The organism is Pseudomonas sp. B22(2017) (genome assembly GCF_002113105.1).
GTDB classification, from domain to species: Bacteria; Pseudomonadota; Gammaproteobacteria; order Pseudomonadales; family Pseudomonadaceae; genus Aquipseudomonas; species Aquipseudomonas asiatica.
Map to the genome: position 1 here is coordinate 1 of NZ_NEJN01000005.1, position 112,007 is coordinate 112,007.

General features: G+C 63.5%; 106 protein-coding genes (1 of these 106 running past the window's edge). 58 read left to right on the forward strand and 48 right to left on the reverse strand.

All coding sequences use genetic code 11. The features are described 5' to 3' along the window. The first annotated feature begins 252 nt into the window (after window positions 1-252). The 7 genes from recC (at window position 253) to CAG18_RS12520 (ending at window position 13,062) form a co-directional block, all read left to right on the forward strand. Window positions 253-3,735, forward strand: coding sequence for an exodeoxyribonuclease V subunit gamma (gene recC / locus CAG18_RS12480; protein WP_085720966.1), 3,483 nt, complete (start codon window positions 253-255; stop codon window positions 3,733-3,735). After that, on the forward strand, window positions 3,732-7,409 hold the full coding sequence (recB, locus tag CAG18_RS12485) for an exodeoxyribonuclease V subunit beta (RefSeq protein ID WP_085720967.1): 3,678 nt from the start codon (window positions 3,732-3,734) through the stop codon (window positions 7,407-7,409). The genes recC and recB overlap by 4 nt, the downstream gene beginning before the upstream one ends. Next, the gene (gene recD / locus CAG18_RS12490) at window positions 7,406-9,481 is read left to right on the forward strand and encodes an exodeoxyribonuclease V subunit alpha (RefSeq protein ID WP_085720968.1); all 2,076 of its coding nucleotides are present in this window, start codon (window positions 7,406-7,408) and stop codon (window positions 9,479-9,481) included. The genes recB and recD overlap by 4 nt, the downstream gene beginning before the upstream one ends. Before the next feature lie 197 nt (window positions 9,482-9,678). Continuing rightward, on the forward strand, window positions 9,679-10,245 hold the full coding sequence (locus CAG18_RS12495; protein WP_085720969.1) for a YfiR family protein: 567 nt from the start codon (window positions 9,679-9,681) through the stop codon (window positions 10,243-10,245). Next, complete coding sequence (locus tag CAG18_RS12500; protein ID WP_085720970.1) at window positions 10,242-11,513, forward strand: diguanylate cyclase domain-containing protein; 1,272 nt, start codon at window positions 10,242-10,244, stop codon at window positions 11,511-11,513. The genes CAG18_RS12495 and CAG18_RS12500 overlap by 4 nt, the downstream gene beginning before the upstream one ends. Window positions 11,514-11,517: 4 nt before the next feature. Continuing rightward, a complete protein-coding gene (locus tag CAG18_RS12505; RefSeq protein WP_085720971.1) occupies window positions 11,518-12,009 on the forward strand; it encodes an OmpA family protein in 492 nt (163 codons plus the stop codon). Window positions 12,010-12,810: 801 nt separating this feature from the next. Further along, the gene (locus CAG18_RS12520; protein WP_063913432.1) at window positions 12,811-13,062 is read left to right on the forward strand and encodes a DUF3077 domain-containing protein; all 252 of its coding nucleotides are present in this window, start codon (window positions 12,811-12,813) and stop codon (window positions 13,060-13,062) included. A 157-nt stretch (window positions 13,063-13,219) separates the two neighbouring features. Here the strand turns inward: CAG18_RS12520 and CAG18_RS12525 are convergent, their stop codons facing one another. Next, on the reverse strand, window positions 13,220-14,170 hold the full coding sequence (locus CAG18_RS12525) for a LysR family transcriptional regulator (protein WP_085720973.1): 951 nt from the start codon (window positions 14,168-14,170) through the stop codon (window positions 13,220-13,222). A gap of 132 nt (window positions 14,171-14,302) precedes the next feature. Here CAG18_RS12525 and CAG18_RS12530 point away from each other — a divergent pair, with 132 nt between their 5' ends. Both CAG18_RS12530 and mmsB read left to right on the forward strand, forming a co-directional pair. Further along, complete coding sequence (locus CAG18_RS12530) at window positions 14,303-15,829, forward strand: CoA-acylating methylmalonate-semialdehyde dehydrogenase (RefSeq protein ID WP_015271824.1); 1,527 nt, start codon at window positions 14,303-14,305, stop codon at window positions 15,827-15,829. Between the two features lie 10 nt (window positions 15,830-15,839). Further along, entirely contained in the window at window positions 15,840-16,727 is an 888-nt protein-coding gene (gene mmsB, locus CAG18_RS12535; RefSeq protein WP_015271823.1) for a 3-hydroxyisobutyrate dehydrogenase, read from the forward strand. A 566-nt stretch (window positions 16,728-17,293) separates the two neighbouring features. Here the strand turns inward: mmsB and CAG18_RS12540 are convergent. The 4 genes from CAG18_RS12540 to dmeF all read right to left on the reverse strand — a co-directional run bounded on the left by CAG18_RS12540 (window position 17,294) and on the right by dmeF (window position 20,472). Continuing rightward, window positions 17,294-18,271, reverse strand: a complete 978-nt coding sequence (locus CAG18_RS12540) for a hypothetical protein (protein ID WP_041505614.1) — start codon at window positions 18,269-18,271, stop codon at window positions 17,294-17,296. 10 nt (window positions 18,272-18,281) lie between these two features. After that, window positions 18,282-18,770, reverse strand: a complete 489-nt coding sequence (locus CAG18_RS12545; protein ID WP_023663075.1) for a type VI secretion system tube protein Hcp — start codon at window positions 18,768-18,770, stop codon at window positions 18,282-18,284. A gap of 307 nt (window positions 18,771-19,077) precedes the next feature. Then, entirely contained in the window at window positions 19,078-19,422 is a 345-nt protein-coding gene (locus tag CAG18_RS12550) for a cupin domain-containing protein (RefSeq protein ID WP_003258412.1), read from the reverse strand. A 96-nt stretch (window positions 19,423-19,518) separates the two neighbouring features. Then, window positions 19,519-20,472, reverse strand: coding sequence for a CDF family Co(II)/Ni(II) efflux transporter DmeF (gene dmeF, locus CAG18_RS12555; protein ID WP_085720974.1), 954 nt, complete (start codon window positions 20,470-20,472; stop codon window positions 19,519-19,521). Window positions 20,473-20,542: 70 nt separating this feature from the next. Here dmeF and CAG18_RS12560 point away from each other — a divergent pair, with 70 nt between their 5' ends. The 3 genes from CAG18_RS12560 (at window position 20,543) to CAG18_RS12570 (ending at window position 21,646) form a co-directional block, all read left to right on the forward strand. After that, window positions 20,543-20,818, forward strand: a complete 276-nt coding sequence (locus tag CAG18_RS12560; protein WP_085720975.1) for a metal/formaldehyde-sensitive transcriptional repressor — start codon at window positions 20,543-20,545, stop codon at window positions 20,816-20,818. Between the two features lie 196 nt (window positions 20,819-21,014). Further along, window positions 21,015-21,242 (forward strand): type II toxin-antitoxin system HicA family toxin, encoded by a 228-nt coding sequence (locus CAG18_RS12565; RefSeq protein ID WP_003258415.1) that lies wholly within the window; start codon window positions 21,015-21,017, stop codon window positions 21,240-21,242. Beyond that, entirely contained in the window at window positions 21,239-21,646 is a 408-nt protein-coding gene (locus CAG18_RS12570) for a type II toxin-antitoxin system HicB family antitoxin (RefSeq protein ID WP_003258416.1), read from the forward strand. Before CAG18_RS12565 ends, CAG18_RS12570 begins: the two co-directional genes overlap by 4 nt. Before the next feature lie 18 nt (window positions 21,647-21,664). Here CAG18_RS12570 and CAG18_RS12575 read toward each other — a convergent pair whose 3' ends face one another. From CAG18_RS12575 to CAG18_RS12605, 7 genes are all read right to left on the reverse strand, one after another. Continuing rightward, on the reverse strand, window positions 21,665-22,597 hold the full coding sequence (locus CAG18_RS12575) for a phosphatidate cytidylyltransferase (protein WP_085720976.1): 933 nt from the start codon (window positions 22,595-22,597) through the stop codon (window positions 21,665-21,667). A gap of 1 nt (window position 22,598) precedes the next feature. After that, window positions 22,599-23,222, reverse strand: a complete 624-nt coding sequence (locus CAG18_RS12580) for a lysophospholipid acyltransferase family protein (protein ID WP_015271817.1) — start codon at window positions 23,220-23,222, stop codon at window positions 22,599-22,601. 10 nt (window positions 23,223-23,232) lie between these two features. After that, entirely contained in the window at window positions 23,233-23,664 is a 432-nt protein-coding gene (locus CAG18_RS12585; RefSeq protein ID WP_015271816.1) for a hypothetical protein, read from the reverse strand. After that, a complete protein-coding gene (locus tag CAG18_RS12590) occupies window positions 23,661-24,989 on the reverse strand; it encodes a phosphatase PAP2/dual specificity phosphatase family protein (RefSeq protein WP_085720977.1) in 1,329 nt (442 codons plus the stop codon). The genes CAG18_RS12585 and CAG18_RS12590 overlap by 4 nt, the downstream gene beginning before the upstream one ends. Then, on the reverse strand, window positions 24,990-26,744 hold the full coding sequence (locus tag CAG18_RS12595) for a bifunctional alpha/beta hydrolase/class I SAM-dependent methyltransferase (protein WP_085720978.1): 1,755 nt from the start codon (window positions 26,742-26,744) through the stop codon (window positions 24,990-24,992). Window positions 26,745-26,774: 30 nt separating this feature from the next. Further along, window positions 26,775-27,380, reverse strand: a complete 606-nt coding sequence (locus CAG18_RS12600; RefSeq protein ID WP_085720979.1) for a CDP-alcohol phosphatidyltransferase family protein — start codon at window positions 27,378-27,380, stop codon at window positions 26,775-26,777. 132 nt (window positions 27,381-27,512) lie between these two features. Further along, entirely contained in the window at window positions 27,513-28,394 is an 882-nt protein-coding gene (locus CAG18_RS12605) for a LysR substrate-binding domain-containing protein (RefSeq protein WP_054572785.1), read from the reverse strand. Window positions 28,395-28,471: 77 nt separating this feature from the next. Between CAG18_RS12605 and CAG18_RS12610 the strand changes: the two genes are divergently transcribed. After that, window positions 28,472-29,236, forward strand: coding sequence for a sulfite exporter TauE/SafE family protein (locus CAG18_RS12610; protein ID WP_085720980.1), 765 nt, complete (start codon window positions 28,472-28,474; stop codon window positions 29,234-29,236). Here CAG18_RS12610 and CAG18_RS12615 read toward each other — a convergent pair. Beyond that, on the reverse strand, window positions 29,226-29,540 hold the full coding sequence (locus CAG18_RS12615) for a putative quinol monooxygenase (protein ID WP_003258316.1): 315 nt from the start codon (window positions 29,538-29,540) through the stop codon (window positions 29,226-29,228). The two genes, CAG18_RS12610 and CAG18_RS12615, sit on opposite strands and share 11 nt — an antisense overlap. Before the next feature lie 156 nt (window positions 29,541-29,696). On the opposite strand from CAG18_RS12615, the gene CAG18_RS12620 reads away from it, so the two are divergent. The 3 genes from CAG18_RS12620 (at window position 29,697) to ggt (ending at window position 33,041) form a co-directional block, all read left to right on the forward strand. Next, window positions 29,697-30,287 carry an NAD(P)H-dependent oxidoreductase gene (locus CAG18_RS12620; RefSeq protein ID WP_015271810.1) on the forward strand — a complete coding sequence of 197 codons (591 nt, stop codon included), beginning with the start codon at window positions 29,697-29,699 and terminating at the stop codon, window positions 30,285-30,287. Between the two features lie 72 nt (window positions 30,288-30,359). After that, on the forward strand, window positions 30,360-31,256 hold the full coding sequence (locus CAG18_RS12625) for a LysR family transcriptional regulator (protein ID WP_085720981.1): 897 nt from the start codon (window positions 30,360-30,362) through the stop codon (window positions 31,254-31,256). A gap of 117 nt (window positions 31,257-31,373) precedes the next feature. Next, window positions 31,374-33,041, forward strand: coding sequence for a gamma-glutamyltransferase (ggt, locus tag CAG18_RS12630; RefSeq protein WP_085720982.1), 1,668 nt, complete (start codon window positions 31,374-31,376; stop codon window positions 33,039-33,041). A gap of 134 nt (window positions 33,042-33,175) precedes the next feature. Here the strand turns inward: ggt and CAG18_RS12635 are convergent, their stop codons facing one another. Continuing rightward, entirely contained in the window at window positions 33,176-35,095 is a 1,920-nt protein-coding gene (locus tag CAG18_RS12635) for a methyl-accepting chemotaxis protein (protein WP_013974227.1), read from the reverse strand. Window positions 35,096-35,341: 246 nt separating this feature from the next. Continuing rightward, window positions 35,342-36,229: a neutral zinc metallopeptidase gene (locus CAG18_RS12640; RefSeq protein WP_015271806.1), complete on the reverse strand. Its 888-nt coding sequence runs from the start codon at window positions 36,227-36,229 to the stop codon at window positions 35,342-35,344. Between the two features lie 227 nt (window positions 36,230-36,456). On the opposite strand from CAG18_RS12640, the gene pcaH reads away from it, so the two are divergent. Both pcaH and pcaG read left to right on the forward strand, forming a co-directional pair. Continuing rightward, complete coding sequence (gene pcaH / locus CAG18_RS12645; protein ID WP_003251597.1) at window positions 36,457-37,176, forward strand: protocatechuate 3,4-dioxygenase subunit beta; 720 nt, start codon at window positions 36,457-36,459, stop codon at window positions 37,174-37,176. Window positions 37,177-37,186: 10 nt separating this feature from the next. Then, window positions 37,187-37,792 carry a protocatechuate 3,4-dioxygenase subunit alpha gene (gene pcaG / locus CAG18_RS12650; RefSeq protein WP_015271805.1) on the forward strand — a complete coding sequence of 202 codons (606 nt, stop codon included), beginning with the start codon at window positions 37,187-37,189 and terminating at the stop codon, window positions 37,790-37,792. A gap of 127 nt (window positions 37,793-37,919) precedes the next feature. On the opposite strand, the gene trmA is transcribed toward pcaG, so the two are convergent. From trmA to CAG18_RS12665, 3 genes are all read right to left on the reverse strand, one after another. Next, the gene (trmA, locus tag CAG18_RS12655) at window positions 37,920-39,005 is read right to left on the reverse strand and encodes a tRNA (uridine(54)-C5)-methyltransferase TrmA (RefSeq protein WP_085720983.1); all 1,086 of its coding nucleotides are present in this window, start codon (window positions 39,003-39,005) and stop codon (window positions 37,920-37,922) included. Further along, entirely contained in the window at window positions 39,002-40,297 is a 1,296-nt protein-coding gene (locus CAG18_RS12660; RefSeq protein ID WP_015271803.1) for an NCS2 family permease, read from the reverse strand. The genes trmA and CAG18_RS12660 overlap by 4 nt, the downstream gene beginning before the upstream one ends. A 281-nt stretch (window positions 40,298-40,578) precedes the next feature. After that, window positions 40,579-41,799 carry an MFS transporter gene (locus tag CAG18_RS12665; protein WP_013974221.1) on the reverse strand — a complete coding sequence of 407 codons (1,221 nt, stop codon included), beginning with the start codon at window positions 41,797-41,799 and terminating at the stop codon, window positions 40,579-40,581. Between the two features lie 344 nt (window positions 41,800-42,143). On the opposite strand from CAG18_RS12665, the gene CAG18_RS12670 reads away from it, so the two are divergent. The 3 genes from CAG18_RS12670 to CAG18_RS12680 are packed head-to-tail and all read left to right on the forward strand — an operon-like array spanning window position 42,144 to window position 44,756. Continuing rightward, window positions 42,144-43,580 carry a cytochrome ubiquinol oxidase subunit I gene (locus CAG18_RS12670; RefSeq protein ID WP_015271801.1) on the forward strand — a complete coding sequence of 479 codons (1,437 nt, stop codon included), beginning with the start codon at window positions 42,144-42,146 and terminating at the stop codon, window positions 43,578-43,580. Window positions 43,581-43,583: 3 nt separating this feature from the next. Next, complete coding sequence (gene cydB, locus CAG18_RS12675; protein ID WP_015271800.1) at window positions 43,584-44,591, forward strand: cytochrome d ubiquinol oxidase subunit II; 1,008 nt, start codon at window positions 43,584-43,586, stop codon at window positions 44,589-44,591. 9 nt (window positions 44,592-44,600) lie between these two features. Next, window positions 44,601-44,756 (forward strand): DUF2474 domain-containing protein, encoded by a 156-nt coding sequence (locus CAG18_RS12680; RefSeq protein WP_013974218.1) that lies wholly within the window; start codon window positions 44,601-44,603, stop codon window positions 44,754-44,756. A gap of 319 nt (window positions 44,757-45,075) precedes the next feature. Here the strand turns inward: CAG18_RS12680 and CAG18_RS12685 are convergent, their stop codons facing one another. Continuing rightward, window positions 45,076-46,200, reverse strand: a complete 1,125-nt coding sequence (locus CAG18_RS12685) for a methyltransferase (RefSeq protein WP_015271799.1) — start codon at window positions 46,198-46,200, stop codon at window positions 45,076-45,078. Between the two features lie 96 nt (window positions 46,201-46,296). Further along, a complete protein-coding gene (locus tag CAG18_RS12690; RefSeq protein ID WP_085720984.1) occupies window positions 46,297-47,004 on the reverse strand; it encodes an autoinducer binding domain-containing protein in 708 nt (235 codons plus the stop codon). A 212-nt stretch (window positions 47,005-47,216) separates the two neighbouring features. On the opposite strand from CAG18_RS12690, the gene CAG18_RS12695 reads away from it, so the two are divergent. Next, complete coding sequence (locus CAG18_RS12695; protein WP_085720985.1) at window positions 47,217-47,993, forward strand: ferredoxin--NADP reductase; 777 nt, start codon at window positions 47,217-47,219, stop codon at window positions 47,991-47,993. Window positions 47,994-48,127: 134 nt separating this feature from the next. Here CAG18_RS12695 and mscL read toward each other — a convergent pair whose 3' ends face one another. Continuing rightward, window positions 48,128-48,547, reverse strand: a complete 420-nt coding sequence (gene mscL / locus CAG18_RS12700) for a large-conductance mechanosensitive channel protein MscL (protein ID WP_015271796.1) — start codon at window positions 48,545-48,547, stop codon at window positions 48,128-48,130. Between the two features lie 177 nt (window positions 48,548-48,724). On the opposite strand from mscL, the gene radA reads away from it, so the two are divergent. Then, window positions 48,725-50,095 carry a DNA repair protein RadA gene (radA, locus tag CAG18_RS12705; protein WP_015271795.1) on the forward strand — a complete coding sequence of 457 codons (1,371 nt, stop codon included), beginning with the start codon at window positions 48,725-48,727 and terminating at the stop codon, window positions 50,093-50,095. A 176-nt stretch (window positions 50,096-50,271) separates the two neighbouring features. Here the strand turns inward: radA and CAG18_RS12710 are convergent, their stop codons facing one another. Further along, on the reverse strand, window positions 50,272-51,789 hold the full coding sequence (locus tag CAG18_RS12710) for a nucleobase:cation symporter-2 family protein (RefSeq protein WP_013974213.1): 1,518 nt from the start codon (window positions 51,787-51,789) through the stop codon (window positions 50,272-50,274). 263 nt (window positions 51,790-52,052) lie between these two features. Next, entirely contained in the window at window positions 52,053-52,415 is a 363-nt protein-coding gene (locus CAG18_RS12715; protein ID WP_013974212.1) for a PilZ domain-containing protein, read from the reverse strand. A gap of 178 nt (window positions 52,416-52,593) precedes the next feature. Here CAG18_RS12715 and CAG18_RS12720 point away from each other — a divergent pair, with 178 nt between their 5' ends. From CAG18_RS12720 to yjiA, 3 genes are all read left to right on the forward strand, one after another. After that, the gene (locus tag CAG18_RS12720; protein WP_085720986.1) at window positions 52,594-54,660 is read left to right on the forward strand and encodes a carbon starvation CstA family protein; all 2,067 of its coding nucleotides are present in this window, start codon (window positions 52,594-52,596) and stop codon (window positions 54,658-54,660) included. 13 nt (window positions 54,661-54,673) lie between these two features. Continuing rightward, window positions 54,674-54,871, forward strand: coding sequence for a YbdD/YjiX family protein (locus CAG18_RS12725; RefSeq protein ID WP_013974210.1), 198 nt, complete (start codon window positions 54,674-54,676; stop codon window positions 54,869-54,871). A 146-nt stretch (window positions 54,872-55,017) separates the two neighbouring features. Next, a complete protein-coding gene (gene yjiA / locus CAG18_RS12730; RefSeq protein WP_015271793.1) occupies window positions 55,018-55,995 on the forward strand; it encodes a GTPase in 978 nt (325 codons plus the stop codon). Here the strand turns inward: yjiA and CAG18_RS12735 are convergent. Continuing rightward, window positions 55,955-57,442, reverse strand: coding sequence for a methylenetetrahydrofolate reductase C-terminal domain-containing protein (locus tag CAG18_RS12735; protein ID WP_085720987.1), 1,488 nt, complete (start codon window positions 57,440-57,442; stop codon window positions 55,955-55,957). The two genes, yjiA and CAG18_RS12735, sit on opposite strands and share 41 nt — an antisense overlap. Before the next feature lie 315 nt (window positions 57,443-57,757). Here CAG18_RS12735 and metE point away from each other — a divergent pair, with 315 nt between their 5' ends. Continuing rightward, window positions 57,758-60,049 carry a 5-methyltetrahydropteroyltriglutamate--homocysteine S-methyltransferase gene (gene metE / locus CAG18_RS12740; protein WP_061303642.1) on the forward strand — a complete coding sequence of 764 codons (2,292 nt, stop codon included), beginning with the start codon at window positions 57,758-57,760 and terminating at the stop codon, window positions 60,047-60,049. A 76-nt stretch (window positions 60,050-60,125) separates the two neighbouring features. Here metE and CAG18_RS12745 read toward each other — a convergent pair whose 3' ends face one another. After that, window positions 60,126-61,304 carry an acetyl-CoA C-acetyltransferase gene (locus CAG18_RS12745; RefSeq protein WP_054572760.1) on the reverse strand — a complete coding sequence of 393 codons (1,179 nt, stop codon included), beginning with the start codon at window positions 61,302-61,304 and terminating at the stop codon, window positions 60,126-60,128. Between the two features lie 176 nt (window positions 61,305-61,480). Between CAG18_RS12745 and CAG18_RS12750 the strand changes: the two genes are divergently transcribed. The 4 genes from CAG18_RS12750 (at window position 61,481) to CAG18_RS12765 (ending at window position 64,808) form a co-directional block, all read left to right on the forward strand. Then, complete coding sequence (locus CAG18_RS12750) at window positions 61,481-61,747, forward strand: PepSY domain-containing protein (RefSeq protein WP_003260712.1); 267 nt, start codon at window positions 61,481-61,483, stop codon at window positions 61,745-61,747. Further along, window positions 61,744-62,277, forward strand: a complete 534-nt coding sequence (locus CAG18_RS12755; protein ID WP_015271788.1) for a cytochrome b/b6 domain-containing protein — start codon at window positions 61,744-61,746, stop codon at window positions 62,275-62,277. Before CAG18_RS12750 ends, CAG18_RS12755 begins: the two co-directional genes overlap by 4 nt. Before the next feature lie 243 nt (window positions 62,278-62,520). Next, window positions 62,521-63,732: an enoyl-ACP reductase FabV gene (gene fabV, locus CAG18_RS12760; protein ID WP_015271787.1), complete on the forward strand. Its 1,212-nt coding sequence runs from the start codon at window positions 62,521-62,523 to the stop codon at window positions 63,730-63,732. Between the two features lie 167 nt (window positions 63,733-63,899). Further along, window positions 63,900-64,808, forward strand: a complete 909-nt coding sequence (locus tag CAG18_RS12765) for an alpha/beta fold hydrolase (protein ID WP_015271786.1) — start codon at window positions 63,900-63,902, stop codon at window positions 64,806-64,808. A gap of 128 nt (window positions 64,809-64,936) precedes the next feature. On the opposite strand, the gene CAG18_RS12770 is transcribed toward CAG18_RS12765, so the two are convergent. From CAG18_RS12770 to CAG18_RS12785, 4 genes are read right to left on the reverse strand one after another with little or no spacing between them, the layout of a single operon-like run. Further along, the gene (locus tag CAG18_RS12770) at window positions 64,937-65,278 is read right to left on the reverse strand and encodes a HopJ type III effector protein (protein ID WP_003260709.1); all 342 of its coding nucleotides are present in this window, start codon (window positions 65,276-65,278) and stop codon (window positions 64,937-64,939) included. Then, on the reverse strand, window positions 65,271-65,567 hold the full coding sequence (locus CAG18_RS12775; protein WP_003260708.1) for a DUF1244 domain-containing protein: 297 nt from the start codon (window positions 65,565-65,567) through the stop codon (window positions 65,271-65,273). Before CAG18_RS12775 ends, CAG18_RS12770 begins: the two co-directional genes overlap by 8 nt. Before the next feature lie 9 nt (window positions 65,568-65,576). After that, the gene (gene folM / locus CAG18_RS12780) at window positions 65,577-66,314 is read right to left on the reverse strand and encodes a dihydromonapterin reductase (protein WP_085720988.1); all 738 of its coding nucleotides are present in this window, start codon (window positions 66,312-66,314) and stop codon (window positions 65,577-65,579) included. A 33-nt stretch (window positions 66,315-66,347) separates the two neighbouring features. Then, on the reverse strand, window positions 66,348-66,908 hold the full coding sequence (locus tag CAG18_RS12785) for a hypothetical protein (RefSeq protein ID WP_015271784.1): 561 nt from the start codon (window positions 66,906-66,908) through the stop codon (window positions 66,348-66,350). 219 nt (window positions 66,909-67,127) lie between these two features. Between CAG18_RS12785 and CAG18_RS12790 the strand changes: the two genes are divergently transcribed. Beyond that, entirely contained in the window at window positions 67,128-68,060 is a 933-nt protein-coding gene (locus CAG18_RS12790; protein WP_085720989.1) for a MerR family transcriptional regulator, read from the forward strand. Here the strand turns inward: CAG18_RS12790 and CAG18_RS12795 are convergent. Continuing rightward, window positions 68,045-68,662, reverse strand: a complete 618-nt coding sequence (locus tag CAG18_RS12795; RefSeq protein ID WP_015271782.1) for a hypothetical protein — start codon at window positions 68,660-68,662, stop codon at window positions 68,045-68,047. The genes CAG18_RS12790 and CAG18_RS12795 overlap by 16 nt on opposite strands. 56 nt (window positions 68,663-68,718) lie before the next feature. Next, the gene (locus tag CAG18_RS12800) at window positions 68,719-69,147 is read right to left on the reverse strand and encodes a PAS domain S-box protein (protein WP_054572763.1); all 429 of its coding nucleotides are present in this window, start codon (window positions 69,145-69,147) and stop codon (window positions 68,719-68,721) included. A 128-nt stretch (window positions 69,148-69,275) separates the two neighbouring features. Here CAG18_RS12800 and CAG18_RS12805 point away from each other — a divergent pair, with 128 nt between their 5' ends. Continuing rightward, window positions 69,276-69,731 carry a flavodoxin gene (locus tag CAG18_RS12805; protein ID WP_015271780.1) on the forward strand — a complete coding sequence of 152 codons (456 nt, stop codon included), beginning with the start codon at window positions 69,276-69,278 and terminating at the stop codon, window positions 69,729-69,731. Window positions 69,732-69,878: 147 nt separating this feature from the next. On the opposite strand, the gene CAG18_RS12810 is transcribed toward CAG18_RS12805, so the two are convergent. Then, window positions 69,879-70,760: a LysR family transcriptional regulator gene (locus CAG18_RS12810; protein ID WP_085720990.1), complete on the reverse strand. Its 882-nt coding sequence runs from the start codon at window positions 70,758-70,760 to the stop codon at window positions 69,879-69,881. Window positions 70,761-70,857: 97 nt separating this feature from the next. Here CAG18_RS12810 and CAG18_RS12815 point away from each other — a divergent pair, with 97 nt between their 5' ends. From CAG18_RS12815 to CAG18_RS12830, 4 genes are all read left to right on the forward strand, one after another. Next, entirely contained in the window at window positions 70,858-71,244 is a 387-nt protein-coding gene (locus CAG18_RS12815; RefSeq protein WP_015271778.1) for a CidA/LrgA family protein, read from the forward strand. Continuing rightward, window positions 71,234-71,920 carry an LrgB family protein gene (locus tag CAG18_RS12820; protein ID WP_015271777.1) on the forward strand — a complete coding sequence of 229 codons (687 nt, stop codon included), beginning with the start codon at window positions 71,234-71,236 and terminating at the stop codon, window positions 71,918-71,920. The genes CAG18_RS12815 and CAG18_RS12820 overlap by 11 nt, the downstream gene beginning before the upstream one ends. 176 nt (window positions 71,921-72,096) lie before the next feature. Further along, the gene (locus CAG18_RS12825) at window positions 72,097-73,002 is read left to right on the forward strand and encodes an alpha/beta fold hydrolase (RefSeq protein ID WP_039613040.1); all 906 of its coding nucleotides are present in this window, start codon (window positions 72,097-72,099) and stop codon (window positions 73,000-73,002) included. A 220-nt stretch (window positions 73,003-73,222) separates the two neighbouring features. Then, window positions 73,223-74,137 carry an SDR family oxidoreductase gene (locus CAG18_RS12830; protein ID WP_085720991.1) on the forward strand — a complete coding sequence of 305 codons (915 nt, stop codon included), beginning with the start codon at window positions 73,223-73,225 and terminating at the stop codon, window positions 74,135-74,137. Window positions 74,138-74,399: 262 nt separating this feature from the next. On the opposite strand, the gene CAG18_RS12835 is transcribed toward CAG18_RS12830, so the two are convergent. Continuing rightward, complete coding sequence (locus CAG18_RS12835) at window positions 74,400-75,182, reverse strand: IclR family transcriptional regulator (RefSeq protein WP_054572766.1); 783 nt, start codon at window positions 75,180-75,182, stop codon at window positions 74,400-74,402. A gap of 174 nt (window positions 75,183-75,356) precedes the next feature. Between CAG18_RS12835 and hmgA the strand changes: the two genes are divergently transcribed. The 3 genes from hmgA to maiA are packed head-to-tail and all read left to right on the forward strand — an operon-like array spanning window position 75,357 to window position 78,599. Beyond that, window positions 75,357-76,658, forward strand: coding sequence for a homogentisate 1,2-dioxygenase (gene hmgA / locus CAG18_RS12840; protein WP_015271773.1), 1,302 nt, complete (start codon window positions 75,357-75,359; stop codon window positions 76,656-76,658). A gap of 3 nt (window positions 76,659-76,661) precedes the next feature. Continuing rightward, a complete protein-coding gene (gene fahA / locus CAG18_RS12845; RefSeq protein ID WP_015271772.1) occupies window positions 76,662-77,954 on the forward strand; it encodes a fumarylacetoacetase in 1,293 nt (430 codons plus the stop codon). Window positions 77,955-77,966: 12 nt separating this feature from the next. Then, window positions 77,967-78,599, forward strand: a complete 633-nt coding sequence (maiA, locus tag CAG18_RS12850) for a maleylacetoacetate isomerase (protein ID WP_054572768.1) — start codon at window positions 77,967-77,969, stop codon at window positions 78,597-78,599. On the opposite strand, the gene CAG18_RS12855 is transcribed toward maiA, so the two are convergent. Next, window positions 78,593-79,399, reverse strand: coding sequence for a SirB1 family protein (locus CAG18_RS12855; protein WP_013974185.1), 807 nt, complete (start codon window positions 79,397-79,399; stop codon window positions 78,593-78,595). The two genes, maiA and CAG18_RS12855, sit on opposite strands and share 7 nt — an antisense overlap. A gap of 124 nt (window positions 79,400-79,523) precedes the next feature. On the opposite strand from CAG18_RS12855, the gene CAG18_RS12860 reads away from it, so the two are divergent. Beyond that, window positions 79,524-80,543, forward strand: a complete 1,020-nt coding sequence (locus tag CAG18_RS12860; RefSeq protein WP_015271770.1) for a Glu/Leu/Phe/Val dehydrogenase dimerization domain-containing protein — start codon at window positions 79,524-79,526, stop codon at window positions 80,541-80,543. 238 nt (window positions 80,544-80,781) lie between these two features. On the opposite strand, the gene CAG18_RS12865 is transcribed toward CAG18_RS12860, so the two are convergent. After that, on the reverse strand, window positions 80,782-81,045 hold the full coding sequence (locus CAG18_RS12865; RefSeq protein ID WP_003260692.1) for a YebG family protein: 264 nt from the start codon (window positions 81,043-81,045) through the stop codon (window positions 80,782-80,784). A 600-nt stretch (window positions 81,046-81,645) separates the two neighbouring features. Here CAG18_RS12865 and CAG18_RS12870 point away from each other — a divergent pair. Further along, a complete protein-coding gene (locus tag CAG18_RS12870) occupies window positions 81,646-82,116 on the forward strand; it encodes a phosphate-starvation-inducible protein PsiE (protein WP_013974183.1) in 471 nt (156 codons plus the stop codon). Window positions 82,117-82,119: 3 nt separating this feature from the next. Here CAG18_RS12870 and CAG18_RS12875 read toward each other — a convergent pair whose 3' ends face one another. Continuing rightward, complete coding sequence (locus CAG18_RS12875) at window positions 82,120-82,410, reverse strand: DUF3509 domain-containing protein (protein ID WP_024087728.1); 291 nt, start codon at window positions 82,408-82,410, stop codon at window positions 82,120-82,122. Between the two features lie 121 nt (window positions 82,411-82,531). Beyond that, window positions 82,532-82,879, reverse strand: coding sequence for an HPF/RaiA family ribosome-associated protein (locus tag CAG18_RS12880; RefSeq protein WP_003260689.1), 348 nt, complete (start codon window positions 82,877-82,879; stop codon window positions 82,532-82,534). Window positions 82,880-83,111: 232 nt separating this feature from the next. Here CAG18_RS12880 and CAG18_RS12885 point away from each other — a divergent pair, with 232 nt between their 5' ends. From CAG18_RS12885 to CAG18_RS12910, 6 genes are all read left to right on the forward strand, one after another. Further along, window positions 83,112-83,417: a DUF3649 domain-containing protein gene (locus tag CAG18_RS12885; RefSeq protein ID WP_013974181.1), complete on the forward strand. Its 306-nt coding sequence runs from the start codon at window positions 83,112-83,114 to the stop codon at window positions 83,415-83,417. Further along, window positions 83,414-84,991 carry a PepSY domain-containing protein gene (locus CAG18_RS12890; protein WP_085720992.1) on the forward strand — a complete coding sequence of 526 codons (1,578 nt, stop codon included), beginning with the start codon at window positions 83,414-83,416 and terminating at the stop codon, window positions 84,989-84,991. Before CAG18_RS12885 ends, CAG18_RS12890 begins: the two co-directional genes overlap by 4 nt. Then, a complete protein-coding gene (locus CAG18_RS12895; RefSeq protein WP_015271767.1) occupies window positions 84,991-85,317 on the forward strand; it encodes a DUF3325 domain-containing protein in 327 nt (108 codons plus the stop codon). The genes CAG18_RS12890 and CAG18_RS12895 overlap by 1 nt, the downstream gene beginning before the upstream one ends. Before the next feature lie 22 nt (window positions 85,318-85,339). Next, window positions 85,340-85,897, forward strand: a complete 558-nt coding sequence (locus tag CAG18_RS12900) for an RNA polymerase sigma factor (RefSeq protein ID WP_015271766.1) — start codon at window positions 85,340-85,342, stop codon at window positions 85,895-85,897. Beyond that, window positions 85,894-86,877 (forward strand): FecR domain-containing protein, encoded by a 984-nt coding sequence (locus CAG18_RS12905; protein ID WP_085720993.1) that lies wholly within the window; start codon window positions 85,894-85,896, stop codon window positions 86,875-86,877. Before CAG18_RS12900 ends, CAG18_RS12905 begins: the two co-directional genes overlap by 4 nt. A 218-nt stretch (window positions 86,878-87,095) precedes the next feature. Next, entirely contained in the window at window positions 87,096-89,486 is a 2,391-nt protein-coding gene (locus tag CAG18_RS12910) for a TonB-dependent receptor (RefSeq protein ID WP_085720994.1), read from the forward strand. A 90-nt stretch (window positions 89,487-89,576) separates the two neighbouring features. Here the strand turns inward: CAG18_RS12910 and CAG18_RS12915 are convergent, their stop codons facing one another. Then, entirely contained in the window at window positions 89,577-90,452 is an 876-nt protein-coding gene (locus CAG18_RS12915) for an AraC family transcriptional regulator (protein ID WP_054572771.1), read from the reverse strand. Window positions 90,453-90,725: 273 nt separating this feature from the next. Between CAG18_RS12915 and CAG18_RS12920 the strand changes: the two genes are divergently transcribed. Beyond that, window positions 90,726-91,628 (forward strand): DMT family transporter, encoded by a 903-nt coding sequence (locus CAG18_RS12920; protein ID WP_054572772.1) that lies wholly within the window; start codon window positions 90,726-90,728, stop codon window positions 91,626-91,628. Between the two features lie 126 nt (window positions 91,629-91,754). On the opposite strand, the gene CAG18_RS12925 is transcribed toward CAG18_RS12920, so the two are convergent. The 3 genes from CAG18_RS12925 to CAG18_RS12935 all read right to left on the reverse strand — a co-directional run bounded on the left by CAG18_RS12925 (window position 91,755) and on the right by CAG18_RS12935 (window position 94,641). Then, window positions 91,755-92,300 carry a hypothetical protein gene (locus CAG18_RS12925; protein ID WP_054572773.1) on the reverse strand — a complete coding sequence of 182 codons (546 nt, stop codon included), beginning with the start codon at window positions 92,298-92,300 and terminating at the stop codon, window positions 91,755-91,757. A 202-nt stretch (window positions 92,301-92,502) separates the two neighbouring features. Beyond that, window positions 92,503-93,477, reverse strand: coding sequence for a D-glycerate dehydrogenase (locus tag CAG18_RS12930; protein WP_015271760.1), 975 nt, complete (start codon window positions 93,475-93,477; stop codon window positions 92,503-92,505). A gap of 216 nt (window positions 93,478-93,693) precedes the next feature. Beyond that, the gene (locus tag CAG18_RS12935; RefSeq protein ID WP_015271759.1) at window positions 93,694-94,641 is read right to left on the reverse strand and encodes a LysR family transcriptional regulator; all 948 of its coding nucleotides are present in this window, start codon (window positions 94,639-94,641) and stop codon (window positions 93,694-93,696) included. A gap of 191 nt (window positions 94,642-94,832) precedes the next feature. On the opposite strand from CAG18_RS12935, the gene CAG18_RS12940 reads away from it, so the two are divergent. The 4 genes from CAG18_RS12940 to CAG18_RS12955 are packed head-to-tail and all read left to right on the forward strand — an operon-like array spanning window position 94,833 to window position 99,612. After that, window positions 94,833-96,362, forward strand: a complete 1,530-nt coding sequence (locus tag CAG18_RS12940; protein ID WP_085720995.1) for an efflux transporter outer membrane subunit — start codon at window positions 94,833-94,835, stop codon at window positions 96,360-96,362. After that, on the forward strand, window positions 96,359-98,536 hold the full coding sequence (locus CAG18_RS12945) for an FUSC family protein (protein WP_085720996.1): 2,178 nt from the start codon (window positions 96,359-96,361) through the stop codon (window positions 98,534-98,536). Before CAG18_RS12940 ends, CAG18_RS12945 begins: the two co-directional genes overlap by 4 nt. Window positions 98,537-98,540: 4 nt before the next feature. Beyond that, window positions 98,541-98,741 (forward strand): DUF1656 domain-containing protein, encoded by a 201-nt coding sequence (locus tag CAG18_RS12950; protein ID WP_003257154.1) that lies wholly within the window; start codon window positions 98,541-98,543, stop codon window positions 98,739-98,741. 10 nt (window positions 98,742-98,751) lie between these two features. Beyond that, entirely contained in the window at window positions 98,752-99,612 is an 861-nt protein-coding gene (locus CAG18_RS12955) for an HlyD family secretion protein (protein ID WP_013974168.1), read from the forward strand. A gap of 105 nt (window positions 99,613-99,717) precedes the next feature. On the opposite strand, the gene CAG18_RS12960 is transcribed toward CAG18_RS12955, so the two are convergent. Then, the gene (locus CAG18_RS12960) at window positions 99,718-100,167 is read right to left on the reverse strand and encodes a universal stress protein (protein WP_054572776.1); all 450 of its coding nucleotides are present in this window, start codon (window positions 100,165-100,167) and stop codon (window positions 99,718-99,720) included. 272 nt (window positions 100,168-100,439) lie between these two features. Here CAG18_RS12960 and CAG18_RS12965 point away from each other — a divergent pair, with 272 nt between their 5' ends. From CAG18_RS12965 to CAG18_RS12985, 5 genes are all read left to right on the forward strand, one after another. After that, window positions 100,440-101,348, forward strand: a complete 909-nt coding sequence (locus CAG18_RS12965) for a LysR family transcriptional regulator (RefSeq protein WP_015271755.1) — start codon at window positions 100,440-100,442, stop codon at window positions 101,346-101,348. A 227-nt stretch (window positions 101,349-101,575) separates the two neighbouring features. After that, the gene (locus CAG18_RS12970) at window positions 101,576-103,117 is read left to right on the forward strand and encodes an MFS transporter (protein ID WP_015271754.1); all 1,542 of its coding nucleotides are present in this window, start codon (window positions 101,576-101,578) and stop codon (window positions 103,115-103,117) included. A gap of 28 nt (window positions 103,118-103,145) precedes the next feature. Next, on the forward strand, window positions 103,146-104,207 hold the full coding sequence (locus CAG18_RS12975; RefSeq protein ID WP_015271753.1) for an HlyD family secretion protein: 1,062 nt from the start codon (window positions 103,146-103,148) through the stop codon (window positions 104,205-104,207). Then, window positions 104,204-105,655 carry an efflux transporter outer membrane subunit gene (locus CAG18_RS12980; RefSeq protein ID WP_085720997.1) on the forward strand — a complete coding sequence of 484 codons (1,452 nt, stop codon included), beginning with the start codon at window positions 104,204-104,206 and terminating at the stop codon, window positions 105,653-105,655. The genes CAG18_RS12975 and CAG18_RS12980 overlap by 4 nt, the downstream gene beginning before the upstream one ends. 139 nt (window positions 105,656-105,794) lie before the next feature. Then, window positions 105,795-106,589, forward strand: coding sequence for an SDR family NAD(P)-dependent oxidoreductase (locus tag CAG18_RS12985; RefSeq protein ID WP_085721086.1), 795 nt, complete (start codon window positions 105,795-105,797; stop codon window positions 106,587-106,589). Window positions 106,590-106,657: 68 nt separating this feature from the next. On the opposite strand, the gene CAG18_RS12990 is transcribed toward CAG18_RS12985, so the two are convergent. From CAG18_RS12990 to CAG18_RS13015, 6 genes are all read right to left on the reverse strand, one after another. Beyond that, window positions 106,658-107,470, reverse strand: coding sequence for an SDR family oxidoreductase (locus tag CAG18_RS12990; RefSeq protein WP_061303674.1), 813 nt, complete (start codon window positions 107,468-107,470; stop codon window positions 106,658-106,660). Between the two features lie 150 nt (window positions 107,471-107,620). Further along, the gene (locus tag CAG18_RS12995; RefSeq protein ID WP_015271749.1) at window positions 107,621-108,085 is read right to left on the reverse strand and encodes a hypothetical protein; all 465 of its coding nucleotides are present in this window, start codon (window positions 108,083-108,085) and stop codon (window positions 107,621-107,623) included. A 97-nt stretch (window positions 108,086-108,182) separates the two neighbouring features. Beyond that, window positions 108,183-109,637, reverse strand: coding sequence for a mannose-1-phosphate guanylyltransferase/mannose-6-phosphate isomerase (locus CAG18_RS13000; RefSeq protein ID WP_015271748.1), 1,455 nt, complete (start codon window positions 109,635-109,637; stop codon window positions 108,183-108,185). Between the two features lie 35 nt (window positions 109,638-109,672). Beyond that, window positions 109,673-110,320 carry an alginate O-acetyltransferase AlgF gene (locus CAG18_RS13005; protein WP_013974158.1) on the reverse strand — a complete coding sequence of 216 codons (648 nt, stop codon included), beginning with the start codon at window positions 110,318-110,320 and terminating at the stop codon, window positions 109,673-109,675. A 16-nt stretch (window positions 110,321-110,336) separates the two neighbouring features. Then, entirely contained in the window at window positions 110,337-111,494 is a 1,158-nt protein-coding gene (locus CAG18_RS13010) for an alginate O-acetyltransferase (protein ID WP_015271747.1), read from the reverse strand. Between the two features lie 10 nt (window positions 111,495-111,504). After that, window positions 111,505-112,007, reverse strand: partial view of an MBOAT family protein gene (locus CAG18_RS13015; protein WP_015271746.1) — the end only. 955 nt of this gene lie beyond the right edge of the window; only the last 503 of its 1,458 coding nucleotides appear in the window; its start codon lies beyond the right edge, outside the window — the gene reads right to left on this strand; it ends in the stop codon at window positions 111,505-111,507.

Here is a 112,007-nt window from a genome sequence, read left to right on the forward strand (position 1 = left end):
AACTCAGCAGTGAAACGATGCATCGCCGATGGTAGTGTGGGGTTTCCCCATGTGAGAGTAGGTCATCGTCAAGATTCATTTCGCAAAACCCCTATCTGCACATGCAGGTAGGGGTTTTGTCTTTCTGGCCAATAAGCCCAGACCTGTACAACTCTCCTCTGTGGGAGCGTCAGCCTGATGGCACTCGGCCCTTTCGGGCATCCACGTGATATCGTGCCCTCTCAGCCCCCAGCGCCAGCCAGAGACCTCCCGATGCCCAACAGCACTCACCTCCACCCCGGCTTCATGATCGTCCACGGCAACCGCCTCGACGACCTGCGCAGCCTGGTGGTGAGCTGGATGCGTCGCTATCCCTTGGCACCTCTGGAAAACGAAATCGCCTTGGTGCAAAGCAATGGCATCGCCCAATGGCTCAAGCTGGCTCTTGCCGAAGACCCTCAGGACGATGACCAGGGCGGCTGTGGCATCGCCGCCGCCATCGATGTGCAATTGCCAGGCAGCTTCATGTGGCAGCTTTACCGCAGCGTGCTGGGCCGTGACGAAATTCCCGAAGTCTCCCTGCTCGACAAGGCACCGCTGACCTGGCGTCTGATGCGTCTGCTCCCGGCCTTGATCGAACGCCCGCATTTCGAGCCGTTGCGACGCTTTCTCACCGACGACAGCGACCTGCGCAAGCGCTATCAGCTCGCCGAGCGCCTGGCCGACCTGTTCGACCAGTATCAGGTCTACCGCGCCGACTGGCTCAAGGACTGGGCCGCTGGCGAGCACATCCTCAACACCGCCCGCGGTGAACGCAAGGCGCTGCCCCCGGGCAACCGCTGGCAGGCCGAGTTGTGGCGTGCATTGCTGGAGGATGTTGGTGAGCAGGGCATGGCGCAGAGCCGTGCCGGCGTACATCAACGCTTCATCGAACGGATCAACAGCCTGGAGCAGGCACCTGCCGGTCTGCCGGCCCGGGTGATCGTATTCGGTATCTCCTCGCTGCCAGCCCAGGCCCTCGAGGCACTGGCCGGCCTGGCACGCTTCAGCCAGGTGCTACTGTGCGTGCACAACCCCTGCCGCCACCACTGGGCCGATATCGTTGCCGACAAGGACCTGCTGCGCCACCAGTACAAGCGCCAGCAACGCAAGCAGGGCATGCCCTTGCAACTGGACGACCAGTCGCTACACCAACATGCCCACCCTTTGCTGGCCGCCTGGGGCAAACAAGGCCGCGATTACATCAACCTGCTCGACAGCTACGATGACCCCGGCAGTTACCAGGGCGTGTTCAGCGACGGTCGCATCGACCTATTCAGTGAGGGCTCGCCCACCACGCTGCTCAACCAGTTGCAGGACGACATCCTTGAACTGCGTCCGCTCGCCGAAACTCGTGAGCAGTGGCATCCAGTCGACCCAGCGAAGGACCGCTCGATCCGCTTCCACATCGCCCATAGCCCGCAACGCGAAGTGGAGATCCTTCACGATCAGCTACTGGCCCGGTTCAGCGCCGACCCAACCCTGCGCCCACGTGACGTGATCGTCATGCTGCCGGCCATCGATACCTACGCGCCGCATATTCGCGCCGTATTCGGCCAGTTGCAGCGCAACGATCCGCGCTACATCCCGTTCACCCTGACCGACCAGGGCCAGCGTGGCCGCGAACCCTTGCTGATTGCCCTCGAACACCTGCTCAAGCTGCCGGACAGCCGCTTCGCGGTCAGCGAAGTACTCGACCTGCTGGATGTGCCGGCAGTCCGCGCCCGTTTCGGCATACGCGAAAACGACCTGCCCACGCTGCACCGCTGGATCGAGGGGGCGGGCATCCGCTGGGGCCTCAATGCCGAGCAGCGGGCCAGCCTGGGCTTGCCCGCTGGGCTGGAACAGAACAGCTGGCGGTTCGGCCTGCGCCGCATGCTTCTGGGTTATGCCGTAGGCGTGGGTGAGGCCTGTGACGGCATCGAACCCTACGATGAAATCGGTGGCCTGGATGCCGCGCTGATCGGCCCGCTGGTCGCCTTGCTCGACGCCCTCGAAGTGGCCAGCCAGGCCTTGTCCGAGCCTGCCACTGTCAGCCAGTGGGGGGAACGCCTGCATGCCTTGCTGCAAGTGTTTTTCCTGGCCGAGGGCGAGCGCGACGAGTTCCTGCTGGTGCAGTTGCAGGATCTGCGTGATAGCTGGCTTGAGGTGTGCGAGGCCGTCGGCCTGCAAGACCCATTGCCGCTGACCGTGGTGCGCGAAGCCTGGCTGTCGGGCCTCGACCAGGGCAAGTTGTCCCAGCGCTTCCTCGCCGGCTCGGTGAACTTCTGTACCCTCATGCCGATGCGCGCCATCCCGTTCCGGGTGGTCTGCCTGCTGGGCATGAACGATGGCGATTACCCCCGCGCTCAGCAGCCGCTGGACTTCGACCTGATGGCCAGCGACTACCGCCCCGGTGACCGCTCGCGCCGCGAGGATGACCGCTACCTGCTGCTCGAAGCATTGTTGTCGGCCCGCGACCAGCTGTATGTCAGCTGGGTCGGGCGCAGCATTCGCGACAACAGCGAACGCCCGGCCTCGGTGCTCATCGGCCAGTTGCGCGATCACCTTGCAGCCGGCTGGCAGCTGGCAGGCGCGGAGCAGGGGCAGCCGGCACAACCGGGCGAGCAACTGCTGCACGCACTGACCCAGGAGCACCCGCTGCAACCGTTCAGTTCACGCTACTTCCAGAAGGGCAGCCCGCTGTTCAGCTTTGCCCACGAATGGCAGGTGTTGCACCAGCAGGGCCAGGAGGACCAGCAGGCTGACCCCGTCCTGCCGCCATACCATGACGAGGAGGCCTTGAGCCTGACCCAGCTGAATGACTTCCTGCGCCACCCGGTGCGGCATTTCTTCAGCCAGCGTCTGAAGGTGTACTTCGAAGCGCTGGAAGCACCGACCCCGGACGAGGAACCCTTCGTCCTCGATACCCTGCAACGATACGGCGCCAGTGAAAGCCTGTTGGGTGCAGCGCTGGCCGAGCCGGACAATGCCGAACAGGCCCTGCAGGCACAAGCCCGGCGCTTGCAGGCCTGTGGCGTGCTGCCACTGGCCGGCTTCGGCGAACTGCTGCAGCGCGAGCTGATCGAGCCCCTGCCAGACTTGCTGCAACGCCACCGCCAGCTATTGCAACGCTGGCCGCAGCTGGTCGAGGGGGCATTGCCCGTGCATTTCGAGCACGGCCCGCACCGCCTCGAAGGGTGGCTTGGGCGGGTATTCCAGGCAGATGACCAGAGCCTGCTCAGCATCACCACCGTACCCAACACTATCAGTGCCGGGCGTAACGCCCTCAAGTGGCACCGCCTGATCGCGCCCTGGGTCACGCACCTGGCGGCCTGCGCGGCGGGCTACCCCTATAACAGCGCGCTGGTGGCTAGCGATTTGACCCTGCTGCTTGAGCCACTGCCGCAAGCGCAGGCGGCGCAATTGCTGGGCGACCTGCTGGTAGCCCGTCAGGCGGCGATGAATGCGCCGTTGCCGGTCGCGGCCAAGACCGCGTTCGCCTGGCTGGCCCAGGACGATAGCGACAAAGCCCTGGCTGCTGCTGCCCGCGCCTACGAAGGCGACGAGCGCACCAGCTTCGGCGAGCGCAGTGAAAGCATCGCCCTGGCCCGGCAGTTCCGCGACTTTGCCGCACTCACCGCTGATGAAACCTTCGAAGGCTGGTGCGAAGCCTTGTACCGCCCATTGTTCAACGCCCCGTGGCAGACCCTGGGCAACCCGGAGAAAGGCGCATGACCCAGGACCGTCCCCTGGCACTGAGTTTCCCCCTGCATGGCAGCCAGCTGATCGAGGCCAGCGCCGGCACGGGCAAGACCTTCACCATTTCGGCGCTGTACCTGCGTCTGATCCTCGGTCACGGTGGCGAGCAGGGCTTCAACCGCGAGCTGCTACCACCGCAGATCCTCGTGGTGACCTTCACCGACGCCGCCACCAAAGAGCTGCGCGAACGTATTCGCGCCCGCCTGGCCGAAGCTGCGCGGTTCTTCCGTGGCGAGCTGGAGGCGGCCGACCCGCTGTTGCACCAACTGCGTGACGACTATCCGGAAGAAGCCTGGCCACGCTGTGCCGGGCGCCTGGAAATTGCCGTGCAGTGGATGGACGAGGCAGCGGTATCGACCATCCACGGCTGGTGCCAGCGCATGCTGCGCGAACATGCCTTCGACAGCGGCAGCCTGTTCACCCAGACCCTGGAAACAGACCACAGCGAACTGCTGGGTCAGGTCATGCGCGACTACTGGCGGCGCTTCTGCTACGGCATGCAAGGCGACGCGCTGGCCTGGGTGCGTGGCCACTGGGGCAGCCCCGACGCCTTGCTGCCGCGGATCCGCCCGCTGTTCGGTCGCGTGCGCGTCCAGCACGATGGGCCCGAGCCGGCGGCACTGATCCAGGCATCGCTGCAGCAGCGTGGCGAGCAGTTGGCCCGGCTCAAGGCGCCTTGGGCGCAATGGGCCGAGGAATTGCGCCAGATCTGCCGTGATGCACTGGCCGCCAAACAGGTCGATGGCCGCAAGATGCAGGCCCGTTACTTCGAGCCCTGGTTCGACAAACTCTGCGCCTGGGCCGCAGACGAACAACTGGTGGAACTTGACCTGGGCACCGGCTTTACCCGCCTGACCCCAGCGGGCATGGCCGAAGCCTGGAAGGGCGAGCCACCCGAGCACCCGGCCCTCAATGCCATGCAGAGCTTGCAGCAACAGTTACAGGCCCTGGACAGCCCGGATGCTCCATTGCTCGAGCATGCCGCCAACTGGGTAGCGGCACGCTTCGAAGTGGAGAAGCGTCGGCGTGCGGAAATGGGCTTCGACGACATGCTCCTGCGCCTGCAGCATGCCCTGGCCAGCGAGGCCGGCGAGCGCTTGGCCAGCCTGATCCGCGAACAGTTCCCGGTGGCGTTGATCGACGAGTTCCAGGACACCGACCCGGTGCAGTACGGCATCTTCGAGCGCATCTACCAGATCAGCGAAAACCGCGCCGAGACCGGCCTGTTCATGATCGGCGACCCCAAGCAGGCGATCTATGCCTTCCGTGGCGCCGACATCTACACCTACCTTACCGCCCGCCGTGCCACCAGTGGTCGCCTGCACAGCCTGGACACCAATTACCGCTCCAGCAAGGCCATGGTCGCGGCGGTCAACCAGGTGTTCCTGCAGGCCGAGGCGCGTGAGGCAGGGCGTGGCGCATTCCTGTTCCGCGAGGCTGATGACAACCCGCTGCCGTTCATCGAGGTCCGCGCCAAAGGCCGTGGCGAACAGCTGTTGATCGACGGTGAAGCTTGCGCAGCCCTGCAATGCTGGCATCTGGAAAGCGAAGAGCCGGTCTCCGGCAGCGTTTACCGGCAGCAGCTGGCAGCCAGTTGCGCCAGCCATATCGTCGCCTTGCTCAATGGCGGCCAGCAAGGCACGGCTGGTTTCCAGAATGCCGAGGGCGAACTACGCCCGTGCCTGCCATCGGACATCGCCATCCTGGTGCGCGATGGCCATGAAGCGCAGATGGTCCGCGCCGAGCTTGCCGCGCGCGAGGTGCGTAGTGTGTACCTGTCCGACAAGGACTCGGTATTCGCCGCCCAGGAAGCCCACGACCTGTTGGCCTGGTTAAAGGCCTGTGCCGAACCCGACTCGGAGCGCCTGCTCAAGGCCGCCCTGGCCAGCCTTACCCTCGATCTGTCGCTGGCTGCGCTGGACCGCCTGAACCAGGACGAGCGGGTCTGGGAAGACTGGGTCATGCGTTTTCGCCGTTACCGCGACACCTGGCAGCGCCAAGGCGTGTTGCCGATGCTGCGGCACCTGCTGCATGACTTCCAGCTGCCGCGCACGCTGATCCGCCGCAGCGATGGCGAGCGGGTGCTGACCAACCTGCTGCACCTGGCCGAGCTGCTGCAACAGGCCGCCGGCGAATTGGACGGCGAACAGGCGCTGATCCGCCACCTGGCCGAGCACCTGGCCAGTTCCGGCCAGGCTGGTGAAGAGCAGATCCTGCGCCTGGAGAGTGACGAGCAGTTGGTGAAAGTGGTGACCATCCACAAATCCAAGGGCCTGGAATACCCCTTGGTCTACCTGCCGTTCATCTGCACCAGCAAACCGGTGGACGGCAGCCGCCTGCCGCTGGCCTGGCATGATAGCCAGGGCAACGCCCATCTCACTCTCACACCAGACCAGGAACAGATCGACCGCGCCGACGACGAGCGCCTGGCCGAAGACCTGCGCCTGCTCTATGTGGCCCTGACCCGTGCCCAGCATGCCTGCTGGCTGGGTGTCGCCGACCTCAAGCGGGGCAACCAGAAGAGCTCGCAACTGCACCGCTCGGCGTTCGGCTACCTGCTGGGAGGCGGCCTCGCCCTGCCGGGCTCGCAACAACTGACAGACTGGTTGCAGGCCTTGGCTGCAACTTGCCCGCACATCAGCTGCCCGGGCCTACCGTCGGCAGATGAGCAGGTATATCGCATGCCGCACGCCGAGCATGAGCTGCTGCCTGCCCGCAAGCCGCGCCGCGCGGCGGGGGCCGAGCATTGGTGGATTGCCTCGTACAGTGCCCTGCGCGTCGGCGACCAGACCCTCGGTGCCGACAGCTCCCAGGCCCAGCAGTTACTGGATGATGAAGTGGTCGATACCCAGATGCTGCGCGAGGTCCCGGCCGACAGTGGCGATATTCACCGCTTCCCGCGCGGGCCCAACCCCGGCACCTTCCTGCATGGTTTGCTGGAATGGGTTGGCCGCGAGGGTTTCAGCCAGGTCAGCGGCAATGCACGGCTGATCGAGCGAACCGTTGGCCAGCGCTGCAACCGTCGCGACTGGACCGGTTGGATCCCAACCCTGACGCACTGGCTGCAGCGCCTGCTGGGCGAAGCGCTGCCGTTGCCGGGCAACGACCTCGGTGTAACGCTCGGACAGCTGCGCCACTACCAGATCGAAATGGAGTTCTGGTTCGCCAGCCACCAGGTCGATGCCGAACAACTCGACCGCCTGGTGGCACGCCACACCCACCCCGGCCTGGCCCGCCCGGCGGCGCAGCCGACCGTGCTCAATGGCATGTTCAAAGGTTTCATCGACCTGGCTTTCGAGCTGGACGGGCGTTACTACGTGACTGACTACAAGTCCAACTGGCTGGGCCCGGACATTCAGGCCTACGATGCCCCGGCCATGGAAAAGGCCATCCTCGAACATCGCTACGACCTGCAGTACGTGCTGTACCTGCTGGCCCTGCATCGGCAGTTGCGCGCCCGCCTGCCTGACTACGACTACGACCGCCATGTCGGCGGCGCCCTGTTCATCTTCCTGCGAGGTGCCAGCAGCAGTGGTCACGGCGTTTACCACGCCAAGCCACCGCGTGAGCTGATCGAAAGCCTCGATGCGCTGTTCCGTGGTGAGCACCCGCCCGTGCAGCAGGACCTGTTTGCCGGAGCCGTGATATGAGCCGAAGCCTAGTCGACCTGTTGCCCACCCCGCTGCACGCCGAGCACCTGCTTGCATTGGCACCACAGCATGACAGCGGTGACCTGCTGCAACTGCTCGACCGCTGGGTAGAGCGCGGCTGGCTGCGTGCCCTGGACCGAGCGTTCGTATCGTTCCTGGAGGAGCTAGCCCCCGGTAGCGACCCACTGCTGTTGCTGGCCGCCGCCCTGGCCAGCCATCAACTGGGCCACGGCCATGTCTGCCTCGACCTGCAGCAGACCCTGGCCGAGCCCGATTTCGCCCTGTCCTTGCCGCCTGAAGGCGACGCCTTGACCGGCCCCTTGCTGCTGCCTTCGCAGTTGCTCGCCGACCTCGACCTGCACGCCTGGCGCCAGCGCATTGCCGCCAGTCCGCTGGTGGCCGCCGGTGGTACTTCGGGCCAGCAAGCACGGCCTCTGGTGCTCAGCGGGGAGCGCCTGTACTTGCGCCGTTACTGGAATTACGAGCGGCGCATCGACCATACACTTCGCCAGCGCCTGACCCAGTCCGAAGCGCCCCCGGCCGACTTGCGTGGCCGCCTGGCGCAGCTGTTTGACGGTGGTACGCCGGCTGGCCAGGTGGACTGGCAGAAGCTCGCCTGCGCCCTTGCCACCCGCGCAGGCTTCAGCATCATCACCGGCGGCCCCGGCACGGGCAAGACAACCACCGTGGTACGCCTTTTGGCCTTGCTGCAGGCGCCGGCGGTGGAGCAGGGCAGGCCATTGCACATTCGCCTGGCCGCGCCGACCGGCAAGGCGGCTGCGCGCCTGACCGAATCCATTGGCCAGCAGGTCGAGCGCCTGCAGGTCAGCGCCCAGGTGCGCGGGCAGATCCCCACCGAGGTCAGCACCGTGCACCGCCTGCTCGGCAGCCGCCCCGGTTCGCGGCACTTCCGCCACCATGCCGGCAACCCGCTGCCGTTGGACGTGCTGGTGGTCGACGAAGCGTCGATGATCGACCTGGAAATGATGGCCAACCTGCTCGATGCCCTGCCGCCACGGGCACGCCTGGTACTGCTGGGCGACAAGGACCAGCTGGCCTCCGTCGAGGCCGGTGCGGTACTGGGTGACCTGTGCCGGGATGCCGAGGAGGGGTGTTACTCGCCAGAGACCGAGGCATGGCTGGAGCAGACCGGTGGCGAATCGCTGGCGGGCAGCGGCCTCAAGGCCGGCGATGAGCAACGTAATCCGCTTGCCCAGCAAGTGGTGATGCTGCGCTTCTCGCGGCGTTTTGGCGAAGGTAGCGGCATTGGCCAACTGGCCCGGCTGGTCAATCGCCAGGACTCCCACGCGGCCCGCAACCTGCTGGCCACGCCGCCGCCCGATGTGCATAGCCTGGCCCTGAAGCACGAACAGGACCGCGCCTTCGACCGCCTGCTGCTCGACGGGCTGAACCGCGGCAGCGACGGCCCGCAGGGTTATCGCAGCTACCTGCGTACCCTTGGCCGTTTTCGCCCGGCACTCGATACCGCCGTTGACGACCCCGCGTGGGAGCAATGGGCGGGCAAGGTGCTGCACAGCTTCGAAGACTTCCAGCTGCTGTGTGCGGTACGCCGCGGCGCCTGGGGTGTCGAAGGCCTCAACGAGCGGGTGGCGCGGGTACTGCACAATGCCGGGCTGATCGACAGCCAGCAGCCCTGGTACGAAGGGCGGCCGGTGCTGGTCACCCGCAATGACTACGGCCTGGGCCTGATGAACGGTGACATCGGCATCGCCCTGCGTCTGCCGGATGAGCGCGGCGAACCCTTGCTGCGCGTGGCCTTCCCGCGTAACGACGGCAGTGGGGGCGTGCGCTTCGTCCTGCCCAGCCGGCTGAACGAAGTGGAAACGGTATTCGCCATGACCGTGCACAAGTCCCAAGGCTCAGAGTTCAGCCACACCGCGCTGGTGCTGCCGGATGCGCTCAACCCGGTGCTGACCAAGGAACTGGTATACACCGGCATCACCCGCGCCAAGCATTGCTTCAGCCTGGTCGAGCCTCGTCAGGGTATTTTCGAAGAGGCGGTGGCGCGCAAGGTGCGGCGTATTTCCGGGTTGATGCTGGAGCAGGTGTAGGACCCCGATAAGGCCCTATCGCCGGCAAGCTCCCACAGGTGCAGCGCAGTTTTCAAGGGCTGTGGAGTCCTTGTGGGAGCTGGCTTGCCGGCGATGGGGCCATCAATCCCCATGCACAAAGCTGCTCGTACCTACATTGATGCGGCCATGTGCTATCGTTGCGCCGATATCGGAAAGGACCTTAAGAGATTTCCCACATGAACGTGGCCGCAAGGCGAGTGACGAGATGTGTGCTTTCGCTATTGCTGGCCGCCCTGTTCCTTTCCGCAGGTCCGGCCCAGGCAGACCCCGCCATAACTGCCGCCCAGGCGCAGCAACGTGCCAAGGCGGTCACCCAGGTGGTGTTGGGCATCTTCAGCTACGCCCGCTGGCCCGTCGAACCTTCGCCCTTGCGCCTGTGCCTGGTCGGCCCGACCGAATACGCCGATGACCTGATCAAAGGCCATGTGCAGGAGTCTGGCCGACCGCTGCAGGTGCGGCGGCTGCTGGCAGACGATAGCCAGGTCGCCCAGGCCTGCGACGCCATCTACATTGGCAAACTCGACCAGGGCCAGCGCGACCGGCTGTTCGAGCGCGTCAGTGGCCACCCGGTGCTGAGCATCAGCGAGGCAGACGACCCGTGCACGGTCGGTAGCCTGTTCTGCTTGCGGGTCAGCGACCAACAGGTAGCCTTTGAAGTCAACCTGGACTCGGTGGCACGCTCCGGCGTGCACATTCATCCCAGCGTGCTGCAATTGTCGCGGCGCCGGGCGGTGCAACCATGAAACCAACCCGCAAGCGCGGCGTGCGCCCGACCCTGCGCTCGGTGCTGGGCCGTGGCCACCTCAGCGTCGCCTTGCTCGCCGTGGGCCTGGCCGGCATATCCCTGACCCTGCTGGGCGTGCTCGCCCTGCGCGTCTACGCCAACGACAACCTGCACCTGATCGCCCGCTCGATCAGCTACACCGTGGAAGCGGCGGTGGTGTTTGACGACAGCGCTGCGGCCAATGAGTCGCTGGCGCTGATTGCCAGTACCGAGGAAGTGGCCGAAGCCAGGGTCTTCAACAACGAAGGCGAGCAGCTGGCGCATTGGCAGCGCAGCGATACCGGCGTGCTCGCGCGGCTGGAGGCGCAGGTGGCCACCGCCTTGCTGGATGAGCCGATCAACCTGCCGATCACGCACCAGCAACAGCAGGTCGGGCGCATCGAGCTGGTTGGCCAGGGGAGAAGCCTGTTGCTGTTCCTGTTCAGCGGGTTGGCCGGCATTCTGTTCTGCACGGTGCTCAGCGCCCTGGCTGCCCAGTACCTGTCGCGGCGTCTGCTAAGCGATATCGTCCGCCCGCTGCGCGGCCTGGCCAGTGTCGCCCACGCTGCCCGCCGCGAGCGCCGTTTCGACCGGCGCGTGCCGGAAGCGCCGATTGCCGAGCTCCACGAACTGGGCAATGACTTCAATGCCCTGCTGGATGAGCTGGAGGTATGGCACAGCCACCTGCAGAACGAAAACCAGACCCTGGCGCACCAGGCCAGCCACGACAGCCTGACCGGCCTGCCCAACCGCGCCTTCTTCGAGGGGCGCCTGAGCCGCAGCGTGCGCAATGCCGAACGGCAGCAGGATCACCTGGCGCTGCTGTTCCTCGACAGTGACCACTTCAAGCAGATCAACGACACCCTCGGCCATGCGGTCGGCGACGAAGTGCTGATAAGCGTGGCCGACCGCGTTCGCGCCCAGCTGCGCGAGCACGACCTGGTAGCGCGCCTGGGTGGCGATGAGTTCGCCGTGCTGCTGACGCCTTTGCATTCGCGCCAGGACGCCGAGCACATTGCCGAGAAGATCGTTGCCAGCATGAAGTTGCCGGTGCAGCTGGACAGCGGTCGCAGTATCGCCACCTCGTTGAGTGTCGGTATTGCCTATTACCCGGATGACGGCGCCGACCCCGCCAGTCTTCTGAATGCCGCCGATGCGGCGATGTACCAGGCCAAGCGCAAACGCCGTGGCCATTGGCAAGTGGCGCAGACGGAACGGTCCGCCAGCGAAATCAAGAACAGGAGTTGAACCCGTGATACAGGCTTTGCGTTTCCCCCTTTGGGCATTGTTGCTCGCCGTGCTGGGGCTGACCGGCTGCCAGAGCGCTCCGCCCAAAGGCCTGACCGCCGAGCAGATTGCCGTGCTCAAGCGTGAAGGCTTTACCCCGACCGACGAAGGCTGGGCCTACGATTTGTCCGGCAAGGTGCTGTTCGGCAGCGACCTGGACAACCTCAACAGCCAGAGCCAGGCGATTGTCGAGCGTATTGGCAAGTCGCTGCTCGGCGTTGGCATCCAGGGCGTGCGAGTGGACGGGCACGCCGATTCGTCGGGCAAGGCGGCGTATAACCAGCAGTTGTCCGAGCGCCGTGCGCAGAGCGTGGCCAAGGCCCTGGTCGGTATAGGTATGGAGGCGCAGAATATCCAGAGCCGCGGGTTGGGCAGTACCCAGCCGGTGGCGGACAACCGCACCAGCGCCGGGCGTACCGAGAACCGGCGCGTGTCCATTGTGGTGGCTTCCTATTGACCGCAGCCTACGGGCTATCAGATATCCCTGTGGGAGCGGGTTCACCCGCGAACACCGGCGAAGCCGGTGCCATGCACCGAGTTGTCTGCTTCGCGGGTAAACCCGCTCCCACATTATCTGTTTTACCTCCGGGGTTTCAGCGCAGATGCACAAATTGCCGGGGCTGCTCTGCAGCCCTTTCGCGACACAAGGCCACTCCCACAGGTACAGCGACAACCTCTAGATCAACGCTGCCCCCGTGGGAGCTGGCTTGCCGGCGATCGAGGGCGCAGCCCTCGCCAGGGCCATCTGCCTGTAAGAAATTTCCGAACCTGAAGCCAATTGCTTCAGTTCACCTCACATGGCGAATTATCCTACACGCCAGTCAGAAGCCGCCACATAGGCGGGGAAGTCCTCCTGAGATAACGTCCTTGGGTCGCCTTTCCAGGTGACCGGGCTTGAGACCCCGAAATTCATGAATTCGCACCGCTCATGGCGGTTGTGCGCGGCCCGGCCTCGGCCGGGCCGGTACTCATGTCGTTCAGGGGAACTCTATTTTGAAAAAGCTCGTCTCCGATCCACACGCCTCAGCCCTTCTGCAACTCGACCCACCCAATCTCTCACTTCAAGATCCTCCGAGCATAGAAGAATGTGATCAGCTGCTCAGTGCCCTGATTCTTACCGTGGATCACACCACTACCGTACTGATCGACAGCGGCCCCGGCCTTATACAGGACGCCATGGGCATGAACATTCGCCTACTGTGTCGAGCAATTCACGCTCTGACGGACCACACCAGCACCCGCATCAGGGAGCAATGATATGAGCGATGATCCAAGAAACTCCTCGACAGCGGGTATGGAAACCTTCGATCTGTTCCGCTTGCAGCCAAACGTGCCATTCAGTCATGCCTTCACGCAGTTATCTGTGTTGCTTGGCTGTATTCGTCACCTCACGACTGAGGCAGAGATGGAGAATGACCGGATTGCAGGCAGTGCCGCACGCATTCTCAGCGAGATGGCGAAAGCGTTGATTGATGATATGGAGCTAGGAATGTCCAGAAGAATGAGCTGAAGGGATAGGGCCGCGACGCGGCCCTTGCTCAAGTGACTGGCACCGGCTGCGCCGGTGTTCGCGGGCACGCCCGCTCCTACAGGTCCTGCGCATGCCTTGAATCCGGCGCAGACCTTGTGGGAGCTGGCTTGCCGGCTATGGGCTACGCAGCAGCCCCTCATTCCTGAGCAAAGCGCATCTCCCGTGTCTCCCCCATCAACAACGGTGCATTCGCCTCGGTCACCCCTCGGATGTAATCCCACAGCAGGGTAATCCGCTTCAACTTCCTCAAATCCTCCCGGCAATACATCCAGAACTGCCGCGTCACCTCGATCTCCTCCGGCAGCACCGTCACCAACCGCGGGTCCTGTGCGACGAGGAAGCACGGCAGAATTGCCAACCCACGTCCCTGCAAAGCTGCCGTGTACTGGGCAATCACGCTGGTACTGCGTAAATGCGCGCTGGCGCTGGGGATCAGGTTGGCCAGGTACAGCAGCTCCGAACTGAACGCCAGGTCGTCCACGTAGCTGATGAACGGGTGCCTGGCCAGATCCGCGATCTGGTTGATCGGTGCATGGCTGTCCAGGTAGCCCTGGGTCGCGTAAAGCCGCAAGCGGTAGTCGCACAGCTTGCAGCACACATAAGGCCCATGCTCCGGCCGCTCCAGGGCGATGACGATGTCCGCCTCGCGCTTGGACAGGCTGATGAAGTGCGGCAGCGGCAGGATGTCCACCGAAATCGCCGGGTAGGCATCGACGAAATGGCTTAGCTGCGGGGTGACGAAGAAGCTGCCGAAGCCTTCGGTGCAGCCCATGCGCACATGCCCCGACAACGCCACGCCCGACCCGGATACCTGCTCGCAGGCCATGTGCAGCGTGCTCTCGATCGACTCGGCATAGCCCAGCAAGCGCTGGCCCTCGGCGGTGAGGACAAAGCCGTTGGTCCGGGATTTCTCGAACAGCAAGGTGCCCAGCGCCCCCTCCAGCGAGCTGATGCGCCGCGACACAGTGGTGTAGTCCACGCTCAGGCGCTTGGCGGCGCTGCTGGCCTTGCGCGTACGCGCCACTTCAAGGAAGAACTTCAGGTCGTCCCAGTTGAGCGCGCTCAGGGATGTAAGGTCTTTTTGCATGATGATCCGGTTTTTTTGTGCGTTCTTGTTGGATGTTTGCACATCTATACTCGAAACAAGCCTCAGGACGCCACCTCGCGTTTGCCCGGCAATGGCGATCTCGTCCCGACAATAATTCCAAGGAGAACGCAGATGAACGCACCGCAATCCCCTAACCAGACCAAAATCGAGCAGGTCAAGCTGCTGATCGACGGCCAATGGGTCGAGTCCACGACCACCGAATGGCGCGACATCGTCAACCCGGCCACCCAAGAGGTGCTGGCGCGCGTACCGTTCGCCACCGTCGAAGAAGTCGACGCGGCCGTGGCCGCTGCCCACCGTGCCTTCCAGACCTGGCGTAACACGCCGATCGGCGCGCGCATGCGCATCATGCTCAAGCTGCAGGCGCTGATCCGCGAAAACACCAAACGCATCGCCCAAGTCCTCAGTGCCGAGCAGGGCAAGACCCTGGCCGACGCTGAAGGCGATATCTTCCGCGGCCTGGAAGTGGTCGAGCACGCCGCCTCCATCGGCACCCTGCAGATGGGCGAATTCGCCGAGAACGTTGCCGGCGGCGTCGATACCTACACCCTGCGCCAGCCGATCGGCGTGTGCGCCGGCATCACCCCGTTCAACTTCCCGGCGATGATCCCGCTGTGGATGTTCCCCATGGCCATCGTCTGCGGCAACACCTTCGTGCTCAAGCCGTCCGAGCAGGACCCGCTGTCGACCATGCTGCTGGTCGAACTGGCGCTGGAAGCCGGCATACCGGCTGGCGTGCTCAACGTGGTGCACGGCGGCAAGCAAGTGGTGGATGCCATTTGCACCCACCAGGACATCAAGGCGATTTCCTTCGTCGGCTCCACCGAAGTGGGCACCCACGTGTACAACCTGGGCAGCCAGCACGGCAAGCGCGTGCAATCGATGATGGGCGCCAAGAACCACGCGGTGGTGCTGCCTGATGCCAACCGCACGCAAACCGTCAACGCGCTGGTCGGTGCCGCCTTCGGCGCAGCGGGCCAGCGCTGCATGGCCACCTCGGTGGCTGTATTGGTGGGCAAGGCCCGTGAATGGCTGCCGGATATCAAGGAAGCGGCCAGCAAGCTCAAGGTCAATGCCGGCTGTGAGCCAGGCACCGATGTCGGTCCTGTGGTCTCCAAACGCGCCAAGGAGCGTGTGCTGGGCCTGATCGAAAGCGGCATCAAGGAAGGCGCCAAGCTGGAACTCGACGGCCGTGACGTCACGGTACCGGGCTACGAGCAAGGCAACTTCATTGGCCCGACCCTGTTCTCGGGCGTGAAGACCGACATGCAGGTTTACACCCAGGAAATCTTCGGCCCGGTGCTGGTGACCCTGGAGGTCGACACCCTCGACGAGGCCATCGCCCTGGTCAACGCCAACCCGTTCGGTAACGGTACCGGCCTGTTCACCCAGAGCGGCGCGGCAGCGCGTAAGTTCCAGAGCGAAATCGACATCGGCCAGGTCGGTATCAACATCCCGATCCCGGTACCGGTACCGTTCTTCAGCTTCACCGGCTCGCGTGGCTCCAAGCTCGGCGACCTCGGCCCGTACGGCAAGCAAGTGGTGCAGTTCTACACTCAGACCAAGACCGTCACCGCCCGCTGGTTCGATGACGACAGTGTCAACGATGGTGTGAACACCACCATCAGCCTGCGCTAAGGAGAGAGTCATGCGTATCGCATTCATTGGCCTGGGCAACATGGGCGCACCCATGGCCCGCAACCTGATCAAGGCCGGGCACCAACTGAACCTGTTCGACCTGAACAAGGCTGTGCTGGCCGAGCTGGCAGAACTGGGCGGGCAGGTCAGCCCGTCGCCCAAGGACGCGGCGGCCAACAGCGAGCTGGTGATCACCATGCTGCCGGCTGCTGCCCATGTGCGCAGCGTGTACCTGAACGAAGACGGTGTGCTGGCGGGCATTCGCCCCGGCACTCCGACCGTGGATTGCAGCACCATCGACCCGCAGACGGCGCGTGATGTGTCCAAGGCCGCAGCGGCCAAGGGCGTGGACATGGGCGATGCACCGGTGTCCGGTGGCACCGGCGGCGCGGCGGCAGGCACCCTGACCTTCATGGTCGGTGCCAGCACCGAGCTGTTTGCCACCCTCAAGCCGGTACTGGAGCAGATGGGCCGCAACATCGTGCACTGCGGTGAAGTCGGCACCGGGCAGATCGCCAAGATCTGCAACAACCTGCTGCTGGGTATCTCGATGATCGGCGTGTCCGAGGCCATGGCCCTGGGCAACGCGCTGGGCATCGACACCAAGGTGCTGGCCGGCATCATCAACAGTTCGACCGGGCGTTGCTGGAGCTCGGACACCTACAACCCGTGGCCGGGCATCATCGAAACCGCGCCGGCATCGCGTGGCTATACCGGTGGCTTTGGCGCCGAGCTGATGCTCAAGGACCTGGGGCTGGCCACCGAGGCTGCACGCCAGGCGCATCAACCGGTGATCCTGGGGGCCGTGGCCCAGCAGCTGTACCAGGCCATGAGCCTGCGCGGCGAGGGTGGCAAGGACTTCTCGGCGATCGTCGAGGGTTACCGCAAGAAGGATTGACGAGCGAGGACTTTATCGCGGGCCGGGCGGCCTTCCCTCTGTAACTGCGCACCAGAGGGGAGGGCGTCTGATCCGCGATTTTTTATGGCAGTGACTAATTTTCTTATAGGAGCTGGGCTCGCCCTGCTGGTCACGTTTTTGCGGTTGATGCTTCGGAGTGTCAGGAGAGTACTCTAATTATTTAGGTAAGGGAGGTAGAAAGTACGAGAGAACGCATGATGTTAAAAATGCTACTGTCAGGGTCGTATAAATATAACCTATTGTTTTGAGTTGCCTTCTTGTTTTCCTCGGGAGTTGTGCTATTTCATCAGGGTCTATAAGTCCCTTGCGTGTAAATAATTTTGGCATCATAAGTAGGAAGGCAATCGATGTGAGTCGAAATATTTTCCCAAGCGTTCCGGCGTTGGATAGTATTATCCTATCGCTGGCAACCATTTTGCTTTTTACTAAAATGCTTTCGATTTTATAAATTTCTCGGTGGGCAAAGTACGCTGTTAAAGCAAGTGTGATAAATGTTGAGATAATTATCAGCAAGAGTGCTGATGCAACAAGGAGATGTGCGGTTGTCATTTTGCTACCTTTTCATATAGTAGTTCACCCATCCATTCTCCTCGGTCGCTGCCCAGCTTTCCGCCTAATACACCCCCTGTAGCGCCACCTATTATGATGCAAGCAAGCGCTCCCGGCCCTCCTGTTGTTACACCCAAAAATATACTGCAAGCAGCCTCAGCGACAAATTTCCCGCCCAATGATCCAAGCGCGGTGCCCGTGAGACCTCCAGCGAATGCGCTACTCTCGACATATTTGGCTCTCCGGCATTCCTCCTCACGCCCAAGTGTGCAGGCTTTGTAAATTTCCAAGCCAGTTGTCGCGACATCTAATGCGATGCCGATATATCCTCCTTTTTTGACCAGCTCAGCAGCCTTCGTAACTCCTCCCACCTTGTTAGCATATCCTGCAATTTCTCCGGTATGCAGATAGCTCTTAGTGGACAAACCTAGCATCCTTTTGATCGGACCTTTGTTTCTCAGGCCGGAACCGAAAGCAGCCAGATTGTCCAACTGCTCCTCCAGCTTTCTGAACAAAGCCGAGCGCTTGGCATAGAATTGGTCGCGGGCCGTTATCGTCCCCGACCCAAGATATTGCTGATGGAGTTTTTCGATATCCATCAAGGTGGCTTCGATCGCTTTCAGGTACTTGCTCCACCCTTCACTGACCACGCCCGCACCCATGGATGCATGCGCGATCAGGCTTTTCAAAGTCTCGAAATTATCCAGGAAAAAGTTATCCACACCTTGGCCGTTGCGCATCAGCCCCATGTGCGCAATCGTCGCCTGTCTCATCATCCAGGCTTCCTGGCTGGTGCAGGAAGCCGTGGTGGGATCGCCGATGATGATAAGTTCACCGCTACGGACCACAGTATTGGCGATGTGCGAATTCAGCACGTCAAACTTTTCCAGGGAATGACCGGTCAGCGCCAGGTCGGATTTCAGCCTATGATAGTTTTGCAGCTTGAGATTGAGAAACGCCCGGGCTTCAGACATAGCCTTGTCCTTACGCGTATTTCTTGTTGCCGATCCGGTCCCAGCCGCCGGCGATATTGCCGCCACCGGCGCCATCAATGCGCCGCTGCTGGGTATAGGTGGTCTTGATCCGGCCGTAGTTGAGCTGCACTACTTCAAGCGGTACGCCGGTGTCCACGCTCTGCGAATATTCGGCGATGATCACTTCCTCGAGTATTATTTCGTAGTACTTGAGTTTGTCACCACCCGCGCGGCAGAGTGCCAGTTTCACTTCCTTGAGGTGCTGCCCGGTGCAACTGGCTTCCATCAGTTTGCAACTGGCACTGTCGAGGTATTTGGTGAAAGTGAAGTTGGTGACAGAGGTACGGCCGGAAGTGGCTCCGCCAGTAGAACTTGCAGTGGCAGATGTGCTTTGGCTGACGCCGAAATCGTAGCCAAGCACTTCGATCCATTTACTGTATTGCGCGTCCAGTGCTTCACCTGGAATGTTGTCGATCTGAATGTAGGCGTCGAAAGCCATGTTTTCTTCTCCCTGACAATTGAATCAATTGGGTATTGCTGCCCGGTGACCCGGCTGATTTGCAGAGCCTAGGCCTGCGATGAGTCGGGGGCAATACTTCAGGGAATGAAGAGGTGCAGTTCAGAAATGGACTACAAATGAAGGGGGAAAGCTGAAATTATATGTCAAAAGATGTAACTGTTACCCTTGCAGTAGGATGATGTTTACTTAACTTCTGGTTGCCTTATTCATCATGTTGAATTGCGAGCAGAGTCATGTGGGAATTTTCACTCATCCCACATGACCCAAACCAAGGTCCGCTTATGAATCAAGCAAAGACAAAGTACTTGCGCACGGTCTCGACCACTTCCCAGGTGCCTTTCATCCCCGGTTCGATCACGAACACATCACCCGCTTTCAGGTGCTTCGGCTCTTCGCCTTCCGGGGTGATGATGCAGTAGCCATCGAGGAAGTGGCAGAACTCCCACTTCTCGTAGTTGACCTCGAACTTGCCCGGGGTGCAGATCCAGGTGCCCATGATCTTGCTGCCGTCGGCCGACAGGTAGGCGTTGAGGTTGACGGTGTGCGGATCGCCGCCGATGCGCTTCCACTTGGTGGCGTCCACGACCGGCGTCGGGCAGGTTTCGCGCAGGACGGTGATGAAATCGGACATGGCACAACTCCTGGTGACTGGCTGAATGACTCGTCACCATAGGGCCATTGGCCGAGCCGCAGTTGCCTGGGCTCGACGTCCAGCTGTCTGGTCGCGCTATGCCAGGCGGTTGACCTCGACGGTGATGTGCGCCAGTTCTTCGTGTACGCCCAAGGCCTGGCGCACGCTGTCGGCGCTGAGTTCGGCCCGGGCGGCCAGGCCGAGAATGCAGGCGTACTGGTCCTTGCCCACGCGCCACACGTGCAGGTCGGTGATGCTGGCCGGCACCGGTAGCTGCGCGACCACCGCGCGGATTTCCTCCACTACCGGCGCGTCCATCTCCGCATCCAGCAGCACTCGCCCGGTATCGCGCAGCAGCCCGCGGGCCCACAGCGCCACCAGCAGCGCACCGACCAGGCCCATGACCGGGTCGAGCCAGCCGGCGCCCCAGTACTTGCCGGCCAGCAGGGCGACGATAGCCAGCACCGAGGTCGCGGCGTCGGCCATCACGTGCAGGTAGGCCGAGCGCAGGTTCAGGTCGTGGTGATGGTGGCCATGGTCATGGTCATGGTGATGGTGATGGTCGTGGCCATGGTGGTGATGATCGTGATGGTGATGGTCGTCACGCAGCAGCCAGGCGCAGATCAGGTTGACGGCCAGGCCCACGGCGGCGATGAAGATCGCCTCGTCATAGTGGATCGGCCCCGGTGCCAGCAGGCGCTCCACCGACTGGAATGCCATCAGCCCGGCCACGCCCAGCAACAGCAGGGCGCTGGAGTAGCCGCCGAGAATCTCGATCTTCCAGGTGCCGAAGGCAAAGCGCCGGTCGCCGGCATAACGCCGCGCGGCGGCATAGGCCAGCAGCGACAGGCCCAGGGCCAGGGCGTGGGAGCTCATGTGCCAGCCGTCGGCCAGCAACGCCATGGAATTGAAGAACCAGCCCCCGGTAATTTCCGCCACCATCATCACCGCGGTCAGCCACACGGCCAGGCGCGTCTTGCGCTCGGCGCTCAGGTTGCTGGTATGGAACTGGTGGCTGTGCTGCCAGCGGTCTGAGGTTTGTGTCGCCATGGTTTATCATGCTCCCGGAACGTCGAGAAATGTACTATACCCCAGTATACCTAGCATGGTGTGAAACCCAATGGCACATACCCTGAAGAGCAAGAAGCAGCTGCTGACCCGGGTGCGCAAAATCAAAGGCCAGGCCGTCGCCCTGGAGACAGCGCTGGAGCAGGACAAGGACTGCCTGGCGATACTGCAGCAGATCGCCGCCGTGCGCGGTGCGGTGAACGGGCTGATGGCCGAAGTGATGGAAGGGCATATCCGCGAACACCTGGTGGCGGACGGGCTGAGTGCCGAGGAGCGGCAGGACGAGGCGGACAAGGTGGCGATGTTGCTGCGGTCGTACCTCAAGTAGCAGACCGGCGGTACCGATACCCTAGGGGGGTATTGGTACCCGATGGTACTTGCTGATTTCCTACGTGTCAGAAGGCATGTTCCTACTTTGCCATCCAATCTGTCCGCTGGTCGCGAAATGTGTGCATAGTGTGTAGTGCGCTTTGTTCTGGTCAATTCGGTGTGTATGATACACATCGACTGCCGAGGAAGAATGAATGCGCAGTCGCGAAGTTATCCAGCTTATTGAAGCCGACGGCTGGTACCAGGTTGATGTGAAAGGAAGTCATTACCAGTTCAGGCACCCGACAAAAAGGGGGCGAGTCACGGTTCCTCATCCCAAGAGTGAGCTCCCCAAGGGCACAGTACGCAGCATCTTGAAGCAGGCTGGCTTGATTCAAGCCAACGGCACTGCCAGCACGAGCATCAACGGAGGTAGTCAATGAAATTCCCGGTCGTATTGCACAAAGACGCCGACTCGGACTACGGCGTGACCGTACCTGATGTGCCCGGTTGCTTCAGCGCCGGTGCCACTGTTGCAAAAGCACTGGAGAATGTTCAGGAAGCGCTGGCACTACATTTTGAAGGGTTGGTCGCAGATAACGAGGCATTGCCGCAGGCACAGGAAGTCGACGTCCATGTGGCGAACCCTGACTATGAAGGCGGGGTCTGGGCCGTTGTGGATTTTGATGTCACCCCGTACCTGGGCAAGGCGGTTCGCTTCAATGCAACGCTGCCGGAAAACCTGCTTCAACGAATCGACGAAAAAGTGAAGCGTGATCATCGCTATGCGTCCCGCTCCGGTTTTCTGGCTTCGGCTGCACTGCGAGAGTTGGCCCTTTCGCACTAATCGGTAGGCTCACTTTCGCTACGCCCACCAATACCGCACAAAGTGGAAGAACACCGGCGCGGCAAAGCACACCGAATCCATGCGGTCGAGCATGCCGCCGTGGCCTTCGATCATGTGCCCCCAGTCCTTCACCCCACGGTCGCGCTTGATCGCCGACATCACCAACCCGCCGAAGAAGCCCATGGCGTTCACCGCCAACGCCATCAGCGCGGCCTGCCAGAAGGTGAACGGGGTGATCCAGCACAGCAGGGCGCCGATCAGGGTGGCCAGTGCCACGCCGCCGGCCAGGCCTTCGACGGTCTTGGATGGCGACAGGTTGGGCGCTACCTTGTGCTTGCCGAACAGCTTGCCGCACACGTACTGCAGCACGTCGCTGATCTGCACCACAAGGATCAGCCAGGCAATCAGCAACAGGTTGCGGCCCTCGTAACCCGGGATGTCCAGGGTCATCAATGCCGGCACCGACGACACGCAGTACACCGCGATCATCAGCCCCCACTGCACCTTCGAGGCGCGCTCGAGAAAGCGCGTGGTGTCGCCGCCGAAGCTGGCCAGGATCGGCAGCAACAGGAACAGGTACACCGGGATGAAGATACTGAACAACCCGTACCAGTCCATGGCGATCAGCACGTACTGCACCGGCAGTGCCACATAGAACGCAGCCACCAGTGCCGGGTAGTCGCTGCGCCGGGTCGGGGTGAGCGTCATGAACTCGCGCAAAGCATAGAACGACACGCCGTAGAACAGCACGATCACGCCGTACTTGCCGAACAGGAAGGCGATGCCGATCACCAGCACCATCACCCACCAGGCGTTGATGCGGGCGTTGAGGTTGTCGATCACCACGTGCGGTGCCGGGCCGGCGCGCCATTTGAGCAGGCGGCCGATCACGCTGGCGAGCAGCAGCAGGGCGCCGATGCCGGCAAACAGGGAAAGGGTGTTGTCGTCCATCTCAGGCATCCTTGGGGGCCAGGTTCAGCAGGGCCTGGCTGGCCCGCTCGAGAAAGGCTTGCTTGCTTTCATCCGCCTGCAGGTGCAGTGGCTCGCCAAAGCTCAATGTGCACAACAACGGCAACGGCAGGGCGCGCCCCTTGGGCATCACCCGGTTGAGATTGGCGATCCACACCGGCACCAGTTCGACTCCAGGGTTGGCTGCTGCCAAGTGATACAACCCGCTCCTGAACGGCATCAGCGGCTCGTCGCCGAGATTGCGGGTGCCCTCCGGAAAGAAGATCAGCGAGTCGCCCTGGGCCACTGCTTCGAGGATCGGCTGCAACGGGCTGCCCTGGCCGGGGCTGTGTTGCCGGTTGATCAGCACACCGTTGAAGACCTTGCGGATAAGAAAATCGCGAATGCCCGGCTTGGCCCAGTAATCGGCACCGGCTACCGGACGGGTACGCTTGCGCAGCGGCTGCGGCAGCGAGGCCCACAGCAGTACGAAATCACCATGGCTGCTGTGGTTGGCGAAATACAGGCGCTGCACCGGCAGCGGCGTGCAGCCCAGCCACAGGGCGCGGGCGCCGGTGATCAGGCGGGCGGCGGAAGTGATGAGGTAGGCGGTCAGGTTGGCGAGCATGGATCGGTAGTCATCCCTTCAAAGGCAGTGTCAGCAGGGTAGCCAAGGCCAGCGACAGCTGCAGGCCCAGGTACACTGCCTGGCGGCGTAACAGGGTCAGCGCGGCCCGGCTACGGGCAGGCCATGCTCGGGTGTCGGCGGCCTGCGGTTTGAGTTTCAGCTCGAACAGTGCGTGGTCCAGGGCCTGGGTGTCCGCCGCCAGGTCGCGGCTGGCGGCGAGGTGGGCGAACAATTGAGCATCGATGGCCACACGGATGGCCCAGTACTTGTGCAGCACGCCTAGTACCAGCAGCGCAATGCACAGCAGGCTGGCCAGCGGTTGCAACTGGGCTCCCAGCAAGGGCGCCAGGCCGTAGGCCAGGGCCAGCAGGGTGAGGCCGTCCGACAGGCGTTCCAGTTGTTTGCCACAGCCCAGCAGGCTGGCCACCACGTACAGCGTCATGGTTGTGTCCCTAGCCGTTGCAAGGCTTGGCGATGTGCGCTGTGCAGGACCACGCCGGGGCGGGCCTTGCGGATCAGCGCCTCGGCCTGGCGAGCATCACTGCAGCGGCCCGTGAGTACCAGCCAGGCTGCCACGGCGCTGGCGCTGCGCGAATAGCCCAGGGCGCAGCAGACCAGCACCGGGCCTTGCGAGCGCAGGCGTTCGATGGCGACGGCGGCTTGGTGCAGCAATGGGCTTTCCGGGGCGATCAGGTCCAGGGTAGGAAAACATGCGTAGCCAACGGCGGACGCGACCTGTGTAGGAGCGCTGTGAACATGGCACGGTAGCTCTGCGCACAAATCGACTACCGCAGCGAACTGCGCGTCACACCCAGGAATCCGCCCAAGGTAGACGCCATCACACACTTCATCCGCCTGCGGGCGCCGCCATGTCCACAACCGCGAGTTGACCCACGCCCCAATCAGGTACGGTGCCAGCAGCCAGCTGGCTGCATTCGACAAGCGCCCATCGGCGCCTTTCTGAAACCCGCCTGCACCGAGCACGCCGTAGTTCAGCGCCACCAAAGCCAGCGACACGGCCGGCCAGCTCAACCACAGCCAGGCGCCGCCCAACGCAACGGCAGGCACTGCGCACAGCAGCCCACCCACTGTATAGAACAACGCCAACCGCCAACGCTTGGCATCCCGCACAAGGCGCACTTGCTGGCAGGGCAGTTGCCCTTGATGTGGCCACAACCAGACGCAGACGAACCCCGCCAATGCCCCTGTCGGCACGTCGATGAAATGGTGCTGCCAGGTGGTCAGTACCGAGACCCCGATCAGTGCCATCCAGCCATGCATCAGCCAACGCCAGGGCTGGCGCTGCACGTGCCGGGCAAACATCGTCCAGATGATCACCAGCAGGGCAATATGCAGCGAAGGCGCCTGGTTGAACGGCTTGTCGAAGCCCATCAGCACATCGAACATCCAGCCGAACACCCCGCCCAGTTCCGGCCGCTCGAAGGTGAAGCGCAGCGGCCAGAGCAGGAAGCAGCTGACGCTGATCAGCTGCGCGGTTAGCAGCGCCAGCGCGTGCCGGTCCATTTCCTGGCGCGTGCGTGGCAGCAGGAAGGACAAACCGTAGAGCAGGTCGATCGACCAGTACGGGATGATCGTCCACGGCCACAACGGCATGCGGCTTTCCCAGCCGAACACCAGGCTGCCGACATCACTGCGTCCGGCGGTATGGTTGTTCGCCAGCCCGTAACTGAGGAAAAACAGCGGCCCCAGCAAAAGAAGCCAGAATACGCCTCGGCGGATCAGCCGGGGCTCGCGTGATGGGCTCATTCAGCGCACCCGTTGTGCCAGGCTGACGCTGAAAATGCCCCATTCATCGATGCGTTGGGCCAGCTTGCGGAACCCCGCCGCTTCTACCAGCTGGTCCATTTCGGCCTGGCTGCGGCGACGCATGACCCAGGCCTCCCCGCCGCGGTGGCTGGTGAGGGCGCGGGCGATCATTTCCAGTTGCGGGTGCCACGGCTGGCCGGTGTAGACCAAATAGCTGCCATCTTCCAGCGCATCGGCCAGGCCGGCCAGCGAGTTACCTACCAACTGGTTGCTGGCGAACAGTTCGTACAGGCCGGAGACCACGGCCAGGGTCGGTGGTTGTTCCAGGGTCGCCAGGCTCTGGCGGTCGAAGGCATCGCCCTGGACGAAGCGGGCGATGTCGGCCAGGCCTTTTTCTGCAATCAGTGCGCTGCCTTGCTGCACGTTCAGTTCGCTGTAGTCACGCAGCAGGATCGAATCCGGCAGCTGTTCGAGCTCCTGCAGGGCCTCGAGAATGTAGCGGCCATGGCCGGCGGCGATATCGACGATGTGCACCGGCCGCTGCTGGTCGCGCAGGCGGACGATGGCCAGGCGCAGCAGTTCCTCTACGTGCAGCTTGCGCTGGCGGATGCCGCGCCAGCCGATGGCGTCGAGGTAGTTCTGGTCGATCAGGCGACCGAGCTTGCCTTTGCCGGTCGGCTGGTTGCGGTACACGTAGTCCAGGGTACTGCCCGAATCGAAACCGGTATCGAAACCCAGCTTCACACCTTCGGACAGCCCCTTGCCCAGCCGCAGCCCGGCACGGGTAGCACGCCAGTAAAGGTCGCGGGGCGAGTTGCGCGGCAGCGGTGCGGCCAGGCTTTCGGCCTCGGCGCAGCTGGCGCCGGTCTTGTCGGCATCGAGCAGTGACGGCAGGGCGGCGGGGCTGGCGAAGCAATGTTCGACAAACCGCTCGATGCGCCGCAAGGCATGGGCCCTGTCACGCTCGCCAAGGGTGTCGTGGAAAAAACCTGGCAGGATGTGCATTTCCTTGCGCGCACTGCCCAGGCGTTCGAAGAAGCGTTCCTGCGGTTGGCGTTCGACCACGAAGTCGGCACCGGACACCAGCAGTTGGGTTGGCAACTGAATGGCCTGGGCATCCGCCACCACCCGGTCGGCGGCTTCGTACAGGCCCAGCAGCATGGTTACCGAAATCGGCCGGCTGATCAGCGGGTCGGCCACGTACGACATGACCCGTTCGGGGTCGTGGGTGAGCAGGCGGGGCTTGACGTAGCTGTTTACGAAGAAGTTTCCGCGCAAGGCTTTCAGCAGTTTCAGGCCGGTGCGGGCGAACGGCACATACAGTTTGACCTTGAACGCTGGCGAGGCCAGCACCAGGCAGCGCACCTTGGGCGCGTAGTCGTGGGCCCAGGTGGCGACGAGCACGGCCCCTACGCTCTGCGCCAGCACCACCAGGTCCTGTTCGGCGATGCCATGGCTGGCCTGGATGTGCTCGATGAAGGTCTGCACATCGCGCACGCTGGTGGCGAAGCCCGGGCTGTCGCCACGCGCGCCCGGCGAATGGCCGTGGCCGCGGGCATCCCAGGCGAAGAAATCGTAGCCCGGCATGTCCAGCTCGTCGGCCAGGTGTGCCATGCGCCCGCCGTGTTCGTGGCCGCGATGGAACATCACCACGGCCCGGCGTGGCTGGTGTTGGTTACGCGTGGCAGGCCAGTGACGGTAATACAGCTCGACGCCGTCATGGGTGGAGAAGTGCAGCGCTTGCGCTTGGCGCATGGTCGACATCCTTTTGCGACGGCAGTGGGCTCAGCGGGTTTCGGCCAGCCCCTGGCGAATCCGGTTGTAGAGGGTATAGAGCGAGAGTGCGAGGATGACCAGCAACAAGCCGTTGAGCCAGGTGCCATTCAGCAGGCCTAGGGCGACACCGGTACCCAGCACACCGAAGGCAAAGGCCCGGTCGCTCTTGCCCATTGGGCCATCGTAGCGCCGTGAAGCACCGGCCAGTGGGCCCATGACACCGGCGTATTCGCTGAAGGTGGCGCTGAGCACCACGAGCACGACCAAGGTTGGCGATACACCGGCCAGCAGGGCGAAGGGCAGGTACAGCGCGGCATCGGCAATCACGTCGCACAGTTCGTTGAGGTAGGCACCGAGGGTGGATTGCTGGCCGAACTCGCGGGCGAGCATGCCGTCGACGGCGTTCAGTGCCATGCGCAGCAGCATCCAGACTGGCACCAGAATGAACATCCAGGTGAGATGGGGCAGGGCAGCCAGCAGCAGGCCCAGCAGGATCGACAGCAGGGCGGCGGCGACAGTGACCTGGTTGGCGGTGACACCGCGGTCGTGGAGGCGCTGGACAGCAGGGCGGAGCATGGCCTGGAAGCGGGGTTTGAGCTGGTAGATCGATGCCACTGGAAAGTCCTTTTCGGTGGTGCGATGGCAGGATTGTGTGCGAGCGGCTAAAAAAATGCACTTACTGTGCACGCTCCTACATCGATCGCGTTGCCTTCAAGTCATGCGCAGTACATGCAACATATGATCGTGTCAGCGGGTGAGGGTGGTTACCAACCCTGCGGCATACCCCGGCAATGCCGCAAAATCGCGTGCACACACCAGCAACCGGCGATTGGCCCATGGTTCCGTCAGCGCCACCCAGTGCAACGGCAACACCCCTTGCCAACGCTTCACCGCAGCCAGCGGCACCACCCCCACCCCGGCCCCGCCCGCAACCATGCGGATCACGCCATCGAACCCTTCGGCACGCACCCGAACCCGCATGCGCCGCCCCTCGCGCAGCGCCTGCTCTTCCAGGTACAACGCCAGTGCACTGCCGGCACCCAGGCCGACATAGCCATGGGCCAGGCTATCGATAAAGCTCGGCGCTACCTCGCTGGCCAGTGGATGGCGCTGCGGCGTTACAAGCACCAGTGGGTCTTCGCGAAACGGCCGGGTCTGCAGGTGCTCGCTGGGGGCGGCGGTCGAAACTATGCCCAGGTCCGCCATGCCCTGGGTAATCGACTGCACGATGCGCAGGCTCGGCAACTCCTGCACATCCACGCTGACGCCTGGGTTTTCAGCCAGGTAGCCGGCCAGCAGCTCCGGCAGGTACTCCGTGAGTGCAGCCGTGTTGCACAGCAGGCGCACCTGGCCCTGCTGCCCTTGAACGTACTGGCCCAGGTCGAACTGCAGGCGCTCGACCTGCTGCGATATCAGCCGGGCATGCTGCAGCAGTGCCTGGCCGGCCAGAGTTGCTTGCACGCCACGGCGGTTGCGTTCCAGCAAAGGGATGCCCAGCGAAGCCTCCATGGCGCGGATCCGCGCACTGGCTGCTGCCAGCGAAAGATGGCTGCGGCTGGCACCGGCGGTGATGTTGCCGCACTCCAGGGTGTGCTGGAACAGCCTGAGGTCGATCAGGTCGAAATGCATGTGGCTCTGTCCTGGCAAGAGTCTGCCTGAGTATATGGCAGATTTTCAGCCCGGCTGGCGCACGCCATTATCGGCCTATGAATACCTTGCTCGCTTTCTACCAGAACATTGGCCCATTGCTGTCGCTGCTGGTGGTACTGACTTTCCTGCTGGCCGGCGCGGTGAAGGGCTTGATCGGCCTCGGCCTGCCGACAATCGCCATGGGCCTGCTGGGCCTGGCTATGTCACCGGCGCAGGCTGCGGCATTGCTGATTGTGCCTTCGACCCTCACCAACCTCTGGCAGCTGGCCAGTGGGGGGCACCTGCGGAGGTTGCTGACACGCCTGTGGCCGATGCTGGCGATGATCTTCGTCGGTACCTTGCTGGGCAGCGCCTGGCTGGGGATCAACAGCGGCCCTTGGGCCGCACATGCACTGGGCGCGGCCTTGATGGCGTATGCGCTGTACGGGCTGGTCGGTCCGGGCCTGCGCCTGGCACCGGGGCGGGAGCCTTGGCTGGCGCCGCTTTGCGGGCTGGTCACGGGCGTGGTCACGGCGGCGACCGGGGTGTTCGTGATACCGGCTGTGCCCTACCTGCAGAGCCTGGGTTTGAATCGGGATCAGATGGTCCAGGCCCTGGGCCTGTCGTTCACGGTTTCGACCCTGGCCCTGGCCGTTGGCCTGGCCGGGCAGCATGCCCTGGGTGGCCAGGCGCTGGGTGCTTCGCTGCTGATGCTGGCGCCGGCCTTAGTCGGCATGCTGGCCGGCCAGTGGCTGCGTCAGCGCATCAGTACGCCGCTGTTCAAACGGTGCTTCTTCATCGGCCTGGCCGCGCTCGGCGGCCATTTGCTGATCAGCGGTTAGCGCTTGATGCGCTGAGCATGTCGATCATCTGGATGTCGAAATCGCGTTCCAGGTAGTCCATGCGTTTTTCGAAGAACGCGGTCATGTGCGGCAGTGCCGAATGCACATCCAGCGCTGCCTTGTCGGCCCAGACCTCGAAGAACACGAACAGGCTCGGGTCCTGCTTGTCGCGCAGCATGTGGTACTCGATGCAGCCCGGCTCCTGGCGGCTTGGCTCGACATAAGCGCGGAACAGCGTTTCGAACGCTTCAGCCATTTCCGGGCGGGTCTTGGCTTTGAGGATGAAGGCGTACTGCTCACTCATGGGTCGCTACTCGGTGATGGGAGGTGATGCGATTCTAAGGCAATAATGCATTATTGATTCGTGACTTCAGGTCAATTGTATTTTGCCGCTGCATTACTGTATCCCGCGCCCGCGAGCCCCTAACCTGCCGGCCTGAATTTTTTCCGCGAGGCCCGCATGAAGAAGATCCTTTTGCTCAATGGTGGTAAACAGTTCGCCCACTCCGACGGTCGTCTGAACACGACCTTGCACGAAGCGGCCATCGCTCACCTGGACCGGGCCGGTTTCGATGTGCGCCAGACCTTCATCGACGGTGGCTATGATGCCCAGGAAGAGGTGGAGAAGTTCCTCTGGGCCGATGTGGTCATCTACCAGATGCCCGGCTGGTGGATGGGTGCGCCATGGACCGTTAAAAAGTACATCGACGAGGTGTTCACCGCCGGCCACGGTAGCTTGTATGCCAACGACGGCCGTACCCGTGCGGACCACTCGCAGAAGTACGGTAGTGGTGGCCTGGTGCACGGCAAGCAGTACATGCTTTCGCTGACCTGGAATGCACCGCAGCAGGCATTCGACGACCCTAGCGATTTCTTCGAGGGCAAGGGGGTGGACGCGGTGTACTTCCCATTCCACAAGGCCAACCAGTTCCTCGGCATGACCGGGTTGCCGACTTTCCTGGCGGTGGATGTGATGAAGCGGCCTGATGTGCCGGCTGCTTTGGCAGCCTATGAGGCGCATCTGGACAAGGTGTTTGGCAAGGCACAGTAAGGTTTTTCTGTGCTGGACTTGGCCTAGACAAGCGGCTATCTATTCCGGCAGAGACCAACCGCAGGCGCAGATGTGAAAACCCGATCCGAAGAGCTCCAGGTATTCGTCACCGTCATCGACTGCGGCTCGATTTCCGCTGCTGCCGAGCAGATGGGCCAGACCCCGTCTGCCGTCAGCCGTACCCTGTCGCGCCTTGAAGGCAAGCTGGGTACCACGCTGGTCAACCGCACCACCCGGCGCATGGACCTGACCGAGGAGGGCCGCTTCTTCCTTGAACGCGCGCGGTTGATCCTGGAGCAGATGGACGAGATGGAAGAGCGCCTGTCGATGAACCGCCAGACCCCCACCGGGCGCCTGCGCATCAACGCCGCCGCGCCGTTCATGCTGCATGCCATCCTGCCGTGGATCGGCGAGTTCCGCCGCCAATACCCTGGTATCGAACTGGAACTCAATACCGACGACCTGATCATCGACCTGCTGGAGCAAAGCACCGATGTGGCGATCCGCATCGGTGAACTGGCCGACTCCAGCCTGCACGCGCGCAGCCTGGGATGCAGCCCGGTACAGGTGATGGCCAGCCCGGCCTACCTCGAGCAACACGGCACGCCGCAGCGGGTCGAGGACCTGGCCAACCACTGCCTGCTCGGCTTCAGCCAGCCCGAATCGCTCAACCATTGGCCACTGCGTCATGCCCAGGGTGACCGCTGGAGCATTCGCCCGTCGCTGATCGCCTCCAGCGGCGAGACCTTGCGCCAATTGGCGCTGGCCGGCGAGGGCATCGTCAGCCTGTCGCACTTCATGACCCACGAGGACATCCGCGCCGGGCGCCTGCAAGTGCTGCTGAGCGAAGCCAACAACGGCTATCGCCAGCCGATCCATGCGGTGTACTACCGCAACACCCAGCTGGCGCTGCGTATCCAGTGCTTCCTCGATTTCATCCAGCGCAAGTTGGCGATGTACGCCAGCTGAGTTGCCTGAACGCGACAGGTCCTGTCCACGGGCGGCGAAACTTCCTGCGGTTGATTGCACAGTCGAAGCGCTTCGGCCTTACTGACTGCTCAACAAAAACAACACCAAGGAAGTGTCATGCGTATTGCTCCGTTCCAGTACCTGGCTCTCACAGCCGCGATCCTGAGCTGTTCCACGGTCCATGCCGCCAATCTTGAGGGCGGCGCAGTGGCCGCGCCCGATCAATATGGTGCACAGGTGGCCGCCGATATCCTCAAGAAAGGCGGCAACGCGGTGGATGCGGCAGTGGCCACGGCTTTCACCCTGGCGGTGACTTATCCCGAGGCTGGCAACATCGGCGGTGGCGGGTTCATGACCCTGTTCGTCGACGGCAAACCCTACTTCCTCGATTACCGCGAAGTCGCGCCCAAGGCCGCCACGCGCAACATGTACCTGGACGAAAAGGGTGAGGTCATCGAAAACCTCAGTCTGGTCGGGGCACGTGCTGCTGGCGTTCCGGGCACGGTGATGGGTTTGTGGGAGGCGCATCAGAAGTTCGGCAAGCTGCCCTGGAGCGAACTGCTGACCCCGGCCATCGGCTATGCGAAAAACGGCTTCAAGGTTGCGGCCAAGCAGTACCAGTACCGCAACGATGCCCAGGGCATGTTCAAGACCTCGACCAATTTCAACGACTACTTCGGCAACATGAAGGTCGGCGAGCTGTTCAAGCAACCGGAAATGGCCCAGACCCTGGAGCGCATCGCCGACAAGGGCGTGAGCGAGTTCTACCAGGGCAAGACCGCAGACCTGCTGGTGGCGCAGATGCAAGCCGACAAGGGCCTGATCACCAAGCAAGACCTGAAGGACTACAAGGCCGTATGGCGCGAGCCAATGGCCGTGAGCTGGCGTGGCAATGTGGTCTATACCGCGCCACCGCCAAGCTCCGGTGGTGTAGCCCTGGCCCAGCTGCTGGGTATCAAGGAAAACCGCGCGGCGGACTTCAAGGGTGTGGCGCACAACTCGGCGCAGTACATTCACCTGTTGGCCGAGATCGAGAAGCGCGTGTTCGCCGACCGTGCCGACTACCTCGGTGATCCGGCCTTCACCGCAGTACCGGTGGACAAGCTGGTGGCCAAGGACTACTTGGCCAAGCGCGCCGCGCAGGTCAACCCGAAGGCCATTTCCGATACCGACAAGGTCAAGCCGGGCCTGGAACCGCACCAGACCACGCACTTCTCGATCGTCGACAAGCAGGGCAATGCGGTCAGCAACACCTACACCCTCAACCTCGACTACGGCAGTGGTGTGGTGGTGAAAGGCGCCGGCTTCCTGCTCAACGACGAGATGGACGATTTCAGCGCCAAGCCGGGGGCGGCGAACGCCTTTGGTGTGGTAGGTGGCGATGCCAATGCTATCGCCCCGGGCAAGCGCATGCTGTCGTCCATGAGCCCCAGCCTGATGACCCGCGATGGCAAGGTCGAGCTGGTCATCGGCACCCCGGGTGGCTCGCGGATCTTCACCTCGATCTTTCAGGTGATGAACAACCTGTACGACTACGACATGCCGCTGGACAAGGCGGTGGCGGCGCAGCGCGTGCACCATCAGTTGCTGCCCAAGGACACCATCTACTTCGACAGCTATGCGCCGCTGACCGGGCCGGTGGCTGATGAACTGAAGAAGATGGGCTATGTGCTGGAGGACCAGGGCTGGGAGATGGGGGATATCCAGGCGATCCGGGTTGATGGGACGAAGCTGGAGACCGCTTCGGATCCGCGTGGGCGTGGGGTAGGGATGGTCATCAAGTAAGCGGTCGTCAGTGCCGGCCCTATCGCCGGCAAGCCAGCTCCCACAGGTACGACGCAGCCCCGAGGCTTGTGCTATTCCTGTGGGAGCCTGGCTTGCCGGCGATGGGCCGCAAAGCGGCCCCCGGGGTCTTCAGGTCAGACGCGGAACTGGCTGACCAACGTCTGCAACTGCCCACCCAACCGCGCCAACTCCACACTGGACGCCGCCGTCTCGTCACTGGCCGCCGCCGTCTGCTCCGACACATCGCGTACATTCAGGATGCTGCGGCTGATCTCCTCCGCCACCGCACTCTGCTGTTCCGCCGCCGCGGCAATCTGCTGGTTCATCGACTGGATGCTCGACACCGTGCTGGTGATGCTCTCCAGCGAAGCCCCGGCCTTGCGCGCCAACTCGACGCTGCTGTCGGTCAGGGTACGGCTGCCGTGCATGGCCGTAGCCACTTGCTGGGTCCCATGCTGCAGGCTGGCGATCAGTTCTTCGATCTCTTCGGTGGATTTCTGCGTGCGTTGGGCCAGGCCGCGCACTTCATCGGCAACCACGGCAAAACCACGGCCAGCCTCGCCAGCACGCGCCGCCTCGATCGCTGCGTTCAGCGCCAGCAGGTTGGTCTGTTCGGCCACCGACTTGATCACGTCCATCACGCTGCCGATCTTCTGGCTTTCCTGCTGCAACAGGTTCATGGCTTCGGTGGAACGGTGCATTTCTTCGGCCAGGCGTTCGATCTGGCCAATTGCTTCGCCTACCACGCGGTCGCCGGCACGGGCTTCGTCATCGGCACCGGTGGCAGCATGCGAGGCCTGCTCGGCATTGCGTGCCACTTCCTGAACGGTAGCGGCCATTTCGTGCATTGCGGTGGCCACCTGGTCGGTCTCGACCTTCTGGCTGTTGGCGCCGGCGCTGGTCTGCTCGGTCACTGCCGACAATTCCTCGGCAGCGCTGGCGATCTGGGTGACGCCATCGCGGATGCCGCTGATCAGCTCGCGCAAAGTGGTGCCCATGCGGGCGATGCCTTGTTGCAGCACGCCCAGTTCGTCGCGGCGGGTGACGCGCAGGTGCTGGGTGAGGTCGCCGCTGGCGATCTTTTCAACTGCCACCATGGTGTCGCGCAATGGGCGGGTGATCTGCCGGGTGATCAGCACTGCCGCCAGCACGCCGACCAACAGCGCCAGCAGCGTGGCGATGGCCTGCAGGCTGCGGGCCTGGGTACTTTCCATGTCGCGGCGCTGCAGCTGGATCTGGTACAGAGCGTCGCTGCGCTTGACGATGTCGGCACCCTGAACGGTCATCTCGGCGCGCGCAGTGGTGATGTTGGCGACCGCATCGCGGAATTGACGCACGGCTTCACGGTAGGCCAGCACCGAGCCTTCGAACTGTCGCAGGCGCGTGTCTTCGGCCGGCAGCTGGCGCTTGAGGTTGTCGATTTCGGCCAGGGCGGTGTCCAGCTGGCGCAGGGCTGCCTGCTCGTTGGCAGCGCTGTTTTCGGCAATGTAGCCGCGTACGTCGATGCGCACCTGCAGCAGTTGCTGGCGGGCCTTGCTGATCAGCTGGTACTGGGCCAGGCGCACGCTGTCGGCTTCGGGGCGCGCCATGACTTCCTGGCTGAGGGCGTCCATGGCCTGGTCGGCACGGCTGGCCGAGCCGTCCATGGCCGTGCGCGCGGTGCGGGTGGCATCGTAGCCCTGGCGCATCTTGTTCAGGGACACTTTGTAGGCGCTGATGGTCTCGCCCAGTTCACCCAGCAGCTTGATGTTTTCCGGGCTCTTGAAGGTGCTGGCCAGGTAGGCCTGTTGCTTGCTGAAGGCGTCAAGCTTGGTCTGGGTGTTGGCGGCGGCAGCATCGTCACCGTTGGCGATCATGTACTGCAGGCGCGCAATGCGCAGGTCGGTCAGGTCCTTGTTGAGCTGGCCGATATCGCCCATCCAGTTACTGCGGTCAATCAGGCTGCCCAGGCTGGTCCAGCCGGTCAGGGCCAGCAGGCCGGTGAGGATCAGTACCAGGCCGAAGCCCAGGCCGAGTTTGAGGTTGACGCTGATGTTGGCGAACCAGCTGTTCATGCACGCTCTCCAGAAGTTGTTTTCGCTCGCTTGATCTTCGATCGCCAGGCGTTGTTGTTCTGGATGCCCGCTGATTCGTGCAGGGGTTATCGGCAGTGATGGAGGAAGCTGAAACGCTTTTTCAGCAGATTTGTAACTGGCTTGATTGGGGCTGCCTTGCAGCCCTTCGCGGTGGATGGCACCGGCTTTGCCGGTGTTCGCGGCTAAAGCCGCTCCTACAGGGATCGCGTCGGTTTTGGAAGCTATTCAAAGGTTGCGCGCGCTGAAGGTATCGCAGCGGTTCACCTCACCCTCGGCAAACCCGGTCTTGAACCAGCGCACCCGTTGCGCTGAGGTGCCGTGGGTGAACGAGTCTGGTACCACGCGCCCGCGGCCTTGCTGCTGCAGGCGGTCATCGCCGATGGCATTGGCCGCGTTCAGGGCCTCTTCGACGTCGCCCGGCTCCAGCCAGTTCAGGCGCTTCTGCGCCTGGTAGGCCCATACACCGGCCAGGCAGTCGGCCTGCAGTTCCTGACGCACCAGCAGGCCATTGTCGCCTTCCATGCGCTGGCCGCTGCGGCGCGCAGCATCGACCTTGGCCGACACGCCCAGCAGGGTCTGCACGTGATGGCCGATTTCGTGGGCGATCACGTAGGCCTGGGCAAAGTCGCCGGCGGCGGCGAAGCGGGTTTCCATTTCGCGGAAGAACGACATGTCCAGGTAGACCCGTTGGTCTGCCGGGCAGTAGAACGGCCCCACCGCCGCCGAGGCAAAGCCACAGGCCGAATTGACCTGGCCGCTGAACAGCACCAGCTTGGGGTCGCGGTACTGCTTGCCGCCCTCGGCGAACAGGGCTTTCCAGGTGTCTTCGGTATCGCCCAGGATCGAGGCGACGAACTCGGCCTGCTGGTCGTTGGCCGGCGGCGCCTTGCCGCCCGCGCTGCTCGGTGCCTGCTGTTGTTGTTGCTCCATCTGGCCGGCGAGCTGGCCAAGAATCTGCAACGGGTCCTGGCCGGTGAGCCAGCCGATGCCGACAATCAGCAGCACCGCACCAAGCCCCAGCCCCTTGCCGCCGCCGAAACGCATGCCGCCGCCACCACCTTCGCCTCGGGCATCGACCACATTGTCGCTGCGTCGACCTTTTCGCCAATCCATGAATGCTCTCCGGAGCGTGAAACAAGAAGACAAAGATTAGTCCACGACAGCGGCGAGTGTCAGGCCAAGGTGCTTATGCATAACCAAATGGTTATGTTTGATGTGGCTGATTTCAATATTCATTGCGCGCTACCTGCCTGAAACTGCATGTGGGAGCGGGCTTGCCCGCGACAGGGTTTCAAATAATCCCCCCGCGCATTTCCATAATTCCAAGAGAGGAAACCGGCATGCCCGCCCAGGACAACAGCCGCTTCGTGATCCGTGATCGCAACTGGCACCCGAAAGCTCTTACGCCTGACTACAAGACGTCCATTGCCCGTTCGCCACGCCAGGCACTGGTCAGCATCCCGCAGTCGATCAGCGAAACCACCGGCCCGGACTTTTCCCACCTGGGCTTCGGCGCCCATGACCATGACCTGTTGCTGAACTTCAACAACGGCGGCTTGCCGATTGGCGAGCGCATCATCGTTGCCGGCCGTGTCGTCGACCAGTACGGCAAGCCTGTGCCGAACACCCTGGTGGAAATGTGGCAAGCCAACGCCGGCGGCCGCTACCGTCACAAGAACGACCGCTACCTGGCGCCACTGGACCCGAACTTCGGTGGCGTCGGCCGCTGCCTGACCGACCGTGATGGCTATTACAGCTTCCGCACCATCAAGCCGGGCCCGTACCCATGGCGCAACGGCCCGAACGACTGGCGCCCGGCGCACATCCACTTCGCCATCAGCGGCCCTTCGATCGCCACCAAGCTGATTACCCAGCTGTACTTCGAGGGTGACCCGCTGATCCCGATGTGCCCGATCGTCAAGTCGATCGCCAACCCGCAAGCCGTGCAGCAGTTGATCGCCAAGCTCGACATGAGCAACGCCAACCCGATGGACTGCCTGGCCTACCGCTTCGACATCGTGCTGCGCGGCCAGCGCAAGACCCACTTCGAAAACTGCTGAGGACCCCGCCATGCCAATCGAACTGCTGCCGGAAACCCCTTCGCAGACCGCCGGCCCCTACGTACACATCGGCCTGGCCCTGGAAGCGGCCGGCAACCCGACCCGCGACCAGGAAATCTGGAACCGCCTGGCCAAGCCGGACGCGCCGGGCGAGCACATCCTGCTGATCGGCCAGGTGTATGACGGTAACGGCCACCTGGTGCGCGATTCGTTCCTGGAAGTGTGGCAAGCCGATGCCAACGGCGAGTACCAGGATGCCTACAACCTGGAAAACGCCTTCAACAGCTTTGGCCGCACTGCCACCACCTTCGATGCAGGTGAATGGACCCTGCACACGGTCAAGCCGGGTGTGGTGAACAACGCTGCGGGCGTGCCGATGGCGCCGCACATCAACATCAGCCTGTTTGCCCGGGGGATCAACATCCACCTGCACACGCGGCTGTATTTCGATGACGAGGCCGAGGCCAATGCCAAGTGCCCGGTGCTCAACCTGATCGAGCAGCCGCAGCGGCGCGAGACCCTGGTGGCCAAGCGTTGCGAGGTGGACGGGAAGACGGCATATCGCTTCGATATCCGTATTCAGGGGGAAGGGGAGACGGTGTTCTTCGACTTCTGAGTTGGACTTCGGGGGCCGCTTTGCGGCCCATCGCGACACAAGGCCGCTCCTACAGGGAATCGCGTTCCTCCTGTAGGAGCGGCCTTGTGTCGCGATGGGCTGCAAAGCAGCCCCGGCGATCTGAAGGTCAGCGCCGAACCAGCAAAACCCCACTCTCCATATGGTGGGTATACGGGAACTGGTCAAACAACGCACACCGCTCGATGCGGTGAGTGTCCTGCAGCTGGGCAATGTTCGCCGCCAGCGTCTCCGGGTTGCACGAGATGTACAGGATCCGCTCGAAACGCCGGGTCAGCTCGCAGGTATCCGGGTCCATCCCCGCCCGCGGCGGGTCGACGAACACCGTACCGAACTCGTAGCTCTTAAGGTCGATGCCTTCCAGCCGGCGGAACGGCCGCACCTCATTCAGCGCCTGGGTCAGCTCTTCTGCCGACAGGCGCACCAGCCGCACGTTATCTACAGCGTTCTCGTCGAGGTTGCTCAGCGCGGCATTGACCGAGGTCTTGCTGATTTCCGTGGCCAGCACCTGGCGCACGCGGGTGGCCAGCGGCAGAGTGAAGTTGCCGTTGCCGCAGTAAAGCTCCAGAAGGTCGTCCTTGCGTTCACCCATGGCCTCGAAGGCCCAGCTCAGCATCTTCTGGTTCACCGCGCCGTTGGGCTGGGTGAACGCGCCTTCCGGCTGGCGGTAGCTGAACACACGGCCAGCGACTTCGAGGTTTTCCACCGCGTAGTCACGGCCGATGACCAGGCGTTTGCCCTTGGAGCGGCCGATAATGCTGACGCCCAGGTCTTCGGCCAGCTGCCGTGCGGCCGTTTCCCACGCCTCGTCCAGCGGGCGGTGGTAGCACAGGGTGACCATGGCATCGCCAGCCAGGGTGGTAAGGAACTCCACCTGGAACAGGCGGTTGCCCAATTCCTCGCTGGCCTGCCAGGCCGCCTTCAGGCGCGGCATCAGTGCATTGATGCGCTGGCTGGCGATAGGGAAGTCCTCGATCAGGATCGCCTTGTGCTTCTCGCCCGGGGCGAACATGGCGTAGTGGCGCTGGCCATCCTCGCGCCACAGGCGGAATTCGGCGCGCAGGCGGTAATGCTCGCGCGGCGAGTCGAAAACAGCCGGCTCCGGCGCGCCGAACGGCGCCAGCAGCTCGCGCAGCCGGGCCACCTTGGCGTCCAGCTGGGTGGTGTAGGAGGAGGGGTCGAAAGCAGCACTCATGCGTTGAACCAGCCCAGCTTGATGACGAACAGGATGGAAAGGATCACCAGGGCCGGGTTCAGGTCGCGGTGGCGGCCGGAGATCAGCTTGACGGCGGTCCAGGAAATGAAGCCGAAGGCGATGCCGTTGGCGATCGAGTAGGTCAGCGGCATGGCCAGGGCGGTCACTACCACCGGTGCGGCTTCGGTGACGTCGTCCCAGTTTATTTCCGCCAGGCCCGAGGCCATCAGCACCGCGACGAACAGCAGCGCCGGGGCGGTGGCGAAGGCCGGCACGCTACCGGCCAGCGGGGCGAAGAACAGCGCCAGCAGGAACAGCACGGCGACCACGATGGCGGTCAGGCCGGTGCGGCCACCGGCGCTCACGCCCGCTGCGGATTCGATGTAGCTGGTAGTGGTCGAGGTGCCCAGCAGGGAACCGGCCATGGCGGCGGTACTGTCGGCGATCAGGGCACGGCCCATTTTCGGCATGTGGCCGTCCTTGCCCATCAGCCCGGCGCGCTTGGCCACACCGATCAGGGTGCCGGAGTTGTCGAACAGGTCGACGAACAGGAAGGCGAAGATCACGCTGACCAGGCCCACGTCCAGCGCGCCGGCGATGTCCAGTTGCAGGAAGGTCGGGGCCAGCGAGGGCGGCATGGACACCACGCCGCCGAAGGGGGTCACACCCATCAGGATCGAGGCGATGGTCACGGCGAGAATGCCGATCAACACGGCGCCGCGCACTTTCAGCGACTCAAGGCCGACGATCAGGAAGAAGCCCAGGGTGGCGAGGATCGGTGCTGGCTGCTTGAGGTCACCCAGGCCCACCAGGGTGGCTGGGTTATCCACGACGATGCCTGCGTTATGCAGGGCGATCAGTGCCAGGAACAGGCCGATACCCGCGGCAATGGCCGAACGCAGCGGCAGCGGGATGCTGTTCACGATCCATTCGCGGATGCGGAAGATCGACAGCAGGAAGAACATCACCGCCGACAGGAATACCGCGCCCAGTGCCACCTGCCAGGTGTGGCCCATGTGCAGGACCACGGTGTAGGTGAAGAACGCGTTCAGGCCCATGCCCGGCGCCAGGGCGATCGGGTAGTTGGCGATCAGGCCCATGGTCACCGAGCCGATGGCCGCGGCCAGGCAGGTGGCGACGAAGATCGCGCCCTTGTCCATGCCGGTCTCGCCGAGGATGCTCGGGTTGACGAACAGGATGTAGGCCATGGCCAGGAAGGTGGTGACGCCCGCGAGAATCTCGGTGCGCACATTGGTGTTGTGTGCTTTTAGTTGAAACAGCCTTTCCAGCATGCCCGCTCCCCAAGGCGCCCCCGGCGCCATGAATATATCGACCCCATCAGCAAAGCACAGACCGTACCGGTTGCCGTGGTTTTGTGTGGGGCGGAAAAAAGCCGCGCATCATACCAGCATGCTCGGCGGGGGCCTATGGCCGTTGGGGAATGGGTTCTCTATAGCCTGTACCGGCCCTATCGCCGGCAAGCCAGCTCCCACAAGTACTGCACAGGGTTCGGAAACTGTGGTGTACCGGTGGGAGCTGGCTTGCCGGCGATAGGGCCAGAACAGGCCTACGATCAACCGTTATGCAATCGATCTCGCTTGGCCAGTGTCGGGAACAGCTTTATCCACACCCCAGTCACCACCAAAGTGCCCACCCCACCCAGCACCACAGCCGGCACTGTGCCAAACCAGTGCGCGGTCACCCCCGATTCGAACTCGCCGAGCTGATTCGAGGCACCAATGAACAAGCCGTTCACCGCACTCACCCGCCCGCGCATTTCATCCGGCGTCTCCAACTGCACGAAAGCGCCGCGGATGACCATGCTGATCATGTCCGCCGCGCCCAGCACCACCAGCACTGCCAGCGAGAACCAGAACGAGGTCGACAGGCCGAAGGCAATGGTCGCCACGCCGAACACGCCCACTGCCGTGAACATGGTCCGCCCCACATTGCGCTCGAACGGGAAGCGCGCCAGCCACAGCGACATCAGCAACGCCCCCACCGCTGGCGCAGAGCGCAGCAGGCCGAGGCCCAGCGGGCCGGTCAGCAGGATGTCCTTGGCGAACACCGGCAGCAGTGCGGTGGCCCCGCCCAGCAGTACGGCGAACAGGTCCAGCGAGATGGCGCCGAGGATGTCCGGCCGGCTGCGAATGAAGCGGATGCCGGCCAGCAGCGATTCGATGCTGGCGCGCCCGCGCTGTGCCACCTGGCCGCGTGCCTGCAGGCTCAGGGTCAGCACGCAGGCGATGGCGTAAAGGGCCACGGTGGGGCCGTATACCCAGATGCTGCCGAAGGCATACAGGAAGCCGCCCACCGCCGGAGCCACGATGGTTGCCGACTGGGTGGCCGAGGCCGAAGCTGCCACCGCGCGTGGGAACAGCCCGGCCGGTACCACGTTGGGCAGCAGCGCCTGGGTCGCCGGCATTTCGAACGAACGCGTGGCACCGAGCAGGAAGGCGAGGGCGAAGATCAGCTCGCGGGTGACGTTGTCGGTGGCACTGCCAAGCGCCAATGCCAGGGCTATCAGTCCCTGCAGGCTCTGGCACAGCGCAGCGACCTTGCGCCGGTCATAGCGGTCGGCGACATGCCCGGTATGCAGCATGAACAGCACCCGTGGGGCGAATTCGACCAGGCCGACCAAGCCCAGGTCCAGCACATTGCCGGTCAGCTGGTAGAGGTGCCAGCCGATTGCCACGGTGAGCATCTGGAAGCCGCTGGCGGTGAACACGCGGGCCAGCCAGAAGGCCAGGAAAGGGCGGTGGTGACGCAACAACTGCGGTTCGGAATCGGACATCGGAAACCAGGGGCCTCGGCGCAGTAGAGGGGGGCGCAGCGTATCATCTGTTTGTAACAAACGGTTACTGTTTGCTGGGGTCGGCACTTTTTCATGCGGCGTGGAAGGGGGTGGGGCAACCGGTCACGCGGCAATCAACCACACGGCCCGGCGGGCCATTCAGGACTATGCTTCCTAGCAATCGTTGATCTGGGTCAATCGTTCCAGATGTAACGATCGGGCCCTTGGGCCGAAATCCCTGCGATCGAACAGAACAATTCCAACGCGCCGCACTCGACTACCGTGGGGGCAGTGGGCGACGGGGCCAGCGGCCCGGACGCCGGATTATCTGAAGAGGAAGCACCATGTTCGGAATAGAGGCCTTAGAGCTCGCCCGAATGCAGTTTGCCTTTACCGTGTCGTTCCATATCCTGTTCCCGGCCATCACCATTGGCCTGGCGAGCTACCTGGCAGTCCTCGAAGGCCTCTGGCTGCGGACCAACAACCAGGTCTACCGTGACCTCTATCACTTCTGGTCGAAAATCTTCGCCGTCAACTTCGGCATGGGGGTGGTCTCCGGCCTGGTCATGGCCTACCAGTTCGGTACCAACTGGAGTCGTTTCTCCGACTTCGCCGGCGCTATCACCGGCCCGCTGCTCACCTACGAGGTATTGACCGCGTTCTTCCTCGAGGCTGGCTTCCTGGGGGTCATGCTGTTTGGCTGGAACCGTGTCGGCCGTGGCCTGCACTTCTTCTCCACGGTGATGGTGGCGCTCGGCACCTTGGTCTCGACCTTCTGGATCCTCGCCTCCAACAGTTGGATGCAGACCCCGCAAGGTCACGAGATCATCGACGGCCGGGTTGTGCCGGTGGACTGGCTGGCAGTGGTATTCAACCCCTCGTTCCCCTACCGCCTGATGCACATGGCCACTGCCGCGTTCGTTTCCACCGCGTTCTTCGTCGGTGCCTCGGCGGCCTGGCACCTGCTGCGCGGGCGTGACAACCCGGCCGTGCGCAAGATGCTGTCGATGGCCATGTGGATGGCGCTGATCGTCGCCCCGATCCAGGCGGTGATCGGTGACTTCCATGGCCTGAACACGCTCAAGCACCAGCCGGTGAAAATTGCCGCGATCGAAGGCCACTGGGAGAACGTGCCCGGCGAGCCGACCCCGCTGATCTTGTTCGGCATCCCCGACATGCAGGCCGAAACCACCCGCTTCAAGCTCGAGATCCCGGCACTCGGCAGCCTGATCCTGACCCACAGCCTGGACAAGCAGGTGCCGGCGATGAAGGAGTTTCCGCCCGAAGACCGGCCCAACTCGACCATCGTCTTCTGGTCGTTCCGGATCATGGTCGGGCTGGGTTTCCTGATGATCTTCGTCGGCCTGTGGAGCCTCTGGCTGCGCAAGCGCGGCACGCTTTACACCTCGCGGCCGTTCCTGTACGTGGCCCTGTGGATGGGCCCTTCCGGGTTGATCGCGCTGCTGGCCGGCTGGTTCACCACCGAAATCGGCCGCCAGCCTTGGGTGGTGTATGGCCTGATGCGCACCGCAGACGGTGTGTCCAACCATAGCTACGCCCAGCTCGGCTTCACCCTGGTGGCCTTCGTGGTCGTGTACTTCGCCCTGTTCGGCACCGGCCTTGGCTACATGATGCGCCTGGTGCGCAAAGGGCCGCGGACCGGTGAGGGAGACGAGCACAACCCTGGTGGCCCTGGCACCAAACGCACGCCGGCGCGACCGCTGTCCGCCGCCGATGATGGCCGAGAGGCCAACTCCGCCAGCCTGAGCAAGGGGAACTGAGCCATGGGTATCGACCTTCCGCTGATCTGGGCCGTGATCATTATCTTCGGCGTCATGATGTACGTGGTGATGGATGGTTTCGACCTGGGGATCGGCATGCTCTTCCCGTTCGTCAAGGGCGAGCATGACCGTGATGTGATGATGAACACCGTCGCCCCCGTTTGGGATGGTAACGAGACCTGGCTGGTGCTGGGCGGTGCCGGGCTGTTCGGGGCGTTCCCGATGGCTTACTCGGTAGTGCTGGAGGCCCTGTACCTGCCATTGATCCTGATGCTGATCGGTCTGATCTTCCGCGGCGTGGCCTTCGAGTTCCGCTTCAAGGCCAAGGCCGACAAGCGCCACATCTGGGACAAGGCGTTCATCTGGGGCTCGTTGATCGCCACCTTCTTCCAGGGCGTGGCGCTGGGTGCGTTCCTCGAAGGTTTCAAGGTGGTCGACCGGCATTTCGCCGGTGGCACCCTTGACTGGCTGACCCCGTTCAGCCTGTTCTGTGGCCTGGGGCTGATCGTTGCCTACACCCTGCTGGGCTGCACTTGGCTGATCATGAAGACCGAAGGGGCGCTGCAGCAGAAGATGCACGACATTGCCCGGCCGCTGGCGCTGGTGCTGCTGGTGGTGATCGGCATTGTCAGCCTGTGGACACCGATCGCCTACCCGCAGATCGCCGAGCGCTGGTTCAGCATGCCTAATCTGGTCTGGTTCATGCCAGTGCCGATCCTGGTGCTGGTAACCTTCTACGGGTTGCTCAAGGCGGTGGCGCGCAATGCGCACTACACGCCGTTCCTGCTGACGTTGGTGCTGATCTTCCTCGGCTACAGCGGCCTGGGCATCAGTCTGTGGCCGAACATCATCCCGCCATCGATCTCGATCTGGGATGCCGCGGCGCCACCGCAGAGCCAGGGCTTCATGCTGGTGGGCACACTGTTCATCCTGCCGTTCATCCTCATGTATACCTTCTGGAGCTACTACGTGTTCCGCGGCAAGGTGACCCATGAAGACGGCTATCACTAGGAGGGCTGCATGATGACCGGCAAGCCTGGCTTGGAGGAGAAGAAACCCCTGTGGCAGCGGTTGGGCTGGCTGCTGCTGATCTGGGCGATGAGCGTGGCGGCCCTGGGCGTGGCGGCCTACGTGATGCGCCTGTTCATGGGGGCTGCGGGGCTGACCACCCATTGAGGTAAGCCTGCTCTGGCCCTATCGCCGGCAAGCCAGCTCCCACAGGTAAGTCACTGTCCTTGAATGCAGTGCAGTACCTGTGGGAGATTACCCAGCCCTTTTGGGCTGCGCTGTCGCGCAGAGAACAAATATCGCTCGTTTGACGCGGCCTTTGTAGGAGCAGCCTTGTGCTGCGAAGAGGCCGGTACAAGCAACAGACAGGCTTTGTCAGTACCGGCCTCTTCGCAGCACAAGGCTGCTCCTACAGAACCTCGCCGAACCAATGAGTCATGTGTTGTTCTATGAGAGCTGGCTTGCCGGTGATAGGGCCGGTACAGGCTTACTTGCGGGCTTTCAGGATAACGAACTTGGGCGTTGCCGCCACCTGTTCCACCCCCCGGAACAACCGCGCCAGCTTGCTGTGATAGCCCAGGTGCCGGTTACCCACGATATACAGCGCCCCGCCCACCACCAACGCCTCACGCGCCTGCTGGAACATGCGCCAGGCGAGGAAATCGCCCACCACCTGCTGCTGGTGGAACGGCGGGTTGCACAGCACCACGTCCAGCGACTGCTTCTCTACCCCCGCCAACCCATCGGCTGCCTCGAACACCGCCGGGCGCTCGCCCAGCGCGGCCTGCCAGTTCTCCCGCGCCGATTGCACCGCCATGTACGACTCGTCGACCAGGGTGTACTGGGCATCCGGGTTGGCCAGGGCGCTGGCTATCGCCAGCACGCCGTTGCCGCAGCCCAGGTCCGCCACCCGCGCGCGGCCCAATTCGCGGGGCAGGTGCGGCAGGAACGCCCGCGTGCCGATATCGAGCCCCTCCCGGCAGAACACGTTGGCGTGGTTGAGCAGCTCCAGCGCCGGCGCGTCGAGGCGGTAGCGGCTAGGGTAGGGCGAGCGGGCGACCGGCCGTTCGGCCACCGTCGCGGTCAGCAAGCGGGCCTTTTTCTGCGCCAGCGAGGCTTGCACCGGGCCGATGTACTTCTCCATCAGGTCTCCGGCCGCCCGTGGCAGGTGCTTTATCATCGCCCCGGCAATCACCTGCGCACCGGGTGCCAGGTGGCCCTGCAGGCGGATCAGCTGTTCTTCGAGCAGGGCCAGGGTCTTGGGCACGCGCACCAGTACCCGGTCGAACGGGCCTTGCCAATGTTCGCTGGCCGGCACGAACGGCACGCTGTCGAACGGCAGGCCATTGCGTGCCAGGTTCTTTTCCAGTGCCAGGTGCGCCAGGTGCGAATCGCCACTGCTGACCACCTGCAGCTTGCCTGCCAGGCTGGCGGCCAGGGCGCCGAAGCTGTCATTGAGCACCAGCACCCGGCAGTCGGCCCCTGGGGCCTGTTCGTGCAGCTGCGCAAGCAGGTACTCGTCGGCGGCATCGAAAGCCTGCAGCGGGTCGTTGGCCTGTTCCGGCTGGCGGATCAGGTCGAGTTCGGCGTAGGGGGTGGTCAACAGGGGCATGGCGTCTGGCTCGGGTACGAAACTGCCCGTTGCGGTTCGCCCCGGGCTTTGCCGGGCGATTCTACAGGGCTTTGCCCAAGGTCGCAGGTTTGAAGGTCAGATCCAGCCACGCATGACGGCGATGGCGATGGCGCCGGCCTTGTTGGCGGCGTTGGTCTTGGTGATGACACTGCGGATATGGAAGTTCACCGTGCTTTGCGACAGTGACAGGATGCAGGCGCACTCGGCGGCGGTCTTGCCGGCGGCCGACCATTTCAGCACTTCCAGCTCCCGCTCGCTCAGTTTCGGCTCCGGCGGGCATAGTGCAGTGAGGTGATGTGCGCTGATCACCTCATGCAGTTTGTGACTCAACCACTGCACATTGCCGGCCTTTCTGTAGAGTTCGACAATACTGATGGGCCTGGTGGACCTGGCCACGCTTATCTGGCTTTCGTTGTGCTGCTGGTCGTGCAATGACTGCGTCCAGCCATGGCGCAAACCGCTCTGGCAGGCAGCTTCACGAAATAGCGGAGCCCCGCGATACAGGTCATCGGTCCATAGCACAGGCATGGTGGATTTGTGGCTCAAATCGGCAGCCGGGTCCTGCTTGTGCAGGTCATCGCGCTGGTAGCGCTCGATCCATTCTTGGGGGTAGTTGCTGTACAGGAACAGGTGGGGTGTTTGCGTAGCGATCTGGATGCGAATGTTCAACCCCAAGTACTCCATGCCCAGATCCTGCACCATATGTACGGCCATGCCGAACAACTTCTGTGGGCAGCGTTCGGCGTCGAACGCACGAAGATACTCGGGTCTCCAGTGGCGCATCTGAAATACTCCTTGAGCCTCAGGTCCAGTCCGTTTGGGTGCCCGCATGATTGTAGGAAAGGACCTACCAATGTGCTGAGATTTTTTTGTTATAGCGGTCAGGAACCGATGCGACTTCGGCAGGATCGCCGCAGACGAGGCCCTACAAAGCAGTGGTTTTTATCCGCGTCACTTTGCGCGACACTGTGCGCACGCCAAACCTGGAGCCCGATATGACCGCTAGCGCCGAAAAGTTCACCCGCCAGACCCTGCTCGATGTTCAGCCACTCACGCCGAACCTCTTCAGCCTGCGGGTTACGCGCGATGCGGGGTTCCGCTTCCGTTCCGGCCAGTTTGCCCGCCTGGGTGTGACCAAGGCTGAAGGCAGTGTGGTGTGGCGCGCTTATTCCATGGTCAGCGCGCCCCATGACGAGCACCTCGATTTTTTCTCCATCGTGGTGCCAGGCGGGGAGTTCACCAGCGAACTGAGCCGGCTGGGGGCAGGCGATACCCTGCTGATCGACCGCCAGGCCTTCGGCTTCCTTACCCTCGACCGCTTCGTTGGTGGCCGTGACCTGTGGTTGCTGGCGACCGGTACTGGTATTGCGCCGTTCATGTCGATCCTGCAGGACTTCGAGGCCTGGGAGCGTTTCGACAACATCAAGCTTGTGTACTCGGTGCGCGAAGCGAAAGAGCTGGCCTATGTGGACGAGATTGCCGGGCTGGAGCAGCGCGATTACCTGTCCGAATTCGCCGGCAAGTTGCAGTTCATTCCGGTGGTGACCCGTGAACAGCACCCAGGGGCGTTGAACCAGCGGATTACCACGCTGATCGAGAATGGCGAGCTGGAGAAGGCGGCGGGGCTGGAACTGTCGCCGGAACATTCGCGGGTGATGCTGTGTGGCAACCCGGAGATGATTGATGAGACGCGCAAGGTACTGAAGGCGCGCGACCTGCAATTGAGCCTGAGCAAGCGGCCGGGGCAGGTGGCTGTGGAAAACTACTGGTAAGGCCGTTGGGGCCGCTTTGCGGCCCATCGCGACACAAGGCCGCTCCTACAGGAACCGCGATTCCTGGGAGATGCAAAAACCTTGTAGGAGCGGCCTTGTGTCGCGATAGGGCTGCAAGGCAGCCCCCGGCAATCTCAAGGCAAGCGGTTCTGGTTCTGCGCCTTGAGAAGGTCGCGAATCTCGGTCAGCAAGGTCTCTTCTGCAGTCGGCACAGGCGGTGCAGTCGGCGCCACGGCCTCTTCACGCTTGAGCTGGTTGATCGCCTTCACCCCCATGAAGATGGCAAAGGCCACGATCAGGAAGTCGATCACGGTCTGGATGAACTTGCCATACGCCAGCATCACCGCCGGAACGTCACCTTCGGCAGCCTTCAGGGTAATTGCCAGGTCGCTGAAGTCCACGCCACCGATCAACAGGCCCAATGGCGGCATGACCACGTCACCGACGAAAGACGAGACGATCTTGCCGAAGGCCGCGCCGATGATGATACCAACCGCCATGTCGACGACATTGCCTTTGACCGCGAAGGCCTTGAATTCACTGATCATGCCCATGTTTGGTTCCTTGTAACAAAAGGTAAGGTTTACGCAGTGTAAGCCACTCAAACGCTTCATGCGTTGTGCTCAGGGCCACAGACTGCTGTTAGAACGAATAGTTTTGTCGCATCCCGAGGCGTTCGAGGCACGTCCAGCTCGGCTATCATGGCGGTTTTTTTCCAGGAGACCCCAGCCATGGCCAAGGCCAAGCGCTTGTATGGCTGCACCGAGTGCGGTGCGACCTTCCCCAAATGGGCCGGCCAGTGTGGCGAATGCGGGGCCTGGAACACCCTGGTCGAGACCATGATCGAAAGCGGCGGTGCCGCTGCGCCCAGTACCGGCCGTGCCGGCTGGACCGGGCAGCAGGCGCAGATCAAGACCCTGGCCGAAGTCAGCGTCGAGGAGATCCCGCGCTTCACCACCAGCAGCACCGAACTGGACCGCGTGCTGGGCGGTGGCCTGGTGGATGGCTCGGTGGTGTTGATCGGTGGTGACCCCGGCATCGGCAAATCGACCATCCTGCTGCAGACCTTGTGCAACATTGCCGTGGGCATGCCGGCGCTGTATGTCACCGGCGAGGAGTCGCAGCAGCAGGTGGCCATGCGCTCCCGGCGCCTGGGCCTGCCCCAGGACCAGCTCAAGGTGATGACCGAAACCTGCATCGAGACCATCATCGCCACGGCTCGCGTCGAAAAACCGCGGGTCATGGTGATCGACTCGATCCAGACCATTTTCACCGAGCAGCTGCAATCGGCACCCGGCGGCGTGGCCCAGGTGCGCGAAAGCACGGCGTTGCTGGTGCGCTACGCCAAGCAGAGCGGTACGGCGATCTTCCTGGTCGGCCACGTGACCAAGGAAGGCTCGCTGGCCGGCCCGCGGGTACTCGAGCACATGGTCGACACCGTGCTGTATTTCGAGGGCGAGTCCGATGGCCGCCTGCGCCTGCTGCGGGCAGTCAAGAACCGCTTTGGCGCAGTCAACGAGCTGGGTGTGTTCGGCATGACCGACCGGGGCCTGAAGGAGGTGTCCAACCCCTCGGCGATCTTCCTCAACCGCACCCAGGAGGAAGTACCGGGCAGCGTGGTGATGGCCACCTGGGAAGGCACCCGGCCGATGCTGGTGGAGGTGCAGGCGCTGGTCGACGACAGCCACCTGGCCAACCCGCGCCGGGTGACCTTGGGCCTTGACCAGAATCGCCTGGCAATGTTGCTGGCGGTGCTGCACCGCCACGGCGGTATTCCCACCCATGACCAGGACGTGTTCCTCAACGTGGTGGGTGGGGTGAAGGTGCTGGAAACCGCTTCTGACCTGGCGTTGCTGGCGGCGGTGATGTCCAGCCTGCGCAACCGGCCCCTGGCCCATGGCCTGCTGGTGTTTGGCGAGATCGGCCTGTCTGGCGAGGTACGGCCGGTGCCCAGTGGTCAGGAGCGTTTGAAGGAGGCCGCCAAGCATGGTTTCAAGCGGGCCATCGTGCCCAAGGGCAATGCCCCGAAAGAGGCTCCGGCCGGGTTGCAGGTGATTGCCGTTACCCGGCTGGAGCAGGCTCTGGATGCGTTGTTCGAATAGTTTGTCGCCTGTACCGGCCTCTTCGCGGGCACGCCCGCTCCCACAGGATCACCTCAGTCTCCGAAACTTGTGCAGTCCCTGTGGGAGCGGGCGCGCCCGCGAAGAGGCCGGTACAGGTAAATGAAAAAGGGGCCGACGATGCGCATCGGCCCCCCACCTCACCGCTCAGTCAGCGGTCAATGCTCGGCAACCGCACTGCGCCTGACCGTTTCATTGCCATGCTCGTCCAGTTCCAGCATCGGCACCTCATTACCCTCGGCATCGAACAGCTTGCCATCCTTGAAGTAGTCGCCATCACGCAGCGCTGAAATGTCCGAGTACTGGATGGTGCGCTCGTACGCGGCGGCAAACACCGACTGCTGGTCCGAGTTGCCGGCGGTGAAGTGGTTGAAGATCAGGTTCAGCAGGATGGCCATGATCGCCGCCGAGCTGATGCCCGAGTGGAAGATGGTCTCGAACCAGTTCGGGAAGTGGTGGTAGAAGGTCGGTGCGGCAATCGGGATCATGCCGAAGCCCAGCGAGGCAGCGACGATGATCAGGTTGACGTTGTTCTTGTAGCTGACCTTGGACAAGGTGCGGATACCGCTGGCTGCCACGGTGCCGAACAGCACGATGCCCGCGCCACCCAGTACCGGAGTAGGGACTGCGGCAATCACCCGGCCCATGATCGGCAGCAGGCCGAGCACCACCAGGATCAAGCCACCGGTGGCCACCACGTAGCGGCTCTTGACCCCGGTCACGGCTACCAGGCCGACGTTCTGGGCGAACGCGCTCTGGGTGAACGAGCCGAAGATTGGCGCCAGGATGCTCGATGCCATGTCGGCGCGCAGGCCATTGCCCAGGCGTTTGGAGTCGACCTTGGTGTCGATGATCTCACCCACGGCGAGGATGTCGGCCGAGGTTTCCACCAAGGTCACCATGATCACTATGCACATCGACAGGATCGCGGCGATGTGGAATTCCGGCATGCCGAAATGGAACGGCGTGGGGAAGGCGAACATCGGGCCCTCTGTGACCTTGCTGAAGTCGGCCATGCCCAGCGCCCAGGCGATCAGGGTGCCGACCACCATGGCCAGCAGGATCGACAGGCGTGAAATCGCCGCGCTGCCCAGCTTGCTCAGCAGCAGCACGATGGCGAAGGTCAGGGCCGCCAGGCCGATGTTGGCCACGCTGCCGAATTCCGGCGAGGCGCTGTTGCCACCCATCACCCAGCGAGCGGCCACGGGCATCAGGGTCAGACCGATGGTGGTGATGACGATGCCGGTCACCAGCGGCGGGAAGAACTTGGTGATGCGCGAGAACACCGGGGTGATCAGAAAGCCGATCAGCGATGCTGCCATGACCGCACCTAGCACGCCCGGCAGGCCACCGCCGCCCTCGCTGCTGAGGATTGCACCCATGGTTGCCACACCGGCGAACGAAACGCCCTGCACCAGCGGCAACTGGCAGCCGAAGAACGGCAGACCGAGGGTTTGCAGCAGGGTGGCCAGGCCACCGGCAAACAACGAAGCGGCGATCAGCATGCCGATTTCGGCACCGTTCAGGCCCGCGGCCTGCCCCAGGATCAGGGGTACCGCGACGATCCCCCCGTACATGGTCAGCACATGCTGCAGACCATAGGCCAGGTTGGCACCAAGGCCGAGGTTTTCATCCTCGGGGCGCTTGGCGGGAGACGTGCTAGGGGACGTAGTCATGGAGCAGGCTCTCTGTTTATTGTTGTGGTGCTACTGTAGACACTTCCTACAAATGATTGCCACAAGAATTGTATACAATATTTTGATCGGAGCGCGCACAAGAGCGCCCGCAAGGTGTGCGAGAGCTCAATGCAGAAGGCGTACCAACTTGTCAGAGGCTGTGCTAGAGGGGTGTGTACAAAACGCTGCTACCCAGGCTTAAAGCTGTCTGGGTAGACAGGAAACAAAAGGTGGGGAAGCGATTAGCTAGCTAAGAGATTTCATTATTCGATCAGTTCGCGCAGCTCACGCATCATTTCGGTGCTGTCGGCCACGTTCAATTCCACAAGACGGTGCAGATGGCTCATCGAATCGAGGTCGATGTACAAGCAGATGAAACCCAGGCGGTCTGGTTCCTCATGGCGCAGTTCAACCTGCATCTGCACGCGTGCATCGGGGCCCAGGTGAATGATGGCATCGAAGTCCTGGGTCAGGTCGACATCCCAGTTGGCCGGTCGTTCGATCAGCAAACCCTTGAGTGAAAGGTCCAGCAGCTTCGCAGGCCAGCGTCGCAGGCCCTGGCGCAGCTCGGTGGGGGCGTCGAAATCGATGCGCTGGAAACGGCGGCGTTCGTCGTGGTCGCTCATGGGTTAGATCCTCGCATAGGTCCTCAGGTGACATCCTGACTATAGTTAGAGTGGTATGTACATCAGGTACCGCAATCTGGCCGCAGAGGCTCTAGACCAAAGCAAGTGTGGCAATGCGCGATGACTCGCCCTAGACTCGTTGGGCGGTCTTTTCCAATCCACCAGCTGGAAGCAAACCATGAACAACAATAATAGCCTGCTACGCCACATTCCGTGGCTGGCGCTGGCAGTCATAGGAGCCTGTGCGCTGGGTGTGGTTGCCCTGCGTCGCGGCGAGGCGATCAATGCCTTGTGGATCGTGGTCGCGGCAGTGACCATCTACCTGGTCGCCTATCGTTACTACAGCCTGTTCATCGCCACCAAGGTGATGCAGCTCGACCCTCGCCGTGCCACCCCGGCGGTGCTCAACAACGACGGCCTGGACTACGTCCCGACCAACAAACACATCCTCTTCGGTCACCATTTCGCCGCTATCGCTGGCGCAGGCCCCTTGGTCGGCCCGGTACTCGCCGCGCAGATGGGCTACCTGCCCGGCACGCTGTGGCTGATCGCCGGCGTGGTGCTGGCCGGTGCGGTGCAGGACTTCATGGTCCTGTTCCTGTCCACCCGCCGCAACGGCCGCTCGCTGGGCGACATGGTGCGCGAGGAGATGGGCCGCATCCCGGGCACCATCGCCCTGTTCGGTTGCTTCCTGATCATGATCATCATCCTTGCGGTGCTGGCATTGATCGTGGTCAAGGCCCTGGCCGAAAGCCCTTGGGGCATGTTCACGGTGATGGCGACCATCCCGATCGCGATGTTCATGGGCATCTACATGCGCTACATCCGTCCGGGCCATATCGGTGAGATATCGGTCATCGGCGTGGTGCTGCTGCTGGCTTCGATCTGGCTGGGGGGCCAGATTGCCGCAGACCCGACCTGGGGCCCGGCGTTTACCTTTACCGGTGTGCAGATCACCTGGATGCTGGTGGGCTACGGTTTCGTCGCCGCGGTACTGCCGGTATGGCTGGTACTTGCGCCACGTGACTACCTGTCGACCTTCCTCAAGATCGGCACCATCGTCGGCCTGGCCATCGGTATCCTGATCATCGCGCCCGAGCTGAAGATGCCAGCGCTGACCCAGTTCACCGACGGCACTGGCCCGGTGTGGAAGGGCACCCTGTTCCCGTTCCTGTTCATCACCATCGCCTGTGGTGCGGTGTCCGGCTTCCACGCGTTGATCTCCTCGGGGACCACGCCGAAGCTGCTGGACAACGAAACCAACGCTCGCTACATCGGCTACGGCGGCATGCTGATGGAATCGTTCGTTGCCATCATGGCCATGGTCGCCGCCTCGGTGATCGAGCCAGGCGTGTACTTCGCCATGAACAGCCCAGCCGCGGTGGTCGGTGCCGATGTGGCGTCGGTGGCGCAGACGGTCAGCAGCTGGGGCTTCCTGATCACCCCTGAGCAACTCGAGGCCACTGCCCGCGACATTGGCGAGCACACCGTGCTGGCTCGTGCCGGTGGTGCGCCGACCCTGGCTGTGGGTATCGCGCAGATCCTGCACCAGGTGCTGCCGGGTGAAAACACCATGGCCTTCTGGTACCACTTCGCGATCCTGTTCGAGGCGCTGTTCATCCTCACCGCAGTGGACGCCGGCACCCGTGCCGGGCGCTTCATGCTGCAGGACCTGCTGGGCAGCTTCGTGCCGGCGCTCAAGCGCACCGAATCGTGGACTGCCAACCTGATCGGTACTGCCGGCTGCGTGGCCCTGTGGGGCTACCTGTTGTACCAAGGCGTGATCGACCCGCTGGGTGGCATCAATACCCTGTGGCCGCTGTTCGGCATTTCCAACCAGATGCTGGCGGGTATCGCCCTGATGCTCGGCACCGTGGTGCTGATCAAGATGAAGCGTCAGCGCTACGTCTGGGTCACCCTGCTGCCGGCCGTGTGGCTGCTGATCTGCACCACCACCGCCGGCCTGATCAAGCTGTTCGACCCGAACCCGGCAGTCGGCTTCCTGGCCCTGGCCAAGAAGTACAGCACCGCACTGGACGCCGGCCAGGTACTGGCCCCGGCCAAGGACATCGGGCAGATGCAGCACGTGATCTTCAATGCCTACACCAATGCCGGCCTGACCGTGCTGTTCCTGGTGGTGGTGTTCAGCGTGCTGTTCTTCGCTGTCAAGGTCGGCTTCGCCGCCCTCGGCCGCAAAGAGCGCACCGACAAGGAAACCCCGTTCCAGGCCCTGCCTGACGCTTGAGAGGACTGCTGCGATGTTCAACGACCTGGGTCGACTGGGTAAATACCTGGGGCAGGCAGCCCGCCTGATGGTCGGCATGCCCGACTACGACAACTACGTCGAGCACATGCAGACCAAGCACCCGGACAAGCCGGTCATGACGTACGAGGAGTTCTTCCGCGAACGCCAGGAAGCGCGTTACGGCGGCAAGTCCGGGCCCAAGTGCTGTTGAGCCTCAAGCGTTAACCTGTCCCGGCCTCATCGCCGGCAAGCCGGCTCCCACAGGTACTCCACAGGCCTCAAGGTTTGTGCGGTACCTGTGGGAGCTGGCTTGCCAGCGATGAGGCCATTGTTTTTTCCGCACAGGAGATGTTCTGCGTGCAGACGCCTATCCCCGTAACCGTACTCACTGGCTTCCTCGGTGCCGGCAAGACCACCTTGCTCAAGCACATGCTCAAGGCCGAGCACGGCCTGAAGATCGCCGTGATCGAAAACGAATTCAGCGAGGCCGGCATCGACAGCCAGCTGCTGGGCGACGAGCCGGTGCAGGTGATGACCCTGGCCAATGGCTGCGTGTGCTGCAGCATCCACGGCGACCTGACCCGCGCCTTGTACCTGCTGCTCGAACGCCTGGATGCCGGCGAGATCGCCTTCGACCGCCTGGTAATCGAATGCACCGGCCTGGCCGACCCGGCGCCGGTGGCCCAAACCTTCTTCATCGACGAGGAACTGCGTGAGCGCTACATCCTCGATGGCATCATTACCCTGGTCGATGCCGCCCACGCCGAGCTGCACCTGACCCAGACCATCGCCCAGGCCCAGGTCGGCTTTGCCGATCGCCTGCTGCTGAGCAAGACCGACCTGGTCGAGCCCGCTGCGGTGGAGGCCCTGCGCGAGCGCCTGGCCCGCATCAATGGCCGGGCGGCGATCCGCGTGGTCGAGCATGGTCGCATCGACCTGGCCGAGCTGCTGGATGTGCGTGGTTTCAACCTCAACCCCGATCTGGGCGCGAACCTGAAGCCAGCGCTACGCCCGTTGCTCAAGCCCGCTACCCCGGACCGGATCTCCACCTTGGTGCTGCGCACGGAAAGCGCGCTGGACATCGACCGCCTCAGCGACTTCATGAACGAACTGCTGGAAACCCACGGCAAGCAGCTGCTGCGCTACAAGGGCGTGCTGAACATTGCCGGTGAAGCGCGCAAGCTGGTGTTCCAGGGTGTGCTCAAGCTCTATGGCTTTGACTGGGACGCCGAGTGGGCCGAGGGTGAAACTCGCGAGAGCGTGATGGTGTTCATCGCTGACGAATTGCCCGAGGCTACGATTCGGGCTGGGTTCGAGGCGCTGGCTGCGGGCTGAGCTGACGCGGCGTCTGGGCCTGGAACCACTGCGGCCATGAGCTGCGGTGGCGTGTCTCGAGCTCGATGCACGGGATCAGGCGCTCGGTCAGCAGCGCCGTCTGCCGCACCGCCTTGGCGGTGCGGTACTTGACGCTGTGGATGCATTCGCGGTCGCCGAACTCGCAGCGGTTCAGCGCGGTGCCGCCGCAGGGGCCGTTGGCCAGGCCCTTGGGGCAGGTTTCCGGGCAGATGTACAGGGTGTCTTCCAGGCGGCAGCGGCCACAGGTTTCGCAGCCTACCAGCGGGTGCTTCACCGCGTGTTCCACCTTGTGCAGCACCTGTGCGCCAAGGCGGGTAGCCCACATCGGTTGGCGCACGGCCCAGCCAAATGCCTTGCTCAGGCTATTGCGGCGGCTGAACAGCAGCGAATGCATGCCGTGCATCAGGTGATAGCGCGCTTTCTCCTTGAACGAGGCATCGACCCGTGACTCGCCCTGGCGCCAGCTTGCCTGCTGCGGATGGAAGCTGACTGCCGGCAGACCGGGCATCTGCCAGCTGGCCTGCCAGGCCGGCGCCCATTGTTCCAGTGTGTGGATTTGCGCCTGCCAGTGCTCGATGCGTGCCTCCAGGGCCAGCAGTTGCTTGAGTTCGTGAACCCCCGACAGATGCACGCCGGCGTAGCCCATCAGCTTCACGCCGATGATCTGCAAGGCCAGGCGGTCGACGCTGCGCGCCTGGGCAAAGGCCTTGGACTGCGCCGCTTCCGCTTCCAGCATGTCGCGCATGGACGGCGTGACGGTCACGCCAGCCACGTGCTCGAGCATCGTCGCACGCCCGTGGGTGAGGCTCATCAGGCAGGCCAGCATCGGCCTGGGCATGGCCTGGCGGCTCATCCAGTGCATGGCTTCCTGGTGTTTGCCGGCATCGAAGCCCAGTTGCAGGGTGAGGAAGTCGGCGCCCGCCGCCAGTTTTTTCTCGGCCTTGAAGTATTGGGCACCGCCTTCGTCCTCGCAGTACTTGAACGGGTTGAGCGCCGCGCCAAGCAGCCAGTGTGGGCAGGCCTGGCGGGCGATCTGCAGGGCTGCGACCGATTCCAGGTAGCGCACCGGGCGTTGGCCAGGCTGGTGGCCGGGCAGGCGGTCGCCGGTAAGCAGCAACAGTTGGTCGAGGCCGGCGGCATCCATGCGTTGCAGTTGGGCGAGCAGGTGGTGGCGTTCGCGGTCCTTGCCGGAGAAGTGCGGCAGGGCGGGTACCGGGTTGCTGAACGAGGCGAGGGCGTCCAGTGGCGACATGTCCAGCGGGCTGCCGACGCGGTCGCCGATTGCCACGGTCATCGGCCAGCCGCACAGGTGCGCACGGGCCAGGATCGCGTCCATGGCAGCAAAGCGTTCTGTGGAGGGCTTGGGGACGAACTCCATGACGCAGACGAAGGTGTTTTCGCGCAGCGCGGTTTTCAGCAGGCTCATGGGGCCGGGTACCTGGTTTGGTCAGGCTGGCATTGTGCGGCAGAAGGCGGGTGCGGTCATGTCCGGATGCGCAGGGTGGTGCTCTGAATGAGACATCCGGGTTTGCCTGTGCCGGCCCTTTCGCGGCTAAAGCCGCTCCCACAGGGTGGCGCGGTACCTGTAGGAGCGGCTTTAGCCGCGAAAGAGCCAGTACAGGCAGTACAAATTCACGAACATGAATAAGTCTTGAGTTCATCTCAAATTTAATGAGTTTGTCTCAAGATGAAAGTGCCCGGAAAATCCCCTCATTCATTTATGCATGCTGAGGGACAAGACATGGCACTGGCACACAACCTGGGCTTTCCACGTATCGGCCGCGACCGCGAGCTGAAAAAGGCCCAGGAAGCCTTCTGGAAGGGCGAACTCGACGAAGCCGGCCTGCGCGCCGTCGGCCGCGAGCTGCGTGCCCGCCACTGGCAGGTGCAGAAAGACGCCGGCATCGAACTGCTGCCGGTTGGCGACTTCGCCTGGTACGACCAGGTGCTCACCCACTCGCTGACCTTCGGCGTGATCCCGCAGCGCTTCCGCAGCCACGACGCTGCCAGGCCCACTTTCCAGACCCTGTTCGCCATGGCCCGTGGCGCCGTGGGTGACAATTGCTGCGGCGGCGCGCACGCCCAGGAAATGACCAAGTGGTTCGACACCAACTACCACTACCTGGTCCCCGAATTCACTGTCGACCAACAGTTTGCCCTGAGCTGGGAGCAACTGTTCGAAGAAGTGGCAGAAGCCCAGGCCCTGGGCCATGCGGTCAAACCGGTGGTAATCGGCCCGCTGACCTACCTGTGGCTGGGCAAGGCCAAAGGTGGCGATTTCGACAAGCTGGAGCTGCTCGACCGCCTGCTGCCGCTGTATGACCAGATCCTCAACCGCCTGGCTGCCCAGGGCGTGGAGTGGGTGCAGATCGATGAGCCGATCCTGGCCCTGGACCTGCCTCAGGACTGGAAGAATGCCTACGAGCGCGTCTACAACATCCTTCAGCGGGCGCCACTGAAGAAGCTGATCGCCACCTACTTCGGCGGCCTGGAAGACAACCTGGGCCTGGCCGCCAACCTTCCAGTCGATGGCCTGCACATCGACCTGGTGCGGGCGCCCGAGCAGTACCCGACCATCCTCGACCGCCTGCCGGCCTACAAGGTGCTGTCGCTGGGCCTGGTCAACGGCCGCAACGTCTGGCGCTGCGACCTGGAAAAGGCGCTGGAGGTACTGCGCCATGCCCATGAGCGCCTGGGTGAGCGGCTGTGGGTGGCGCCGTCCTGCTCGCTGCTGCACAGCCCGGTGGACCTGGACCGTGAAGACCAGCTCGATGCCGAACTGCACAGCTGGCTGGCCTTCGCCGTGCAGAAGTGCCAGGAAGTGGCGCTGCTGGCCAAGGCCATCAATGCCCCGCACGCCGCCGACGTGGCCGCCGCATTGGCCCAGAGCCAGGCCGTGCAGGCCAGCCGCGCCGCTTCGCCGCGTATTCACAAGCCTGGCGTGCAGGCCCGCCTGGCAGCCATCAAGCCCGCTGACAGCCAGCGAAAATCAGCCTTTGCCCAACGTATCGTCAAGCAACGTGCGGGGCTCGACCTGCCGGCGTTCCCGACCACCACCATCGGTTCGTTCCCGCAGACCTCGGCGATTCGTCTGGCACGCCAGGCCTACAGGCAGGGCAAGCTGACCGAGGCCGATTACGTCGAGGCCATGCACAGCGAGATCCGCCATGCGGTGAAAATCCAGGAGGACCTGGGCCTGGATGTGCTGGTGCACGGCGAGGCCGAGCGCAACGACATGGTCGAGTACTTCGCCGAGCAGATCGATGGCTATGTATTCACCCGCTTTGGTTGGGTGCAGAGCTATGGTTCGCGATGTGTGAAGCCTGCGGTGATCGTTGGCGACCTGAGCCGGCCGAAGGCCATGACCGTGGAGTGGATCACTTATGCCCAGGGCCTGACCAGCAAGGTGATGAAGGGCATGCTGACCGGCCCGGTGACCATGCTGATGTGGTCGTTCCCGCGTGAGGACGTGAGCCGCGAAGTGCAGGCGCGCCAGTTGGCGCTGGCGATCCGCGACGAAGTGGTCGACCTGGAAGCGGCGGGTATCAGGATCGTGCAGATCGACGAAGCGGCGTTCCGTGAAGGCTTGCCGCTACGCCACGGCGCCTGGGCCCATTATCTGGAGTGGGCCACCGAGGCCTTCCGCCTGTGTGCTTCGGGGGTGCGTGACGAAACCCAGATTCACACCCACATGTGCTACAGCGAGTTCAACGACGTGATTGAGTCGATCGCGGCGATGGATGCCGACGTCATCACCATCGAGACCTCGCGGTCCGACATGGAGCTGCTGGCGGCTTTCGAACGGTTCGCCTACCCCAACGAGATCGGCCCGGGTGTGTATGACATTCACTCGCCACGGGTGCCGACCCGTGAGGAAATGGTCAAGCTGCTGCACAAGGCTGCCCAGCGTATCCCGGCCGAGCGCCTGTGGGTCAACCCGGATTGCGGGCTGAAGACCCGCGGCTGGCCGGAGACCGAGGCAGCGCTGGTGAACATGGTCGCAGCTGCCCGCGAGCTGCGTGCCACTGCCTGATTTTTTTTGTTGCCTGTACCGGCCTCTTCGCGGGCAAGCCCGCGAAGAGGCCGAGCCTGCTTGAGTCAGTCCGAGATCACCGCTCGATTGCCAAGGCCACGCCTTGCCCGCCACCAATGCACAGGGTTGCCAGGCCTTTCCTGGCGTCCCGCTTGATCATCTCGTGCAGCAGGGTCACCAGCACCCGGCACCCGGACGCACCAATCGGGTGGCCAAGGGCAATCGCCCCGCCATTCACGTTGACCCGCGTGGCATCCCATTCCAGCGCCTTGCCCACGGCCAGCGCCTGCGCGGCAAAGGCTTCATTGGCTTCGATCAGGTCCAGCTCGGCCAGTTGCCAGCCGGCCTTGTCCAGGCAGCGCTGGGTGGCCGACACCGGGCCGATGCCCATGATCGCCGGATCTACACCGGCACTGGCGTAAGCCGCGATCCTGGCCAGCACCGGCAGGCCCAGGGCCTTTGCCTTGGCGGCGCTCATCAGCAGTACGGCGGCGGCACCGTCATTCAGGCTCGAGGCGTTGCCAGCGGTGACGCTGCCGTCCTTCTTGAACGCCGGGCGAAGTTTGCCCAGGGATTCAGCGGTGGTATCCGGGCGTGGCTGTTCGTCCCGCGCGAACACCTTGGGTTCTCCCTTCTTCTGCGGCAGCACGATCGGGGTGATTTCATCATCGAAGCGGCCGGCTTCCATCGCTGCCACCGCCTTGCGCTGCGACTCGGCGGCAAAGGCATCCTGCTGCTCACGGCTGAGGCCGTACTGGTCCACCAGGTTTTCGGCGGTGATACCCATGTGGTAGTCGTTGAAGGCATCCCACAGGCCGTCGCTGATCATGCTGTCGATCAGCTGGCCATGGCCCATGCGCTGGCCGGTGCGGGCCGCCGGCATCACATAAGGGGCAAGGCTCATGTTCTCCTGGCCACCGGCGATGACCACCTCGGCATCACCGCAGCGAATGGCCTGAGCGGCCAGGTGCAGTGCCTTCAGGCCCGAGCCGCAGACCTTGTTCAGGGTCATTGCCGGCACGCTGAAGGGCAGGCCGGCCTTGATCGCGGCCTGGCGTGCCGGGTTCTGCCCGGCGCCGGCGGTAAGCACCTGGCCGAGGATGACTTCATCGACCTGCGCCGGGGCCAACCCGGTCTGTTCCAGCAGGCGCTTGATCACGGCGGCACCGAGGTCTACTGCAGGCACAGTGGCCAAGGCGCCCTGGAAGCTGCCGATGGCGGTACGGGTTGCGGCGACGATGACCACGTCGTTCATGTTGTTGTTCTCCGTGCGATGGGCGTAATGCCTCAAGCATCGGTGGCTTTGGCTCATTTGTTAAGTTTGTTTTTCTTTGCGATTGATGTGTAAAGCAAATGAATGAGCGCGAAGCGACCTGCGGAACTATGCTCAGGGATGCGCTATTACACTCATCTGGATGGGAGCACATGCCCATGCGTACATTGATCGCCATGACCCTCCTGATCGGCAGCAGCGCTGCATTCGCCGCCACCGAATGCACCACCGCTGACAAAAGCACCTGGCAGGATCAGGAAAAATTCCAGGCGCAGCTCAAGGAGCAGGGCTACAAGATCAACAAGTTCAAGGTCACCAAGGGTAACTGCTACGAGATCTACGGTTTCGACAAGGATGGCAAGAAGGTCGAGATCTACCATGACCCAGTGACGGGCAAGGCAGTCAAGACCGAGTACCACGATTGAACAGCGACGGCACGGTACAGCTGTGGGACCCCCTGCTGCGGCTGTGCCACTGGTCGATCGCCGTGGTGTTCTTCGCCAACTACTTCTTCAACGAAGAGGGTGAAGGCTGGCACCAGTGGCTGGGCTACTACGCACTAGCCGTTGTGGTGGTGCGTGTGGTCTGGGGCTTTGTCGGGCCACGCAGCGCGCGCTGGGCCGATTTCTGGCCATCCCCGGCAAGCCTGGTCGGACATGCCCGTGCGCTGCTGCATGGGGGGCTTGACCATCATATGGGGCATTCGCCGATTGGCGCCCTGGTGATGGTGCTGATGCTGACTTGTATCGCCGGCCTGGGCCTTACCGGGTGGGCGTCGCAGGAGGTGGACGCACTGTTTGGTGTCGACTGGCCGATGGACCTGCACAGCTGGCTGGCCAACGCGCTGCTGGTGCTGGTTTGCGTGCATGTGCTGGCGGCAATCTACGAGAGCGTGCGCATGCGGGAAAACCTGCCGTGGTCGATGATCACGGGGCGCCGTCGGCACCGCGATTGACGTTGGCAGCCACTTCCCGGCTGAACCTGCTCCCACAGCTACTGCGCAGCCCTCAAGATCTGCGCGGTCTCTGTGGGCAGGTTTACCCGCGAGGAGGCCGGCACAGGCAAACCTTGGTTTTGAATCCCTTTGATCACCCCGTAATATGTGTCGGATAACCTGCGGGGGTAGTCTCACCCTCTGATCAACCGGAATCGCCCATGGCGGCGCTTCCCCCGGCATAAACCTGACGAGGTACAGACATTGGCCATCATTCATCCTAAGGTCCGCGGTTTCATCTGCACCACGACTCACCCGAAGGGCTGCGAGCTCAACGTCCGTGACCAGATCGAAGCCACCCGCAAGCTGGGCGTGCGCGAGGATGGCCCGAAGAAGGTTCTGGTCATCGGTGCTTCCAGCGGCTACGGCCTGGCAGCTCGCATCACCGCGGCGTTCGGCTTCAAGGCCGACACCTTGGGCGTGTTCTTCGAAAAACCAGGCACCGAGACCAAGGCCGGCACCGCTGGCTGGTACAACGCTGCAGCCTTCGACAAGTTCGCCAAGGCCGAGGGCCTGTACAGCAAGTCGATCAATGGTGACGCCTTCTCCGACGAAGCCCGTGCCAAGGTCATCGAGCTGATCAAGAACGAAATGGGCGGCAAGGTCGACCTGGTCATCTACTCTCTGGCCTCGCCAGTGCGCAAGCTGCCGCAGACCGGTGAACTGGTGCGTTCGGCCCTGAAGCCGATCGGCCAGCCGTACAAGTCGACCGCCATCGACACCAACAAGGACACCATCATCGAGGCCAGCATCGAGCCGGCTACCGAGCAGGAAATCGCCGACACCGTCACCGTCATGGGTGGCCAGGACTGGCAGTTGTGGATCGACGCCCTGGCTGGCGCCAACGTGCTGGCCGAAGGCGCCCGCACCGTGGCCTTCAGCTACATCGGCAGCGACATCACCTGGCCGATCTACTGGCACGGTGCGCTGGGCCAGGCCAAGCAGGACCTGGACGAAACCGCCCTGCGCCTGGACAAGAAGCTGGCCGGTGAAGTCAAGGGCGGCGCCAACGTGGCGGTGCTGAAGTCGGTGGTTACCCAGGCCAGCTCGGCCATCCCGGTGATGCCGCTGTACCTGTCGATGGTGTTCAAGATCATGCAGGAGAAGGGTGTTCACGAAGGCACCCAGGACCAGCTGGACCGCATGTACCGCGACCGCATGTACCGTGCCGACGGCGCGCCGGCCGAAGTCGACGAGAAGGGCCGCCTGCGCCTGGACGACTGGGAACTGCGTGATGACGTGCAGGACGCTTGCAAGGCGCTGTGGCCACAGGTGACCACCGAGAACCTGTTCGAGCTGACCGACTATGCCGGTTACAAGAAGCAGTTCCTCAACCTGTTCGGCTTCGAGCGCGCTGACGTCAACTACGACGAAGACGTGGCTACCGATGTGAAGTTCGACTGCATCGAGCTGTAATCGCTGCCGGCCTGTATCGGCCCTTTCGCGGGTAAACCCGCTCCCACAGGGATCCCTTTTAACTTGAGGGAGATGGAGTACCTGTAGGAGCGGGTTTACCCGCGAAGAGGCCGGTACAGGCTATAAAATCTTTGCTAGCTTTGGCGCACAACAACAGGGAATGTGCCATGAGCAGCCTCACCCAACCCGCCACTGCCTTTCGCCACACCGCAGCCGACGGCTACAGCCTCGGCGGTTTCCGCTGGCGCCACGCCCGACCTGACCCCCAGCGCCCGCTGGTGATCATCAACGCTGCCACTTCGGTACGCTGCCACTACTACTCGCGTTTCGCCGACTACCTGTTCGCCCAAGGTTGCGATGTGCTGACATACGACTACCGTGGCATTGGCGAATCCCGCCCGGCCTCGCTGCGTGGCTTCCAGGCATCCTGGAGCGACTGGGGCCGGCTGGATTTCGAAGCCATGCTGGTGAATGCCGCAGAACATTTCCCCGGCCAGCCGGTGGATGTGGTGGGGCACAGTTTTGGCGGCTGCGCAGTGGGGCTGGCACCGTCGGCGCACAAGGTACGCCGGGTGGTGATGGTTGGCGCGCAATTCGCCTACTGGCGCGATTATGCGGCTGACCAGCGTTGGCAGCTGTTCTGCAAGTGGCATGTGGTAATGCCGCTGCTCACCCGTGTGTTCGGTTATTTTCCCGGCAAGCGTCTGGGTTGGCTGGAGGATACGCCATCCGGCGTGGTGCACGATTGGACCACCCGTACCCCGCGCTATGAGCACCGACCCAGCGGGCGTGCACTGGAGGCACTACCGTTCGCCCAGGTGCGGGCGGCGACGCTGGCCATCAGCCTGACCGATGATCCCTTTGGTACCGTGGCGGCGACCGAGCGTTTGCTGGGTTATCTGCAGGGCGCCGAGCGCCAGCACCTGCGTATTGCGCCTGTGGATATCTCGGTCGATGAAATTGGCCATTTCGCGTTCTTCCATGACCGCTTTCGCGAAAGTTTGTGGCCGGTGGCCTTGCAGTGGTTGCAGCAGGGTGGCTTGGCGGGAGGGGTGCCGGGAACCATCATCAGCTGAGGTTGGTTTCGAGATTTTGGGGCCGCTCTGCGGCCCTATCGCGACACAAGGCCGCTCCTACAAGGGAACGCGGTCTTCTGTAGGAGCGGCCTTGTGTCGCGATGGGCTGCAAAGCAGCCCCGGCTATCTCAAGCCTTGCGCGCAAGCGGCAGCTCGGCGAACTTGACGCCCGCCAGCCCATGCTTGATCAGCGCACGGATATTGCCATGGTCGCTGCCCTCGGGCGTGGCCACCACGTCACGGTAGTGCTCGCCAAAGGCCAGCAGCGCTTCCTGGTCGCTCAGTCCTTCCAGCAGCGCCAGGCCCAGGGTCTTGCACGAACCTTCGTTCTGCCCGGCTGCATTCGCCACGCCGCCATTGTCGAAGGCCTGTGGCTGGTAGCTGTAGTTGTCGGCAATGAACGCCAGGGTGTCGGCAAACACGTGTTGGCCGCTGGCCAGGCTGGCGCGCAGGGTGTTCAGGTCAGTCACGAGGTTTTCCTTTTTCGAACGCCGCTTGTTGGTCGGCGCTGGCTTCTTTCTGGTATTGGGCTTTCCACTCGGCGTAAGGCATGCCGTACACCGCTTCGCGGGCGTCATCCAGGCTCAGGTCGAGCTGGCGCTCGTCAGCCGCGGCCTTGTACCACTTGGACAGGCAGTTGCGGCAGAAGCCGGACAGGTTCATCAGGTCGATGTTCTGCACGTCGGTGCGCTTCTGCAGGTGTTCGACCAGGCGCCGGAACGCGGCGGCCTCGAGTTCGAGCTGTTGCTGTGGGGTCATGGGCTTCTCTCAGGTCATGCGGTTCTTCAGGTGGCGGCCACCGTTGATGACCACCTGGCTGCCGGTGCTGTACTGGCTGGCGAGCAGGTACCTGACCGTCTCGATCAGCGGGCCGGCGCCGGGTTCGAACTCCAGCAGGGCCTTTTTCAGGGTCTGCTGGCGGTAGGTTTCGTCACCCCCTTCCTTGAGGATCAGCAGCCCGGGCAGGATACCGTTCACACGCACCTTGGGCGCATATTTTTCGGCGAAAGACAGCACCATGTTCTGCAACGCGGCCTTGGTCGCGGCGTAGCCGATGTGGCTTTTGCTGCCGCGCGAAGAGGTTTCGTCGCAAATGTGGATGATGTCGGCCTTTTCCACCTTGGCCAGCAGGTCGCCCAAGGCCAGGTTGAGGTGGTAGGGCGCTTCGACGTGAAGGCGGAACATGGTCTCGAGGTTGTCGAGGCCATCGTCGAGCCACAACGAGGCGTTGTGGATGATCGCGCGCAGGCCGTCGTAATGGTTGTGCAAGTAGTCGATCAGGGCCTGTCGATCGGCCAGCTGGCACAGGTCGGCCTGGAACTGCACGATGTTCGGGTGAGCCGCTTGTGGCTGGACGCTGCGGCTGGCACTGACCACCGTATGGCCGGCCTGCGCCAGTTCAAGGGCCAGGGCCAGCCCGACGCGCTGGCTGGCTCCGGTAACGAGAATGGGGCTGTTCATGTTCAGGGCGGTCAACTTGTCTGTCCTTTGGTTGCCGCCCAGCATACCCGAACTGTCTACCGCGTGTACGGCCTGGCCTCAGCGGCTGCGCAGGGCGCCGGCAGGGGCGGGGGACGCATGCAGCCAGCCGGCCAGCAGACGGGTGGACAGGGGGATGAACAGGTAGACCATCACCGGCGTCAGGCCCAGGGTGCTGAGCAATACCCGTGGTACCAGGTCCAGCGCAGCGAGCCAGTGGCCGAACACCAGGTTGAACACCAGCGAGACCGGGAAGAAGGCCAGCCAGATGGCCACAGCCTGCTTCCAGCGTGGTGGTTTTTGCACCATGTTGGTGCCAAACCAGTCGTCGATGCCGCTCACGCGCGCTTCCTTGGGGCGTTCGAAAAGGCCGTTGCCGCGTTGCAACCAGGCCCGACGCGAGGCGGAATGTTCCCAGGCATGCAGAGTCGGCTCGTCGCTGAAACGGAAGATGATCTGGAATTCGTCGCTGTCGCGGGGTGGCGCGAGGATGCCCGAGCCAAGGTAGCCGGGGAAGTCGGTGGCCAGCTGCTCGCCTTCATGCAGCCAGGCCAGCAGGTCCTGGTAGCGGCCATGGGCGGCGCGGCGCGACACCATCAAGGTGACGGGTGGGGTAGACATCGTGTATCTCCTGGCAACGGGGCTGGCGGGTAGCCGGCCCCTTTGGCTGAGTGGCCCGGGGTGGTGGGCGACACAGGCATGCATGCAAGAATCGGGCGCGGATTATCGCCCATCTGCGATCTTCGGCAACTGTAAGCCGGCAAACGGTTGCGCCCCAGCGCCTGGTATTGCCGTAGTAGACTAGGTGTTCAACTTGGACACACAGGGAACCCCGTGCAGATGAACGAACAGGGACTGAATCCGGTAATCGATGCGGGCCTCGCGCAGGACCTGTTTCCGATCCGTGAGGTTTCCCGCCTGACCGGCGTCAATGCCGTGACCTTGCGCGCCTGGGAGCGCCGCCACGGTCTGATCCAGCCTACCCGCACCGACAGCGGTCACCGCTTGTATTCCCAGGCCGACATCGATGACATCCGCCGCATCCTTGGCTGGCTGGAGCGCGGCGTGGCGGTAAGCAAGGTTGCCAGCATCCTCGCGCGCGACCATGCCCGTGCCGGGCAGGCAGGTGGCGCGACGGGCGCCTGGGGGCGCTGGCAGCAGCAAATTCGCCAGGCGTTACAACGTTTTGACCTTGTCGGCCTGGACCGCCTGTTCGACGAGGTATTTGCTGCCTGCACCCTGGACCAGGTATTCAGTGAAGTGTTCATGCCTGTGTGGCATGACCTGGCGGCCGGTCAGGGCGGCTACGGGCAGGCCAGCGAGTGGCTGTTCCTCGATCAGTTCCTGCGTGGCCGGGTGTATACCCGCTTGCAACTCGCCCGCGCGCCGCGCAGCCGCATGGTGCTGCTGGCGCCATTGCCGGGGCAGTGCCACGAGTTGGATTTGCTGGTGACCAGCCTGACCTTGGGCTGCGATGAAGTTGGCGTGACGCCACTGGCGAGCGGGCAGCCGCTGGCAGAACTGGCACTGGTCTGCGAACGCCTGAAACCGGATGCCCTGGTGCTGTTTTCCCATCAGCCGCCAACGACGGAGCTCACACGGCGGCTGACGCGCCTGGTGGCTGGGCTGGAGTGCCCGTTGTTACTGGCGGGTGAAGCGGCGGAACTGGCACAGGACAGCCTGGCTGGCAGCCCGATCGCTTGCCTGGGTGCGCAGGGTAGCGTGATGCGCCAGCGTTTGCGGCAGTTTCTGGCCGGTCAGTTCGATACCTGAGTGTGTAGCTCGGGGTGGGCCCGGCGATGGGCCTGGAGGATGTAGTCGCGCAGGCGTTCGATCTCTTCGGCCGGGCTTTGGCTGAGGTCGTAGGCTGCCAGGTCCGGGCCGATGCGTCGGCCCAGCACGCCATGCAGTTCGATGGGGGGGATGCCATCAGGGGCGAAGCGCAATTCGAAGTGGGCTGGTGCCGCTGGCAGGCCACGGACTTCCAGCAATGTACCCTTGAACGAGATCTCGCGAACCCACAGGCCAGTTTCCTGCCCATGGGCATCGAGCAGTGCGCTCGGCTTCTCCATCGACAGGCGCCAGGGGCGCAGCATGGGGCCGTCCTCGTAGATTTCCGGTGAGCCCAGTTGCAGGTGCAGGGCGTGGAACTCGTCTTCCACCAGTTGCAGCGGGAAGCTGATTTGCTGGTTGTTGAACTGGGCCTGCAGGGTTACCTGCTCGTTGGCCACCAAGCGGGTGAGCAAGCTCTGGATGCGGCGGTCGCCATTGACCAGCAGGCTCGACATGGGGTCGGCCAGGTTCAACTGCGGCGAATGCTGCATGTTCTGTATGAAATCCAGCTCGTCCTGGGTCAGGAGCGCTTCTGCTTGCATGATCGAACTCGATGGCGATTTCTTCAACGGGATTGACCGTGCGTGGCGTACTTGGTTCAGGTGCGTTCGTCGGGTTTCGGACGAACGCGCAGTTGCGCCAGTTCCCGCTCCAGTTCGACCTGGCGAGTGACGTCTTTCTGGATACCGATGAAGTAGGTGCGCTGTTCGGCGTCGTGCCTTACCGGGGTGATCGACAGTTCGTTCCAGAAAGCGCTGCCATCCTTGCGGTAGTTGCGCAGCACTTCGCGGCACGGTCGGCCTTCGGCCAGGGCCTTGCGGATGCGGGCGCGGCCAAGCTGGTCGCGGTCGTCGGCCTGCAGGAAGCGGCAATCCTGGTAGAGGATTTCGTCACGGCTGTAGCCGGTCAGGCGTTCGAAGGCCGCGTTCACGTAGATGAGGATGGTGTCGTCGCCTTCCTGTTCGGCGACCACGATGCCGTCGTTGGACGCATCGACCATGGATTGCAGTAGTTGCGCGTTGATCATGTTCGGGCCATTGAATAAACAAGGGTGCGAAGCAGGGCTTAGGATGGTGACTTTGGTAGAGGCGGCCTTTTGCCAGCGCCGGATGCTAGTATCCTACGTTTTCACTCAGTTTCGGAATCCACTACCCGATGAAAGTCGCCATTATTTCCGGATCGGTCTACGGCACCGCCGAAGAAGTCGCCCGTCACGCTGAATCGCTGCTCAAGGCTGCGGGCCTGGAGGCCTGGCATGCGGCGCGCGCCACCTTGCAGGACCTTGAAGGTTTCGCCCCCGACGCCTTGCTGGCCGTGACCTCGACCACTGGCATGGGCGAACTGCCGGACAACCTCATGCCGTTGTATTGCAGCATTCGCGATACCCTGCCTGCGGCCTGGCGTGGTCTGCCGGGTGCGGTGATTGCCTTGGGCGACAGCAGTTATGGCGATACCTATTGCGGTGGTGGCGAGCAGATGCGCGAACTTTTTGCCGAACTGGGCGTGCGCGAAGTGCAACCGATGTTGCGCCTGGATGCCAGCGAGACGGTGACTCCGGAGGCGGATGCAGAGCCTTGGTTGGCTGAGCTTGTTCAAGCACTGAAGGCCTGACTCGAGGCTTCACGCGAGCCCTTGTAGGAGCGGCCGTGTGTCGCGAAAGGGCTGCAAAGCAGCCCCTGGATTCGGCAGCGCAGCAGATATTGCTGGGGCTGCTTTGCAGCCCTTTCGCGACACAAGGCCGCTCCTACAGGGATCGCGTCAGCCGTGATGTTTGCGTAGTAAAGACAACCACGCCTGCGCCGCCCGTGACAGATACGCCCCGCGCCGCCAGATGAACGCGATATCCCAACGCAAATCCGCCGGTGAGCGAAGGGGCAGGCGCACCACACCGGGGCGCCCCAGCGCTTTCGCCACCACACGGGGCAGCAACACCACGCCCTGGCCCGCCGCTGCCAGCGCCGCGAGGAAATCCGCCTGGCCACTGCGACCGCCTTCCTTGGGGGTAAAACCCTGCTGCTGGCACGCCTTCAGCAGCCGGTCATTGAGCACGAAGCTGCGTTGGTAAAGCAGGAACGGGGTATCGGCCAGCTGCCACAGATCTACCGCCTCCTGGCCTGCCAGCTCGTGCCCGGCAGGCAACAGTGCATCCATTGGCTCGTTGCAGAACGGCTGGTAGTCGAACGCCTCGTCACTGGGCGTCAGGCTGCCTCCCAGTTCCAGTTCACCACTTCTGACCGCCTGTTCGATGCTGCGACTGCCACCTTCTAGCAAGTGGATTGCAATGTTCGGGTGACGCCGCCGATATTCGGCGAACAACCCGGCGAACAGCGCGTCGCTGCCCAGCATCGGCAGGCCCAGCCGCAGTTCGCCGCGGCTCATCTGGCTGAGGTCGTCCAGTTCGCCGAGCAATGCCTGACGTTGACGCAGCAAGGCTTCGCCGCGCTCCAGGACGATGCGCCCGGCAGCGGTCAGGTGCAACTGCGAGGCCTGGCGCTCCAGCAGCGGCTGGCCCACATCTTGCTCCAACTGAGCCACCTGCTTGCTCACCGCCGACTGGCTGATGTGCAGGGTCTGCGCGGCCTGGGTAAAACCGCCGCGGTGGACCACTTCGATAAAGCTGCGCAGCTGTTTGAATTCCATGATCACAATTCCATTCTGGAATGTTGTTCAGTCTAACAATTCGCTTCTGGCCTAGGCAGCCAAAACTTAAAATGAGGGCCTGTAGAGGACCCCCCCCATGAAACCTGCGTTGTTGAAAAAAGCCCTGCGCCTGCTCGTCGAGCTGGCGATCCTCTGTGCTCTGTTCCTGCTCGGTGGCCAGCTTGCCACTTGGTTGGGCTGGCCGATTCCTGGCGGAGTGATGGGCTTGGCATTGCTGCTGTTGCTGTTTGCCTCAGGTGTGCTCAAGCCAGCCATGCTTCAACTGGGCGCAGGCTGGCTGATGGCTGAGATGCTGCTGTTCTTCATTCCGGCGCTGATGAGCCTGCTCGATTATGGCGCTCTGATCCGTGACGAGGGCTGGCGCATCCTGCTGGTGATTGCCGTGAGCACCCTGACGGTAATGGTGGTGACCGCGTTGACTGTGGAACTGGTGTGCCGCTGGAGGTTGCGCCATGAGCCTTGAACCCATGCCGCTGTTCTGGCTGGCTCTGACCTTGCTGGCGTACCTGGGCAGCCGCTGGCTGTACCGGCGCAGCGGGCGCTACCTGCTGTCGCCGCTGATCCTGGTGCCGGTACTGTTGCTGGCGGTGGCCGTGCCGCTGCACACCGCTTATGCCGAGTACGCCCGCAACACCCACTGGCTGATGAGTGTGCTTGGCCCGGTGACCGTGGCATTCGCGGTGCCGATCTGGCAGCAACGGGCCATGCTGGCGCGCCACTGGCCGGCACTGATGATGGGTATGGTCGCCGGTAGTAGCGCTTCGATCGCCAGTTCCTGGGGGTTGGCTCATATGTTGGCGCTGGACAGCGCGACCAGCCTGTCGCTGGTGCCGCGTTCTATCACCACGCCCTTTGCCATGCCACTGGCCCATGACCTGGGTGGCGTACCGGAGCTCACGGCGGTGTTCGTGATGTTCACCGGCGTACTGGGCGCCATGCTCGGCGGCGTGCTACTGCGCTGGTTGCCGTTGCGCACGCCGCTGGCGCGGGGCGCGCTGTTCGGTGTTGGCGCCCATGGTGCCGGTGTCAGCCGGGCACAGGAGGTAGGCCGCGAGGAGGGTTCGGTGGCCGGCCTGGTCATGGTCCTGACCGGGCTGTTGAACCTGTTCGCGGCACCGCTGCTGGCTGTGCTGCTCTGACCGTTCGTGCCACTGACTCGCCAAGTCATCAAGCTGGCTGGCAACGCAAGTTCCAGCCCATGGGCTGCTGGCTAGACTCAGCCTCGACATAGAGAGCACATGTAAGTGCCGAGGTGACATGCAATGACCGCAGCCTTGCTCTATTCCGCCAACACCACTTCACCGGGACCGTTCTGATGCCCATGGCCGAAATTCCATTGTGCGTCTGGCGTACCCGGGGACAGAGTTTCAGCTTCCGGGGCCAGAGCATCCGTTACTGGACCGCAGGGCAAGGAGAGCCCCTGCTTCTGTTGCACGGTTTCCCCACCGCCAGCTGGGATTGGCACTACCTTTGGGGGCCTTTGGCCCAGCGCTTCCGGGTTATCGCCTGTGACATGCTCGGCTTTGGCGATTCGGCCAAACCGGTCGATCACGTGTATAGCCTGATGGAGCAGGCCGACCTGCAGCAGGCTTTGCTCGCCGAGCTGAAGGTCGACCAGCCGGTGCATCTGTTGGCCCATGACTACGGCGGCAGTGTGGCCCAGGAAATGCTGGCGCGGCATCATGAACAGCGCGCCAGCATTGCCAGCTGCGTGTTCCTCAACAGCGGGCTGTTCCCCGAAAGCTGCCGCATGCTGCTGGTACAGAAGCTGTTGCTCAGCCGCCTGGGCTGGCTGGTAGGGCGCTCGTTCGGTCGCGACGACCTGGTGCGCAACGTGACCCAGGTCTACGGCCCTTGCACCCACCCTAGTGAAAGTGCGCTGGATGACTTCTGGAGCCTGATAGCCGCCAACCGTGGCACGCGCATCCTGCACAAGCTGGTGGGTTATATGCCAGAGCGCAGGTTGCACCGGGACCGCTGGGTTGGCGCGATGCAGCACGAAGGCGTGCCGCTGCGCTTCATCAATGGCGTGGACGACCCGCTTTCCGGCGCACACATGGTGGAGCGCTACCGGCAACTGGTGCCGGAGCCGGACACCGTGCAGTTGCAGGGCATCGGCCATTACCCGCATACCGAAGCGCCGGTGCAGGTGCTACGCCATTACCTGGCCTTTCGTGAACAACCGCTGAGCTGTTTCCAGCAGAAAGTGGCGTGGTCCTGACAGGGCCTCATCGCCGGCAAGGCGGCTCCCACAGGTACAGCGCATGCCTGGAGGCCGGCGCGGTTGGTGTGGGAGCTGGCTTGCCGGCGATGGGCCGCAAAGCGGCCCCATAACCATCGTGCTGCGTTATTGCCAGGCATTCAGCCTGCGTGAGCTTGATTGTCCGCCCGCTGCTGGCGGCGGACACTCGGCCTACCTGAACCTGCCTGGAGCCATGAGCATGAGCGAGCCTGTCTGTCTGCAAGATCGCGTGGTGATAGTCACCGGAGCCGGGGGCGGCCTGGGCCGTGCCCATGCGCTGCTGTTCGCTGCCCGTGGTGCGCGGGTGGTGGTCAACGACCTCGGCGGGTCCACCCACGGTGAAGGTGCCAGCGCCTCCGCCGCCGACCGGGTAGTAGAGGAGATCCGCGCTGCCGGGGGCAGTGCCATTGCCAACCATGATTCGGTCAGCCAAGGCGCGCGTATTGTCGAGCAGGCCCTGGACAGCTTCGGCCGGGTCGATGTGCTGGTGAACAATGCCGGCATCCTGCGTGACAAAACCTTCCACAAGATGGAAGACAGCGACTGGGAGCAGGTGTATCAGGTGCATGTCGAGGGGGCTTACAAGGTCACCCGCGCCGCCTGGCCGCACCTGCGCGAGCAGAACTGGGGGCGGGTGATCTTCACCGCTTCCACGTCCGGCATCTACGGCAACTTCGGCCAGGCCAATTACGGCATGGCCAAGCTGGGCCTGTATGGGCTGACACGTACCCTGGCGATCGAAGGGCGCAAGCACGGCATCCTGGTCAACGCCATCGCCCCCACGGGTGGCACCCGCATGACCGAAGGGTTGATCCCGCCCCAGGTGTTCGAGCGGCTCAAGCCTGAGCTGGTCAGCCCGCTGGTGGTGTATCTGGGCAGCGAGCAGTGCCAGGGCAGTGGTGAGCTGTTCGAAGTGGGGGGCGGTTGGGTGGGCAAGGTGCGTTGGGAGCGCAGCCTGGGGGTAGGCTTCGATCCGCGTGAAGGCTTTACTCCGGAGCAGGTGGCGGAGAACTGGGCACGGATTGGCGACTTCGACGGGGCAGTGCACCCACAGGACAGCTTGCAGGCGTTGCAGCAGATGATGGCCAACTTGCAGAAGTATCCGCTTGGCTGAAACTTGTATGCCTGTGCCGGCCTCTTCGCGGGCGAAGATTTTTTCAGGGCAGATAAAAAAGGCCGCTGCAAGCCGCAGCGGCCAATCGAGACGTCAGATCAAGGAGCTTCAAAATCTACGTCGGTGAACCTCGCAGGCCTGAAAGGCGGGGGGAGAGCCCTTCATGCCGGCCAGTGAGTTAAGAATAAGCGCCTGATCCTGCAGGAAAAATAGCCGCTTATGACATTCACCTTTACGTATCGGGCAATAGTGCCGAAGGCGCTCAGTCGGCGGGCGAATAGCCCATGCGCCAGCTGGTTTCCCGTGCTGCTGCCAGCAACCGTTGCGCCGCCGGACCATGCTCGTCGGCATGGAAGATCGAGGTCGGCCCGACCACTGTCATCACCGCGGCGATCTGCCCCATGGCATTGAACACCGGGGCCGACAGCGCATCCACGCCCGGCATCAACAGCCCGTGCACATGGTGCAGGCCACGTTCACGAATGCCCGCCAGTACTGCCTGGTAGTCGGCGGCGCTGTGCTGCAGGGCGGCCAGTTCCCGGTCACGCAACTCCACGGTCTCGCGCTCGGGAAGATAGGCAGCGAACACCAGCCCGGTGGACGAAGTGAGCAGCGGCAGAACCGAGCCGATCTGCGTTACCACCGTGACCGCGCGTACTGCCGGCTCGATGCTGACCACTGTCGCGCCCTGGTTGCCCCATACGGCAACGAAGCAGCTCTCGTTCAGTTCATCGCGCAGCTGTGACAATGGCAGCGCGGCAATCTTCAGCACATCGATGCTGCCCAGCGCCGCCAGCCCTACCCGAAGAGCCTCGCGCCCCAGGGCGTAATGGTTGGTGGCCGCATCCTGTTCGGCAAAACCGCTGGCGATCAACGCCTGCAGGTAACGGTGCACCTTGCTCGCTGGCATCTGCACATGTTCCGCCAGGCGCGACAGGGAGGTGGACGGGGAGAGCTCGGCAAGAGCCTTCAGGATGTCGGTGCCGACCTCCGCCGAGCGGACTTTCTGCTTGCCGTTGTCGGCGGGGGAGCTGGCTTTTGCCATGGACATCTTCTTCCGGATTCTTCGAGTCGCGCCTTTATAGCTTGACGCATTGCCCGTAGCAAATTACGTTATTCGTAATCTGATTACGATAAAAACAATGCAGACGCGCTGCCACCCCGCCCCGGGCCAGCAGCCAGCTGCCAGCAACGGCTCGGCCAGAGCCCGGAGGCATCGATGAATCGCGATACGTCACCCGACCTTCACTACCTCAGCGGCTTCGGCAACGAGTTTGCCAGCGAAGCGCTGCCAGGGGCCTTGCCGGTCGGGCAGAACTCGCCGCAGAAGGCGCCCTATGGGCTGTACGCCGAGCTGCTCTCGGGGACGGCGTTCACCATGACCCGCAGCGAACTGCGCCGCACGTGGCTGTACCGTATTCGCCCATCTGCCTTGCATCCCCGTTTCGAGCGCCTGGCGCGCCAGCCGCTGACCGGCCCGCTGGGGGCCATCACCCCCAACCGCCTGCGCTGGAACCCCCAGCCGATCCCCGTCGAACCGACCGATTTCATCGAGGGCTGGCTGCCCATGGTGGCCAACGCCGCTGCGGAAAAACCGGCCGGCGTGAGCATCTACATCTACCGCGCCAACCGGTCGATGGAGCGGGTGTTCTTCAACGCCGACGGTGAACTACTGCTGGTGCCGCAACAGGGCCGCCTGCGCATTGCCACCGAGCTGGGGGTGATGGAAGTCGAGCCGCTGGAAATCGCGGTCATCCCGCGTGGCATGAAGTTTCGGGTGGAACTGCTCGACGGCGAGGCCCGCGGCTATATCGCCGAAAACCACGGCGCGCCGCTGCGCATCCCGGACCTGGGCCCGATCGGCAGCAACGGGCTGGCAAACCCGCGCGACTTCCTCACCCCTGTGGCGCGCTACGAAGAGGCCGATGGCCCGGTGCAGCTGGTGCAGAAGTTCCTGGGCGAACATTGGGCCTGCGAACTGCAGCACTCGCCACTGGACGTGGTCGCCTGGCATGGCAGCAACGTGCCGTACAAGTACGACCTGCGTCGCTTCAACACCATCGGTACGGTCAGCTTCGACCACCCGGACCCGTCGATCTTCACTGTGCTGACCTCGCCGACCAGCGTGCATGGCATGGCCAACATGGACTTCGTGATCTTCCCGCCACGCTGGATGGTGGCCGAGAACACCTTCCGTCCACCATGGTTCCACCGCAACCTGATGAACGAGTTCATGGGCCTGATCAATGGTGCCTACGACGCCAAGGCCGAGGGCTTCCTGCCGGGTGGCGCCTCGCTGCACGGGGTTATGAGCGCCCATGGCCCCGACGCCGAAACCTGCGAAAAGGCTATTGCTGCCGACCTGGCACCGCACAAGATCGACAACACCATGGCCTTCATGTTCGAGACCAGCCAGGTGCTGCGCCCGAGCCTGCAAGCCCTTGAATGCCCGCAGTTGCAGGCCGACTACGATAGTTGCTGGGCCACCTTGCCGAGCACCTTCAACCCGAACCGGAGATAACCCATGAATCAGACCGCCATTGCCCGTAGCTGGGTCGAGCACGCCAACGGGCACAGCGACTTCCCGCTGCAGAACCTGCCGTTGGGCATCTTCAGCCGGCCGGGTGAAGCCAAGCGCTGTGGCGTGGCCATCGGCGACGCGATCCTCGACCTGGAGGCGGTGCTGGCCGCAGGCCTGTTCGACGGTGCCGCCAAGGCCGCGGTCGAGGCCACCCGTGGTGGGGTCTTGAACGCATTCTTCGCCCTCGGCCGCGGTGCCCGCGTCGCCCTGCGCGAGCGCCTGCTGGTGCTGCTGGGCGAACACAGTGAACATAAGGCGGCACTGCAGGCCGCCCTGTACCCGGCCAGCGCCTGCCAGCTGCATGTACCGGCGCAGATCGGTGACTACACCGACTTCTACGTGGGCATCGAGCACGCCAAGAACGTGGGCAAGCTGTTCCGCCCCGACAACCCGCTGCTGCCCAACTACAAGTACGTGCCGATCGGTTATCACGGCCGTGCCTCGACCATCCGCCCGTCCGGCACCGATGTGCGCCGGCCCAAGGGCCAGACGCTGCCGGCCGGGCACACCGAGCCAAGCTTCGGCCCCTGCGCGCGCCTGGACTACGAGCTGGAGCTGGGTATCTGGATCGGCCAGGGCAACGACATTGGTCAGGCGATCCCGGTAGGCGATGCCGCCGAGCACGTGGCTGGCCTGTGCCTGCTCAACGACTGGTCGGCGCGCGATATCCAGGCCTGGGAATACCAGCCGCTGGGGCCGTTCCTGTCCAAGAGCTTCATCACCACCATCTCGCCTTGGGTAGTTACCGCCGAAGCGCTTGAGCCGTTCCGCTGTGCCCAGCCCTCACGCCCGGAAGGCGACCCGCAGCCACTGTCGTACCTGCTGGACAAGCGCGACCAGGCCGCTGGTGCATTCGATATCGAGCTTGAGGTACTGCTGCTGACCGAGCGCATGCGCGAGCAGGATCTTGCCCCGCACCGCCTGACCCTGAGCAACACCCGCAGCATGTACTGGACAGTGGCGCAGCTGGTCGCGCACCACAGCGTCAACGGCTGCCAGTTGCAACCGGGCGACCTGTTCGGTTCGGGCACGCTGTCGGGCGCCACTCCAGGTTCGTTCGGCAGCCTGCTGGAGATAACCGAAGGGGGCAAGCACCCGGTGGAACTGGCCAGTGGCGAGGTGCGCAAGTTCCTCGAAGACGGCGACGAGATCATCCTGCGTGCCCGCTGCGTGCGTGATGGTGTGGCCAGCATCGGTTTCGGTGAATGCCGCGGCACGGTCATCGCGGCCAACTGAGGAGGCACGGGCATGGAGCTGTACACCTATTACCGTTCCACCTCGTCCTACCGGGTGCGCATTGCCCTGGCGCTGAAGGGGCTGGCCTACCAGTCCGTGCCGGTCAACCTGTTGCAGGGTGAGCAGCGCGGTTCGGGCTATGTCGCGGTCAACCCGCAGGGCCGCGTGCCGGCCTTGCGCACCGATGGCGGTGAGCTGCTGGTGCAGTCGCCGGCGATCATCGAGTACCTGGAGGAGGTTTATCCACAGCCCGCGCTGCTGCCTTCTGCGGCCGAGGCGCGCGCCAAGGTACGGGGCGTGGCGGCGATCATCGGCTGCGACATCCACCCGCTGCACAACGTCAGCGTGCTCAACCGACTGCGCCAGGCCGGCCAGGACGAAAGCCAGGTCAACCAGTGGATTGGTCACTGGATCAGCCAAGGGTTGGCGGCAGTTGAGCAACTGATAGGCGATCATGGCTTCTGCTTCGGCGATGAGCCGGGCCTGGCGGATGTCTATCTGATCCCGCAGTTGTACGCGGCCGAACGCTTCAACATCGACCTCGACAGCTTCCCGCGCATCCTTCGGGTTGCCGCCCTTGCGGCCGAACACGCGGCGTTCGCCCAGGCCCACCCCGCCCGGCAGCCGGACAGCCCGGCTCAGTGAATGGAACGGTTCGCCGCCGGAAGCTTGCCGATACGTTCGGAAAGCTTCAGGCGCTGGACCGGGTCCTCTGTCAGCAATAACGCATGCTCCAGATCAAAGCGCTCGGCCTGCGGGCAATCCAGATGCTGGTATAGCGAAGCGCGAGTCACATAGTCGCTGACCTGCACCGGGCCCAGTTGCATGACCCGCTCGGCATCGATCAGTGCCGCCAGGTGGTTGTCGTTGCTTATATGCAACTGGCGCAGGTTGCGTGACAGGCGTTGCAGCATCTGCAGCGGGCTGGCACTGCGCATGTGCTCGGCAGTCAGCGCTACATGCGGGCCGAACTGGCGAGCCAGCAGCTCACGGCAGTCGTTGGGGTAGAGACGCCGGCCGCCACAGGGGTCAAGCAGGTGATCGGCACCCGGCACGCGCAGCAGGAAATGGCCAGGGAAGCCTACGCCCTCAAGGGGTATGGACAGACGCCGGGCCAGTTCCAGGGCGAGGATGGCAAGTGTCAGTGGTTGGCCACGGCGGCGTTGCAGCACCTTGTCCATCATCGCGGCATGCGGGCGCAGCGGGTGATATTCATCCTGCTGGAAGCCTAGGGCATTGAGTTGGCGCAGCAGTGGCTGTGCCAGTTCGCACAGCGGCAGCATCGGCAGATTGGTGCTTATCTCACGCTGCAGGTCATGCAGCTTGGCAAGGCTGGCCGCGGGCTCGACGCTTCGGTCGTGCTCGGCGGCAATCCATAATGCGGCTTCCAGCAGGGCGACGGGCTCGCGTTCCAGGCAGGCCAGGCAGGCTTGACGTGGCTTCATGGGGCTTCTCCACACACGTTTGAGTATTAGCCGTGGCGCGCGGTTTCGTCCAGTGGTCCGGCGGCGCTACCAGCCCAAGGGCCGTGCCTATACTGGAAAGAGCACCTCGTAGGGGAGCCTGTCGATGTTCGCGCTGATGCAAAGCACCCGTACCCAGTCGCTGCACTTGTTCACCGATCCGCCTACCGGCCTGAAGGCTGTGGTGGTGATCCACAGCGAGCAGTTGGGCCCCGCCATGGGCGGTTGCCGCTACCTGCCTTATGCCGATGATGAAAGCGCCATGACAGACGCCATTCGCCTTGCCCAGGGTATGAGCTACAAGGCGGCGCTGGCTGGCCTGCCATTGGGGGGCGGCAAGGCGGTGATCATGCGCAACCCGCATGTGGAAAACCGTGCCGCGCTGTTCGAGGCCTTTGGCCGCTTCATCGACACCTTGCAAGGGCGCTTCATCATCGCCGTGGACAGCGGCACCTCGACCCTGGACATGGACTGCATTGCCCAGAGCACACCGCATGTGACCAGCACCACGGCCTCGGGTGACCCCTCACCGCATGCGGCGATGGGGGTTTTTGCTGGCATTCGTGCCACCACTTCGTTCCGCCTTGGCAGTGATGACCTGCAAGGGCTTCGGGTTGCGGTGCAAGGGCTGGGCAATGTCGGTTATGCGCTGGCGGAGCAACTGCATGCGGCAGGGGCGGACCTGCTGGTGAGCGACCTAGACCCTGGACGAGTGCGGCTGGCGGTGGAGCAGTTCAATGCCCATCCGGTGACCAACGATGCGTTGATCAGCACCCCTTGCGACATCTTTGCCCCTTGCGGTGTGGGGCCGGTGTTGAACGGGCAGAGCGTGATGCAGTTGCGTTGTGCGGCCGTGGCGGGGGCGGCGAACAACCAGCTGACCACCTTGCAGGTAGCCGACCAGCTGGAGTCGCGCGGGATACTGTATGCGCCCGATTACGTGATCAATGCCGGTGGGTTGATCTACGTGGCACTTACCCATCGTGGCGAAGACCTGGGCACCATCACCGCGCACCTGGCGCGGATACCTTCACGGCTGACCGAAGTGTTTGGCCATGCACAGGCAGAGAAGCGCTCGCCGGCGCGGGTGGCGCAGATGTTGGCAGAGCGGTTGCTCTACGGCTGATGTAATTTGTGTTCTTGCACTGGCCCTATCGCCGGCAAGCCAGCGCCCACCCCTGTCGCGCCGACTTGTAGGAGCAGCCTTGCGCTGCGAAGAGGCCATTACTGCCGAAGAATATCTGTTGCTCAACTACCCTCTTCGCAGCACAAGGCTGCTCCTACAGGGTAATGAGGTGACCTGAGCAATGGAGCAAGCCATGTACCCCCGTGGAGCTTGCTGGCGATGAGGCCAGTGCAGGCAATTACTCGGCCGCTGGCGCTTCGAGCAACTCGGCCAGCGCATCCGGCTGGCTCTTGAACGCCCGGGCGAACACATCGCGGTTTTTGGCCATGTAGATACCGGCTTCCTCGACCTGTTTCTCGCTCAGCGAGGGCACTGCCTTGTGCAGTACTTCGGCCAGGCGCTCGGCCAGTTCGAGCATCTTGTCGTGACGGTCTGCTTCGGCCTTATCCATGAACAAGCGCTCCGGGTCGCGGCTGCTGCGGTACACCACTTCGACGGCCATTCATCACCTCTATGCCTTTTGCTGGTTGCGTTTCGATTTACTGTATCTATATACAGTAATGGCAATGTTGATTGCTTCGCAAGCAGAAATTGTAGCGTGGTGCAGAGCGCTTACTGCTTCATGCCCAACTCAGCATCATCCATCAGCGCCTGGCCATCCGGGCACTTTCGCGGGTTTACCCGCGAAGAGGCCAGCCCAGACAACGCAACACTCAAACCTCAGTGCAAACTCCGAGGCTCAGCGGGCATCTGCACCTGAACCAGTGCCGACTCAAGCAAAGCCCGCAACGTCTCCAGCTCATGCATTGAGGTCATCATCAAATCAAAGCCGGTCGCTGTTTGGCAGCGACGATCCGAGACTAGTGCTCATCCCCGAACACCACAATGGCAGGGAGTATCTTTGGGAAATGCCCTACAAGGAAGGGGTTAAATCTGATTTTTCCCCAGCGCATGGTCGTGTTTCTGGCAACTTGCCACGCCTCAAGGTGCCTTGCGGCAATCGGTCGCCTTCCAAGGCAGGGGCCTGGCCCTTTAACTGCATGGCACAAGCGTCACACCGGTGACGCATCATCCTTCAAGACGTATCGGGGAATGGAACATCGTGAACATCAAATGGGCAGAAAAGCTGCGAAAGGGGCTGCACGGCTCGGCCGACTCGCTGGGAAACCTGTGCGTCGAGGCATTCCATTACCTGGCGCTGTTCGGCATTGGCGCGATCACCGCCTATGCGGCGGTGATGACGTTCCTCGACATGCTCGGCAAGGGCGGGGTCAGTGTCGATGACATCCTGCTGCTGTTCATCTACCTGGAGCTGGGGGCGATGGTCGGTATCTACTTCAAGACCAACCACATGCCGATCCGCTTCCTGCTGTACGTGGCCATCACCGCGCTGACCCGCCTGCTGATCGGCGACGTCTCGCACCACAAGGCGCCGGACGTAGGGCTGTTGTACCTGTGCGGTGGCATCCTGTTGCTGGCGTTCGCGATCCTGGTGGTGCGCTACGCCTCGTACCGCTACCCCTCGACCAAGGTACTGGATGCCAGCGGCAAGGAAGTGGAGGAGGGCAAGTAGCCCTCAGTTGGCGATGAAATGGCGCGGCTCGTGGCGGGCGTCACGGGTTAGCGCGGCCAGCACCTGAAGGGGGTTCTGGTTGTGCTCGATGGCCAGGCCCAGGCGGATGCTGTCGATCACCCGCTGCAGGCGCACCGGGTCATTGCGCTGGGCCTGGGTGATGAGGCGCTTGGCGACCACGCCAGCGTCGTCGGATAGGGTCAGCATGATGCTGCCGTCGAGGTTTGCAATGCTCAGGTTGACCCGGTATTCGGGGGCGAATGCAGCACTGATTCGTTCGAATGGGTTGTTCATGGTCATGCTTCTGCGCTGAATGAATGCAGAAGTTGACCGGGGAAATTACCTGTTGGTTCAGCGCCATCGATCGATACAAACGAAAACGCCCGGCATCAGGCCGGGCGTCTTGTGTTGCCGATCAGGCGTCTGGGTCACTCAGTTCCAGGGCGCCGCGCTTGCTGCGCAGTTTGCCGTAGAAGTGTTCCAGCGCGTGGTTGAGCTTGGTGGCGGCACCATCGACCGCCTGGTCCAGCGAAGTGGCGGTGTGGGTCACGGAAATCGGTTGATGGCCTTTGGGGCGAGCCTCCATCTGGCAGCGTTTGTCATGCGGTCCGGGCTTGGCGCCGTTCTCGTCGCGCAGGTGGACCTCGATGCGGGTGAGGTCGTCTTCGTAACGTTCCAGCGAGTTCTGCAGTGTGCTGCGGACCCACTGGTCGAGCCGGGCGTTGCCTTCGAAATGGTTGCTGCTGTTGACCTGGATTTGCATGATTCAATCCTTATTCAGCTTGCTCGCATGGAGACGCGCCTAGGCCTCTGAGACCCTTGGTATTTCTGCGTCTCTTGACTCTAAGGTCAGGCAACGGCGAAACGAATTCAAGCCCTTTTTGAAAATAAATTTCTTGTTGCATTCAAGGCAGCAGGCGACTCATCGCGTGGCCTTTGCTTATGAGAATTGAAATCATTATTATTGCAGCCCCGAAAACGCCCGGACCATCGCCATGACGCGCAAAACCGCCGGTCTCTCGCTCAGCTATCGCCTGGCCGTGACGTCACGCAGCCTTGCCGCGCTGCTGGGTGGCTACCTGCTGGCGTCCGTGGCCAGCGTCTGCATTTCACTGGTAGCGCCGCTGCCACGGGTCGATGCCACGCTCACCGGCCTGCTGCTGTCATTCGTTTTCTACCTGCTGGCGTTCATCTGGTGCTTTGCCTGCCGCAGCGCTTTGCGCGCCTGGCTGGGCGTACTGGCGCCAAGCGTGCTGCTGGGGGTGATCAGCGGGTTGGCATACTGGATGAAAACCCCATGAAAGAAGGCTTCCGCCAGGCCATGGCCTGGCTGCACACCTGGACCGGCCTGATCTTCGGCTGGCTGTTGTTCGCCATCTTCCTCACCGGCACGCTGTCGTATTTCAAGGAAGAAATCACCCACTGGTCGCAGCCAGAAGTGCGCAGCCATGCATTGGACCCGACCCATAGCCTGGAGGTGGCCCAGCGGTACCTGCAGGACAACGCCGGGCATTCGGGCACCTGGCTGATCCGCATGCCCAACGCACGCGAGGCCGCCTTGAACGTGGGTTATCGCGACCCAAATGGCGGGCCACGCGGTTTCGTCACCAAGACCCTTGATACCCAGACCGGGCAGCCGGTGGCGGCACGCGACAGTCGCGGTGGCGAGTTCTTCTACCGCTTCCACTTCCAGTTGCAGATGCCACACCCTTTCGGCCGATGGCTATCGACGTTGTGCGCCTTCATCATGCTGTTGGGGCTGGTCACCGGCATCATCACCCATAAGAAAATCTTCAAGGAGTTCTTCACTTTCCGCCCAGGCAAGGGCCAGCGCTCCTGGCTGGACGGGCACAACGCCATTGGCGTGCTGGTGCTGCCCTTCCACCTGATGATCAGCTACAGCAGCCTGGTGTTGTTCATGTACATGGTGATGCCGGCGGGCATCATGGCCAGCTACGGCAACGACACCGGCAAGTACTTCAACGAACTGTTCGGCCGTAACAATGCGCCCAAGGCGGCCCATGTGGCCGCGCCGCTGGTACCGTTGCCGAGCCTTTATGCCAAGGTGCAGGACCTGCAACCGGGCGCGCGTATCGGCCGTATCCAGGTGGAAAATGCCGGCGACAGCAATGCCCGCGTTACCTTCACGCAATCGGCTGCCGACCACGTGGCTTACCGGCGTAGCGCCAACTGGACCTTCGATGGCGTCAGCGGTGCTCTGCTGGGCCAGGGCAAACCGGAGAGTGGGGCAATGATGACCGCCTTCAGCTTTGCCGGCCTGCACATGGGCAATTTCGCCGGGCCCTGGCTGCGCTGGCTGTACTTCTTCTTTGGCGTGGCCGGTACTGCGGTGATTGGCACCGGCCTGGTGATGTGGCTGGGCAAGCGCCAGCTCAAGCATGCCAGAAGCGAACGCCTGCCGGGCGAACTGCGCCTGGTCGAGGTGCTCAATATCGCCAGCATGAGCGGCCTGTTGCTGGCCGTGGCGGGCTTCTTCTGGGCCAACCGCCTGATCCCGATGGGTGTCGACGGCCGCGCCGATTGGGAGGTCAATGCCTTCTTCTGCGCCTGGGGCCTGTCGCTGGTGCACGCCGTTCTGCGCAGTGGGCGGCGGGCATGGGGCGAGCAACTGGCACTGGGCGCGCTGGCCTTCGCCTTGCTGCCGCTGCTTAACGGTCTGACCACCGGCCAGGGCCTGAACCATTCGCTACCTGCGGGTGACTGGGCCATGGCTGGTTTCGACCTGACAGCGCTGGGCACCGGCCTGTTCCTGGCCTGGTTGGCCGGCAAGATGTTACACAGCCCGAAGGCTGTGGCCATGCGGGCCCCTCGTGCGGCAAGGAAGCCAAGCACTGAGACGGCGGAGGCGAGCTGATGCTGGGTAATGCACTGATCGCTTACGCCGGCTTCGTTGCCCTGTGCCTGGCCATGGAGAAGCACTTCGTCGACCTGCTCGGGCGCAAGCCGCGCCCCGGGCAGTTGCGCCTGTTGCGCAGCGCCGGTTGGCTGTTGCTGGTGCTGTCGCTGGTGCTCAGCGTGCACCTGCGGGGCTGGGCCCATGGCTTGGTGGAGTGGACCGCAGTGATGATGGCCGGGGTGACCCTGTGGGTGTTCGGCCTGCCATACCAGCCCCGCCTGTTGCTGGGCCTGGCCGCCGCCAGCGTGGTGCTGGGGCCGTTGCTGGCCGTGTTCGCCGAGTGACCAGGTGAGCGAGCCGGGCGACATGATCGAGGCGGATGCCGAAAGCGGCGGTGGGCGTGCGCGCTTCGTCCAGGTGTTCCAGGCCCAGCGGGCACGCATGGAGGCCCTGGTGAGCCGCCGGGTAGGCTGCCGGGCCACGGCATCGGACCTGGTCCAGGAGCTGTTCCTGCGCTTCTGGCGTCGCCCTGAGGTCAAGGTCGAGGCGCTGGATACCTACCTGCTGCGTTGCGCCGGGAACCTCGCCATCGACCACCTGCGCAGCGAAGGCAGCCGCGAGCGCGCAGCCGAAGCTGTGTTGCCGCTGGATGAAGCGGCCATGGCCCAGGCCCCGGAACAGGCCGTGGAGGTCGATCACGACTTGCAGCGCATCGACGCTGCCTTGCGCGCCTTGCCCGAGCGCACCCGGCAGATCTTCCTGCTCAACCGTATCCACGGCTGCAAGTACGGCGAGATCGCCAAGGCCATGCAACTGTCCCAGAGTGCTGTGGAAAAGCATATGATGCGCGCCCTCGAAGCGTGCAAGGCGAGTGTTGCCGAGCCCGCGTCCACCCCACGCCGGCCAGGGAGTGCCCGTCGATGAGCCGATTACCGCCGATCACCGAGGCGCAGTCCCGGGCTGCACTGCAATGGCTCAGCCGCATCAACGAGCAGCCTGCGCAAGCCGAGGGCGCGGCGTTCAAGCGCTGGCTGCTGGCCGAACCTGGGCACCGTGAGGCCTACGCCCAGGCCCAGGCGCTGTGGCAGAACAGCGCCGCCCCGGCGGCGCGCCTGGCCGCTGAAGAACAGGAAAGCCTGCAACGTTACCTGGATGCGATGGCCACGCCACCGGCCAGGCACCCCTGGCGGCAGCGGGTCGCGGCGCTGGCGGTGGCTGCGTGCCTGGTACTGGCCGTGGGCGTTGCCGGTGGTTGGCACCCGGCCCTGTGGCTGCAGGACCTGCAGGCCGACTACAGCAGTGCTGGTCAAGTTCGCCAGGTGACCTTGGCCGACCAGTCGCAGGTGACGCTGGATGCGGGGAGCGCGATTGCAGTCGATTTTGTGCAGGGCGAGCGCCGCGTGCGGTTGTTGCATGGCGCGGCGTACTTCCAGGTCACGCATACCGGCACGCCGTTCGTAGTGGAAGCTGCCGGTGGCGAGGTGCGCGTGCTTGGCACCCAGTTCGAAGTGCGCGAGCAGGACGAGGGAGCCCAGGTCACTGTGAGCAGCGGGCGGGTGGCGGTGAGCCCGGCGCCGGGCGCAGCAGCGCGTGAACTGACGGCCAACCAGCAGGTGGCCTATGCTTCCGGCCAAGTCGGCGACACCCTGGCGGTGGATAGTGACAACCGCCTGGCCTGGCGCCAGGGCTGGCTGAATTACTACCAGGTGCCGCTGGCTCAGGTGGTCGAAGACCTGGGGCGCTATTACCCGGGGCGCATCCTGTTGCTCGAGGATGAGTTGGGGCAGCGCAAGGTCAGTGGCAGTTTCCCCGTGGCCGAGCCGTTGCTGGCGCTGGATTCGCTGGGCAAGGTGATGGGCTTTTCGCGGCAGACTGTGCTGGGGCGTTTGACTTTCATCCGGTAGTCGCCTGTGCCGGCCTCTTCGCGGGTGAACCCGCTCCCACAGGAAGGGCGCAAGTTTCAAATCCTGTGCAGTACCTGTGGGAGCGGGTTCACCCGCGAAGAGGCCCGCCCAGGCAAAAATATTTTCAGATTGCGGGTGAGGTAACAGGACGTGGCATCCGTGTAATGAGTGGAAGTGCGATTCATTCGCAGTCACATCCCTCTCACAGGTCAGCGTCCATGAAGTTCACCCCGCGTTGCGTCCCTCTCTGGTTCGGCCTTTCCGCGTTCCCGGCATTCGCTGCCGCTCCCCTGGCCTGCGCCGTCGAGCAACAGCAGGTGTACCCCTTCGCCCAGCCGGCGCAACCCCTTGCCCAGGCACTCAGCGCCTTCAGCCGCACCACCGGCCAGAGCGTGGTCTACACCCTGGAACTGCCAGGTGTGCAGGCGCCGGCATTGAACGGCAGGTTCAGCGCCGAACAGGCCCTGCAACAGCTGCTGGGCACTACCGGGCTGGCCTGGCGCCGCGTCGATGCACGCACGCTCACCCTCGAAGCAGTGGACACCTCCGGCGCCCTCAACCTGCAGGCCATCACCGTGACCTCGCAACTGGACGACTACAGCTACCAGCCCCCGGCTACCGCCTCGATCATGCGCGGGCAGGGCCCTAGCCAGGACATTCCCCAGGCCATCAATGTGGTACCGGCCCAGGTCATCCGTGACCAGGCCCCACGCAACCTTGATGACGCTCTGGCCAATGTCAGCGGCATCACCCAGGGCAACAATTTCGGTGGCACCTCCGATACCGTGATGAAGCGCGGCTTCGGCGACAACCGCGACGGCTCGATCATGCGCGATGGCATGCCCATCGTGCAGGGCCGCAGCCTCAACGCCAGCACCGAGCGGGTCGAAGTGCTCAAGGGCCCGGCCTCGCTGCTGTACGGCATCCAGGACCCGGGCGGGGTCATCAACGTGGTCAGCAAGCGCCCGCAACTCGAGCAGTACAACGCCCTGACCGTGCGCGGGTCGACCTACGGCAGCGGCAAGAACGGCAGCGGTGGCGGGTTCGACAGCACCGGCGCGCTGGGCGACAGCAACTTCGCCTATCGCCTGATCGTCGACCACGAAGATGAGGACTACTGGCGCAACTACGGCGTGCACCGCGAATCGCTGGTAGCGCCGTCGCTGGCCTGGCTGGGCGAAGACACCCAGGTGGTACTGGCCTACGAGCATCGCGAGTTTCTCTACCCCTTCGACCGTGGCACGGCGTTCGGCAACAACGGCCACCCGCTGGACATCCCTGCCACGCGGCGCCTGGACGAGCCCTTCAACGACATGGAAGGGCGCTCCGACCTGTACCGTCTGGAAGTCGACCACCAGTTTGCCGATGACTGGAAGCTGCACTTCGGCTACAGCTTCAACCGCGAAACCTATGATGCCAGCCAGGTGCGGGTGACCGGCGTGAATGAAAAAAGCGGCACGCTGTCGCGCAGCATTGACGGCACCCACAACGCCATGAGCCGTGACCAGTTCGCCACCCTGAGCCTGGCCGGTAATGTGCAACTGGCCGGGATGCAGAACGACCTGCTGTTCGGCATCGATCACGAGGACCGCAAGATTTTCCGCGGTGACATGATCCGGCAGACCGCCCAATCCACCTTCAGCTATATGAACCCGGTCTACGGGCAGGAAGTGGAGGGCACCACCGTCAAAGCCAGTGACAGCGACCAGACCGACAAGCTGCGCACCGACGCGTTGTTCGTGCAGGACGCGCTGCACCTGGATGATCACTGGATCCTGGTGGCTGGTGCGCGCTTCCAGCAGTTCGACCAGTACGCTGGCCGTGGCCGCCCTTTCAAGGCCAACACCGACATCAATGGCCAGGCGTGGGTGCCGCATGCAGGTATCGTCTACAAGGTCGATGATCAACTGTCGTTTTATGGCAGCTATAGCGAGTCGTTCAAGCCCAACTCGACTATCGCGCCGCTGGTCGGCAATGTGGTGCTCGACTCGTCGGTGGCGCCGGAGGAGGGCAAATCGTGGGAACTGGGCGCCAAGCTCGACATGCCGGGCCGCCTGACAGGCACTCTGGCGTTGTTCGATATCACCAAGCGCAACGTGCTGGTTTCCAACTTTGATACCAGTACTCGTGAAACGGTGTACAGCAATGCCGGGGAGGTCGGTTCACGGGGCGTTGAGCTGGACCTGACTGGCCAGCTGAGCGAGCGATGGAGCCTGATTGGCAGCTATGCCTACACCGATGCCAAGGTGACCAAGGACCCGGCCCTGCAGGGCAACCGCCTGCAGAACGTGGCCCGGCACAGTGGTTCGCTGTCGGCGGTGTATGACTACGGCAGCCTGTTCGGTGGCGACCGCTTGCGTCTCGGTGCCGGTGCAAGGTATGTCGGCGAGCGCGCGGGTAACTCGACCAACACCTTCGACCTGCCGTCCTATACCGTGGCCGATGCCTTTGCCAGCTACGAGACCAGGCTCGACGAGCACAAGGTGCTGCTGCAGCTGAACGTGAAGAACCTGTTCGACAAGGTTTACTACAGCTCGGCGGTGAACCAGTACTTTGTGGCCATTGGCGATGCGCGGCAGGTGAGCTTGTCCAGTACCTTCGAGTTCTAGGCCAGCCTGAACCGGCCTCTTCGCGGCTAAAGCCGCTCCCACAGGTACTGCACTGCCCTTGAGGGTGGCGCGGTCCCTGTGGGAGCGGCTTTAGCCGCGAATGGCCGTACGGTATTCGCCAGGCGTTGCTCCGACCGCCTGGCGGAACCGGTTGCTGAAATGGCTGGCACTGGCAAACCCGCACGACAGGGCAATTTCCCCCAGCGGCATCACCCCCAGCCGCAGTAGCTGGCAGGCCCGATGCAGCCGCCGGGCCAGCAGGTACTGATGCGGCGGCAGCCCGAAACTGGCGCGGAACATGCGCGCAAAGTGGTATTCGGACAGGTTGCAGCGCAAGGCCAGTTCACCCAGGGTGATGGGCTGGTCGAGATGCGCTTCGATGTAGTCGACCATTTGCCGGCGCAGGCTCGGTGCCAGCCCGCCTTTCAGGCGCAGGCCCTGGCGCAGCCCAACCTGGTTGAGCAGCGCATGGTCGACGATCTCGTGCGCCAGGCTGCTGGCCAGCAAGCGTTCGCCAGGTTCATCCCAGTCCAGGGTTATCAGCTGGCGAAAGCGCTTGGCTTGCTGCGGGTCGTCGAGAAAGGTCGCTTCCCGCAGTTGCAGCTCACGCGGTTCACGGTCGAGCAGGCGCACGCAGCCCAGGGCGAATTGCGTTTCGCTGACATACAGGTGCGCCAGGCGGATCGCGCCATTGACCACCCAGTTCGATTCCTGCCCGGCCGGCATCACGCACAGCTTGTCGGGCGCCCCTTTATCGCCGGGGCGCTGGCGGCGGAAGGTGCCGGTGCCGTCGGCGATGTAGCACGACAGGGTGTGATGGCTCGGTGCCTGGTAGTCGCGGGCATCGTCGCGGTTGCTCCACAACGCCGCCGCCAGCCCGTCGCCCAGGTGCGCGCTCAGCTCCAGCCGGGCGTGGGGCGAGGCGTGCATGGCGTTGAACACTTGCAGCTGGGTGAGTGGGGTCATGGGCGGTTCCTCTTGCCAGCCATCCTACTGCGCCTTGGGCAGGCTTACAGCAACCCGCGGGACAAATGCGCAAGTTTGTGCAAGCCGGGGAGGGGCCCCCGGAAGAAACTGGAGGCCTCGGCGAGGGCTGCGCCCTCGATCGCAGGCAAGCCAGCTCCTACAGGGACCGCGCCAGCCTGGAGCTTGGCGCTGTACTTGTGGGAGCTGGCTTGCCGGCGATGGGCCGCATCGCGGCCCCGGGATGCATGGTCGATCGCCTGAGGAGCTCCACCGATGAACCTGTCACTCTACTTGCTAACGGTCCTGATCTGGGGCACCACCTGGATCGCCCTGAAACTCCAACTGGGTGTGGTCGCCATTCCGGTCTCGATCGTCTACCGCTTCGCCCTGGCCGGGCTGATCCTGTTCGCCTTCCTGCTGCTCACCCGCCGCCTGCAGCCAATGAACCGGCGTGGCCACCAGATCTGTCTGGCCCAGGGCCTGTGCCTGTTCTGCGTCAACTTCATCTGCTTCCTCAGCGCCAGCCAGTGGATTGCCAGCGGCCTGATCGCCGTGGTGTTCTCCACCGCCACCCTGTGGAATGCGCTCAACGCGCGGATCTTCTTCGGCCAGAAGATCGCCAGCAATGTGCTCGGCGGCGGCGCCCTGGGGCTCCTTGGCCTGGGGCTGCTGTTCTGGCCCGAGCTGTCCCACCACGCGGCCAGCCGCGAAACCCTGTACGGCCTTGGCCTGGCCCTGCTCGGCACGCTGTGCTTCTCGGCTGGCAACATGCTGTCGAGCATGCAGCAGAAGGCCGGGCTCAAGCCCATGACCACCAATGCCTGGGGCATGGTCTACGGGGCGGTGATGCTGGCGGTGTTCTGCGTGGTCAGCGGTGTGCCATTCAGCATGGAGTGGAACGTGCGGTACATCGGCTCGTTGCTGTACCTGGTGGTGCCGGGCTCGGTGATCGCCTTTACCGCCTACCTGACCCTGGTCGGGCGCATGGGGCCGGAGCGGGCAGCTTACTGCACCGTGCTGTTCCCGTTGGTGGCATTGAATGTGTCGGCGGTGGCCGAGGGGTATCAGTGGACGGCGCCGGCCTTGTTGGGATTGGTGGCGGTGATGGCGGGGAATGTGCTGGTGTTTCGCAAGCCCAAGAGCCGAGTCATTAAGGCCGCTGAGCTAGCGAAGTGAAGCGTACATAGCTTGCACCGGGCACCTCTTGAGCTTGCCAAGAGGTGCCTAGTGCAGGAAGTTCTCAAAAGAGATTGTTCTTGACTCCGGGGCCTCGAGCCATAAGCAGCTCTGCCGCGGGAATATCTAGTCAGCGTCAAGGATGATTATTGCAAACCCCGGAATTTTATCGTGGCGTTTGTCGAATGCAAGAATGGCTGTAGGTGTAGGCTGGTCGCCGGAACTATAGTAATCGCCGTTCTGCTTCATTCGGCCATTACCGGCCAGTGTATACCAAGCTGTATGTTCTTCTGGGACTTTCGTCCATCCGCTATCGAAGATGTTTACGAGAAATTCCAGCCGTTTCTGGTTGTTGTCGGTCTTTAGCTCAAGCTTGTAACTGACCGGTCGAGGGAGGTTGGATATTAGTATGGTCGCATTGTAATATTTTCCATCTTCGAAAGCCGTCACAATGTCCTTTTTGAAAAACGAAATGATATCGGAGCTATCTCCCTTTGCAATACTATCTGGGGCGGTGTAAGTGGCAGCTCCTCCGTCCTTTCCCAGCAGTGTCCCTAGCTTCTCTCCTTCTAGAACCCATTCTGGGTTCTTCAAGGATGAAAAGAGGCTGATTTCGTATTGCGGGCTTACAAAGCTAATGTTTGGTCTGATAGTGCCAAGATTAGATTCCATCATACACCTCCAATTTTTGAGGTGTTATTGTTGCTGCGGTTCGCTAGAAGATGAACTGGCAGTTTTATCAGTTGCGGAACAGCTTCAGATACGTTCCTGTCGCGTATGGCTTTGAATCTTATTCGTGGCGCGCTCCGTACACACACACACAGAGCGCGCCGTAAAAGTTAGGTGGCCCGTTTCAACAGATGTGGGGAAGCGATCAACTCCTCCACACCTGCGGGTTCACGAGGTCCCGCGGCCGTTCACCCAGCAGCGCCGCACGCAGGTTGTCGATTGCCCGGTTGGCCATGGCCTCGCGGGTTTCGGCAGTGGCCGAGCCAACGTGTGGCAAGGTCAGGGCATTGGGCAGTTTGAACAGCGGTGAGTCGCTCAGCGGCTCTTTCTCGTATACATCCAGGCCCGCACCGCGAATGGTGCCGTTCTGAAGTGCCTCTATCAGCGCCGCCTCGTCCACCACCGGCCCGCGGGCGATGTTGATCAGGAATGCGCTTGGCTTCATTAGTTGCAACTCACGCGCACCGATCAGCTTGCGGGTGGCATCGGACAACGGCACAACGATGCAGACGAAGTCGGCTTCGGCCAGCAGTTGCTCCAGGCTGCGGAACTGCGCGCCCAGCTCTTGCTCCAGCGCGGTCTTGCGGCTATTGCCGGAATAGATCACCGGCATGTTGAAACCGAACCGGCCGCGACGTGCAATGGCGGCACCGATGTTGCCCATGCCGACGATACCCAGGGTCTTGCCGTGCACATCGCTGCCGAAATGGGCCGGACCTACGGTGGCCTGCCAGTTGCCGGCCTTGGTCCAGGCATCCAGCTCGGCGGTGCGGCGGGCGCAGCCCATGATCAGCGAGAAGCCCAGGTCGGCGGTGCTTTCGGTCAGCACGTCGGGGGTATTGGTCAGGGCGATGCCGCGTTCGTTGAAGTAGTCCAGGTCGTAGTTGTCGTAGCCGACCGACACGCTGGATACCACCTCCAGCCTGGCCGCCCCTTCGAGTTGCGCCCGGCCGAGCTTGCGGCCAACGCCGATCAGGCCATGGGCCTCGGGCAGGGCTTCGTTGAACTGGGCATTGATGTCGCCGAGCTTGGGGTTCGGCACGATCACGTTGAAGTCTTGCTGCAGGCGTTCGGCCATGGCCGGGGTGATACGGCTGAAGGCCAGGACGGTCTTTTTCATCGGCAACTTCTTCTCTGCAAGGCTAGGGGAATGCCGGGCAGTTGACCGCGATGCGGTCATTCGCAGCACAAGGCTGCTCCTACAAGGGGCAGGCGCTGGGCCTTCTGTAGGAGCAGCCTTGTGCTGCGAATGGAGGGCGGAGCCCTCCCAGGGGCCTGGCGCTGGAAACAATGGTTAGCAACCTACCATTGTCCGCCCCCGCAATGCAGCAGCTTTTTAGTTGGCGATCATCACCTGATGGGTTTTCAGGTCCGCCTCATGGGCTGCCAGAATCTCCGGCAGCGAGTTGCGCAGGTACTCCACCCAGGTCTTGATCTTGGCATCCAGGTACTGCCGCGACGGGTAGATGGCGTACAGGTTCAGCTCCTGCAGGCGGTACTCGGGCAGCACCCGTACCAGGCTGCCATCGCGCAGGCCGTCGATGGCCGAATAGATCGGCAGCACGCCCACGCCCATGCCGCTGCGGATGGCGGTCTTCATGGCATCGGCAGTATTGACCATGAACGGCGAGCTGGTGATGTTGACCATCTCCTGGCCTTCCGGCCCGTCGAACAGCCATTTTTCCAACGGGATCACCGGGCTGACCATGCGCAGGCAGGCGTGCTTGAGCAGGTCGGCAGGCTTGTGCGCCACGCCGTGGCGGGCAATGTAGGCGGGCGAGGCGCAGACGATGCTGTAGGTGATGCCCAGGCGCTGGGACACGAACCCCGAGTCGGGCAGTTCGGTGGCCAGCACGATGGACACGTCATAGCCCTCGTCGAGCAGGTCAGGCACGCGGTTGGCCATGGTCAGGTCGAAGGTCACGTCCGGGTGCGATTCGCGGTAGCGGGCGATGGCGTCGACCACGAAGTGCTGACCGACCCCGGTCATCGAGTGCACCTTCAGCATCCCGGCCGGGCGGGCATGGGCGTCGCTGGCCTCGGCCTCGGCTTCTTCGACATAGGTAAGAATCTGTTCGCAACGCATCAGGTACCGCTTGCCGGCTTCGGTCAGCGCAATGCGGCGGGTGGTACGGTTGAGCAGCCTTGTTTGCAGATGGGCTTCCAGGTTGGAGACCGCCCGCGACACGTTCGCGGTGGTCGTATCCAGTTGCCCGGCAGCAGCGGTAAAGCTGCCGAGTTGGGCTACGCAACTGAAAGCACGCATGTTTTGCAGGGTGTCCATGGGTCACTCTCGATGTAGAGGACAAAATTGTGTCACGAAGTAACGTAAAAGAGATGAAAAGTTGCCTTCGACCAAAGGCGGATTATCGCCGTTTTGGTAACAAAGATTCGCAGGAATCCACGCTTATCGCCAGTGCTGACGCCCCCTAGAATTGCCCGGCCTCTTCACCTCTTCCTCGGGAAATCGCAGCTGTGCCGCGTCGCATCATCAGAACGCTCAATGCGTTCAGTGCCTGTGCCCTTGCCCTCACCTTGAGCGGCTGTATCGGAACCTGGGGCATTGCCCCGCAAAGCAAGACGCTGCAAGCCAACACCCTGACCACCGACGCGGCCATACGCGAAGCCGCGACCGACGCCCACTGGCCCGATCAACAATGGTGGCGCGCCTATGGCGACCCACAGCTGGACCGCTGGGTTGCCCTGGCCGTGGCCGGCAGCCCGAGCCTGGCCATGGCTGCGGCGCGGGTACGCGAAGCCAGGGCCATGGCCGGTGTGGTCGAATCGGCGGAAAAGCTCCAGGCCAATGGCCAGGTCGCGCTCAAGCGCCACAACTGGCCTGAAGACCAGTTCTACGGCCCGGGCGCGCTGTCCGGCGCCAACACCTGGGACAACAACGCCGCGATTGGCTTCAGCTACGCGCTCGACCTGTGGGGCCGCGAACGCAATGCCAGCGAGCAGGCCGTGGACCAGGCGCACATGAGCGTGGCCGAAGCCCGCCAGGCGCAGCTGGAGCTGCAGAACAACGTGGTGCGCGCCTACATTCAGCTGAGCCTGCACTTCGCCCAGCGCGATATCGTCAAGGCCGAGCTGGAACAGCAGGAGCAGATCCTGGCCCTGGCCAAGCGCCGTCTGGATGCCGGCATCGGCACCCACTTCGAAGTCAGCCAGGCTGAAGCGCCGTTGCCGGAAACCCACCGCCAGCTCGACAGCCTGGACGAAGAAATTGCCCTGGCCCGCAACCAGCTGGCCGCCCTGGCCGGCAAGGGCCCGGGGGAGGGCGCGCAGTTGCAGCGCCCGAGCCTGGCCCTGGCCGCGCCGCTGAAGCTGCCGTCGAACCTGCCGGCCGAACTGGTCGGCCAGCGCCCCGACGTGGTTGCCAGCCGTTGGCAGGTGGCCGCCCAGGCGCGGGGCATCGATGTTGCCCACGCCGGCTTCTTCCCCAACGTCGACCTGGTCGGCAGCCTTGGCTTCATGGCAACCGGTGGTGGCCCGCTGGAATTCCTCACCGGGCGCAAGTTCAACTACAACGTCGGCCCGGCCATCAGCCTGCCGGTCTTCGATGGTGGCCGCCTGCGTTCGCAACTAGGCGTGGCCTCGGCGGGCTATGACGTGGCCGTGGCGCGCTACAACCAGACCGTGGTCGGTGCGCTGAAGAACATCTCCGACCAGCTGATCCGCCGTGAGTCGATGAAGGAGCAGTCGCACTTCGCCGCCGAGTCGGTCGCGGCCGCGCAGAAAACCTACGACATCGCCATGGTTGCCTTCCAGCGTGGCCTTACCGACTACCTCAACGTGCTCAATGCGCAGACTTTGCTGTTCCGCCGGCAGCAGGTGCAGCAGCAGGTGCAGGCCGCGCGCCTGATTGCCCATGCCGAGCTGGTCACTGCCCTGGGCGGTGGCTTGCAGGCTGGTCAGGATGCGCCGAAAGAGGAGCGCCAGGCCGCACCGAAAACCCCGGCCACCCTGGCCATTTTCGACAAGAAGCCGGATAACGCCGAATGAGCACTTCCAGTTTGCCCGTGCGCTGGCTGCAGAGCCTGGAATGGCGCCGGGGTTTCTTTGCCTGGGCGCGCACCGACGGGGTGACCTGGGTGTACATCTTCAAGGTGCTGGCCGCTGCGTTCATCACCCTGTGGCTGGCCATGCGCCTGGAGTTGCCGCAACCGCGCACGGCGATGATCACCGTGTTCATCGTCATGCAGCCGCAAAGCGGGCATGTGTTCGCCAAGAGCTTCTACCGGGTGCTCGGCACCCTGGCCGGCTCGGCGATGATGGTGGCGCTGATCGCCATATTCCCGCAGAACACCGAGCTGTTCCTGCCCAGCCTGGCCCTGTGGGTAGGCCTGTGCTCGGCCGGTGCCATGCGCTACCGCACCTTCCGCGCCTATGGCTTCGTGCTGGCCGGCTACACCGCGGCCATGATTGGCCTGCCGGTGCTGGAGCACCCTGACCAGGCGTTCATGGCGGCGGTATGGCGGGTGCTGGAAATTGCCCTGGGCATTCTGGTGTCGACCTTTGTCAGCGCCGCGATCCTGCCGCAGTCGGCCAGTGCCGCCATGCGCAACGCCCTGTACCAGCGCTTTGGCGTTTTCGCGGGGGTGGTGGTCGAGGCCCTGCGCGGCGAAAGCCAGCGGGACCGCTTCGAGAGCAGCAACGTGCGCTTCGTCGCTGAAGCAGTGGGCCTCGAGAGCCTGCGCAACGTTACCGCCTTCGAAGACCCGCACATGCGCCGGCGCTCTGGTCGCCTGGTGCGCATGAATAGCGAGTTCATGGCCATCACCACGCGCTTCAATGCCCTGCACCGTTTGCTGGAACGCCTTCGCGCCCGCGGCCCGCTGCAGATCGTCGGCGCCATCGAGCCAGGCCTGAACACCCTGGTGGAGCTGTTGCAGCCTTACGTGGGCCGGGCGCTGACCGACGCCGATGCGCTGCGCCTGACCCTGGAGCTGGCCGCCTACAAGGAAGGCTTGCAGGCACAGGTGCGCGGCTTGCGCGCCGAGTACCTGGCAACCGAGCCGAGCGAGTCCGACCTGCTCGACTTCCACACTGCCTTCGAGCTGCTCTACCGCTTCGTCGACGAGATGTACAGTTATGCCGAAACCCATGCCTCGCTAGCCGCGCACCGGCACGAACGCGAGCAGTGGGATGAGCCCTACGTGGCGCAGACCAGCTGGCTGGTATCGTTGGCCGCCGGTGTGCGCGCCTCGGCGGTGCTGTTGTTGCTGGGCAGCTACTGGCTGCTCAGCGACTGGCCCAGCGGCGCCATGATGACCCTGATCGCCACCGTCACCGTGGGCCTGTCGGCGGCCTCGCCGAACCCCAAGCGCATGTCGTTCCAGATGGCCTGCGGCACGGCGATTGGTGCCGTCGTCGGCTTCTTCGAAACCTTCTTCGTGTTCCCCTGGATCGACGGTTTCCCACTGCTTTGCATGGTCCTGGCGCCGGTGTTCGTGCTGGGCGCGTTCCTTTCGTCTCGGCCGGCGTATGCCGGCTACGGCATCGGCCTGCTGGTGTTCTTCGCCATCGGCTCGGTGCCGAACAACCTCACCGTGTATGACCCCTACACCTTCATCAACGACTACATCGGCATGGTCATCGGCATGTTCGTCTGTGCCGCTGCCGGGGCGATCATCCTGCCGCCCAACAGCCGCTGGCTGTGGAGCCGCCTGGAGCAGGAACTGCGCGAGCAGGTGCTGTTCGCCATCAGCGGGCGCCTGCGCGGCCTGGGTTCAGCCTTCGAAAGCCGCACCCGTGACCTGCTGCACCAGGCCTATGGCCTGGCAGCCGGCAAGCCACAGGTACAGAGCCAGTTGATGGGCTGGATGTTCACCGTGCTGGAAATCGGCCATGCCATCATCGAGCTGCGCAAGGAGCAGGCCCGCGCGCCGGTGCACCCGGCCTACGCCGAGTCGCAGCCCTGGCGCCAGGCGATCCGCGTGATGGGCCGTGCCCTGGCCCGGTTGTTCCTGCAGCCCAGCGCCAGCAACCACGAACGCGCGCTGGTGGCAGTGGACCACGCCATCGCCCGCGTGCAGGCCACCGACGAGCCCTTCGCCCGCCACTTCGACACTTCGGTGCTGCGCCGCGCGCAAAGCTACCTGCACTTCATCCGATCTTCCCTGCTCGACCCACAGTCGCCGTTGGCACCGGCGAAAGGACTGCACGATGCTCCGTGAAACCATGCCCCGTGAAATCGCCTTCCATGGCGTGTACATGCCCACCATGACCTTGATGTTCCTGTTCGCCCTGGGCCTGGCCTGGGGCCTGGACCGGTACATCGCCAGCCATGATGGCTACCGCTTCTTCTGGCACCCGGCGCTGCTGCGCCTGAGCCTGTTCGTCTGCCTGTTCGGCGCCCTGGCGCTGTCGCTCTACTGGTGAGAATCCTTCGATGAAAAAGTTCTTCAGCCTGATCGCCACCCTGTTGGTGCTTGCCGCTGCCGTGGTGATCGGTCGCCAGTTGTGGCTGCATTACATGACCACGCCTTGGACTCGCGACGGCCGCGTGCGTGCCGACATCATCAACGTCGCTGCCGACGTGCCTGGTTATGTGGTGGATGTGCCGGTCAAGGACAACCAGCGGGTGAAGAAGGGCGACCTGCTGATCCAGATCGACCCTGAGCACTACCAGCTGGCGGTCGACCAGGCAAAGGCGCAGGTTGCGTCGCGCAAGGCCACCTGGGAGATGCGCAAGGTCAACGCCAAGCGCCGTGCCGACATGGACAACCTGGTGATCTCCAAGGAAAACCGCGACGACGCCAGCAACATCGCCAACTCCGCCCAGGCGGACTACCAGCAGGCCCTTGCCGAGCTGGCTGCCGCCGAACTGAACCTCAAGCGCACGCATATCGTGGCCACAGTGGACGGCTACGTGACCAACCTGAATATCCACAAGGGTGACTATGCGCGTACCGGTGAAGCGGTGATGGCGGTGGTCGACGAGAATTCGTTCTGGGTATACGGGTTCTTCGAGGAGACCAAGCTGCCGCATGTGAAGGTGGGTGACCAGGCCGAGCTGCAGATGATGAGCGGCGAGCGCATCAAGGGCCACGTGGAGAGCATCGCCCGCGGCATCTACGACCGCGACAACCCACAGAGCCGCGAGTTGATCGCCGATGTGAACCCGACCTTCAACTGGGTTCGGCTGGCGCAGCGGGTGCCGGTGCGCATTCATATCGATGAAGTGCCGGACGGGTTTTTGCTGGCGGCGGGGACGACTTGTACGGTGGTGGTGAAGCCGAGTGAGGGCTGAGCCGGGGTGAGGTAGTGCAGCTACTGGCCTCTTCGCGGGCTTGCCCGCTCCCACAAGTGATGCGCCGCTCTTGGGGCTGGCGCAAATCCTGTGGGAGCGGTGCAGTTAGCTCGCTGCCCCTACCAATACTGGCACCTTCACCCGATCAATCACCTTCGTGCTGATCGACGGGTCCAGCATCCGCCCCAACCGCGACAGGTGGCGGTGGCCCATGATGATCAGTTCACAATTCAGTTCCTGCGCCTTGGCCACGATCGCCTCGACCGGATGCCCGGCCACCATGCAGCCCTGGCTGGCGAAGCCGGCTTGCTGCAACTCGCGCACCGCCTCGGCCACGGCCTGGTCGGCCTGGTGCTGCTCTTCGCAGGCGGCGGGGTATTCTTCCAGTTCTTCTGCGGTGTAAGGCGCGGGTTGGTCGTGGACGGCGAAGGTAGAGTCGATGGCCAGCAGCACATGCAGTTCGTGTTCGCCGGGGCGGCAGTAGTGGCGGGCGAGGGTGAGCAGGGCAGTGGATGCAGGGGAGGCGTCGATGGCGATCAGGACGGGGCTGGGCATGCGAAATCCTTGTTTCAGGCTGGCTAATCATTTGCCTGTACCGGCCCTATCGCCGGCAAGCCGGCTCCCACAGGTACTCCGCATTGCCCAAGGGCTGTGTTGACCCCGTGGGAGCTGGCTTGCCGGCGATAGGGCCAGTACAGGCACTGCAAATCTTATGACCCAATCACCGTCCAAAATAAATGCCCCACCACGCACGAGCGCATTGCGTCTGGTGCAATCCAGCAACCTGCTACCATCGCCATCTCCCACAGCTGTAACGGAAAACGGCCATGCAACTCCCGGACATGAACCTGCTCGTCGCCCTCGATGCCCTGCTCGACGAAGGCAGCGTGGTCGGCGCAGCGCAGCGCATGAACCTCAGCCCGGCGGCGATGAGCCGGACCCTGGGGCGTATCCGCGATGCGTTGGGTGACCCGATCCTGGTGCGCGCCGGCCGTGGCCTGGTGCCGACGCCGCGGGCGCTGGCCCTGCGCGAGCAGGTGGCGGCGTTGGTGGAGCAGGCCGGCGAGGTGTTCCGCAGTGGCGACGAGGTCGACCTGCCCAAGCTTGACCGGGCCTTCAACATCCGCACCAACGACCTGTTCATCGCCCTGTACGGTGCCCAGTTGCTGCGGCGCATGCACGAACAGGCACCGCGCACGGTGCTGCGCTTCGTGCCGGAAAGCCCCGGGGGCGATGACGACAGCGTGCTGCGCGACGGGCGTACCGACCTGATCATCAGCTCGACCGTGGACCTGGGGCCGGAGATCAAGGTACAGAGCCTGTTCCAGACCTACTATGTGGGCCTGGCGCGGCGCGACCACCCGATCTTCGAGCAGCCGATCACGGCGCACAGTTTTGCCAGTTATCCACAGATCAGCGTGTCCCGCCGTGGACGGGCCAATGGGCCGATCGATGTGGAGCTGGCCAACTTCAAGGTGCAGCGGCGGGTGGCGCTGATTACCCCGAGTTTTCACTCGGCGCTTTTCTCGCTGCCGGATTCCGACCTGATCCTGCCGATGCCGGCCAACATCCTCAACAGCGTGCACAAGCTCGGGCTGCCGCTGCGCTCGTTCGAGATCCCGGTGCCGCTGGAGCGGGTGACCGTGCTGCAGGCATGGCACCCACGGTTTCACAATGACCCCGCGCATCGGTGGTTGCGGCAGACCCTGAAGGCCTGTTGCAGCGTTGACCCATGATTGCCTGTGAGGGCCTCATCGCCGGCAAGCCAGCTCCCACAGGATCGTTGCATATCTCGAAAACTACGCAGTACCTGTGGGAGCTGGCTTGCCGGCGATAGGGCCAGACCTGCAAAAGGCGGATTGCGTCCAGCGCAACATAAACCTACCGATAAGTCAGTTTTCGTCAGCATTCGACCTTCTTAGACTTGCTCCAGTCGCAAATTTGTTGCTGGAGATGTCTGCCCATGAGTTCCCTGTCCGCCCCGTCTGCCGCGATTGCCGCCGCCCCCGCGCCGGCCGCGCCTGCGCAGACTGCGTTCGGCCTGCAGGTAGTGGTCGGGCTGTTCGGTGTGCTGCTGGCCGTGTTGTGCGCGGGCCTCAACGAGTCGGTAACCAAAATCTCCCTGGCCGATATCCGTGGGGCCATGGGCATCGGTGCCGACGAAGGCGCCTGGCTGCTGGCGGCCTACAGCGCCGCCTCGGTTTCGGCCATGGCCTTCGCGCCATGGCTGGCCACCACGTTCTCGCTGCGGCGCTTCACCATGAGCGCCATCGGCCTGTTCGCCGTGCTCGGCCTGCTGCAACCGTTCGCCCCCAACCTGCACAGCCTGATGCTGCTGCGTGTGCTCCAGGGCTTCGCCTCTGGCGCCTTGCCGCCGATGTTGATGAGCGTGGCCCTGCGCTTCCTGCCTCCGGGCATCAAGGTCTATGGCCTGGCCTGCTATGCCCTCACCGCCACCTTCGGCCCCAACCTCGGCACACCGCTGGCAGGGCTGTGGACCGAATACGTCGGTTGGCAGTGGGCGTTCTGGCAGATCATCCTGCCCTCGGCGCTGGCCATGTTCTGCGTCGGTTGGGGCCTGCCGCAGGACCCGCTGCGCCTGGAGCGCTTCAAGCAGTTCGACTGGCGCGGCGTGCTGCTCGGCCTGCCCGCCATCAGCTGCATCGTACTGGGCCTGTCGCTGGGTGACCGCTGGGGCTGGTTCGATTCCCCGCTGATCTGCTGGCTGCTCGGCGGTGGCCTGCTGTTGCTGGTGCTGTTCATGTACAACGAATGGTCCGAGCCGTTGCCATTCTTCCAGTTGCGCATGCTGTCGCGGCGCAACCTGAGTTTCGCTCTGGTGACCCTGGCCGGTGTGCTGATCGTGCTCTCGGGCGTGGGCAGCATTCCGTCGGCCTATCTGGCGCAGATTCAGGGCTACCGCCCGGCGCAGACCAGCCCGCTGATGATGCTGGTGGCCATGCCGCAGCTGGTCGCCCTGCCGTTGACGGCGGCGCTGTGCAATATCCGCGCAGTGGACTGCCGCTGGGTGCTGGGGATAGGCCTGGCGATGCTGGCTGTGTCCTGTGCCGGCAGCAGCCTGCTGACCAGCGAGTGGATCCGTGGCGATTTCTACCCGTTCTACCTGCTGCAGGTGTTCGGCCAGCCAATGGCAGTGCTGCCGCTGCTGATGCTGTCCACCAACGGCATGACCCCGCAGGAAGGCCCGTTCGCCTCCAGCTGGTTCAACACCGTCAAGGGCCTGGCCGCGGTGATCGCCGGTGGCCTGCTGGACGCCCTTGGCACCCTGCGCCGGCACTTCCATTCCAACCACCTGGTGGACAGCCTGGGCAACGCCCCGCTGGTCGACGGTAACGCAGCCGGCCTGGCCAGGCGCATCCACGACCAGGCGCTGGTGCTGACCTCGGCCGACCTCTACCTGGTCATGGCCTGCATTGCCGTGGCCCTGATCTGCCTGATTCCTTTCGTGCCTACCCGGGTCTATCCGCCGCGCGCGGTGGCCTGAACCCTGGATGAATTCGAGAACCACTTAAATGACCAACAACCGCAAAACCCTGTTCATCGGCTCGGTGCTTGCCGTGGCCGTCCTGGCTGCCATCGTCGGCCCGTGGATGTTCGGCAGCGACCACCGCCAGAGCACCAATGACGCGTATGTTGTCGCCGACTACACCGTGGTCGCGCCCAAGATCGCCGGCTTCATCAAGGAGGTGCTGGTGGAAGACAACCAGCAGGTCAAGGCTGGCCAGTTGCTGGCTACCATCGATGCCCGTGACTACCAGGCCGCGCTGGATGCCGCGCAGGCGCAGTTGCTGGTGGCCCAGGCGCAAAGCGCCGATGCCCGTGCCACGCTCGAGCGCCAGGCGTCGCTGATTGCCCAGGCTGAGGCTGCAGTGAAAGCGGCCCAGGCCGAAGCTGCGTTCGCCGACCATGAGGTCAACCGCTACAGCCGCCTGGCCGAGCAAGGTGCCGGCACCGTGCAGAACGCCCAGCAGGCACGCAGCGGGGTCGACCAGGCCCGCGCACGCCTGGCCAATGCCCAGGCGGCACTGGTCGCGGCGCGCAAGCAGGTGGATATCCTTACCGCCCAGGTGGCCAGTGCCGACGGCCAGCTGAAGCGGGCCGAGGCAGGGCTGGAAAAGGCCCAGCTCGATCTGTCCTACACCCGCATCACCGCACCGGTGGACGGCATGGTCGGCGAGCGTGCCTTGCGTGTCGGTGCCTACGTCAACCCGGGCGCCCGCCTGCTGTCGGTGGTGCCGTTGCAGCAGGCCTACGTGGTCGGCAACTTCCAGGAAACCCAGCTGACCCACGTACAGCCTGGCCAGGCCGTGAGCATCAGCGTCGACACCTTTGCCGGTGAGAAGCTGCAAGGCCATGTGGAAAGCATCGCCCCGGCTACCGGCGTGACCTTCGCCGCGGTCAAGCCGGACAACGCTACCGGCAACTTCACCAAGGTGGTGCAGCGCATCCCGGTGAAGATCGTTTTCGATGACGGCCAGCCGCTGCTTGCCCGCCTGCGCGTGGGCATGTCGGTGGAAGCGACCATCGACACCCGTGGTGACAAGCTGGACGGCAAAGAGGTAAGTGCACGATGAAAGCGGCATTACGCTTGAGCCCGTTGCTGCTGGCCGTATTGATGGCCGGCTGCACCTTGGGCCCTGACTTCCAGCGCCCTGACAGCCAGGCCCCGCAACAGTGGGCGCCGTTGCAAGGCGAGGCGGCGGCCAGCCAGCCGCAGGCCGAACCGCTGGAACTGCGCTGGTGGGAGAGCTTTCACGACGCCGGCCTGAGTGCCTTGATCCAACGCGTTGCCGAGCGCAATCTCGACCTGCAGATGGCCAGCGCCCGCCTGCTGCAAAGCCGCGCCTTGCGCAGCACCGTAGCTGCCGACGAAGTACCGTCAGTGGACGTGAACGCCGGCTACAGCCGTGCGCGCAATAGTGCCGAAGGCCTGAGTGACCCGTCCGGCAAGGCGGGCAAGGAAGCCTTCAACCTCTGGCAGGGTGACCTTGTGGCCGGCTGGGAGCTGGACCTGTGGGGCCGTGTGCGGCGCCAGGTCGAGGCTGCCGATGCCACGGTCGAAGTGGCCGAGAACGACCGCCGCGGCGTGCTGTTGGCATTGCTTTCGGAAACCGCCGGCAACTATATCCAGCTGCGCGCTGTGCAGCACACCATCGATGTGACCCGCGACAACCTCAAGGTCGCCCAGCACAGCCTGAAATTGTCCGAAAACCGCCAGGCCGAAGGTGTCGCAACGCGCCTGGACGTGGCTCAGGCCAGTGCCCAGGTCGCCTCTATCGAGTCACGCCTGCCTAGCCTGGAAGCGCGGCGCGACGACTTGATCAACGCCCTCAGCCTGCTTGCCGCCGAACCACCGCGCAGCCTGCAGGCCGAGTTGCTGCAGGGCGGCGAACTGCCTGCGCCGCAGCAGAAGTTCGCCATTGGCCTGCCGTCCGAACTGGCCGAACGCCGCCCGGACATTCGCCAGGCCGAGGCCCGCCTGCATGCCGCCACCGCCAGCATTGGCGTGGCCAAGGCCGACTTCTACCCCAGCATCCGGCTGTCGGGCAGTGTCGGGTTCCAGGCCATGCAGCTGTCCGATTTCGGCGCCTGGGATTCACGCCGCTTCGCCTTCGGGCCGCAGCTGTCGCTGCCGATCTTCGAGGGTGGCCGGCTCAAGGGCACCTTGGAGCTGCGCGAGGCGCAGCAGCAGGAAGCGGCGCTGAACTACCGCAAGGTGGTGCTGGGTGCCTGGCATGAAATCGACGATGTGCTACGCCTGTACAACGCCAGCCAGCTGCGCCGCGACCATTTGGCCGAGGCGGTGCGGCAGAACCGCATCGCCCTGGAAACTGCCCAGCGCCAGTATGTGGAAGGGGCGGTGGACTTTCTCAATGTGCTGACGGTGCAGGGGGCTTTGCTGGCAAGCGAGGAGCAGTGGATCGACAGTTCTGCGGCGGTGTCGCAGGCGCTGGTGGGGTTGTACAAGGCCCTGGGTGGTGGCTGGCAGGCGTTTGATGAGCAGCCTGTGAAGAAAGTGTGATTATTTGGGGCCGCTTTGCGGCCCATCGCGACACAAGGCCGCTCCTACATGCGGACGCGATCTCCTGTAGGAGCGGCCTTGTGTCGCGATGGGCTGCAAAGCAGCCCCGGCAATTGTCCTGATTACCGAGGAGGCACAGATGCACATTTCCCTGAACGGCAAGCGCGCCATCGTCAGCGGCTCCACCGCCGGCATCGGCCTGGCCATCGCCATCGGCCTGGCCGAGGCGGGGGCCGAAGTGGTCCTCAACGGTCGCACCCAGGCCCGGGTCGACGAAGCCCTCAAAGTTGTGCGCGAGCGCCTGCCGCAGTCGCGCATCATCGGCATCGCTGCCGACCTGGGCACCCAGGCCGGTGCGCAGACGCTTTTCAAGCAGGTGCCGCACACCGACATCCTGGTCAACAACCTGGGCATCTTCGAGCCCAAGCCGTTCTTCGAGATCGAGGACGAGGACTGGCAGCGTTTCTTCGACGTCAATGTGCTCAGTGCCGTTCGCCTGTCGCGCCACTATGCCCCGGGCATGGCCGAGCGCAAATGGGGGCGAGTGGTGTTCCTGTCCAGTGAGTCTGCACTGCAGATCCCGACCGAGATGGTTCATTACGGCATGACCAAGACCGCATTGCTGGCGGTGTCGCGCGGGCTGGCCGAGACCCTGGCTGGCACTGGGGTGACGGTGAACTCGGTGTTGCCGGGGCCTACGCGTTCGGAAGGCGTGGGCGATTTCTTTGCCAGGCTGGCCGAGGAGCAGGGGGTGTCGACTGAAGAGCTGGAAGCCAACTTCCTGGCCGAGCACCGGCCGACCTCGCTGATCAAGCGGCTGGCGACGGTGGAGGAGGTGGCGAACATGGTGGTGTACCTGGCGTCGATGCAGGCCAGTGCCACTACCGGGGCTGCCTTGCGGGTGGATGGCGGGGTGCTGCGTTCCATTGCCTGATCTGTTTTGCCTGTGCTGGCCTCTTCGCGGGCAAGCCCGCGAAGAGGCCTGCACAGACAACCAATCAATCAGAGCGGGCGCAGCAGGCCAAACCGCTTGCGCAACGCCCAATCCAGCACCCGTCGCGGCAGTAACCGGGCCATCAACGGCAAAGCCGTACTGCCGTTCCCCAACCGCACCACCGCCGGCACCGGCGACTTCCCGACCGCCGCCAAAACGCCCTGGGCAAACACTGCCGCCGAGGTGGGCTTGTCCTGCGAAGCCCGTGCCCGTGCCTGCACGTGCTCGCGCAACGGCCACCACGCCGAATCCGCCGCCAGCACCTGCTCGGCCTGGCGCTGGGCATTGCTGGCGAACTGCGAGGCAATCGCCCCTGGCTGCACTTCCATAACCTGCACACCAAACGGCGCCAGTTCCAGGCGCAAAGCATCGCTCAGGGCATGCACGGCGGCTTTCGAGGCGCAGTAGGCGCCGGCGAACGGAGTGACCAGCACGCCTGATACGCTGCCGATGTTCACCACCAGGCCCCGTGAGCGGCGTAGCTGTGGGAACAATGCGCGGGTAACGCCGACCACGGCGAAGACATTGGTTTCGAACTGCTGGCGCAGGGCATCCACGCCGCCATCGAGCAGCGGGCCCATGGCGCCGTAGCCAGCGTTGTTGATCAGTATATCGAGGTTTTCCAGATCCTCGCCCAGGCGGGCCAGCGCCTCGCTGTCGTTCACATCAAGTTGCCGGGCGGTGAAGCCGGCGGCGTTCAGTTGCTCGACATCCTCAGGTTTGCGGGCGGTGGCCCAGACGTGGTGGCCGGCATCGCGGAAGGCGTCGGCCAGGGCGCGGCCGATGCCGCTGGAACAACCGGTGATCAGGACGGTGGGCATGGTTGAGGCCTGTGTCAGGGAGGATTGGTTTTTCCTGTGCCGGCCTCTTCGCGGGTAAACCCGCTCCCACAGGTACCCCACAGAATTTGAGACCTGTGTAGTCCCTGTGGGAGCGGGTTTACCCGCGAAGAGGCCAGTACAGGCGATAGATTAGTTGGCAAACGTACCTTGCAGATGCTCTGCACGAAACTCCAGGGTCTGCGGCCTGTACCCGGAGCGCAGTGGCGGCAGTGGCAGGCAGTCCTTCCACTCGGCCCCTGGCTGCAGTTCGCCCGGCCCACGGTAGCGCGGGGCGTTGTAAGTGTTCTCCGCCAGGTTCACGGTATCGCCCGGCGCATACGCCGCCACCCGCCAGCGCAGTTCGGTCAGCGGCACGTCGTTGCCGTTCTTCATGCGCACCTGCAGGGCACGGTCGGCGGGGCAGTGTTCGGGGGCGTAGGTCAGGCGTAGGTCCAGGCGGGCCAGTTGCGAGGTTTCGCGGGTGTCCTGCCAGACGACGAACAGGGCCACCAGGCCCAGGCCACAAACGGCTGCCAGCGAGATCGGCAGGGCCTTGGCCGGGTAGCGCAACAGCAGCACCAGCCAGGTGAGGATGAGGAAGGCACCGATGATCATGGGACGTGCAGACCTTGATTGCGCGGGGTCTGACCATCGTAGCCCGAAATGGAGAGTGGCTCAAAAAGCGGGGCCGCAAAGCGGCCCCAGGGTTGCATTACTGCGCGATGGTCTTCACCGAAACACCCCGTTCGATCGGAGTGGAGGTACGCCCGTAAACATCCTCGAAGCGCTCGATGTCATCCTCGCCGAGGTAGCTGCCGGACTGCACTTCGATGATCTCCAGCGGGATCTTGCCCGGGTTGCGCAGGCGGTGCACCGATGCGATCGGGATGTAGGTCGACTGGTTTTCGGTCAGCAGGAACACGTTCTCGTCACAGGTCACCTCGGCGGTGCCGGACACCACGATCCAGTGCTCGGCACGGTGGTGGTGCATCTGCAGCGACAGGCTGGCGCCCGGCTTGACGGTGATGTGCTTGACCTGGAAGCGGCCGCCCATGTCCACCGAGTCGTACGAGCCCCACGGGCGATACACTTCCAGGTGGTTCTGGGTTTCGCTGCGGCCCTGCTCGTCGAGGGTCTTGACCATCTGCTTGACGCCCTGGACCTTGTCCTTGTGGGCAATCATCATGGCGTCCTTGGTCTCGACCACCACGATGTTCTCCAGGCCGATCACCGACACCAGCTTGCCGTTGCCGTGGATCATGCAGTTGTGGCTGTCCTGCACCACCACATCGCCCTTGGTGACGTTGCCGTTGTCGTCCTTCTCGTGCACTTCCCACAGCGACGACCAGCAGCCCACGTCGCTCCAGCCGGCCGACATCGGCACCACGCAGGCGCGCTGGGTCTTTTCCATCACCGCGTAGTCGATGGAGTTGTCCGGGCAGCAGGCGAAGGTGGCTTCGTCGATGCTCAGCACATCACCGTCTTCCTGGCTGCGCTCCAGGGCCAGCACGCAGGTGTCGTAGATGTCGCCGTCGTGCTTCTTCAGCTCTTCGAGGAAGCGGCTGGCACGGAACAGGAACATGCCGCTGTTCCAGAAGTAGCCGCCGGCCTGGACGAACTCGGCGGCGCGTTTTTCGTCGGGTTTTTCGACGAACTGCGCCACGCGCGCCACGCCTTCAGGCAGCAGGGCGTCCTGGCTGGAACGGATGTAGCCGTAGCCGGTTTCCGGCTTGGTCGCCGGCACGCCGAACAGCACCATCTCGCCACGCTCGGCGGCCACGGTGGCCAGGGCCAATGCGCGCTGCAGGGCCTTCTGGTCATCGATCACGTGGTCGGCGGGCAGCACCAGCATCAGCTCGTCGCGGCCTTCGTTGACCAGTTTCATGGCAGCCATGGCCACGGCCGGCGCGGTATTGCGGCCGAACGGTTCCATCAGGATGCCTTGGGTTTGCAGCTTCAGTGCGGCCAGTTGCTCCTGGACGATGAACTTGTGGTCCTTGTTACAGACCACGATCGGCGTGTCCATGCCTTCGAACACCAGGCGCTCGAGGGTTTGCTGGAACAGTGTGTGTTCACCGGTCAGGGCCAGGAACTGCTTGGGGAACTGCTTTCGCGACAGAGGCCACAGACGGGAACCGCTACCACCAGAAAGAATTACCGGGATCATCATGTTTCTCCAATAGTCGTTGAGAGGCAGGGGAATCAGTTGCTAGCCACGGGGCGAGTTACCCACACCGGCGACAAGGCGTTGCCGGAACCCGTTACGTACAGCACTGCGGCTTCGCCGCGCTCCAGGGCGACGGGTTTGACGTCACCCACTTTCTTGTCTCCTTGGAACAGCGCCAGGTTGACCTTGACCGGGTTGATTTCGCGTTCGCCGCGGCCGTTGGCGGCCACCGGCTTGACCACTTCGGTCTTGCCGTCGGCGGTCTTCAGGGTCAGTTGCTGGTCACTCAGGTTCTGCACGCGAACCAGGGCTTTCTGCTTGTTCTTGAACGGCGGCTCTTCGATCAGCTGCGGGTTGCCGCTGGCGCTGTTGACCAGGGTGTAGTACTTGTCCGCAGCCAGCTTGACCGGCACGCTCTTGCCACCGACCTGAGCGGTGTAGTCACCCCCTGGCAGGAAGCTGAAGTCACTGCTGCCCTGTGCACCAACCTGTTTGATCTGGGTGTTGCCGACCGAAGCTGCCGCCGGTGCGCTGGAAGCGTTGTAAAGGCGCACGAAGGTCGAGCCTTTCGGCGCGCTCGGGCCATACAGTGCGGCGTCGGCGCCGGCGAAGGCCTGCATGGAGGCCAGGGACAGGCCGGCAGCGAGGGTGAGGGCTTTGGCAATGGAAGTCTTGGTAGTCATATGTATGTTCCTCTGATTAGTGGTTAGTCCGGGTGGACGACAAAGCCAGGTTTTCTTCGGATTTACGGGTGTTCTTCAGCTGGGCGATCCACTGTGGATCGAAGCTGCTGAGGTCGTTCTTCATTGGCAGATAACGTTCGGGGAATTCCCACACCACCACTTGGGGTGCGGCGTTCTTGAAGGCATCGCTTTGCAGGTACTTGAGCATCGGCAGCAGCGGGCCATGGCCGTCTTCGGCGTAGTTGGCCACATCGCTGCGCAGGGCCTGCTGCAGCGCGCCGAGGAAGTTCCAGTGCGGGTTGGCGCTGTAGCTGGTGCCCACCAGTGCAACCGGGATCTGCGTGTCGGCGAACAGTGCGTCACCGGCTTCACCTTCGGTCTCGACCGGGCGAGTGGTGCGCTGCTGCAGGTTGTCCGGGGCCGGCAGCAGGTTGCTGAACAGCGGGTCCAGTGGCAGGAAGTTGGTCAGGTCGCCCTTGTATGGCGCGGTGCTGCCGGCTTCGGTGATGAACGCCTGCGGGTCGCCGTTGAGCAGGCTCTGGCGGCTGACCGCTTCGGCCAGTGCCTGCGCAGCCACTTCGGCGCCCATCGGCGTCCAGTGGGTGTCGGTGCGCAGGAACACCTGGCCGCGCGCCTTGGCCTGCTCCATGGGTGCCAACAGGTCCGGGGCGAACACGTTGGCCTGGCGTGCCTGGGCATGGAACTGGTTGTACAGGTCGTCATGCAGACTGGTCGGCAGTTCCGTGCCCAGGTATTCGGCGTACACCCGCGCCTTGGCTGGCACGATCGCCAATACAAGCTGGCTGCCGTGCTGCTGCAGGGTGTCACGCACGCCACGGATCAGCGCCAGGTTTTCCTGCATCAGCTGCTCGGCACCGGCGGTGGGCTTGAACTCTTCGTCACTGAACAGCCACTGGTCGCGGCCCAGTACCACGCCGGGGCGGCCTTCGTTGAACAGCTTGAAGTCCATCGCCGCCCAAAGGTTGGTGCCCAGGCGCTTGATCGGGAACTGCTCGTCGTAGTGGGTCTCGGCAGCCTTGGCCAGCTTGCCGTTGAGCAGGGTCATCTGCTCGGTACGCTGGAAGCTCTGCAGGCCACCGGTGGACCAGACGCCCATGCCCACCAGCAGGCCGAGGAACGACAGCGAATAGGTAATGCGTAATGTCCGGGTCATGTCATCAACCTCAGAACTGGAAGTAAAGGAACGGCGAGTAGCTCTGCGCCGAAAGCTTGAGGATCGAGGCCACGAACAGCAGCAGCACCAAGGCGCGGGTCATCACCCGGGTCCAGTCCAGGCCGATCGAACCGTCGCTGTTGACCTGCACCGGGGTGGCCTTGGGCGTTGGCCGGGCGTTGCGGTAGAAGTCGCGCAGGCCGAAGAACGCCAGGGTGATGTAGGCGACCACCAGGGTGGCTACCTGCAGGCCGGTGAGCTGGGCACGGTTGAGTTCCGACAGCTGCCAGTCGCCGAAGCTGAACATGGCGCCGTACATGCGACCGGCCACTTCCAGGTTCTCGGCACGGAAGATCACCCAGCCGACCACCACCAGCAGGAAGGTGAATGCCCACTTCACCGGGTTGAAACGCTGCGGGTTGGTGTCGATGCCCAGCGCGCGCTCGATGGCCAGCCACATGCCGTGCCAGGCGCCCCAGATGATGTAGGTGAAGTTGGCGCCGTGCCACAGGC

Bases quoted from the DNA above. Each gene is read 5' to 3' on its own strand.
- CAG18_RS12635 (WP_013974227.1), bottom strand. From the start codon at position 35,095: ATGAACAGCTGGTTCGCCAACATCAGCGTCAACCTCAAACTCGGCCTG.
- CAG18_RS12835 (WP_054572766.1), bottom strand. From the start codon at position 75,182: ATGGCAAAAGCCAGCTCCCCCGCCGACAACGGCAAGCAGAAAGTCCGC.
- CAG18_RS12875 (WP_024087728.1), bottom strand. From the start codon at position 82,410: ATGAACAACCCATTCGAACGAATCAGTGCTGCATTCGCCCCCGAATAC.
- CAG18_RS12590 (WP_085720977.1), bottom strand. From the start codon at position 24,989: ATGAGCCCATCACGCGAGCCCCGGCTGATCCGCCGAGGCGTATTCTGG.
- CAG18_RS12750 (WP_003260712.1), top strand. From the start codon at position 61,481: ATGCGTACATTGATCGCCATGACCCTCCTGATCGGCAGCAGCGCTGCA.
- CAG18_RS12975 (WP_015271753.1), top strand. From the start codon at position 103,146: ATGACCAACAACCGCAAAACCCTGTTCATCGGCTCGGTGCTTGCCGTG.
- radA (WP_015271795.1), top strand. From the start codon at position 48,725: ATGGCCAAGGCCAAGCGCTTGTATGGCTGCACCGAGTGCGGTGCGACC.
- CAG18_RS12900 (WP_015271766.1), top strand. From the start codon at position 85,340: ATGATCGAGGCGGATGCCGAAAGCGGCGGTGGGCGTGCGCGCTTCGTC.
- CAG18_RS12520 (WP_063913432.1), top strand. From the start codon at position 12,811: ATGAGCGATGATCCAAGAAACTCCTCGACAGCGGGTATGGAAACCTTC.
- CAG18_RS12640 (WP_015271806.1), bottom strand. From the start codon at position 36,229: ATGGATTGGCGAAAAGGTCGACGCAGCGACAATGTGGTCGATGCCCGA.
- maiA (WP_054572768.1), top strand. From the start codon at position 77,967: ATGGAGCTGTACACCTATTACCGTTCCACCTCGTCCTACCGGGTGCGC.
- CAG18_RS12605 (WP_054572785.1), bottom strand. From the start codon at position 28,394: ATGCATTTCGACCTGATCGACCTCAGGCTGTTCCAGCACACCCTGGAG.
- CAG18_RS12785 (WP_015271784.1), bottom strand. From the start codon at position 66,908: ATGTCTACCCCACCCGTCACCTTGATGGTGTCGCGCCGCGCCGCCCAT.
- CAG18_RS12620 (WP_015271810.1), top strand. From the start codon at position 29,697: ATGAAGAAGATCCTTTTGCTCAATGGTGGTAAACAGTTCGCCCACTCC.
- mmsB (WP_015271823.1), top strand. From the start codon at position 15,840: ATGCGTATCGCATTCATTGGCCTGGGCAACATGGGCGCACCCATGGCC.
- CAG18_RS12810 (WP_085720990.1), bottom strand. From the start codon at position 70,760: ATGGAATTCAAACAGCTGCGCAGCTTTATCGAAGTGGTCCACCGCGGC.
- CAG18_RS12725 (WP_013974210.1), top strand. From the start codon at position 54,674: ATGTTCAACGACCTGGGTCGACTGGGTAAATACCTGGGGCAGGCAGCC.
- CAG18_RS12720 (WP_085720986.1), top strand. From the start codon at position 52,594: ATGAACAACAATAATAGCCTGCTACGCCACATTCCGTGGCTGGCGCTG.
- CAG18_RS12990 (WP_061303674.1), bottom strand. From the start codon at position 107,470: ATGCCCACCGTCCTGATCACCGGTTGTTCCAGCGGCATCGGCCGCGCC.
- CAG18_RS12955 (WP_013974168.1), top strand. From the start codon at position 98,752: ATGAAAAAGTTCTTCAGCCTGATCGCCACCCTGTTGGTGCTTGCCGCT.
- CAG18_RS12670 (WP_015271801.1), top strand. From the start codon at position 42,144: ATGTTCGGAATAGAGGCCTTAGAGCTCGCCCGAATGCAGTTTGCCTTT.
- CAG18_RS12970 (WP_015271754.1), top strand. From the start codon at position 101,576: ATGAGTTCCCTGTCCGCCCCGTCTGCCGCGATTGCCGCCGCCCCCGCG.
- CAG18_RS12710 (WP_013974213.1), bottom strand. From the start codon at position 51,789: ATGACTACGTCCCCTAGCACGTCTCCCGCCAAGCGCCCCGAGGATGAA.
- CAG18_RS12915 (WP_054572771.1), bottom strand. From the start codon at position 90,452: ATGACCCCACTCACCCAGCTGCAAGTGTTCAACGCCATGCACGCCTCG.
- CAG18_RS12660 (WP_015271803.1), bottom strand. From the start codon at position 40,297: ATGCTGGAAAGGCTGTTTCAACTAAAAGCACACAACACCAATGTGCGC.
- CAG18_RS12815 (WP_015271778.1), top strand. From the start codon at position 70,858: ATGAAACCTGCGTTGTTGAAAAAAGCCCTGCGCCTGCTCGTCGAGCTG.
- mscL (WP_015271796.1), bottom strand. From the start codon at position 48,547: ATGGGCATGATCAGTGAATTCAAGGCCTTCGCGGTCAAAGGCAATGTC.
- CAG18_RS12920 (WP_054572772.1), top strand. From the start codon at position 90,726: ATGAACCTGTCACTCTACTTGCTAACGGTCCTGATCTGGGGCACCACC.
- CAG18_RS12495 (WP_085720969.1), top strand. From the start codon at position 9,679: ATGAACGTGGCCGCAAGGCGAGTGACGAGATGTGTGCTTTCGCTATTG.
- CAG18_RS12855 (WP_013974185.1), bottom strand. From the start codon at position 79,399: ATGAAGCCACGTCAAGCCTGCCTGGCCTGCCTGGAACGCGAGCCCGTC.
- CAG18_RS12950 (WP_003257154.1), top strand. From the start codon at position 98,541: ATGCCCCGTGAAATCGCCTTCCATGGCGTGTACATGCCCACCATGACC.
- CAG18_RS12585 (WP_015271816.1), bottom strand. From the start codon at position 23,664: ATGACGCTGTACGTGGTGGCCAGCCTGCTGGGCTGTGGCAAACAACTG.
- CAG18_RS12945 (WP_085720996.1), top strand. From the start codon at position 96,359: ATGAGCACTTCCAGTTTGCCCGTGCGCTGGCTGCAGAGCCTGGAATGG.
- CAG18_RS12540 (WP_041505614.1), bottom strand. From the start codon at position 18,271: ATGTCTGAAGCCCGGGCGTTTCTCAATCTCAAGCTGCAAAACTATCAT.
- CAG18_RS12980 (WP_085720997.1), top strand. From the start codon at position 104,204: ATGAAAGCGGCATTACGCTTGAGCCCGTTGCTGCTGGCCGTATTGATG.
- CAG18_RS12960 (WP_054572776.1), bottom strand. From the start codon at position 100,167: ATGCCCAGCCCCGTCCTGATCGCCATCGACGCCTCCCCTGCATCCACT.
- cydB (WP_015271800.1), top strand. From the start codon at position 43,584: ATGGGTATCGACCTTCCGCTGATCTGGGCCGTGATCATTATCTTCGGC.
- CAG18_RS12665 (WP_013974221.1), bottom strand. From the start codon at position 41,799: ATGTCCGATTCCGAACCGCAGTTGTTGCGTCACCACCGCCCTTTCCTG.
- recD (WP_085720968.1), top strand. From the start codon at position 7,406: ATGAGCCGAAGCCTAGTCGACCTGTTGCCCACCCCGCTGCACGCCGAG.
- CAG18_RS12965 (WP_015271755.1), top strand. From the start codon at position 100,440: ATGCAACTCCCGGACATGAACCTGCTCGTCGCCCTCGATGCCCTGCTC.
- CAG18_RS12985 (WP_085721086.1), top strand. From the start codon at position 105,795: ATGCACATTTCCCTGAACGGCAAGCGCGCCATCGTCAGCGGCTCCACC.
- CAG18_RS12610 (WP_085720980.1), top strand. From the start codon at position 28,472: ATGAATACCTTGCTCGCTTTCTACCAGAACATTGGCCCATTGCTGTCG.
- folM (WP_085720988.1), bottom strand. From the start codon at position 66,314: ATGCTGGGCGGCAACCAAAGGACAGACAAGTTGACCGCCCTGAACATG.
- CAG18_RS12765 (WP_015271786.1), top strand. From the start codon at position 63,900: ATGAGCAGCCTCACCCAACCCGCCACTGCCTTTCGCCACACCGCAGCC.
- CAG18_RS12595 (WP_085720978.1), bottom strand. From the start codon at position 26,744: ATGCGCCAAGCGCAAGCGCTGCACTTCTCCACCCATGACGGCGTCGAG.
- CAG18_RS12745 (WP_054572760.1), bottom strand. From the start codon at position 61,304: ATGAACGACGTGGTCATCGTCGCCGCAACCCGTACCGCCATCGGCAGC.
- CAG18_RS12545 (WP_023663075.1), bottom strand. From the start codon at position 18,770: ATGGCTTTCGACGCCTACATTCAGATCGACAACATTCCAGGTGAAGCA.
- recC (WP_085720966.1), top strand. From the start codon at position 253: ATGCCCAACAGCACTCACCTCCACCCCGGCTTCATGATCGTCCACGGC.
- CAG18_RS12805 (WP_015271780.1), top strand. From the start codon at position 69,276: ATGAAAGTCGCCATTATTTCCGGATCGGTCTACGGCACCGCCGAAGAA.
- dmeF (WP_085720974.1), bottom strand. From the start codon at position 20,472: ATGGCGACACAAACCTCAGACCGCTGGCAGCACAGCCACCAGTTCCAT.
- CAG18_RS12930 (WP_015271760.1), bottom strand. From the start codon at position 93,477: ATGAAAAAGACCGTCCTGGCCTTCAGCCGTATCACCCCGGCCATGGCC.
- pcaH (WP_003251597.1), top strand. From the start codon at position 36,457: ATGCCCGCCCAGGACAACAGCCGCTTCGTGATCCGTGATCGCAACTGG.
- fahA (WP_015271772.1), top strand. From the start codon at position 76,662: ATGAATCAGACCGCCATTGCCCGTAGCTGGGTCGAGCACGCCAACGGG.
- CAG18_RS12890 (WP_085720992.1), top strand. From the start codon at position 83,414: ATGAAAGAAGGCTTCCGCCAGGCCATGGCCTGGCTGCACACCTGGACC.
- pcaG (WP_015271805.1), top strand. From the start codon at position 37,187: ATGCCAATCGAACTGCTGCCGGAAACCCCTTCGCAGACCGCCGGCCCC.
- CAG18_RS12820 (WP_015271777.1), top strand. From the start codon at position 71,234: ATGAGCCTTGAACCCATGCCGCTGTTCTGGCTGGCTCTGACCTTGCTG.
- CAG18_RS12580 (WP_015271817.1), bottom strand. From the start codon at position 23,222: ATGCTCGCCAACCTGACCGCCTACCTCATCACTTCCGCCGCCCGCCTG.
- CAG18_RS12530 (WP_015271824.1), top strand. From the start codon at position 14,303: ATGAACGCACCGCAATCCCCTAACCAGACCAAAATCGAGCAGGTCAAG.
- CAG18_RS12575 (WP_085720976.1), bottom strand. From the start codon at position 22,597: ATGGACGACAACACCCTTTCCCTGTTTGCCGGCATCGGCGCCCTGCTG.
- CAG18_RS13005 (WP_013974158.1), bottom strand. From the start codon at position 110,320: ATGACTACCAAGACTTCCATTGCCAAAGCCCTCACCCTCGCTGCCGGC.
- CAG18_RS12800 (WP_054572763.1), bottom strand. From the start codon at position 69,147: ATGATCAACGCGCAACTACTGCAATCCATGGTCGATGCGTCCAACGAC.
- CAG18_RS12790 (WP_085720989.1), top strand. From the start codon at position 67,128: ATGAACGAACAGGGACTGAATCCGGTAATCGATGCGGGCCTCGCGCAG.
- CAG18_RS12570 (WP_003258416.1), top strand. From the start codon at position 21,239: ATGAAATTCCCGGTCGTATTGCACAAAGACGCCGACTCGGACTACGGC.
- trmA (WP_085720983.1), bottom strand. From the start codon at position 39,005: ATGAGTGCTGCTTTCGACCCCTCCTCCTACACCACCCAGCTGGACGCC.
- CAG18_RS12860 (WP_015271770.1), top strand. From the start codon at position 79,524: ATGTTCGCGCTGATGCAAAGCACCCGTACCCAGTCGCTGCACTTGTTC.
- CAG18_RS12685 (WP_015271799.1), bottom strand. From the start codon at position 46,200: ATGCCCCTGTTGACCACCCCCTACGCCGAACTCGACCTGATCCGCCAG.
- CAG18_RS12825 (WP_039613040.1), top strand. From the start codon at position 72,097: ATGCCCATGGCCGAAATTCCATTGTGCGTCTGGCGTACCCGGGGACAG.
- hmgA (WP_015271773.1), top strand. From the start codon at position 75,357: ATGAATCGCGATACGTCACCCGACCTTCACTACCTCAGCGGCTTCGGC.
- CAG18_RS12690 (WP_085720984.1), bottom strand. From the start codon at position 47,004: ATGCGCCACTGGAGACCCGAGTATCTTCGTGCGTTCGACGCCGAACGC.
- CAG18_RS12525 (WP_085720973.1), bottom strand. From the start codon at position 14,170: ATGCAAAAAGACCTTACATCCCTGAGCGCGCTCAACTGGGACGACCTG.
- CAG18_RS12935 (WP_015271759.1), bottom strand. From the start codon at position 94,641: ATGGACACCCTGCAAAACATGCGTGCTTTCAGTTGCGTAGCCCAACTC.
- recB (WP_085720967.1), top strand. From the start codon at position 3,732: ATGACCCAGGACCGTCCCCTGGCACTGAGTTTCCCCCTGCATGGCAGC.
- CAG18_RS12865 (WP_003260692.1), bottom strand. From the start codon at position 81,045: ATGGCCGTCGAAGTGGTGTACCGCAGCAGCCGCGACCCGGAGCGCTTG.
- CAG18_RS12560 (WP_085720975.1), top strand. From the start codon at position 20,543: ATGGCACATACCCTGAAGAGCAAGAAGCAGCTGCTGACCCGGGTGCGC.
- CAG18_RS12695 (WP_085720985.1), top strand. From the start codon at position 47,217: ATGACCGCTAGCGCCGAAAAGTTCACCCGCCAGACCCTGCTCGATGTT.
- CAG18_RS12795 (WP_015271782.1), bottom strand. From the start codon at position 68,662: ATGCAAGCAGAAGCGCTCCTGACCCAGGACGAGCTGGATTTCATACAG.
- CAG18_RS12995 (WP_015271749.1), bottom strand. From the start codon at position 108,085: ATGATCATCGGTGCCTTCCTCATCCTCACCTGGCTGGTGCTGCTGTTG.
- CAG18_RS13010 (WP_015271747.1), bottom strand. From the start codon at position 111,494: ATGACCCGGACATTACGCATTACCTATTCGCTGTCGTTCCTCGGCCTG.
- CAG18_RS12775 (WP_003260708.1), bottom strand. From the start codon at position 65,567: ATGACCCCACAGCAACAGCTCGAACTCGAGGCCGCCGCGTTCCGGCGC.
- CAG18_RS12925 (WP_054572773.1), bottom strand. From the start codon at position 92,300: ATGGAATCTAATCTTGGCACTATCAGACCAAACATTAGCTTTGTAAGC.
- CAG18_RS12615 (WP_003258316.1), bottom strand. From the start codon at position 29,540: ATGAGTGAGCAGTACGCCTTCATCCTCAAAGCCAAGACCCGCCCGGAA.
- CAG18_RS12905 (WP_085720993.1), top strand. From the start codon at position 85,894: ATGAGCCGATTACCGCCGATCACCGAGGCGCAGTCCCGGGCTGCACTG.
- CAG18_RS12885 (WP_013974181.1), top strand. From the start codon at position 83,112: ATGACGCGCAAAACCGCCGGTCTCTCGCTCAGCTATCGCCTGGCCGTG.
- CAG18_RS12880 (WP_003260689.1), bottom strand. From the start codon at position 82,879: ATGCAAATCCAGGTCAACAGCAGCAACCATTTCGAAGGCAACGCCCGG.
- CAG18_RS12895 (WP_015271767.1), top strand. From the start codon at position 84,991: ATGCTGGGTAATGCACTGATCGCTTACGCCGGCTTCGTTGCCCTGTGC.
- CAG18_RS12680 (WP_013974218.1), top strand. From the start codon at position 44,601: ATGATGACCGGCAAGCCTGGCTTGGAGGAGAAGAAACCCCTGTGGCAG.
- CAG18_RS12910 (WP_085720994.1), top strand. From the start codon at position 87,096: ATGAAGTTCACCCCGCGTTGCGTCCCTCTCTGGTTCGGCCTTTCCGCG.
- CAG18_RS13000 (WP_015271748.1), bottom strand. From the start codon at position 109,637: ATGATCCCGGTAATTCTTTCTGGTGGTAGCGGTTCCCGTCTGTGGCCT.
- CAG18_RS12565 (WP_003258415.1), top strand. From the start codon at position 21,015: ATGCGCAGTCGCGAAGTTATCCAGCTTATTGAAGCCGACGGCTGGTAC.
- ggt (WP_085720982.1), top strand. From the start codon at position 31,374: ATGCGTATTGCTCCGTTCCAGTACCTGGCTCTCACAGCCGCGATCCTG.
- CAG18_RS12500 (WP_085720970.1), top strand. From the start codon at position 10,242: ATGAAACCAACCCGCAAGCGCGGCGTGCGCCCGACCCTGCGCTCGGTG.
- metE (WP_061303642.1), top strand. From the start codon at position 57,758: ATGGCACTGGCACACAACCTGGGCTTTCCACGTATCGGCCGCGACCGC.
- CAG18_RS12830 (WP_085720991.1), top strand. From the start codon at position 73,223: ATGAGCGAGCCTGTCTGTCTGCAAGATCGCGTGGTGATAGTCACCGGA.
- CAG18_RS12715 (WP_013974212.1), bottom strand. From the start codon at position 52,415: ATGAGCGACCACGACGAACGCCGCCGTTTCCAGCGCATCGATTTCGAC.
- CAG18_RS12735 (WP_085720987.1), bottom strand. From the start codon at position 57,442: ATGAGCCTGCTGAAAACCGCGCTGCGCGAAAACACCTTCGTCTGCGTC.
- CAG18_RS12550 (WP_003258412.1), bottom strand. From the start codon at position 19,422: ATGTCCGATTTCATCACCGTCCTGCGCGAAACCTGCCCGACGCCGGTC.